At 71.2% G+C, this 113,559-nt stretch carries 97 protein-coding genes, 1 rRNA gene and 1 pseudogene; 58 read left to right on the forward strand and 41 right to left on the reverse strand.

Features of this window, described 5'->3' with window-relative positions:
- The 10 genes from rrf to ACIPSJ_RS08655 form a co-directional block, all read left to right on the forward strand.
- Positions 1–95, forward strand: a 5S ribosomal RNA gene (gene rrf / locus ACIPSJ_RS08610); the annotation flags it as partial.
- Positions 96–155: 60 nt separating this feature from the next.
- Positions 156–800 carry an HAD family hydrolase gene (locus tag ACIPSJ_RS08615; RefSeq protein WP_355721845.1) on the forward strand — a complete coding sequence of 215 codons (645 nt, stop codon included), beginning with the start codon at positions 156–158 and terminating at the stop codon, positions 798–800.
- Between the two features lie 93 nt (positions 801–893).
- Positions 894–1,631, forward strand: a complete 738-nt coding sequence (locus ACIPSJ_RS08620; RefSeq protein ID WP_401344633.1) for a VC0807 family protein — start codon at positions 894–896, stop codon at positions 1,629–1,631.
- 81 nt (positions 1,632–1,712) lie between these two features.
- A complete protein-coding gene (locus ACIPSJ_RS08625) occupies positions 1,713–2,930 on the forward strand; it encodes an MFS transporter (RefSeq protein WP_401344635.1) in 1,218 nt (405 codons plus the stop codon).
- Positions 2,881–4,053 carry an acetoin utilization protein AcuC gene (locus ACIPSJ_RS08630; RefSeq protein WP_359227035.1) on the forward strand — a complete coding sequence of 391 codons (1,173 nt, stop codon included), beginning with the start codon at positions 2,881–2,883 and terminating at the stop codon, positions 4,051–4,053. Before ACIPSJ_RS08625 ends, ACIPSJ_RS08630 begins: the two co-directional genes overlap by 50 nt.
- Before the next feature lie 178 nt (positions 4,054–4,231).
- Complete coding sequence (locus tag ACIPSJ_RS08635) at positions 4,232–5,047, forward strand: phosphatase (RefSeq protein WP_401344637.1); 816 nt, start codon at positions 4,232–4,234, stop codon at positions 5,045–5,047.
- 130 nt (positions 5,048–5,177) lie between these two features.
- Complete coding sequence (locus ACIPSJ_RS08640; protein ID WP_067299677.1) at positions 5,178–5,387, forward strand: helix-turn-helix domain-containing protein; 210 nt, start codon at positions 5,178–5,180, stop codon at positions 5,385–5,387.
- 132 nt (positions 5,388–5,519) lie between these two features.
- Positions 5,520–5,618 (forward strand): 30S ribosomal protein bS22, encoded by a 99-nt coding sequence (locus ACIPSJ_RS08645; RefSeq protein WP_003948845.1) that lies wholly within the window; start codon positions 5,520–5,522, stop codon positions 5,616–5,618.
- A 171-nt stretch (positions 5,619–5,789) separates the two neighbouring features.
- Positions 5,790–6,857 (forward strand): NAD-dependent epimerase/dehydratase family protein, encoded by a 1,068-nt coding sequence (locus ACIPSJ_RS08650; RefSeq protein WP_359227030.1) that lies wholly within the window; start codon positions 5,790–5,792, stop codon positions 6,855–6,857.
- Between the two features lie 14 nt (positions 6,858–6,871).
- On the forward strand, positions 6,872–7,933 hold the full coding sequence (locus tag ACIPSJ_RS08655) for a lysophospholipid acyltransferase family protein (RefSeq protein ID WP_355721828.1): 1,062 nt from the start codon (positions 6,872–6,874) through the stop codon (positions 7,931–7,933).
- A gap of 108 nt (positions 7,934–8,041) precedes the next feature.
- On the opposite strand, the gene ACIPSJ_RS08660 is transcribed toward ACIPSJ_RS08655, so the two are convergent.
- The 3 genes from ACIPSJ_RS08660 to ACIPSJ_RS08670 all read right to left on the reverse strand — a co-directional run bounded on the left by ACIPSJ_RS08660 (position 8,042) and on the right by ACIPSJ_RS08670 (position 11,623).
- Positions 8,042–9,283: a DUF5667 domain-containing protein gene (locus tag ACIPSJ_RS08660; protein WP_401344640.1), complete on the reverse strand. Its 1,242-nt coding sequence runs from the start codon at positions 9,281–9,283 to the stop codon at positions 8,042–8,044.
- 234 nt (positions 9,284–9,517) lie between these two features.
- A complete protein-coding gene (locus ACIPSJ_RS08665; RefSeq protein WP_359227025.1) occupies positions 9,518–10,300 on the reverse strand; it encodes an ECF subfamily RNA polymerase sigma factor, BldN family in 783 nt (260 codons plus the stop codon).
- A gap of 384 nt (positions 10,301–10,684) precedes the next feature.
- Entirely contained in the window at positions 10,685–11,623 is a 939-nt protein-coding gene (locus ACIPSJ_RS08670) for an HAD-IB family hydrolase (RefSeq protein ID WP_359227023.1), read from the reverse strand.
- Positions 11,624–11,741: 118 nt separating this feature from the next.
- On the opposite strand from ACIPSJ_RS08670, the gene ACIPSJ_RS08675 reads away from it, so the two are divergent.
- The 5 genes from ACIPSJ_RS08675 (at position 11,742) to ACIPSJ_RS08695 (ending at position 17,448) form a co-directional block, all read left to right on the forward strand.
- A complete protein-coding gene (locus ACIPSJ_RS08675) occupies positions 11,742–12,026 on the forward strand; it encodes a glutaredoxin family protein (RefSeq protein WP_359227021.1) in 285 nt (94 codons plus the stop codon).
- A gap of 280 nt (positions 12,027–12,306) precedes the next feature.
- Positions 12,307–13,062, forward strand: a complete 756-nt coding sequence (locus tag ACIPSJ_RS08680) for a redox-sensing transcriptional repressor Rex (protein ID WP_359227019.1) — start codon at positions 12,307–12,309, stop codon at positions 13,060–13,062.
- Positions 13,059–14,786, forward strand: a complete 1,728-nt coding sequence (locus tag ACIPSJ_RS08685; RefSeq protein WP_401344642.1) for a glutamyl-tRNA reductase — start codon at positions 13,059–13,061, stop codon at positions 14,784–14,786. Before ACIPSJ_RS08680 ends, ACIPSJ_RS08685 begins: the two co-directional genes overlap by 4 nt.
- Positions 14,783–15,745, forward strand: coding sequence for a hydroxymethylbilane synthase (hemC, locus tag ACIPSJ_RS08690; RefSeq protein WP_355721808.1), 963 nt, complete (start codon positions 14,783–14,785; stop codon positions 15,743–15,745). The genes ACIPSJ_RS08685 and hemC overlap by 4 nt, the downstream gene beginning before the upstream one ends.
- On the forward strand, positions 15,742–17,448 hold the full coding sequence (locus tag ACIPSJ_RS08695; protein WP_401344644.1) for a uroporphyrinogen-III synthase: 1,707 nt from the start codon (positions 15,742–15,744) through the stop codon (positions 17,446–17,448). Before hemC ends, ACIPSJ_RS08695 begins: the two co-directional genes overlap by 4 nt.
- Before the next feature lie 46 nt (positions 17,449–17,494).
- On the opposite strand, the gene ACIPSJ_RS08700 is transcribed toward ACIPSJ_RS08695, so the two are convergent.
- Positions 17,495–22,153, reverse strand: coding sequence for a P-loop NTPase fold protein (locus tag ACIPSJ_RS08700; protein ID WP_401344646.1), 4,659 nt, complete (start codon positions 22,151–22,153; stop codon positions 17,495–17,497).
- A gap of 382 nt (positions 22,154–22,535) precedes the next feature.
- Here ACIPSJ_RS08700 and ACIPSJ_RS08705 point away from each other — a divergent pair, with 382 nt between their 5' ends.
- From ACIPSJ_RS08705 to ACIPSJ_RS08715, 3 genes and pseudogenes are all read left to right on the forward strand, one after another.
- On the forward strand, positions 22,536–23,576 hold the full coding sequence (locus ACIPSJ_RS08705; RefSeq protein ID WP_401344648.1) for a helix-turn-helix domain-containing protein: 1,041 nt from the start codon (positions 22,536–22,538) through the stop codon (positions 23,574–23,576).
- Between the two features lie 86 nt (positions 23,577–23,662).
- Positions 23,663–24,547, forward strand: a pseudogene (locus ACIPSJ_RS08710) (DNA-processing protein DprA).
- Positions 24,548–24,877: 330 nt separating this feature from the next.
- Positions 24,878–25,228 carry a hypothetical protein gene (locus tag ACIPSJ_RS08715; RefSeq protein WP_401344650.1) on the forward strand — a complete coding sequence of 117 codons (351 nt, stop codon included), beginning with the start codon at positions 24,878–24,880 and terminating at the stop codon, positions 25,226–25,228.
- 121 nt (positions 25,229–25,349) lie between these two features.
- Here the strand turns inward: ACIPSJ_RS08715 and ACIPSJ_RS08720 are convergent, their stop codons facing one another.
- From ACIPSJ_RS08720 to ACIPSJ_RS08730, 3 genes are read right to left on the reverse strand one after another with little or no spacing between them, the layout of a single operon-like run.
- A complete protein-coding gene (locus ACIPSJ_RS08720; protein WP_401344652.1) occupies positions 25,350–25,724 on the reverse strand; it encodes a roadblock/LC7 domain-containing protein in 375 nt (124 codons plus the stop codon).
- A 59-nt stretch (positions 25,725–25,783) separates the two neighbouring features.
- Positions 25,784–26,578 (reverse strand): hypothetical protein, encoded by a 795-nt coding sequence (locus ACIPSJ_RS08725; protein WP_401344654.1) that lies wholly within the window; start codon positions 26,576–26,578, stop codon positions 25,784–25,786.
- Positions 26,575–26,925, reverse strand: coding sequence for a hypothetical protein (locus ACIPSJ_RS08730; RefSeq protein ID WP_359226991.1), 351 nt, complete (start codon positions 26,923–26,925; stop codon positions 26,575–26,577). Before ACIPSJ_RS08730 ends, ACIPSJ_RS08725 begins: the two co-directional genes overlap by 4 nt.
- Before the next feature lie 161 nt (positions 26,926–27,086).
- On the opposite strand from ACIPSJ_RS08730, the gene ACIPSJ_RS08735 reads away from it, so the two are divergent.
- The 3 genes from ACIPSJ_RS08735 to ACIPSJ_RS08745 all read left to right on the forward strand — a co-directional run bounded on the left by ACIPSJ_RS08735 (position 27,087) and on the right by ACIPSJ_RS08745 (position 29,535).
- Positions 27,087–27,452 (forward strand): hypothetical protein, encoded by a 366-nt coding sequence (locus tag ACIPSJ_RS08735; RefSeq protein ID WP_359226989.1) that lies wholly within the window; start codon positions 27,087–27,089, stop codon positions 27,450–27,452.
- Positions 27,453–27,503: 51 nt separating this feature from the next.
- On the forward strand, positions 27,504–28,496 hold the full coding sequence (gene hemB / locus ACIPSJ_RS08740; protein WP_401344656.1) for a porphobilinogen synthase: 993 nt from the start codon (positions 27,504–27,506) through the stop codon (positions 28,494–28,496).
- A 139-nt stretch (positions 28,497–28,635) separates the two neighbouring features.
- Positions 28,636–29,535: an SAM-dependent methyltransferase gene (locus ACIPSJ_RS08745; protein ID WP_359226986.1), complete on the forward strand. Its 900-nt coding sequence runs from the start codon at positions 28,636–28,638 to the stop codon at positions 29,533–29,535.
- A gap of 9 nt (positions 29,536–29,544) precedes the next feature.
- Here the strand turns inward: ACIPSJ_RS08745 and ACIPSJ_RS08750 are convergent, their stop codons facing one another.
- On the reverse strand, positions 29,545–30,267 hold the full coding sequence (locus tag ACIPSJ_RS08750; protein ID WP_401344657.1) for a DUF4232 domain-containing protein: 723 nt from the start codon (positions 30,265–30,267) through the stop codon (positions 29,545–29,547).
- A gap of 177 nt (positions 30,268–30,444) precedes the next feature.
- Here ACIPSJ_RS08750 and ACIPSJ_RS08755 point away from each other — a divergent pair, with 177 nt between their 5' ends.
- Positions 30,445–31,926 carry a helix-turn-helix domain-containing protein gene (locus ACIPSJ_RS08755; protein WP_401344659.1) on the forward strand — a complete coding sequence of 494 codons (1,482 nt, stop codon included), beginning with the start codon at positions 30,445–30,447 and terminating at the stop codon, positions 31,924–31,926.
- On the opposite strand, the gene ACIPSJ_RS08760 is transcribed toward ACIPSJ_RS08755, so the two are convergent.
- The gene (locus tag ACIPSJ_RS08760) at positions 31,872–32,072 is read right to left on the reverse strand and encodes a hypothetical protein (RefSeq protein ID WP_355721757.1); all 201 of its coding nucleotides are present in this window, start codon (positions 32,070–32,072) and stop codon (positions 31,872–31,874) included. The genes ACIPSJ_RS08755 and ACIPSJ_RS08760 overlap by 55 nt on opposite strands.
- 302 nt (positions 32,073–32,374) lie before the next feature.
- On the opposite strand from ACIPSJ_RS08760, the gene ACIPSJ_RS08765 reads away from it, so the two are divergent.
- Positions 32,375–33,610, forward strand: coding sequence for a PLP-dependent aminotransferase family protein (locus tag ACIPSJ_RS08765; RefSeq protein ID WP_401344661.1), 1,236 nt, complete (start codon positions 32,375–32,377; stop codon positions 33,608–33,610).
- 7 nt (positions 33,611–33,617) lie between these two features.
- Here ACIPSJ_RS08765 and ACIPSJ_RS08770 read toward each other — a convergent pair whose 3' ends face one another.
- A complete protein-coding gene (locus ACIPSJ_RS08770) occupies positions 33,618–34,391 on the reverse strand; it encodes a DUF4253 domain-containing protein (RefSeq protein ID WP_359226978.1) in 774 nt (257 codons plus the stop codon).
- Positions 34,392–34,472: 81 nt separating this feature from the next.
- Positions 34,473–35,711 (reverse strand): ROK family transcriptional regulator, encoded by a 1,239-nt coding sequence (locus ACIPSJ_RS08775; protein WP_359227000.1) that lies wholly within the window; start codon positions 35,709–35,711, stop codon positions 34,473–34,475.
- 424 nt (positions 35,712–36,135) lie between these two features.
- Between ACIPSJ_RS08775 and ACIPSJ_RS08780 the strand changes: the two genes are divergently transcribed.
- The 4 genes from ACIPSJ_RS08780 (at position 36,136) to ACIPSJ_RS08795 (ending at position 42,463) form a co-directional block, all read left to right on the forward strand.
- On the forward strand, positions 36,136–37,512 hold the full coding sequence (locus ACIPSJ_RS08780) for an extracellular solute-binding protein (protein ID WP_401344664.1): 1,377 nt from the start codon (positions 36,136–36,138) through the stop codon (positions 37,510–37,512).
- A 5-nt stretch (positions 37,513–37,517) separates the two neighbouring features.
- Positions 37,518–38,435 (forward strand): carbohydrate ABC transporter permease, encoded by a 918-nt coding sequence (locus tag ACIPSJ_RS08785; RefSeq protein ID WP_401346189.1) that lies wholly within the window; start codon positions 37,518–37,520, stop codon positions 38,433–38,435.
- Positions 38,435–39,331, forward strand: coding sequence for a carbohydrate ABC transporter permease (locus ACIPSJ_RS08790; protein WP_401344665.1), 897 nt, complete (start codon positions 38,435–38,437; stop codon positions 39,329–39,331). The genes ACIPSJ_RS08785 and ACIPSJ_RS08790 overlap by 1 nt, the downstream gene beginning before the upstream one ends.
- A 63-nt stretch (positions 39,332–39,394) precedes the next feature.
- The gene (locus tag ACIPSJ_RS08795; protein WP_401344667.1) at positions 39,395–42,463 is read left to right on the forward strand and encodes an alpha-mannosidase; all 3,069 of its coding nucleotides are present in this window, start codon (positions 39,395–39,397) and stop codon (positions 42,461–42,463) included.
- A gap of 45 nt (positions 42,464–42,508) precedes the next feature.
- Here the strand turns inward: ACIPSJ_RS08795 and argS are convergent, their stop codons facing one another.
- Positions 42,509–44,269: an arginine--tRNA ligase gene (argS, locus tag ACIPSJ_RS08800; protein ID WP_401344668.1), complete on the reverse strand. Its 1,761-nt coding sequence runs from the start codon at positions 44,267–44,269 to the stop codon at positions 42,509–42,511.
- A 376-nt stretch (positions 44,270–44,645) separates the two neighbouring features.
- Here argS and lysS point away from each other — a divergent pair, with 376 nt between their 5' ends.
- Complete coding sequence (gene lysS, locus ACIPSJ_RS08805; protein ID WP_401344670.1) at positions 44,646–46,376, forward strand: lysine--tRNA ligase; 1,731 nt, start codon at positions 44,646–44,648, stop codon at positions 46,374–46,376.
- Positions 46,377–46,475: 99 nt separating this feature from the next.
- On the opposite strand, the gene ACIPSJ_RS08810 is transcribed toward lysS, so the two are convergent.
- The 3 genes from ACIPSJ_RS08810 to ACIPSJ_RS08820 all read right to left on the reverse strand — a co-directional run bounded on the left by ACIPSJ_RS08810 (position 46,476) and on the right by ACIPSJ_RS08820 (position 49,781).
- Positions 46,476–47,807 carry a DUF2637 domain-containing protein gene (locus ACIPSJ_RS08810; protein ID WP_359226500.1) on the reverse strand — a complete coding sequence of 444 codons (1,332 nt, stop codon included), beginning with the start codon at positions 47,805–47,807 and terminating at the stop codon, positions 46,476–46,478.
- Between the two features lie 99 nt (positions 47,808–47,906).
- Positions 47,907–48,815 (reverse strand): DUF3558 domain-containing protein, encoded by a 909-nt coding sequence (locus ACIPSJ_RS08815; RefSeq protein WP_401344672.1) that lies wholly within the window; start codon positions 48,813–48,815, stop codon positions 47,907–47,909.
- 117 nt (positions 48,816–48,932) lie between these two features.
- The gene (locus ACIPSJ_RS08820) at positions 48,933–49,781 is read right to left on the reverse strand and encodes a DUF3558 domain-containing protein (protein ID WP_359226504.1); all 849 of its coding nucleotides are present in this window, start codon (positions 49,779–49,781) and stop codon (positions 48,933–48,935) included.
- Positions 49,782–50,009: 228 nt separating this feature from the next.
- Here ACIPSJ_RS08820 and ACIPSJ_RS08825 point away from each other — a divergent pair, with 228 nt between their 5' ends.
- Positions 50,010–51,203 carry an RtcB family protein gene (locus tag ACIPSJ_RS08825; protein WP_401344674.1) on the forward strand — a complete coding sequence of 398 codons (1,194 nt, stop codon included), beginning with the start codon at positions 50,010–50,012 and terminating at the stop codon, positions 51,201–51,203.
- Positions 51,204–51,215: 12 nt separating this feature from the next.
- Here ACIPSJ_RS08825 and ACIPSJ_RS08830 read toward each other — a convergent pair whose 3' ends face one another.
- From ACIPSJ_RS08830 to ACIPSJ_RS08840, 3 genes are all read right to left on the reverse strand, one after another.
- On the reverse strand, positions 51,216–51,383 hold the full coding sequence (locus ACIPSJ_RS08830) for a hypothetical protein (RefSeq protein WP_401344676.1): 168 nt from the start codon (positions 51,381–51,383) through the stop codon (positions 51,216–51,218).
- Positions 51,383–52,141, reverse strand: coding sequence for an SDR family NAD(P)-dependent oxidoreductase (locus ACIPSJ_RS08835; RefSeq protein ID WP_359226510.1), 759 nt, complete (start codon positions 52,139–52,141; stop codon positions 51,383–51,385). The genes ACIPSJ_RS08830 and ACIPSJ_RS08835 overlap by 1 nt, the downstream gene beginning before the upstream one ends.
- Before the next feature lie 145 nt (positions 52,142–52,286).
- On the reverse strand, positions 52,287–52,619 hold the full coding sequence (locus ACIPSJ_RS08840) for a YnfA family protein (protein WP_359226512.1): 333 nt from the start codon (positions 52,617–52,619) through the stop codon (positions 52,287–52,289).
- Positions 52,620–52,733: 114 nt separating this feature from the next.
- On the opposite strand from ACIPSJ_RS08840, the gene ACIPSJ_RS08845 reads away from it, so the two are divergent.
- On the forward strand, positions 52,734–53,198 hold the full coding sequence (locus tag ACIPSJ_RS08845; protein ID WP_359226553.1) for a hypothetical protein: 465 nt from the start codon (positions 52,734–52,736) through the stop codon (positions 53,196–53,198).
- Between the two features lie 33 nt (positions 53,199–53,231).
- On the opposite strand, the gene ACIPSJ_RS08850 is transcribed toward ACIPSJ_RS08845, so the two are convergent.
- Together ACIPSJ_RS08850 and ACIPSJ_RS08855 are read right to left on the reverse strand one after the other, a co-directional pair.
- A complete protein-coding gene (locus ACIPSJ_RS08850) occupies positions 53,232–54,104 on the reverse strand; it encodes an alpha/beta fold hydrolase (protein ID WP_401344679.1) in 873 nt (290 codons plus the stop codon).
- 124 nt (positions 54,105–54,228) lie between these two features.
- Positions 54,229–55,257, reverse strand: coding sequence for a thaumatin family protein (locus tag ACIPSJ_RS08855; protein ID WP_401344681.1), 1,029 nt, complete (start codon positions 55,255–55,257; stop codon positions 54,229–54,231).
- Between the two features lie 187 nt (positions 55,258–55,444).
- On the opposite strand from ACIPSJ_RS08855, the gene ACIPSJ_RS08860 reads away from it, so the two are divergent.
- From ACIPSJ_RS08860 to ACIPSJ_RS08885, 6 genes are all read left to right on the forward strand, one after another.
- Positions 55,445–57,388 (forward strand): sigma-70 family RNA polymerase sigma factor, encoded by a 1,944-nt coding sequence (locus ACIPSJ_RS08860; protein ID WP_401344682.1) that lies wholly within the window; start codon positions 55,445–55,447, stop codon positions 57,386–57,388.
- 98 nt (positions 57,389–57,486) lie between these two features.
- Entirely contained in the window at positions 57,487–58,593 is a 1,107-nt protein-coding gene (locus ACIPSJ_RS08865) for an LLM class flavin-dependent oxidoreductase (protein ID WP_359226520.1), read from the forward strand.
- A complete protein-coding gene (locus ACIPSJ_RS08870; RefSeq protein ID WP_401344684.1) occupies positions 58,590–59,180 on the forward strand; it encodes a CE1759 family FMN reductase in 591 nt (196 codons plus the stop codon). Before ACIPSJ_RS08865 ends, ACIPSJ_RS08870 begins: the two co-directional genes overlap by 4 nt.
- Positions 59,181–59,357: 177 nt before the next feature.
- Positions 59,358–60,098 carry a response regulator transcription factor gene (locus tag ACIPSJ_RS08875; protein WP_359226524.1) on the forward strand — a complete coding sequence of 247 codons (741 nt, stop codon included), beginning with the start codon at positions 59,358–59,360 and terminating at the stop codon, positions 60,096–60,098.
- A gap of 36 nt (positions 60,099–60,134) precedes the next feature.
- Positions 60,135–61,556, forward strand: a complete 1,422-nt coding sequence (locus tag ACIPSJ_RS08880; RefSeq protein ID WP_359226555.1) for a HAMP domain-containing sensor histidine kinase — start codon at positions 60,135–60,137, stop codon at positions 61,554–61,556.
- A gap of 273 nt (positions 61,557–61,829) precedes the next feature.
- Positions 61,830–63,095 carry an ArgE/DapE family deacylase gene (locus ACIPSJ_RS08885; protein WP_401344686.1) on the forward strand — a complete coding sequence of 422 codons (1,266 nt, stop codon included), beginning with the start codon at positions 61,830–61,832 and terminating at the stop codon, positions 63,093–63,095.
- Between the two features lie 25 nt (positions 63,096–63,120).
- On the opposite strand, the gene ACIPSJ_RS08890 is transcribed toward ACIPSJ_RS08885, so the two are convergent.
- Complete coding sequence (locus ACIPSJ_RS08890) at positions 63,121–63,291, reverse strand: hypothetical protein (RefSeq protein ID WP_401344688.1); 171 nt, start codon at positions 63,289–63,291, stop codon at positions 63,121–63,123.
- 181 nt (positions 63,292–63,472) lie between these two features.
- Between ACIPSJ_RS08890 and ACIPSJ_RS08895 the strand changes: the two genes are divergently transcribed.
- Entirely contained in the window at positions 63,473–67,828 is a 4,356-nt protein-coding gene (locus ACIPSJ_RS08895; RefSeq protein WP_401344689.1) for a hypothetical protein, read from the forward strand.
- Here ACIPSJ_RS08895 and ACIPSJ_RS08900 read toward each other — a convergent pair.
- Positions 67,806–69,605: a phosphatidylglycerol lysyltransferase domain-containing protein gene (locus tag ACIPSJ_RS08900; RefSeq protein ID WP_401344691.1), complete on the reverse strand. Its 1,800-nt coding sequence runs from the start codon at positions 69,603–69,605 to the stop codon at positions 67,806–67,808. The two genes, ACIPSJ_RS08895 and ACIPSJ_RS08900, sit on opposite strands and share 23 nt — an antisense overlap.
- Before the next feature lie 131 nt (positions 69,606–69,736).
- Complete coding sequence (locus tag ACIPSJ_RS08905) at positions 69,737–70,000, reverse strand: hypothetical protein (protein WP_359226530.1); 264 nt, start codon at positions 69,998–70,000, stop codon at positions 69,737–69,739.
- A gap of 78 nt (positions 70,001–70,078) precedes the next feature.
- Between ACIPSJ_RS08905 and ACIPSJ_RS08910 the strand changes: the two genes are divergently transcribed.
- Positions 70,079–70,909, forward strand: coding sequence for a M55 family metallopeptidase (locus ACIPSJ_RS08910; protein ID WP_359226532.1), 831 nt, complete (start codon positions 70,079–70,081; stop codon positions 70,907–70,909).
- A 27-nt stretch (positions 70,910–70,936) separates the two neighbouring features.
- Here ACIPSJ_RS08910 and pstB read toward each other — a convergent pair whose 3' ends face one another.
- The 9 genes from pstB to ACIPSJ_RS08955 form a co-directional block, all read right to left on the reverse strand.
- Positions 70,937–71,833: a phosphate ABC transporter ATP-binding protein PstB gene (gene pstB, locus ACIPSJ_RS08915; RefSeq protein WP_401344694.1), complete on the reverse strand. Its 897-nt coding sequence runs from the start codon at positions 71,831–71,833 to the stop codon at positions 70,937–70,939.
- A gap of 12 nt (positions 71,834–71,845) precedes the next feature.
- Positions 71,846–72,760: a sortase domain-bontaining protein gene (locus ACIPSJ_RS08920; protein WP_355709868.1), complete on the reverse strand. Its 915-nt coding sequence runs from the start codon at positions 72,758–72,760 to the stop codon at positions 71,846–71,848.
- A 134-nt stretch (positions 72,761–72,894) separates the two neighbouring features.
- Positions 72,895–74,886, reverse strand: a complete 1,992-nt coding sequence (locus ACIPSJ_RS08925; RefSeq protein WP_401344696.1) for an Ig-like domain repeat protein — start codon at positions 74,884–74,886, stop codon at positions 72,895–72,897.
- A gap of 174 nt (positions 74,887–75,060) precedes the next feature.
- Complete coding sequence (locus tag ACIPSJ_RS08930) at positions 75,061–77,682, reverse strand: hypothetical protein (RefSeq protein ID WP_401344697.1); 2,622 nt, start codon at positions 77,680–77,682, stop codon at positions 75,061–75,063.
- On the reverse strand, positions 77,679–79,355 hold the full coding sequence (locus tag ACIPSJ_RS08935; RefSeq protein WP_401344699.1) for a substrate-binding domain-containing protein: 1,677 nt from the start codon (positions 79,353–79,355) through the stop codon (positions 77,679–77,681). The genes ACIPSJ_RS08930 and ACIPSJ_RS08935 overlap by 4 nt, the downstream gene beginning before the upstream one ends.
- Entirely contained in the window at positions 79,355–80,782 is a 1,428-nt protein-coding gene (gene pstA / locus ACIPSJ_RS08940; protein WP_401344701.1) for a phosphate ABC transporter permease PstA, read from the reverse strand. Before pstA ends, ACIPSJ_RS08935 begins: the two co-directional genes overlap by 1 nt.
- A 2-nt stretch (positions 80,783–80,784) precedes the next feature.
- Positions 80,785–81,759: a phosphate ABC transporter permease subunit PstC gene (gene pstC / locus ACIPSJ_RS08945; protein WP_355709858.1), complete on the reverse strand. Its 975-nt coding sequence runs from the start codon at positions 81,757–81,759 to the stop codon at positions 80,785–80,787.
- A gap of 300 nt (positions 81,760–82,059) precedes the next feature.
- Positions 82,060–82,710 (reverse strand): hypothetical protein, encoded by a 651-nt coding sequence (locus ACIPSJ_RS08950; protein WP_401344703.1) that lies wholly within the window; start codon positions 82,708–82,710, stop codon positions 82,060–82,062.
- Positions 82,711–82,903: 193 nt separating this feature from the next.
- Positions 82,904–83,479 carry a hypothetical protein gene (locus ACIPSJ_RS08955; protein ID WP_401344705.1) on the reverse strand — a complete coding sequence of 192 codons (576 nt, stop codon included), beginning with the start codon at positions 83,477–83,479 and terminating at the stop codon, positions 82,904–82,906.
- 176 nt (positions 83,480–83,655) lie between these two features.
- Between ACIPSJ_RS08955 and ACIPSJ_RS08960 the strand changes: the two genes are divergently transcribed.
- The 5 genes from ACIPSJ_RS08960 to ACIPSJ_RS08980 all read left to right on the forward strand — a co-directional run bounded on the left by ACIPSJ_RS08960 (position 83,656) and on the right by ACIPSJ_RS08980 (position 87,666).
- A complete protein-coding gene (locus ACIPSJ_RS08960; RefSeq protein ID WP_401344707.1) occupies positions 83,656–84,693 on the forward strand; it encodes a cytochrome c oxidase assembly protein in 1,038 nt (345 codons plus the stop codon).
- 127 nt (positions 84,694–84,820) lie between these two features.
- Positions 84,821–85,315, forward strand: coding sequence for a MarR family transcriptional regulator (locus ACIPSJ_RS08965; protein WP_359226551.1), 495 nt, complete (start codon positions 84,821–84,823; stop codon positions 85,313–85,315).
- A gap of 139 nt (positions 85,316–85,454) precedes the next feature.
- Complete coding sequence (locus ACIPSJ_RS08970) at positions 85,455–86,264, forward strand: MBL fold metallo-hydrolase (RefSeq protein WP_401344710.1); 810 nt, start codon at positions 85,455–85,457, stop codon at positions 86,262–86,264.
- A gap of 2 nt (positions 86,265–86,266) precedes the next feature.
- Complete coding sequence (locus tag ACIPSJ_RS08975) at positions 86,267–86,677, forward strand: nuclear transport factor 2 family protein (RefSeq protein ID WP_365692697.1); 411 nt, start codon at positions 86,267–86,269, stop codon at positions 86,675–86,677.
- Between the two features lie 197 nt (positions 86,678–86,874).
- Positions 86,875–87,666 (forward strand): SAM-dependent methyltransferase, encoded by a 792-nt coding sequence (locus ACIPSJ_RS08980; protein ID WP_401344712.1) that lies wholly within the window; start codon positions 86,875–86,877, stop codon positions 87,664–87,666.
- Positions 87,667–87,673: 7 nt separating this feature from the next.
- Here the strand turns inward: ACIPSJ_RS08980 and ACIPSJ_RS08985 are convergent, their stop codons facing one another.
- Both ACIPSJ_RS08985 and ACIPSJ_RS08990 read right to left on the reverse strand, forming a co-directional pair.
- Positions 87,674–88,195: a PaaI family thioesterase gene (locus tag ACIPSJ_RS08985; RefSeq protein ID WP_401344714.1), complete on the reverse strand. Its 522-nt coding sequence runs from the start codon at positions 88,193–88,195 to the stop codon at positions 87,674–87,676.
- A 100-nt stretch (positions 88,196–88,295) separates the two neighbouring features.
- A complete protein-coding gene (locus tag ACIPSJ_RS08990) occupies positions 88,296–88,814 on the reverse strand; it encodes a helix-turn-helix domain-containing protein (protein WP_359210026.1) in 519 nt (172 codons plus the stop codon).
- Positions 88,815–88,954: 140 nt separating this feature from the next.
- Between ACIPSJ_RS08990 and ACIPSJ_RS08995 the strand changes: the two genes are divergently transcribed.
- The 3 genes from ACIPSJ_RS08995 to ACIPSJ_RS09005 all read left to right on the forward strand — a co-directional run bounded on the left by ACIPSJ_RS08995 (position 88,955) and on the right by ACIPSJ_RS09005 (position 91,751).
- Positions 88,955–90,583, forward strand: coding sequence for an MFS transporter (locus ACIPSJ_RS08995; protein WP_401344716.1), 1,629 nt, complete (start codon positions 88,955–88,957; stop codon positions 90,581–90,583).
- A 199-nt stretch (positions 90,584–90,782) separates the two neighbouring features.
- The gene (locus ACIPSJ_RS09000) at positions 90,783–91,151 is read left to right on the forward strand and encodes a hypothetical protein (RefSeq protein ID WP_401344718.1); all 369 of its coding nucleotides are present in this window, start codon (positions 90,783–90,785) and stop codon (positions 91,149–91,151) included.
- Positions 91,152–91,265: 114 nt separating this feature from the next.
- Positions 91,266–91,751 (forward strand): hypothetical protein, encoded by a 486-nt coding sequence (locus ACIPSJ_RS09005; RefSeq protein WP_401344720.1) that lies wholly within the window; start codon positions 91,266–91,268, stop codon positions 91,749–91,751.
- A 46-nt stretch (positions 91,752–91,797) separates the two neighbouring features.
- Here the strand turns inward: ACIPSJ_RS09005 and ACIPSJ_RS09010 are convergent, their stop codons facing one another.
- Entirely contained in the window at positions 91,798–92,469 is a 672-nt protein-coding gene (locus ACIPSJ_RS09010) for a DUF1775 domain-containing protein (RefSeq protein WP_401346192.1), read from the reverse strand.
- A gap of 1,069 nt (positions 92,470–93,538) precedes the next feature.
- On the opposite strand from ACIPSJ_RS09010, the gene ACIPSJ_RS09015 reads away from it, so the two are divergent.
- Complete coding sequence (locus ACIPSJ_RS09015; protein WP_401344722.1) at positions 93,539–94,594, forward strand: cation diffusion facilitator family transporter; 1,056 nt, start codon at positions 93,539–93,541, stop codon at positions 94,592–94,594.
- A 72-nt stretch (positions 94,595–94,666) separates the two neighbouring features.
- Positions 94,667–95,365 (forward strand): M24 family metallopeptidase, encoded by a 699-nt coding sequence (locus ACIPSJ_RS09020; RefSeq protein ID WP_401344724.1) that lies wholly within the window; start codon positions 94,667–94,669, stop codon positions 95,363–95,365.
- Between the two features lie 66 nt (positions 95,366–95,431).
- Here ACIPSJ_RS09020 and ACIPSJ_RS09025 read toward each other — a convergent pair whose 3' ends face one another.
- A complete protein-coding gene (locus ACIPSJ_RS09025) occupies positions 95,432–96,103 on the reverse strand; it encodes a hypothetical protein (RefSeq protein WP_365692680.1) in 672 nt (223 codons plus the stop codon).
- A 535-nt stretch (positions 96,104–96,638) separates the two neighbouring features.
- Between ACIPSJ_RS09025 and hemL the strand changes: the two genes are divergently transcribed.
- From hemL to ACIPSJ_RS09065, 8 genes are all read left to right on the forward strand, one after another.
- A complete protein-coding gene (gene hemL, locus ACIPSJ_RS09030) occupies positions 96,639–97,967 on the forward strand; it encodes a glutamate-1-semialdehyde 2,1-aminomutase (RefSeq protein WP_401344727.1) in 1,329 nt (442 codons plus the stop codon).
- On the forward strand, positions 97,964–98,665 hold the full coding sequence (locus ACIPSJ_RS09035) for a histidine phosphatase family protein (protein ID WP_355709825.1): 702 nt from the start codon (positions 97,964–97,966) through the stop codon (positions 98,663–98,665). The genes hemL and ACIPSJ_RS09035 overlap by 4 nt, the downstream gene beginning before the upstream one ends.
- Before the next feature lie 175 nt (positions 98,666–98,840).
- Positions 98,841–100,106, forward strand: coding sequence for a hypothetical protein (locus tag ACIPSJ_RS09040; protein ID WP_401344729.1), 1,266 nt, complete (start codon positions 98,841–98,843; stop codon positions 100,104–100,106).
- A 56-nt stretch (positions 100,107–100,162) separates the two neighbouring features.
- Positions 100,163–100,753 carry a TlpA disulfide reductase family protein gene (locus ACIPSJ_RS09045; protein ID WP_359210058.1) on the forward strand — a complete coding sequence of 197 codons (591 nt, stop codon included), beginning with the start codon at positions 100,163–100,165 and terminating at the stop codon, positions 100,751–100,753.
- Position 100,754: 1 nt separating this feature from the next.
- Complete coding sequence (locus tag ACIPSJ_RS09050) at positions 100,755–101,519, forward strand: cytochrome c biogenesis protein CcdA (RefSeq protein ID WP_355709820.1); 765 nt, start codon at positions 100,755–100,757, stop codon at positions 101,517–101,519.
- Between the two features lie 3 nt (positions 101,520–101,522).
- Positions 101,523–103,238: a cytochrome c biogenesis protein ResB gene (locus tag ACIPSJ_RS09055; protein ID WP_401344732.1), complete on the forward strand. Its 1,716-nt coding sequence runs from the start codon at positions 101,523–101,525 to the stop codon at positions 103,236–103,238.
- Complete coding sequence (gene ccsB / locus ACIPSJ_RS09060; protein ID WP_359210064.1) at positions 103,235–104,329, forward strand: c-type cytochrome biogenesis protein CcsB; 1,095 nt, start codon at positions 103,235–103,237, stop codon at positions 104,327–104,329. Before ACIPSJ_RS09055 ends, ccsB begins: the two co-directional genes overlap by 4 nt.
- Before the next feature lie 25 nt (positions 104,330–104,354).
- Positions 104,355–104,702, forward strand: coding sequence for an SRPBCC family protein (locus ACIPSJ_RS09065; protein WP_365692666.1), 348 nt, complete (start codon positions 104,355–104,357; stop codon positions 104,700–104,702).
- A gap of 95 nt (positions 104,703–104,797) precedes the next feature.
- Here ACIPSJ_RS09065 and ACIPSJ_RS09070 read toward each other — a convergent pair whose 3' ends face one another.
- The 4 genes from ACIPSJ_RS09070 to ACIPSJ_RS09085 form a co-directional block, all read right to left on the reverse strand.
- Entirely contained in the window at positions 104,798–106,345 is a 1,548-nt protein-coding gene (locus ACIPSJ_RS09070) for a hypothetical protein (RefSeq protein WP_401344735.1), read from the reverse strand.
- Positions 106,345–108,435 carry a hypothetical protein gene (locus ACIPSJ_RS09075; protein WP_401344736.1) on the reverse strand — a complete coding sequence of 697 codons (2,091 nt, stop codon included), beginning with the start codon at positions 108,433–108,435 and terminating at the stop codon, positions 106,345–106,347. The genes ACIPSJ_RS09070 and ACIPSJ_RS09075 overlap by 1 nt, the downstream gene beginning before the upstream one ends.
- A gap of 102 nt (positions 108,436–108,537) precedes the next feature.
- Entirely contained in the window at positions 108,538–109,518 is a 981-nt protein-coding gene (locus tag ACIPSJ_RS09080; protein ID WP_393538325.1) for an isopenicillin N synthase family dioxygenase, read from the reverse strand.
- Positions 109,511–109,963: a nucleoside deaminase gene (locus tag ACIPSJ_RS09085; protein WP_355709806.1), complete on the reverse strand. Its 453-nt coding sequence runs from the start codon at positions 109,961–109,963 to the stop codon at positions 109,511–109,513. The genes ACIPSJ_RS09080 and ACIPSJ_RS09085 overlap by 8 nt, the downstream gene beginning before the upstream one ends.
- Before the next feature lie 111 nt (positions 109,964–110,074).
- Here ACIPSJ_RS09085 and ACIPSJ_RS09090 point away from each other — a divergent pair, with 111 nt between their 5' ends.
- Positions 110,075–111,397 carry a PucR family transcriptional regulator gene (locus tag ACIPSJ_RS09090; RefSeq protein ID WP_401344739.1) on the forward strand — a complete coding sequence of 441 codons (1,323 nt, stop codon included), beginning with the start codon at positions 110,075–110,077 and terminating at the stop codon, positions 111,395–111,397.
- Between the two features lie 36 nt (positions 111,398–111,433).
- Here ACIPSJ_RS09090 and ACIPSJ_RS09095 read toward each other — a convergent pair whose 3' ends face one another.
- The gene (locus ACIPSJ_RS09095) at positions 111,434–112,288 is read right to left on the reverse strand and encodes an SDR family NAD(P)-dependent oxidoreductase (RefSeq protein ID WP_401344740.1); all 855 of its coding nucleotides are present in this window, start codon (positions 112,286–112,288) and stop codon (positions 111,434–111,436) included.
- Between the two features lie 212 nt (positions 112,289–112,500).
- Between ACIPSJ_RS09095 and ACIPSJ_RS09100 the strand changes: the two genes are divergently transcribed.
- Positions 112,501–113,484, forward strand: a complete 984-nt coding sequence (locus tag ACIPSJ_RS09100; RefSeq protein WP_401344742.1) for a CorA family divalent cation transporter — start codon at positions 112,501–112,503, stop codon at positions 113,482–113,484.
- The last annotated feature ends 75 nt before the right edge of the window (positions 113,485–113,559 follow it).

Genomic DNA, 113,559 nt, shown 5'->3' on the forward strand with positions numbered 1-113,559 from the left:
AAACGCCCGGTTACATTCCGAACCCGGAAGCTAAGCCTTACAGCGCCGATGGTACTGCAGGGGGGACCCTGTGGGAGAGTAGGACGCCGCCGAACAAATATTAGGAAAGGCCCACGCCGTATGGCGTGGGCCTTTCTGCATTTAAGCTCATGGCTATGCGCTACGACCTCGTCATCTTCGACAACGACGGCGTTCTCGTCGACAGTGAGCCCATCTCCAACCGGCTCCTGGCCGCCTACCTCACCGAGCTCGGGCATCCGACCTCCTACGAGGACTCGATACGGGACTACATGGGGTCGGCGATGCACCGGGTCCATGAGCTCGTCCAGGAACGCACGGGGCAGCGGTTGCCCGACGACTTCGACGATGTCTTTCACCGCCGGGTGTTCGCCGCGTTCGAGCGGGAGTTGAAGCCCGTGGCGGGTGCCGCGGAGGTGCTGGAGCGGCTGGCGGCGGACGGGGTGCCGTACTGCGTGGCGTCGTCCGGGAGCCATGAGCGGATCCGGGTGGGGCATCGGACGACGGGGCTCGACCGGTGGTTCGAGGAGTCGCGGGTGTTCAGTTCGCAGGACGTGGGGCGGGGGAAGCCGGCGCCGGATCTCTTCCTGTACGCGGCCGAACGGATGGGGGTCGCGCCGGGGCGTTGTGCCGTCGTAGAGGACAGTCCGCTGGGGGTGCGGGCGGCTGTCGCGGCCGGGATGGACGTGTACGGGTTCACGGCCATGACGCCGGCCGAGCGGCTGCGGGGTGCCACTCAACTCTTCGACGGTCTGGGGCAGTTGCTTGACCTGCTGGAATGACCTGAGGCATGACGGGGGTGCTGACAATTGTCATGCCGAGCTCCGGACGTTCGTTTCTACTGGGGGACCCCGCCCGGACGCGAAGCTGAGGGCATGACGAAGACGACGAACACCGGGTCCCAGAGCAAGCAGCGGCAGAACAGCGTGCTGGAGAACCTCCGGCCGCTGATCGTGGATGTGGCGGTGCCCCTCGGGTCGTACTACTTCTTCAAGGGGGCCTTCGGGATGAGCACCTTCGCGGCGCTCGCCTGGAGCAGCGTGGTGCCGGCCGTGCGGACGGTCTGGAGTGTGGTGAGGGAACGCCGGGTGAACGGGCTGGCGGCGCTGATCCTGGTCGTGAACGTGGTCGGGCTGGCGCTCAGCTTCGTCTCCGGCGACCCGCGGCTGATGCTGGCCAAGGACGGTGCGGTCAGCAGCACCATCGGGATCGGGATCCTGGTGTCGGTGGCGCTGGGCCGGCCGATGATGACGGCCGGGCTGAAGCCCTTCCTGGTGAAGGGGGACGCGGGCCGGGAGGCCGCCTGGGAGCGGCTGGTGTCCGGGACGGCGGTCCGGTCGGCGGAGTTCCTGCGCAAGGAGCGGCTCTTCTCCGTGATCTGGGGACTGGTGCTCCTCACGGAGTGCGTCGCCCGGGTCGTCGGCGCCTACACGATCCCCGTGGACACCATGGTCTGGCTGGGCTCGCTGCTGCTGGTCGTGGCGATCACCCTCGGGATGGTGGTCTGCGGTGGGGCGGCCGCCGAGCCGATGGCGTGCCTGATCACCGACGAGGTGAAGCGCCAGGAGGCCGCGCAGGAGCGGCAGGAGCAGGAGCTCGCGGTCGCCGCCTGAGCGGCCGGAAAGTAAAGCTGAAGGAAATTCATCTTTGGCTGGATCTACCCACGAGTACGCCGGGGCCCTACGCTCGCCGCCATGACAGATGTGCTGCGGCGCGGTAGGGCCTCGTTGGCGTTCAGCTTCTTCACACAGGGCGCCACGTTCGCGCTGCTGGTGACGCGCATCCCCGCCATCCAGGACCGGTACGGCGTCTCCGACGCGCTGCTGCCGGTCTTTCTGGCCGCCGTGCCGATCCTGGCCGGTGTCGGCAGCGTCACCACCGAGCAGTTGGTGAAGCGCATACGGCCGAGTCTGCTGCTGCGCTGGTCCCAGCCTGTGGTGATGCTGGCGCTGGTCGGCGTCGGGGCCGGCGGGGCGATGGCCGAGCTGGCGGTGGCGCTGGCCGTGTTCGGGCTGGCGGTCGGCGCGCTGGACGCGTCGATGAACATGCTGGGGGTGAGCCTGCAGCGGACGTACGGGCGCAGCATCATGCTCAGCTTCCATGCCGCGTACAGCCTGGGCGGGATTCTGGGGGCCTCGCTGGCCTGGGTGGGCGCGCACTGGCATCTCGCGCTGTGGGTGTCGTATCTGCCGGTCGTGGCGGTGCTGCTGCCGGCCGCGCTGGTGGGGAGCCGGTGGTATGTGGACGGTGATCCCGCGCCGGCGGAGGACGCGGCGGGCGAGGGCGCGGGCGGCGGTGTCGTCTTCAAGCTGCTGCTGCCGCTCTGCCTGGTGATGACCTTCGCGTACATCGGGGACTCGACGGTCTCCAACTGGAGTGCGAAGTACCTGAAGGACGTGCTGGGCAGCAGTGAGCAGCTCGCGACCGTGCCGTACAACGTGTACATGGTGACCACGCTGGTCGGGCGGGCCCTCGGGGACTTCGGGGTACGGCGGTTCGGGGCCGTGGCCGTCGTACGGCTGGGGGCGCTGGTGGCGGCCGGGGGGTTCGCGGTGGTGGCGGTGGCGCCGGGGGCCTGGGTGGGGATGGTCGGGTTCACCCTGCTGGGGCTCGGGTTGTGTGTGCTGGTGCCGCAGACCTTCGCGGCGGCCGGGAGGCTGTTCCCCGGATCTTCGGATGCGGCCATCGCGCGACTGAACATCTTCAACTACGTCGGATTTCTGATCGGTTCGCCGTTGGTGGGTGCGCTTGGCGACGCGTGGAGTTATCGCGGGGCGATGCTGGTGCCGATGGTGTTGGTGCTGGTGACGTTGGTGTACGCCCGTTCGTTCGCGACCAGGTCGGACCGATACGGTGACGGGCATGAGCGGCCGCGCACAGCTGATGTGGGACGAAGCAGTAACGGGCTATGACTTCGGTCCGGGGCATCCGATGGATCCGGTCCGGCTGGCGCTGACCCGGAGTCTGGTCGGTGCCTTCGGGCTCGACCGGGTGGCGGAGGTCGTCGCGGCGAAGCCGGCCGGGGAGTCGACGCTGCGGCTGGTGCACCGGGAGGACTACATCGAGGCCGTGAAGGCGGCCTCGGCGGATCCGGCGGCGGCCGACCAGTCGTACGGGCTGGGGACGGTCGACGATCCGGCCTTCGCCGGGATGCATGAGGTGTCCGCGCTGATCGCGGGGCAGTCGGTGGGGGCCGCGGAGGCCGTGTGGCGGGGGGACGCGGATCACGCCGTGAACTTCTCGGGCGGGCTGCACCACGCGATGCCGGGGGCGGCGTCCGGGTTCTGCGTCTACAACGACGCCTCGATCGCGATCGCGCGGCTGCTGGAGCTCGGTGCCGAGCGGGTCGCCTACGTGGATGTGGACGTGCACCACGGGGACGGGGTGCAGGCCGCGTTCTGGGAGGACCCGCGAGTGCTGACGATCTCGCTGCACGAGCATCCCCGGACGCTCTTCCCGCAGACCGGGTGGCCGCAGGAGGTCGGGGACGGCGCGGCGGAGGGGTCCGCGGTGAACGTGGCGTTGCCGGCGGGGACCGGGGACGCGGGGTGGTTGCGGGCGTTCCACGCGGTCGTGCCGGAGCTGGTCGCCGACTTCCGGCCGCAGGTGCTGGTCACCCAGCACGGGGCTGATACGCATTTCGAGGATCCGCTGGCTCATCTGGCCGTCTCGCTGGACGCGCAGCGGGCGGTGCAGGTGGCCTGCCATGAGCTGGCGCACGAGTACGCCGGGGGGAAGTGGGTCGCGTTGGGCGGGGGCGGATACGAGGTGGTGGATGTCGTGCCCCGGTCGTGGACGCATCTGGTGGCGATCGCGGCGGGGCGGGAGATCGAGCCCGAGACGCTGGTGCCCGAGGGGTGGCGGCAGGAAGTGTTCGCCCGGACCCGGCAGTTGGGGCCGGGGCGGATGACGGACGGGCGGTGGCCGGTGGGGTGGGCCGGGTGGGAGTCGGGGTACGACCCGGCTGATCGGCTGGACCAGGCCGTGCTGGCGACGCGGCGGGCCGTGTTTCCGTTGCGGGGGTTGCTGGCGTAGGGGCACCGTCCCTGGGGGCTGCCGCCCCCGGACCCCCGCTTCGGCCTGGACGGCCTCGTCCTCAAACGCCGGACGGGCTGGGTGGGTGGTGCCCGGGGGTGGTCAATCGTTACGCCGACCGTGCGGAGTTCTTCCGGTCCCCGCTCCTCGGCGGGCGCCGTCCGTCACCATCTCAGCCGTGTTGAGTGCTCGTGAGCTTCGTGCGTACCTGGTGGCTGTCCGGCTTGCCGGGGTGGTGGCCACCTCGCGGGAGCGGAGTCTTCGGCGGTACCGGTTGTTCGCTGCTCGGGATCCTCGGGTGTTGATCGGGATTGATCCGCAAGGGACGTGGAGCGAGCGGGAATTGGTTCGGTTGATGGCGGGCAAGTGTGGGGTTTCGGACGATCCGCGGTGTGTTTCAGGGCATGATGTGATCGACCCGGAACGCACGGTGGCCGCGCTGGATGCCTTCGCGGAGCGGGTGGGGGAGGTCGCCGGGCGGCGGGCCCCGGTGCTGTTCGGGACCGGGCATCCGCACCGGCTGATCGGGTTCTACGCCGCTCTCGCGGACGCGATGTCGGCGGCGGGGTGTGAGGTTCTCACCCCTGCGCAGGGTCGCTGTGTCGACATAACGACCCGGTTCGGTCTACGTACCTGCGACCTTGATTACGTACGAGGCGTCGGGTTCATGAGAGAAACGGGCCGTGAACGCCCCGGTTGTGCGCCGGGTGCGCACACGCATTCGCCGCTGCCGGTTCGGGTGGCGCTGGATGCGGCGGCGGAGAGCGGAGGGCCGCTGCCGGAGCTGGTGGTGGGGGACCATGGATGGGTCTGCGGTGCAGGTCAGCTCGGGTTTGAGGCCATTGGGCTCGCGGATACGGATGACCCTGCGCTCTTCGTGGGGGAGGCCGAGGGGGTCGTGTCCGTCGCCGTTCCGGTTGATGACGGCGTGCGGTCTGATTACTACACGCCGCTTACCCGCTACGTACTCAATCGAGCGTGTCTGTCACAGTAGGCCGCCGATGGGTGCACCTCTTCCCCACTCGCATCACCCGCCCCTACATTGGGGAGTGAGCACGCAACGACGAAGAGTCACCGGAAGGGGAAGCCGGTGGCCCGTCGAGTGCGGAAGGTTCAGGTGTGTCATGGCAGCTGGCGAGAGGCCTCTGAACGAGGTTGTGTTCCTTACCGTGGCGGAGGTCGCCGCGGTGATGCGAGTGTCGAAGATGACCGTGTACCGGCTGGTGCACAGCGGTCATCTGCCCGCGATCCGGGTGGGGCGGTCCTTCCGCGTCCCCGAGCAAGCGGTACACGAGTACCTTCGCGAGAGCTATGTGGGGGTGGAGACCGCCTGAGAGCCGTTCCGGGGTTCCTCCCGGGGCACCTCGATTACGACCTCAGCGCTCGGGCGGGTAGGCTAGCCCCTCGTAGGTCGTATGGGCCCATGATGCCCAGCACCGAGTGATGAGAAGTGAGCGAGGGTAGTCGTGGGCTCTGTTATCAAGAAGCGGCGCAAGCGGATGGCCAAGAAGAAGCACCGCAAGCTGCTCAAGCGCACGCGTGTTCAGCGTCGTAACAAGAAGTAATTACGGCGTCGAGCCGCGAGAGCTTGTGTGTGGCCCCCCACCAGTACGGTGGGGGGCCACATGCATTTTCCGGCCGTCGCGGCTCGTCATGGCCCGCTGGGGGTCATGCCGGCGCAACATCGACCCGCTAAGTTGGCCCGCATACGGGAACACGGAAGAAAGGCGCTGATCTTGGGGAAGGTCGTGCTCGTGACCGGAGTGGCCCGTCAGCTCGGGGGCCGGTTCGTGCGACGTATTCAGCGTGACCCCGAAGTGGACCGGGTCGTCGCCGTGGACGCGGTGGCGCCCGAGCACCACCTGGGCGGGGCGGACTTCATCCAGACCGACATCCGGCAGCCGAGCATCGCCCGGGTCCTGGCCGAGAGCGGTGCCGACACCGTCGTCCACATGGATGTGACCGGGACACCGCTGGGCAGCGGCAGCCGGGCCACCGTCAAAGAGACCAATGTCATCGGGACGATGCAGCTGCTCGGCGCCTGTCAGAAGTCGCCGAACGTCAAGCGGCTGGTGATCAAGTCCAGTACGAACGTGTACGGCTCCGCGCCGAAGGATCCCGCCGTCTTCACCGAGACGACCCCGCCGAAATCCCTGCCCAGCGGGGGGTTCGCGAAGGACACGGTGGAGGTCGAGGGGTATGTGCGCGGGTTCGCCCGGAGGCGGCCGGACGTGGCGGTGTGCGTGCTGCGGTTCGCCAATATCCTCGGGGCCACCGCCGATACCCCGCTCGCGTCCTACTTCTCGCTGCCCGTGCTGCCCACCGTCCTCGGGTACGACCCGCGGCTGCAGTTCGTGCACGAGGACGATGTGATCGACGTGCTGCGGATCGCCTCGCACGATCCGGTCCGGGGGACGCTCAACAGCGGCACGTTCAACATCGCGGGTGACGGGGTGCTGTTGCTCTCGCAGTGTTCGCGGCGGCTGGGGCGGCCCACCGTGCCGCTGCTGCTGCCGGCGGTCACCTGGGCCGGGTCCCTGGTGCGGACGCTCGGTATGAGCGACTTCTCGCCCGAGCAGATCCGGCTGCTGACGCACGGCCGGGTGGTGTCCACCGACCAGATGCGCGAGACGCTGGGATTCCGGCCGAAGTACACGACGGCGGAGACGTTCGCGGACTTCGTGCGGGCCCAGGCCCCGGGGCTGCTGCCGCCCGAGGCGGTGGCCGCGGCCGTCGACCGGCTCGCCGCGCTGCCCGCGCCGGGCGGCGGCCCGGCAAAGACCCCGACCAAGAGCGCCAACTGAGGAGCGCAACAACGATGGCGGACGCCAAGGTCATTCCGTTCGACGACGACCGGTCCCGTGGGGCTGCCGTGCAGCGGCCGGCCCGGCGCCGGGGTCAGGGGGGCCGCCGTGGCGGCGGCGAGCAGGCGGCGGTGGTGCGTGAGGTCCAGCCTCTCGCCGGGCGGATCCCCGCGCAGGAAGATGTGCATGTGAACCGGGAGAGCCCTGAGACGGGCGTGGAGCAGCCGCACGACGACGCCGGCCTGGAGCAGCGCGTGGCGCGCGGGCTCGCGTTTCTGCGGCGGCGGCTGACCGGGGACTACGAGGTCGACGACTTCGGGTACGACGAGGAGCTGACCGACCAGGTCCTGATGTCCCTGCTGCGGCCGGTGTACGAGAAGTACTTCCGGGTCGAGGTGAAGGGCATGGAGAACATCCCGGCGGAGGGCGGTGCGCTGATCGTCGCCAACCACTCCGGGACGCTGCCGCTGGACGGGCTGATGATGCAGGTCGCCGTGCACGATCACCATCCGGCGAATCGTCACCTCAGGCTGCTGGCCGCGGATCTGGTCTTCGTGCTGCCGGTCGTCAACGAGCTGGCGCGGAAGCTGGGGCACACGCTCGCGTGCGCGGAGGACGCGGAGCGGCTGCTGGCCCAGGGCGAGCTGGTCGGGGTGATGCCGGAGGGGTTCAAGGGCATCGGGAAGCCGTTCAGCGAGCGGTACAAGCTCCAGCGGTTCGGGCGGGGCGGGTTCGTGTCGACGGCGTTGCGGAAGGGGGCGCCGATCATTCCCTGCTCGATCGTGGGGGCGGAGGAGATCTATCCGATGATCGGCAACGCGAAGACGCTGGCGCGGGTGCTGGGATTTCCGTATTTCCCGTTGACGCCGACGTTTCCGTGGCTGGGGCCGTTGGGCGGGATTCCGCTGCCGACGAAGTGGACGATTCAGTTCGGGGAGCCGATCCGTACGGACGGCTATCCGCCGGAGGCGGCCGAGGATCCGATGCTGATGTTCAATCTGACGGATCAGGTGCGGGAACAGATTCAGCACACGCTGTACAAGTTGCTTGTGCAGCGGAGGTCGGTTTTCTTCTGAGGCGCGATGCGTTGGGTTTTGGGTGCGGGTGCGTGGGGGCTGGTCGCGCAGTTCCTCGCGCCCCTGGGGAGATGGGGTGCTCCTCGGTGGAGAAGCACCCCATCTCCGTCAGTTGCTCGTGTCCTCGCTGTCGATGCCCAGGCCCGGTAGCAGGCCCGGCAGCAGCGGGGGCAGGGTGACGTCGGGTTCGGTGGTTGCGGATTTTGAGGGGGAGGGGCTGGTCGTGCCGGTCTTCGGGGGGTCCAGGAGGCCGCCCGTGGTGCCGCCGATCAGGCCGTTGTCGGCGCTGCCGGAGGCCGAGCCGCTGGGGCTGCCGGTGCCGGAGTCGTGGCCGGAGGAGGAGCTGCCGGAGGACGACGGGGCCGTCGACCGGTGGCGGCCGGAGGATCCGGTGGACGCCGTGCCGGAGCCCTGCTTGCCGGTGCCGCCGGTGCTCTGGGGCGGTTGGGGGAGCAGGGACTGCAGCGGCCCGACTTCCTGGTCTATGGCTTCGAAGACCGACGACACCTGCTGGCTGACGTCCCCGAGCTGCACCGGGAGCTTGTCGCGCAGGGCGCCCCAGGCCTCGCGGTGCGACTGGGCGAAGGCGGACAGGGCCTGGATGGGGCCCAGGGAGTTCGGATCGCGCTCGTAGGCCTCGTGGAGCAGGCGGTGGCCCTCGGTGACGTCCTGCTGCATCCCGGACAGGGTGCGGCGGATCTCGCCGATCGACTCGTGGTCGAGGTGGCCGCCGCGGCCCCGTTCCATGAGCCGGCGGGCCTCCATCAGCCGGGTCGAGGCCTGGTCGAGGTAGGTCTGGCCGCGCTGGTCGTCGCCGTCGGACAGATAGTTGAGCTTGAAGTCCTCGATGCCGCGTTTGAGGCCGTACAGCGAGTCGCCGGGCAGGGCGTCGGAGCTGGCGGCGGCGACGCCGCCGAAGGCTCCGGCGGCCACGCCGACGCTCAGTCCGCCCGCGGCGAGCCCCTTGGTGAGCCGGGAACGCGGTCGCAGTTTGCCCAGTGGACTCGCCCGGTGCGCGCCCTTGGCCCGGCCGGAACGCTGCTCGGGCACCGGTGTGTCCGCCGCCCCGCCCAGGGTGCCCTCCGCGAGCATGGCCTCCATCGCGGCCACCAGTTGGGCCCGCTGGACGACCTTGACCTTCGGATCGAGCTCCGGTTTGGGCAGTGCGGCGAGACCCGTCGCCAGGGCCAGCAGCTCGCCCGGCTCGGTCCGTTCGGCGCGATCCGCTGCGGCCGGTGGATCGCCCGCCGGGGCCTCGGACCGCTCGGCCGCCGGGTCCCGGTCGGGCTGCTCCTCCAGGGCCTGGGCGAAGGCGTTCGCCCGCCGGTGGGCCGATACGTTCGCGATCACTGGCGGCACCTCCTCTCGTCATGACGGTCGACTCCCCAGGGGGTCCTGAGGGTTGCACGCCCTCGACCGATCCACACGATCGTGTGATCAGGGTCTTGCTGGACGTGACCACAGGGAGCCTGTATCCCGCACAACGAGCGGCTCGGCACTTGGGTTACGGACGACCGGTGATCGGCTGAGAATGGCAACAGGGTTTCACCGAGCGTGAGTTGGACGTCGCCGAGGGTGCCCGGCTCAGCGGGCGTCGTCCGGGAGGAGCCGGGCGAGGGTGCGCACGGCCCGGTACTGGAGGGTCTTGATGGCGCCCTCGTTCTTGCCCATCACCCGGGCGGTCTCGGCGACCGAGAGGCCCTGCAGGAAGCGGAGCGTCACACACTCCTGCTGCTGCGGATTGAGGCGTCGTACGGCGTCGAGCAGGGCCGCGTTGGAGAGGGACTCCAGGACGGAGTCCTCGGGCGAGCGTTCGACCTCGTTGGCGTCGAGCATCTCGCCGGTCGTCACCTCCAGGCGGAAGCGGCTCGACTTGAAGTGGTCGGCGACCAGGTTGCGGGCGATCGTCACCAGCCAGGCGCCGAAGTCGCGGCCCTGCCAGGTGAAGGTGCCGATCCTGCGCAGCGCGCGCAGGAACGTCTCGCTGGTGAGGTCCTCGGCGGTCGCCTTGCCGCCGACGCGGTAGTAGATGTAGCGGTACACGGTGTCGCTGTACTGGTCGTAGAGGCGGCCGAAGGCGTCGGACTCGCCGGCCTGGGCACGCTCCACGAGATCCATCATGCGGGCGCTGTCGCTGTCCGCGGCCGGACGGCGGGCGGTGGCGGCGCTGCCGGAGGTCCGGCTGCGTCTGCCGACGGCGGCGCCGCCGTCGGCCAGTGCGTAGCACGGGCCCACGGGGGCTGCGGTGGCGAAGGCGGGGACGGCGTACGCGGAGGGGACGAGGCCGCGCAGCGTCTCTTTGACCGCCGCGACTGTTGCGCGCAGCGTAGCCAGGCCCGAGGCGTCAACCCCGACGTGTGGGTACACGGGACTCCCAGAGGCAGAGCTTCCATCACGTGCAGTACGGGACCTTTCACCCGTCGTAGCGACGGAGGGGTACCGGTTTGCGTCTGAGGAGAATAACGCTTCGTGCAGGCACTGCTACACCGAGTTGCTCAAATCATCGATTGCGTCGCTTCTCTCACCGATTTGAGACGGTTCAAGTGCCGCAGAGTGACTGATTGTTGATCAGAATGGTGCGTGTTCAGGCGGAGTCGAGGGCGTGTTGGGGCGGCCGCGCGATAATTCGGGCGCGTGGCGGGAGAACGCCGGAATGTTCGGGCGCGGGCGGGCCGAAGGCATGCCTGAGGAGCGCCCCGTGCGGGGCGCCGGGCGGTGCGACTGTGGGGCTGTGCGGTTCGGTCGCGGTGGTTACCGGCGGCGCCGGGACAGCGCGATCGCCGCCGCCGTGCCGCCGGCCACCGCGCCGACCCCGGCCGCCGCCGGGATGCCGACCTTCGCCGCCTTGCGGCCCGTGCGGTAGTCGCGCAGGCGCCAGTCCAGTTCCCGGGCGTGCTTGCGCAGCTTGGTGTCCGGGTTGATGGCGTACGGGTGACCGACCAGGGAGAGCATCGGGATGTCGTTGTGCGAGTCGCTGTAGGCGGCGCAGCGGGAGAGGTCGAGGCCCTCGGCGGCGGCCAGGGCGCGGACCGCCTCCGCCTTCGCCGGGCCGTGCAGGGGCTCGCCCACCAGCTTGCCGGTGTAGACGCCGTCGACCGACTCGGCGACCGTGCCCAGCGCTCCGGTCAGGCCCAGCCGGCGGGCGATCACGCCGGCGATCTCCACCGGCGCCGCCGTGACGAGCCACACCTTCTGGCCCGCGTCCAGGTGGGCCTGGGCGAGGGCGCGGGTGCCGGGCCAGATGCGCTCGGCCATGTACTCGTCGTAGATCTCCTCGCCGATGGTCTGGAGTTCCGCGACGCGGTGGCCCTTGACGATCGACAGGGCCGAGTCGCGGGCCTCCTGCATGTGCTCGGGGTCCTCGACGCCGGCCAGCCGGAACCACGCCTGCTGCCAGGCGAACCGGGCGAGGTCGCGGGTCTCGAAGAACTTCCGCTTGTAGAGGCCACGGCCGAAGTGGAAGATGGCGGCGCCCTGCATGACGGTGTTGTCCAGGTCGAAGAAGGCGGCGGCCTTGTCGTCGCCGAGCACCGGGAAGTCCGGCTCCGCGGCTTCCTCGGCACCCGCCGACGCCTCTTCCGCCAGGGCTTCCTGGTTCTTGCGCGCAGCCTCCGCCGAGGCCTCGCCTGCCAACACGCTCCGCGCCGTGGCGGAGCGCCTACGGGGAGTGAGCCATCCGAGAGCGGCCATGTCGTGAGCATAGCCAGTCTGTTCGGTGCATCCGGAGTCGCGGGAGTTGGTTGGGTGTGAACTCTCCGCGACCGGTCTGTTAAACAACCAGTCAAACATGCCGTGGAAGAGCGGGAGAATGGACCCCATGAGTCCTCTCTTCGGCCGGAAGGCCCCCGCGTCTCGTGCGCGATCGGTCACTCTCATCCGTAAGCCGGGCTGTCATTTGTGCGATGACGCACAGGTCGTGGTCGAGAAGGTGTGCGGCGACCTCGACGTGCCCTGGGAGCAGAAGGACATCACCCAGGACGAGCGGCTGCACGACCTGTACTGGGAGCAGATCCCGGTCGTACTGGTCGACGGTGAACAGCACACCTTCTGGCGTGTGAACGAAGACCGGCTCCGTAAGGCACTGACCGACTAGTCCAAACCGGTGGGAAAGTCGCCTAGGATCGACGGCGGCTTGGTCTCGGGGGCGGGATTCGTGAGGAGTGTGTACGGCTTTGCCCCCATTGGAGACGGAGCGTGAGCGCGTATGCGCCGGTTCCCCGCGACCGCGCCGAGGGTGCGTGACCCCGGTCACGTTGGCCGGGCAAATCGGACACCATCTTTGTGCACGCGTTCACAAAGACATAGCCTGCTGTCGACGGGGCGGTCTGGGTACGAGTGACCGTCCGCAGCCCCGCTCAACCCGTTGGAGCACCGTGGCAACTGGCCGAACTCACCGACCGGCGACCCGCAGCCGAGGTATCCCCGAGGCCACCGTCGCCCGGCTTCCGCTGTACCTCCGGGCGCTGACCGCACTGTCGGAGCGCTCGGTGCCCACGGTCTCCTCCGAAGAGCTGGCCGCGGCCGCGGGGGTCAACTCCGCCAAGCTGCGCAAGGACTTCTCTTACCTGGGTTCTTACGGAACACGCGGTGTCGGCTACGACGTCGAGTACCTCGTCTACCAGATCTCCCGCGAGCTGGGCCTCACGCAGGACTGGCCGGTCGTGATCGTCGGTATCGGTAACCTCGGCGCCGCCCTCGCCAACTACGGCGGGTTCGCCTCGCGCGGTTTCCGGGTGGCCGCGCTGATCGACGCCGATCCGGCGATGGCCGGAAAGCCCGTCGCGGGCATTCCCGTGCAGCACAGCGACGACCTGGAGAAGATCATCCAGGACAACGGCGTCAGCATCGGCGTCATCGCCACCCCGGCCGGCGCCGCCCAGCCCGTCTGCGACCGGCTCGTGGCCGCCGGGGTCACCTCCATCCTGAACTTCGCGCCGACCGTGCTGACCGTCCCGGACGGTGTCGACGTCCGCAAGGTCGACCTCTCCATCGAGCTGCAGATCCTCGCCTTCCACGAGCAGCGCAAGGCCGGCGAGGAGCACGAGGGCGCGGCCCCGCCCGCCGCCCCGCACCAGGAGCCCGGCGAGCAGGGACCCGACGGGGACGTACCCGCCGTGATGCCGGCATGAGTCTCCTCGTCGTCGGGCTGAGCCACCGCAGCGCCCCGGTCAGCGTCCTGGAACGGGCCGCGCTCACCACGGACGCCCAGGTCAAGCTGGTCCAGGACACGGTCGCCGCCGAGCCGGCCGCCGAGGCCGCGGTGCTCGCCACCTGCAACCGCATCGAGCTCTACGCCGACGTGGACAAGTTCCACGCCGGGGTCGCCGAGCTGTCCACGCTGCTCGCCCAGCACAGCGGGGTCGGCCTGGACGAGCTCACCCCTTATCTCTACGTGCACTACGAGGACCGCGCCGTCCACCACCTGTTCTCGGTGGCCTGCGGGCTGGACTCGATGGTCGTCGGCGAGGGGCAGATCCTCGGCCAGATCAAGGACTCGCTGGCCCGGGCGCAGGAGCTGCACAGCGCCGGCCGGCTGATGAACGACCTGTTCCAGCAGGGCCTCAGGGTCGGCAAGCGCGCCCACTCCGAGACCGGGATCGACCGGGCCGGACAGTCCCTGGTCACCTTCGGCCTGGAGCAGCTGGCCGTCGGCACCGACGTCGAGACCTGGGCCAAGGGCAAGAAGGCGCTGGTCATCGGCGCCGGTTCGATGTCCTCGCTGGCCGCCGCGACGCTCGCGCGGGCGGGGGTCGCGGAGATCGTCGTGGCCAACCGGACGCTGGACCGCGCGCAGCGGCTCGCGCACCTGCTCGAAGAGCAGTATGGGCAAGGTCTGAACGAGGGCGACGACACGCACGTGACGGCCCGCGCGGTACCGATGGACGCGGTGCCGGGCGAGCTGACACGTGCCGACCTCGCGGTCTCGTGTACCGGGGCGACGGGTCTTGTCCTCACCGCCGACGCCGTCGCGGCCGCGGTCGAGGGACGCACCGGCGAACCCGTCGCCGAGATCGACGTGGCCGTACCGGCGGCCCCGAAGCCGCTGCCCGCCGCCGGCCTCGGTGCCGACGAGAACTGCCCGCTCGACCTCACCGCCGCGCAGAGTGGTTTCTCCGTGATGGGCGAGGCCGCGGTCGCCGGGATGGCCGCCGCCGAGCTGGAGCAGCACGCGGCCTGGGTGGACAACGGGACGGTGGACATCCGGGAGACCGGCCGTCGTACCCCCGAGACCCCCGTCGAGGCCGATGCCGAGCTGATCGGCGCGCTCGCCGCTGCCGTCACCCGGGTCGGCCGGATCCCCGAGCGGCGCAGGCCGGAGCCGGTCGCCGACTTCGTACGCCCCGCTCCCGCGCTCTTCCTCCTCGACCTCGCCATGCCCCGCGACATCGACGCGGCCGCGCACCGGCTGGCCGGGGTGCGGCTGGTCGACATCGAGTCGCTGGCCGAGGCGTCGGCCGATGCCCCGATGGCCGCCGACGTGGACCAGGTCCGCCGTATCGTTTCGGACGAGGTGGCCGCGTTCGGTGCCGCGCAGCGGGCCGCGCACATCACGCCGACCGTGGTCGCGCTGCGCACCATGGCCGCCGATGTGGTGGCCGGCGAGATCGCCCGGCTCGACGGGCGCCTGCCCGACCTGGACGAGCGGCAGCGCGGGGAGATCCGCCAGGCCGTGCACCGGGTCGTCGACAAGCTGCTGCACGCGCCGACCGTACGGGTCAAGCAGCTCGCGGCCGAGCCCGGCGGCGCCGGGTACGCGGACGCGCTGCGGACCCTGTTCGACCTCGACCCCGAGACGGTGGCCGCCGTCTCCCGGGCCGTGGACAGCACAGACGAGAAGGACCGACCGGCATGAGTGACAAACCACCACTGAGGCTGGGGACCAGGCGCAGCAGACTCGCCATGGCCCAGTCCGGGCAAGTGGCCGAGGCCGTGAGCCAGGTGACCGGACGGCCCGTCGAGCTCGTCGAGATCACCACCTACGGCGACACCTCCCGTGAGCACCTGGCGCAGATCGGCGGCACGGGGGTCTTCGTGACCGCCCTGCGCGACGCGCTGCTGAGCGGCGAGGTCGACTTCGCGGTTCACTCGCTCAAGGACCTCCCGACCACCCAGCCCGAAGAGCTGGCGCTGGCGGCCGTACCGCTGCGCGAGGACCCGCGCGACGTGATCGTCGCCCGGGACGCGCTGAAGTTCACCGACCTGCCGCGCGGCGCGCGCATCGGCACCGGTTCGCCGCGCCGGACGGCGCAGCTGAACGCGTACGCGCGCAGCCACGGGCTGGACATCGAGACCGTCCCGATCCGGGGGAACGTCGACACCCGCATCGGGTACATACACGACGGCGAACTCGATGCGGTGGTGCTGGCCGCGGCCGGCCTCAGCCGCATCGGCCGCCTCGACGAGGTGACCGACTTCCTGTCGGTCGACACGATTCTGCCCGCCCCCGGCCAGGGGGCACTGGCGATCGAATGCGTCGCGGACAACGCGTCGCTGATCGCCGCGCTCGGGGAACTCGACGACCCGTTCACCCGGGTCGCCGTGACCGCCGAGCGGTCACTGCTCGCCGCCCTGGAGGCCGGCTGCTCCGCCCCTGTGGGCGCGCTGGCCGACCTTCTGGCCGACGGGCAGATTGTCAAGGAAATGCGCCTGCGGGGAGTCGTCGGCACGACCGACGGCACCCGGATGGTGCAGTTGTCCACCACCGGTCCCGTGCCCGAGACATACGACCAGGCGACGGCGCTCGGTCGCGAACTCGCCTCCGAGATGCTTGCCCAGGGCGCGGCCGGTCTGATGGGGGAGCGAGCACAGTGAGCCCCACCAACCTTCCCGCCGGCCTCGATCACGGGCACGTCACCTTCCTGGGTGCCGGACCCGGGGATCCGGGACTGCTGACCTTGCGTGCCGTGGAGGCACTGTCCAGCGCGGACGTCCTGGTCGCCGAGCACGAGGTGCTCGACGTGATCAGGGCCCACGCCAGGCAGGGCGTCTCCGTCGTGCCCACGAGTCCGGATCACTCGTCGGACCCGTATCCGGGCACAGGCGCGCCTCAACTCACGGTTGTTGACGGAGCGTCAACAACCGCTTCCCTCCCGCCCGTGCGGGATGCGGCTCATCTTGTCATGGAGGCCGCGCGGGGTGGCAGGCGGGTCGTCCGTGCGGTGTCCGGGGACCCGGGACTTGATACGTACGCCACCGAGGAAATGCTCGCCTGCGCGGCGGCCGGTGTGCCTTTCGAGGTCGTGCCGGGTGTCGCGGCGGCGGTGGGCGTGCCCGCGTACGCCGGTGTGCCGCTGCGCGACGCGCAGGGCACCGACGTCCGCTTCGTGGACGCCCGGACGGCCTCCGACCGGTGCTGGACCGAGGTCGGCGCCTCGGACGGCACGGTCGTCGTGTCGACCTCGCTCGACTCGGTCGCTGCCGCGGCCGGTGAGCTGGTCGCCGCCGGCCGCAAGCCGGACACCCCGCTGACCGTCACCGTCGCCGGTACGACGACCCGGCAGCGGACCTGGACCGCCACCCTCGGCACCATCGCGCAGACGCTGAAGCAGGCGAAGGTGCTGCCCTCGCCGGACGGCGGCCGGCCGGTGATAGCCGTGGTCGGTGAGCGGTCCGCCGCCGCCCAGCGCGACCAGTTGTCGTGGTTCGAGTCCAAGCCGCTGTTCGGCTGGAAGGTGCTCGTACCGCGCACGAAGGAGCAGGCGGCGTCTCTCTCCGACCAGCTGCGGTCCTACGGGGCCGTGCCGCACGAGGTGCCGACGATCGCCGTCGAACCGCCGCGCACGCCCCAGCAGATGGAGCGGGCGGTGAAGGGGCTCGTCACCGGACGGTACGAGTGGATCGCCTTCACGTCGGTCAACGCCGTCAAGGCGGTGCGGGAGAAGTTCGAGGAGTACGGGCTCGACGCCCGGGCCTTCGCGGGGATCAAGGTCGCGGCGGTCGGGGAGCAGACGGCGAAGGCGCTGGTCGCCTTCGGCGTGAAGCCGGATCTGGTGCCGAGCGGTGAGCAGAGCGCCGCGGGGCTCCTTGAGGACTGGCCGCCGTACGACCCGGTGTTCGACCCCATTGACCGGGTGTTCCTGCCGCGGGCCGACATCGCCACGGAGACGCTGGTCGCCGGGCTGATCGAGCTCGGGTGGGAGGTGGACGACGTGACCGCCTACCGCACCGTGCGGGCGTCGCCGCCGCCGGCCGAGACGCGGGAGGCGATCAAGGGCGGCGGGTTCGACGCCGTGCTGTTCACGTCGTCGTCCACCGTGCGGAACCTGGTGGGTATCGCCGGGAAGCCGCACAACGTGACGGTGATCGCGTGCATCGGTCCCGCGACGGCGAAGACCGCAGAGGAGCATGGGCTGCGGGTGGACGTGATGGCTCCGGAGCCGTCGGCGGGCAAGCTCGCGGAGGCGTTGGCCGAGTTCGGGCTGCGGCGGCGGGCGAGTGCGGTGGAGGCGGGGGATCCGGTGACTCGGCCGAGTGAGCGGCGGCCGGGGGCGCGCAGGAGGCGTACCACTACGTGACGTGATGGCGGGGAGGACGGACGAGTCCTCCCCGCCATCGGTCCGGTCACAGCAGATGTTCGGTGCGGAAGGAGAAACGGGCGACGTACGGGGCCCAGGGCTCGTATTCCGGCGTGCTGTTCGACGTCTCCGTCTCCGTCAGGACCTGCTCCGTGATCGCCGCCAAGCGGTTCCAGACGGTCGGTGGGTGGTCACGCGGCGGGACCTCTCGGGCGGGCTCTTCAGGATGCTCCCTCCGGCGGAGAAGCTCTGCGAAGGTTTCCGGCAGGGGTCGCGAGGCCGCAAGGAGCAGGTCTTCCAGGACCACGGCGCCCTGAGCCGGATGGCCGATGAGCACCGCGAGCAGGAGGATCAGCGGTTTGTGGCCGCCGGAGCGGACGCGTGCTATGTCGGCCTCGCTGAGACAGCTGCGTAGCAGACGGTATGTGTTCACCAGTCTGCGCGCCGTCCGTGGAGTGGAGATGAGCGGCCCGACGGACATGATCATGTCGTGCTCGGCGCGTGTCAGCCGCAGTGCCTGGAGCCTCAGCGCGACATCTGGCTCCGGATTCTCGATCGCCCAGACCTGCACGGTGCCGTCCTGTGCTCCTGCGCCGAGTCGGCGGCCGCCGGGGGAGAAGGCCAGTGCTGTTACGGGCGCTGCCGCTGTCATCCGGGTCCGATGGGCCCCGGAGGCGATGTCCCAGACGCGGATCAGGGTGTCCTCGGCCACGGCGATCAGACCTCCCGCGCTGAGGGCGATACGGGCGGTGCCGGGCACGGGGGGCAGCGCTCGCGAAGGGGTGATGGCCTCGGGCGCCCCGGTCGTGGCCCACAGCCCCAGAAGCGTCTCCTCGCCGAACAGCGCCAACCGTCGGCCGAGTGGATCCGTGACGGCCCTGCTGACCGGACCGGGGCCGGAGGCCACGTCGTGGACGGCACCGCTGGAATCCCTCAGCCGTACTCCGTCATCGCCCTGAGTCAGACGCCAGGTGCCGGTCCAGGCCAGCAGAGCCCCGTCCTCCTGGACGGTGGTGTCCAACTCGTTGACTCCGCGCAGAACCCTGTCGCGGACATGGCCCGCGGCGGTTCCCTCGGTGCCGTGCCAGGTGAACGCCACTTCGGAACCGTCTTCCGAGAACAGGACGGAAGGGGCTGCGGGGGACGGGGGGACCGGTGCTCCGATCCTGCTGACGACGGTGCCGTGCCCGTCCGCCACCAGTGCCACGGCGTCGTCGAAACCGCCGGTCAGCAGCACATGCCCCTCCTGCGTGAACGCGGCGGTACGGAGTCGGCCGTGGGCGATCTTCCGGGTCAGCTGGGGCGCCCCGTTCGAGCGAACGCCCCGGTGTGTGAGTACGGCCGAGGCGTCCACGGACATGACCAGAGGACGATCGTCGGGGAGGGCGAGGGCCAGGACGGGACCGGCGTCCTGATACCGGTGCAACTCGCGCGCCACGACTGCGGGCGTCGCCGGAACGGCAGCCGCCGGGGAGGGCAGGGGTGGCGGCGGCTGTGCGGGCGGGGAAACCCGCGGTTCCATCGGGGAACCCGTCACGGGCTGCTCGGTGGCAACGCTGCCGTCCTCCTCGGGGACGGGAAGCAGAGGCTCGCCGAGGTCGGCTCCGACCAGACGGGCGTACCCGTCCGGAGACATGGGCGGCAGGCACAGCGAGATCTGGAAGATCTTCTCCAGGTAGTTCTGGGGCGTGGAGGCCCAGTGCTGCGGGTCCTCTCCCGTCACGGACACGCTGTCGGATCCCAGAACATCACGGTAATGAGCGTGTACCGAACGCAGCAGCCATCGTGCGTCGACGCCCACGACCACGACGAACAGGGGGAAAGCCAGCAGGAGTTGGATCGCCTGGAGAACTTCGACCACGCGATGGGGCGGGCATCTGTCGAGGTCGTCGATGTAGAGCACGATGCGTTCGAGATCGGTGGCCGTACCGGTCGCGGTGGCCCTCGCGGTAAAGCGGCGGCTGAGCTCTTCCAGGTCGCGTCGGAGCAGGGCCATGAGGCCTTCGTGTCTCCGGTAGTCGTCATCGTCGAGGCGTTTGAGTGCGAAGGCACGGATGCTCGTCTCCTGCTCCAGCTCCCGGATCTGCTCGTCGATGGAACGGGTTTCCTCCTCGATCCGGGTGATTCGACGTTGCAGGGCGTCCCGGCGAGCCTGTTTCGGGATACGGCGTTGCCGGTCGACCGCGCTCACCACGTCCTCCGCCACCTGAAGCGCCTGGTTCAGCCGACGCAGGTAGGGGGCGCTGATCGTCGCTGCCAGGACGCAACCGCCGAGCAGCGACGAGGCGGTGGCCACCGTCGGGCCCAGCATGGCAAAGGCCACGGCGGGGCCGACCAGTACGAACACGACGATGGCCGACCCCAGGGCCAGCCGGACGGGCCAGGTGCCTCTCCTGAGCAGCAGCCACAGCCTGCGCAGGCTGTGTGCGGACTCCATCGCCCGCAGCTTCACCTCGCCGACCTGGGCAGCGGAGATTCCCGCCTCGGTGAGTGCCTTGTTGGCCTGCGCCAGTACAGGGGGCGCCGCGGCGTCCTGCACCTGCTGGAGACTGTCGGCGGAGGCGAGACTGCGGATGTCCATCGGGCTTTCCCGGGCAAGGTCACTGGTGGCCTCGTCGAGTTGGGCCTCGACACTCTGCCTCTTGTCCATCAACTCCTGGCGCAGCCCTCGGACGGAAGGCAGGTCCCGCAGAGCCGCGCGTGTGTCGGTGCCGCTGGCAGCGAGCCGGTCGAAGATCGCGGAAGCCAGGCCGGCCCACAGATTGGCATCCAGGTAGTGCCAGGCGTTGAACTGGATCTCGCACACTCCACTGCACAGGCCGGAGCCGACCTGTTCCAGGTCGGCCCGCAACGACCTGCGCACCATCTCCTCGATACGTTGCCGCATGTGGGCCATGAAGAACGATTTGCCGGTGCCCCAGTCGCCGAAGAGCCCGATGGACAAGGGCGGTCTCACCTCGCGAGCCATGATCAGCTGGCAGAGCGTGTCCACCTCCCGGGATATGCCGAGCCGGTCCGTCCCCTCGGCGACGTCGGCGGCGTACCCCGCGTGGAACGCGGCATCCGGCTCCGTCTGGGGAGCGACCGAGATCCGCGGAGCGACCGCCGTGAGCGACCAGGGACGCACGCCTTGGGTGTCCCCGCTGAACACGACGCTCCGGCCGTTCACCATGGTGGAGGCCAGTGACCAGATGTCCGGGCCGCGGTCGGTCACCGTGACCGATTTCTTTCCCGTCCCCACATCCCAGATGTCCAGGGTGCCGCCGGCACCGCCGACGGCGACGAGAGGGCGTTCGGGCAGCGCGGACAGGGCTCGGATCGGTGTCGACCGGACGGAGACGGTCCGCAGGAGCGTCCCGTCGACCGCGTCCCAGACGCGGAGATTCCCGTCCTCTCCACCGCTGACGACCACCAGGAGGCTGTCGATCTGCGTCACGGCGAGTCCGTGAACGGGGCCGGCGGATTCGGACGTCCGCCACTCCTGATCACCGGTGGCACTGTTCCATGCCGCGACCTCCCCGTCGGCACCCGCCGAGATGAGGAAAGGAGGGGCGAAAGCGACCGCGTTGGCGAAACCCTTGTGCGCCTTCGGCACGTCGAACAGGGTCTCGCCATGGAGGTCCCCGCCTCGGACAGAGCCGTCGTCGGAGGCCGAGTAGACCATCCCGCGCCCGTCCACGAACTCCACGGCCAGGTCGTTGACCTGCGCGGCATGTCTCCACAGAAGTCTCTGCTGCGAGAGGTCGACGCCTGATCGAACCTCCACGGTGCCGCTCTCTCCCGCACACACCACACCGGCATCGTCCGGTAGCGGCTCAACGGCGAAGATGCTCTCCGTGCGGACGGCGGTTCGTTGGATCCCGGACGGCAGATCGAAGATGCGCAGTGACGCGGCGCCGCCCACCACGAGCCTCGGTGCTCCTTGTGTGTCCAAGACGCCGAGACACCAGGTGTGGCCGGCGTCCGCCATGGTCTGGGGCGACGGTGCGTGGAGGGGATTGGGGAAGAACGGGAATTCCGGTTCGCTCAGTGGGTCGATCAGGGTGGCCACAACACGTTGCGGCAATCCGTCGGGAACGGTCTCAAGGGTGCGCTGGATCTCACGGACGAGATAGGTGAAGGGGACGTATCGGAGGTTCGGGTCAAGAGCGTTGGCCTTTTCGCTGATCGCCTTCAGGGCGAGAGCGGTTGCCTGCGTGAAGCGGCCGTTGTAGGCCGCTTCGTCGGCGTCGGCCGCGCCGATCACCCAGACCCGCTCCGGGTCCGCTCTGTCGATCCTTCCACGGAGCATCGACGGACGTAGCGTGCGTCCCGCGTAACTGAGATCCAGGAGGAACAGGACCTGCGGGCCTGATTCCATGTCTGTGGCGGCCATGATCCACTCGTCCGCACTGGCCGAGTCCCGTTCGGTCCCCTCGATGGTCAGGACGCGCAGACTGCCTGCCCGACCGATGGAGCTGTGGCTGAGTACGTGCACCACGAGGGTGTCCTCGGAGTCGGCGTCACGGATCGCCTGTTGTACCGCGTGGCTTGTCTCCTGGGATGTCGCGTCGACCAACAGCGAACACTCGAAGCCGAATCGGTCGAGTTCGTGGGCGAGCTGTTCAGTGCGTTCCCTGGCGAACGGCAACGGCGCGTAACCGTCGAAGTCCTCTTGTCCGGCACCGAAGCGCGAGCCCGCGATGAGAATCGCCCGCCGTCCCATGGAGACCCCCCCTCCCATGCCGCCTGCGCGGCGTCACACGCCGTCAGCGTCGCAGATCGGGTGCGCTCCCGCAGCGGGATCGGACGGCGCCGTCGGGAGCGCGGGCGAGAGCCGAAGCCTGGAAGTAGGTCATCCGGTGGCACGCGGCCCGGGGCTGCGGGCGGTAAAAGACCAAAGAACCCGGGGAAATAACCCGCCAACCGACCAAACCTCCCCTTCGTTACACGGGCGGGTGAATCCGGCTGGTCTGGCTGGCGCTTCGGGCGGTCGGGCGGGCAGTCTCGCCGCAGGCAACATCCACAACCCCATACATGCTTCGGCCCCCGCCGGGACTGGCATCCCAGTGCGAGGGCCTGACCAACGAGGAAGCGAGACCTTCCCCATGGCTGAGAAGAAGCCTAACGCTGCCCTGCGCCCGAATCAGGACGTTCGGCCGACGACCACCCACTCCGGTGTCACCCACGTACGTACGTACCAGTCGGGCCAGTACGTCGTCGTAGGCAACCACCTTGCCCAGCATCGCGAGCTGTCGCTGACCGCGATCGGACTGGGCACCCATATCCTGTCGCTTCCGGAGGGGGCCCCGGTCGACATTCGCAGCCTCGCCGACCACTTCCCCGAGGGGCGGGACCGGATCGCCTTCGCCCTGCGGGAGTTGGAGGCACACGGCTACCTGGAGCGGGTCCGGGAACGTACCGACGCGGGGCGGTTGTTCACCCGGACGTACGCCCACCACACCCCCGGCGGGGCAGGCACAGCGCGAGGCTGGACGCGAGCCGTTGCGGCGGCCCGTGCTTCGGCGAACGACCGGCAGCCAGCTCAGGAGGACGACCGAGGCGGCGCCGGGCCGGTGCCCCACGAGGCACGAGCCACTGCCGTTCTCGCAGAGCCCAAGCCGGGGGCGGAGTCCGAGGCAGAGCCCGAGTCACCCTCAGTGCCCGAGCGGCGCCCCGAGGCGGCCGAGGACCAACCCGCCGCGCACGTTCCGTCCGCTGTGGAGACCCGACCCGACGCACGTCATGAGAAGGCTGTCGCCCTCCTCGCGGCTCTGCGCCGTGACGACGACCGCCTTACGCTCTCCTCTCGGGATGTGAACCGGCTCGCCCCCGCCGTCACCGACTGGTTCGACCACGGTGTCCCGGCGGCCGCCGTGCACCGCGCCCTGACCACCGATCTCCCCGTGGAAATGCGACGCCCGGCCGGTGTGCTCGAATACCGCCTCCGCGAGCTGCTGCCGGCGCCACTGCCTGCGATCCCCGCACCACGCGTCGTAGCGGCAGACATCGGCACGAGTCGCCGCGGTCCCCATCCCTTCCAGACCTGTGACGGCTGCGAACGTGCCTTCCGTGCCTCGGAACCCGGCCGTTGCCGTGACTGCCGACATGACCGCCCGGCAGCGGCGGCCGCCGGCTGCGCGGCCTGAACGGGGTCCGGAAGATGACCGCGACGGCCTCGGTTCGTTCGTTCTCGGCCACCCGGTGGGCCGGACGGGGTTCCTATACTTGCGCCATGGAGCAGGAGCTGGAGCGGGCAGCCGTGGTCGCACTGCTGCGGCGCGGTGATCGTTCCTGGCCTGAGCTGACCGACCAGATCGAGACCGTCGGCAGCGCCCGGGACGTGTTGGAGGAGTCGCTCGACGCGTCCGGACAGGGCGCGCTCTTCGACGCCGGCACGACGGTGGACCTGGACGACATCGCTGCCGAGGTCGCCGCCTGGGAACGGGAGGGGATGCGGTTCGTGACCATCCTCGACCCGGACTATCCGCTCTACCTACGGCTGGTTCACCAGCGGCCTCCGTTCCTGTTCATGCGAGGCAAGGCAGTCGAGCATGATCTACGTGTCGCCGTTGTGGGCACCCGCACTCCCACCCCTGACGGGACCGCTCATGCCCGAGCCATCGCGAGCGGCCTCGCCGAGCGGGGTGTCACCGTTGTCAGTGGTCTCGCCGCCGGCATCGACACCGCCGCGCACGGTGCCACCCTCGCCGTCGGCGGACGTACCGTCGGTGTCATCGGTACGGGGCTGCGCCGGGTCTACCCCGCGCAGAACACGCGGCTCCAGGGGGAGATCGCCGAGCGTGGGCTGCTGATCTAGCAGTTCTGGCCGGATGCTCCGCCGTCGAAGACCTCCTTCCCCATGCGCAACGCCGTGATGAGCGGGTACAGCCTCGCCACCGTCGTCGTAGAGGCCGCCTATCGCAGTGGCGCGCGGATGCAGGCACGGCTCGCGCTGGAACACGGACGCCGGGTCTTTCTCATGCGTTCCCTGCTCAACCACGAGTGGGCCAGGGAGTACGCGAGCAGACCCAACACCACCGTCATCGACGGGCCCGAGGACGTCTTCAGCAGGCTTGAGTCCCTCGTCCCCACCACGGGCGAGCTGACCTGGACATAGGCGGGGTACCTGGTGGCCACGGTCGTAGAGCTGTCCGCCCGCTACGCCAACTTCCTCGTCCACCCGTTGTTACCTGGCTCGGGTGTGTGCCAGATCTGCCGAGGTCCGGCGAACACGGGATATCCGACGTGTCGACCGTGCCACGGCACCCGCGCGGTTCTCGGCAGTGGTGTGGCGGATGCCGTCGTTCCGGTCAGTCTGGCTCTTAAGGGGGAGCAATACGCGCACGAACTGTGGCGCTACAAGAACGCCGCGGGGCCTCAGCGGCACTACTTTCGTACCGGGCTGGCGGCTGTGCTCTGGCGGTTTCTGGAGGCGCATGAGGCATGTGTGGCGCATCGGTGTGCCGTACCCGGCTTCGATGTCGTCACCACGGTGCCCAGCACGAGCGGGAGGCAGACCCACCCACTGCGGGCCATGGTCGCCGACATGATCGGCGCGACCCGTGAACGCCACCGTGACCTGCTCAGAGCCACCTCGAAGGCAGCAGACCTCGGGCGCATCGCGTCGTCCGCGCGCTATACGGCATCACCCCTGTGGGGCGAGCATGTGCTGCTCGTGGACGACACCTGGACCACGGGCAACCACGTGCAGTCCGCCGCGGCCGCCCTGAAGTCCGCAGGCGCCGGAACCGTGGCGGCCGGGGGCGCGCAGGAGGCTTACCACTACGTGAGGTTGTGAGGTGAGAGGGGGTCCGGGGTTGCGCCCCGGGCCCCTTTTTGCGTTCGTGGTTGTCCGCGGGTCAGGTGGGGGCTGGTCGCGCCCACGCGGCGGAGCCGCATATCGATACAGCCCCGCGCCCCTATCGGGGCACGTCGTTGTCGAGGACCTTTTTGAGGTCTGCGACCACTGTGGGGATCTCCCGGTCGAAGGCCAGGCCGTCGATGCCCTCGTCCGTGATGACGGCGAGGAGGGCTCGGGTGCCGACGGCGGTGATGATGACGTGGCCGGCGTTGCACTGGGCGGTGAGCTGGCGGAGGGTGCCGGTTTTGCCCTGGTCGGCGAGGCGGTGGCCGAGGGAGAGGGCGGCGGAGGCGAGGGCGGCCATGGACTCGGGGTGGGTCTTGTCGGTGTCGCCGGCCACCACCAGGCCGTCGACGGTGGCCAGGACGGTCTCGGAGACGCCCATCACCCGGTCGCGCAACGAGACGAGGATGTCCTGCACGGGGTCGCTCATGGTGGCTACTTCCTGTCGTGCTCGGTGGTGCGGAGGCGCGGCCGGCCTCCCCGGGACCGCTAGCGCTTGCGGCGGGGGAGCGGGGTCGCTGAGGGTTGCGAGGGTGTCGTCGAGGGGTGGGGAGGGGTGCGCAGGGCCGTGCTGGGGCGGGCGGCGGCGGTGGCGGACGGGGGCTGGAGAAGGCCCTGGGCCAGGAGGTCGCGGAGGTCCAGCATGACGGCGAACAGGCCGCGGCCGAGGGTGAACGCGATGTCCCGGGGGGTCCTGCGGCCGTCGGCGGCGGTCAGGACGGTGCGGTGCCGGGGGGAGAGCCGGGCGGTCTGCCGCGGGTCGCGGGCGGCCGGGGCCGGGGCCAGGCGGTCGCGGGCGAAGCGGGCCGTGGCGCCGCGTTCGTTCGCCAGCAGTCGGACACGGCGGGTGTTCTCGGTGACCAGGCGGGCGGGCGGCACCGCGGTGCCCGTTTCGAGCAGCGGGCGCGCCGCGGTCACCTCCCAGCCGTCCGGGCTGGTCAGGGCCAGGGCGAAGGCCGCGTCGAAGAGGGCCGCCTGGCCGATGATCTCCAGTTCCGTGGCGCCCAGCAGGCCTTGGGCGACCAGTTCCCGGGCCAGCCGTGCCGGGTCGGTGCCGGCGGCGCGTACGGCGGCCCAGTCCTCCTCGGTGACCCGGCGCGACTTGAGCAGAAGCACCTCGACACCGGGGGCGCCGGGCGTCTCCATGCCCACGACCAGGCCGTTCCGGACGTGGATGGCACCGCCCGGGGTGCCCGAGACCAGGACGGTGCAGGACCGTTTCTCTGTGTGCAGGGCGGACAGCAGGGCGGGGATGTTGCGGGGGGCCTGGGTCTCGTCGGTCATGCGAGCAGTCGGCCCGTGTGCTCGGCCAGGTCCCGCAGCGCCCAGGTGATGTTCGTACGGTGCCGGTCCACCAGGGCGAAGAGGAGGAGCGGGTCGCCCTCGCGGTCGACCCGGGTCGTCACGTGGTGGTGGCTGGTGGTCGTGATGACCATGGTCTCCAACTCGCCCTCGAAACCGGCCCGGTTGAGGTGCGTGGTCACCACGTGGGCGGTCTCCTGGGCGTCCTGGGACGGTCCCGCGTCTCCGTGCTCGGCGTAGGGGAGACCCGTCACGCCGTCCAGGAGAGCCGCGGCGGTCACACCGGGCGTGCCGACGACGCCGTCCAGGACGGTGTCGAGCGAAGTCATGAGTTCCCCCTCCTGACGCTCGTTCGCACAGTACTTTATTGCCAACTGTGGCAACACTGGCCAAAGATGACACTTATTCGGACCGGGAGGGGTCGGGAAGCAACCTCTGCCGATCCGCACGCGTCCGAGTTGACCCATGTAAGGAAATCGAGGGGACCAGCGTGAACATCGAGACCACCCTCAAGGAAGCAATGAGCATCGACGGGGCCCTCGGGGTCGCCCTCGTCGACTACGAGAGCGGCATGTCCCTCGGCGCGCTGGGCGGCGGGCCCCACCTGGACCTGGAGCTGGCCGCGGCCGGGAACACCGAGGTCGTGCGGGCCAAGCAGCGCACCCTGAAGTCCATCGGCCTGGACGACGAGATCGAGGACATCCTGATCACGCTCGGCGGCCAGTACCACCTGATCCGCCCCCTGACCAAGGTCGGCGGTTCGCTCTTCCTCTACCTCGCCCTGGACCGGGGCCGCAGCAACCTCGCCCTGGCCCGGCACGGCCTCAAGAGGCTGGAGAGCGAGCTGGAGGTCTGACCGACGCCACGTCGGCAAGCGTGCCCGTGTGACGGGCGTAGCGTAGGGAGCATGACGAAGTACGGCTCCTTTCCCGGCACGCGGCCGCGTCGGCTGCGGACCACCCCCGTCATGCGGCGCATGGTCGCCGAGACCCGGCTGCATCCCGCGGACTTCATCCTCCCGGCGTTCGTCCGCGAGGGCGTCTCCGAGCCGGTGCCGATCGGCGCCATGCCCGGTGTCGTACAGCACACCCGGGACAGCCTGAAGAAGGCCGCCGCGGAGGCCGTCGCGGCGGGGATCTCCGGGATCATGCTGTTCGGGGTGCCGGAGGAGGGCAAGAAGGACGCCCTCGGGACGCCCGGCACCGACCCGGACGGGATCCTCCAGGTCGCGCTGCGGGACGTGCGCGCCGAGGTCGGCGACGAACTGCTCGTGATGTCCGACCTCTGCCTGGACGAGACCACCGACCACGGGCACTGCGGGGTGCTGGACGCCGAGGGGCGCGTGGACAACGACGCCACCCTGGAGCGGTACGCCGAGATGGCCCAGGTGCAGGCCGACGCCGGCGCCCATGTCGTCGGCCCCAGCGGGATGATGGACGGGCAGATCGGCGTCATCCGCGACGCCCTCGACCAGATCGGCCGCGAGGACGTCGCGATCCTCGCCTACACCGTGAAGTACGCCTCCGCCTTCTTCGGCCCGTTCCGGGAGGCCGTCGGCTCGTCCCTCAAGGGCGACCGCAAGACCTACCAGCAGGACCCGTCCAACCTGCGGGAGTCGATGCGCGAGCTGGCCCTCGACCTGGCGGAGGGGGCCGACATGGTGATGGTCAAGCCGGCCGGGCCCTACCTCGACATCCTCGCCCGGGTCGCCGACTCCGTGGACGTGCCGGTCGCCGCCTACCAGATCTCCGGCGAGTACTCGATGGTCGAGGCCGCCGCAGAGAAGGGCTGGATCGACCGCGAACGGGCCATCCTGGAGACCCTCACCGGCATCAAGCGGGCCGGCGCGCAGAACATCCTGACGTACTGGGCGGTGGAGGCCGCCCGGATGCTGGGCTGATCGGCGGCGAGCCGCGCGTCACGCTGCCCCCGGCCGGAGAGATCCGGCCGGGGGCACTTTCAAGTCGCCGGTGGCGTTAGGTTGTTGACCGTCCGTTGTTGACCGTCCTCGCCCTTCGCCGACCGTCCGGGAGACGCCCATGTCCGGTGACGCCCTCAGTCAGGACCCCGCCGAGCTGAGAAGGAGGATCGACAGCAGCAAGGCCCACCCGGCCCGGGTGTACGACGTCTTCCTCGGCGGCAAGGACCACTACCCCGCCGACCTCGCCGCGGCCTCCGCCGCGCTCTCCGCCAACCCGCGCGGCTACCTCGACGTCCGGCACAACCGCGACTTCCTGCGCCGCGCCGTGAACACGCTGGCCGCCGACGGGATCCGGCAGTTCCTCGACATCGGCACCGGCCTGCCCACCGCGGAGAACGTCCACCAGATCGCCCAGCGCGTCATACCCGACTCCCGGGTGGTGTACGTCGACAACGACCCGATCGTCCTCGCGCACGCCCGCGCCCTGCTCACCAGCGGACCCGAGGGCCGTACCGACTACATCGACGCCGACTTCCGGAACCCGGCGGAGATCCTCGAACAGGCCTCGAAGACGCTGGACTTCGACGAGCCGGTCGCCCTGTGCCTGGTGGCGATCCTGCACTTCGTGGAGGACGAAGAGGCCTACCCGATCGTCCGCGGGCTCGTCGAGGCGCTGCCCGCAGGCAGCCGGGTGGTGCTCAGCCACCTCACCGAGGACCTCAACCCCGAGAACATCCGGGCGGTCCAGCGGGCCTACACCGAGCGCGGCTTCAGCTTCGTCCTGCGGTCGCGGGCCGACGTCGAGCGCTTCTTCACGGAGAACTCCCTCGCCCTGGCCGACCCGGGCGTGGTCCCCGTGCACCGCTGGCGCGCCGACCACGCGGCGCCCGTGCCCGAGCAGCCCGACGCCGCCTTCCTGGAGTCCCTCGACCACATCGAGCGGGTCCGTTACGCCGACATCAACGACGTCACCGACGCGGACATCAACGTCTACGCGGGGCTGGGCGCCAAGGCCTGAGGCAGTGGCTCACCAGTCGAGGGCGTCGGACCGGTCCTGCTGCCAGTACGTCACCCGCAGCGAGCTGTCGTAGTACACGCCCTTCGCCGGCAGTGGCGGTGTCGCCGAGGCACCGCCGCTGCTGTTGGGGGTCATGCCCTGGAAGGCGACGGTCAGCTTCTCGGCGGTCGTGCCGCCGTCGCCGCTGCCGTCGGCCGCGGACAGCAGCACGCCCGCGTAGCCGGACTCGCCCGGCGCGAGGGTGGTGACCGCCTGCGGGTGGGTCGCCTCGTCGGGCTGCGGCACCCACTGCATCTCGTCGAAGCGCAGGACGGGGTAGTAGGTGAGGTCGCAGGTCCTGCTGCCGGTGTTCCGCACCGTCAGCAGCAGGTGGTTCAGCGGGCGGGAGAGCGGCTGGGCGGTGACGGTGGTGTTGGAGCCGTTGCACAGGACGCGGGAGGTGCCGCTGCCCGGCTTCTTCGTGGCGGTGTCGCTCACGGGCGAGGGGGTCGACCTGGCGGTGCCCGAACCGGTGGTTGTGCCGGTGCCCGTGGTGCCGGTGGCGCCGGTGGTGGCTTCAGAGGTCTTCGGTGTCGGCGTCGGTGTGGCCGGCTGCGACGCGGTCGTCGCCGGTGCGGACGCGCCCTCGTCGCGGGTGCCCGTTCCGTCCTCGCAGGCCGTGAGGGCGAGGGCGGCGACGGCGGCGCCGGTGGCGGCGAGCAGACGGACACGGCGGGTGGCGCGCTGGGCCATGGCGAATCCTCTTTCGAGTGGTGGCGTGCTTGGATGGCCACAGCCTGTGGGCCGCTCCGTCCCGTCCGCCACAGCCGCCGGACGATCCGGGACGCTGGAACGGCCATACCGGCTCTGACCTGTAAGAACAGCCCTTCCCTGGAACACGGGTACGGGATGTGGGGGGACGGAGGAACGGTGTCGGACGGCACTTCGGGAAGCGGTTTCGCCGAGTTGCTGCGGGAGTTGAAGGACCGCTCGGGGCTCAGCTACGGCACGCTCGCCAAACGGCTGCACATGAGTACGTCCACCCTGCACCGCTACTGCAACGGGGACGCCGTACCGGCGGACTACGCCCCCGTGGAACGCCTCGCCCGGCTCTGCAAGGCCGGTCCCGAGGAACTCGTCGACCTGCATCGGCGCTGGGTACTGGCGGACGCGGAGCGGGGGCGGAAGCCGGACGCGCCCCGGAAGCCGGACGTGCCCCGGAAGCCGGCCGAGGCGGCGACGGGGGAAACGGCGGCCCAGGGAGCGGCGGCGGCCGCGGAACCGGCGGCTGCGGAAGCGGCGGGTCCGGAAGCGGCGGGTCCGGAAGCGGCGGGTCCGGAAGTGGTGGGTCCGGAACCGGTGGGTGGTCCGGAAGCGGTGGGTGGTCCGGGAGCGGCGGCCGTCGGGGTGCCGGGGCCGAGCCTCCTGCCGGAGCCGTTGGTGGAGTCGGTGCCGGAGCCGTTGGCGGGGCGGGTCGGCGAGCGGCGTCGGCGTGCCGTCCGGCCCGTGCTGCTCGCCGGCACCGCGGTCGTCGTCCTGCTCGCCGCCGCCGTCCTCGCCGTGAAGCTGCCCTCGGGCGGGACCGACGACAAGGGGCAGGGGCCCGCGGGCGCCGCCGCGTCGGTGTCCGGCGGCCCGCGCTCCGGAGGGAAGGCGGCCTCGGGCACCCCGTCCACCGCCTCGCCGTCCTCTTCCGCCTCCGGCGACTCCGGCTCGTCCTCCCCGTCCGCGTCGGCCACGGCCACCGGCGGCTCCGGGGACGCCGGTACGACCGCCTCCGCGCCCGCCGCCGGCACCACCGCGCCTCCGCTCACCGTCAACACCCAGCCGTACTCCTGGGAAAGCCCCTGCTCCCAGCACTACCTGATCGACCGGGCCCCGGCCGACGTGGCGCCGCCGCCCCTGGAGACCGACGCGACCGCCTGGGTCTCCGCGCACCAGGCGGTCTCCTCGGGGGAGCAGTACGTCACGCTGACCGTGCAGGGGACCGGCAAGGAGTCGGTGGTGCTGGAGAGCCTCGCGGTCCGCACGGTGGACCGGAGCGCGCCGCTCGCCTGGAACGACTACGCGATGGGATACCCGGGCGTCGGCTGCGGCGGGAACGTGCCCACCCGCTCCTTCACCGTCGCCCTGGACGCGATGCGCCCGGCGGTCGTCCCGGAGGCGGGGCACCGGGACTTCCCGTTCAAGGTGAGCGAGTCGGACCCCGAGGTGTTCTACGTGACGGCGGACGCCTCGGCCTACTCCGTCGGCTGGTATCTGGAGCTGGCCTGGTCCAGCGGGTCGCGGCACGGAACGCTGCGGATCGACGACAAGGGGCGGCCGTTCCGCACGAGCGGCAACAACGGGCGGCCCGCCTACGAGTTCCCGCTGGGCGGCGAGGCCTGGCGGGCCGCGTCGTCGGGGGACTGAGAGAGGGACGCGGCGGAGGGGCCCTCGTCGCGTACGCCCTGTCCGTCCCGGCACCCGCTGAGGGCGGTCGCGGCGACCAGCGCGAGGGCGGCCACCGCGAGCAGACGGCGGCGGCCGGGGGCCGGGGTGGGGCGCGTGGCGGACATGCGAGGACTCCCTTGGCGAACTCGGCTCGGTCGGTGATCCCGAACTGCCTTCAGCCTGTCCGGCGGTCCGCCCGCATCGCCAGAGCACACCGGGAATTCGGGACGCGTGCCGCCGTTCCACCCCTGTGAGCTGTGCGGATCCCGTCCCGTGGGACGACGGTCCGGGACGTCCGGGCCGCCGGAGCGGGGGTCTCGGCGCCGTCCGTCCGGATCGCGGAATGACGGGTGTAGGCGGCATGCACCTCTCTAGGCTCCGGCCAAGACGAGGATCAGACCGCGGATCAGACCCAGGAGAGCCGTCCATGACCGTCACCAGTCCCCCCGCCCCCGCCCCCGCCCCCGCCGCACTCCCCGCCGCCCTGCCGCCGCTCGCGGCCCGCGCCCGTACCGTCGGCGGTTCGCCCGTGCGGGAGATCCTCGCGGTGACCGCACGCCCCGAGGTGATCAACTTCGCGGGCGGGCTGCCGGCCCCGGAACTCTTCGACCGGGAGGGCATCGCCGCCGCCTTCCGCACGGTCCTGGAGGAGACGCCCGAGCGGGCGTTGCAGTACTCCACGACCGAGGGCGAACCGGTGCTCCGGCAGGGGCTCGCGGCCCGCCTCCGGGCGCAGGGCCTGCCCACCGACCCCGACGACCTCCTGATCACCACCGGCTCCCAGCAGGCCCTCTCCCTCCTCGCGAGCGCCCTGATAGACCCCGGTGACACGGTCCTCGTCGAAAGCCCCTGCTATCTGGCGGCACTTCAGGTGTTCGGGCTGGCCGGGGCGCGGGTCCTGCCCGTCCCCTGCGACGACGACGGAGTCGACCCGGCCGCCCTCGCGGAGCTGATCCGCGCCGAGCGGCCCAAACTCCTCTACCTGGTCCCGACGTTCCAGAACCCCACCGGCCGCACCATGCCCGCCGCCCGCCGCGCCGCCGTCGCCTCGGCCGCCGCCCGGCACGGCCTGTGGATCGTCGAGGACGACCCCTACGGCGAGCTCCGCTACGACGGCGACCGCGTCCCCTGGATCGCGTCCTTCCCCGGCGCCGAGGACCGCACGGTCCTGCTCGGCTCCTTCTCCAAGGTCATGGCCCCCGGCCTGCGGCTCGGCTGGCTCCGTGCCCCGGGCGCCGTGCGCCGCGCCTGTGCGGTGGCCAAGCAGGCGGCCGACCTGCACACCCCGACCGTCAACCAGCTGGCCGCCGCGCGCTATCTGGACGTCCTCGACACCCATGTCGCCAAGGTCCGCGCCGTGTACGGCGAACGCCGGGACGCCATGCTCGCCGGGCTGGCCGACGCCCTCCCGGCCGGCTCCGCCTGGAACCGGCCCGAGGGCGGCATGTTCCTCTGGGCCCGGCTCCCGGAGTCGTACGACACCACCGCCCTGCTCCGCCGGGTGGTGGAGCAGAACGTGGCCTACGTCCCGGGCGAGCCCTTCTACGCGGCCGACCCCGACCGCTCGACCCTGCGGCTGTGCTTCGTCACGCAGACGCCGGAGGAGATCGGGGAGGGGCTGCGCAGGCTCGCCAAGGGGCTCGCCGACGGCCTCGACGGCTAGCGGGGGCTCAGTCCCAGTAGAAGTGCCACAGCCGCTCGCCGACCAGCTGCCCGGCGTAGGACGCGAGGGTGTCGTCCTCGCCGGGCAGCACGGCGTACGGGCAGAACGCGAGGTGCTCGGCGGCGACCGCCTCCGCCTCGTCGAGGTCGGCGGGCGGGGCGGCGACGGAGAGGGCGAGGTGGTCCAGGCCCAGGGCCACCACCCGTATCCCGAAGCGGTCCTCCCAGGAGCGCAGCACCGCGCACAGCCGGGCGACGTCCTCCTCGTAGTTCACCGGGCCGCTCCAGCCGATCGCCGCGGGTATGTCGGCGCTGCGCCGGGCGGACACCAGTGCCAGGTGCGGCTCCTTCAGCCAGGGCCGGCCCTGGCTCAGCGCGTCGGCGACGTCCGCGGCCCGCGCGTCCGGGTGGGCGACCAGGGCCGGGGCCGGGGCGAGCCCGGGCCACTCCTCGCCCTCCGGCGGGTCCTCCTCCCAGAAGTCCTCCAGCACCTCGTCGGCGTCGTGGTCCCCCGGGTACGACGTCTCCCCGGGCGCGAAGTCCCAGTCGTCGATCTCGGACACGTCGACGAGCACCGGCAGCAGCCCCGCACGCGCGGCCGGCGCACCCAGCGCGGCCCAGGTCCCGGGCCCCGCGGGCTGCCCGGCGTACCACAGCAACGGCTCGTGCCACGGGCCGTCGAGCGTGTCGTCGACCAGTGTCCCGGGCGGGAGTTGAAGCCCCAGGGAACGACCGCTCGGATCGGTCGCCAGCTTGGGCAGCGGGTTGGGAAGAGTCGCCATGGCGATGACTGTAAGGGGGGCCACTGACAACGCCGGACGCGGTCACCTGGAGCGGAGGTGCCGAGTCCTCGGCGGTGGTGCTCAGCCCGCCGGATCCGTCAGCATCCGCCAGCCCGGCGCGTAGTTTCCGTGCAGGACCAGGGACGCGGCGCCGACCGCGCCCACCGTGTCGCCGATGACGCTCTGTTCGACGGCGATCGGGCGCAGCGCGCGGGCCACCGCCGTGCGGTTGACGGCGGACTCGATCTCCGCGAGGAGGATCGGTTCGATGCCGCGCAGCGCCTCGCCGCCGAGGACGATGCGGTCGACGTCGAGGAGGCTGGCGGCCCCCCGGGCGGCCTGGCCGATGCGGCGGGCGGCCCGCCGTACGACGTCGACCGCGTCGGGGTCGTCGGCGCGGACGGCGCCGCGCAGGGCCTTCCAGTCGTCGTGGAGGGTCTCGGGTGTGCCGGTGAGGCCGATGCGGGCGGCCGCTTCGGGGCCGTACCGGCGCAGCAGGTCGTCGATGATCGCGGCGGGGGAGCAGTAGGGGCCGAGGCAGTCGGTGCCGCCGCAGGGACAGCGGCGGTCGCCGGGTTCGACCGGCATGTGGGCGAACTCCCCCGCGTTGCCCGAATCCCCGTGCAGAACGGTGTTGTTGAGGACGACCCCGGCGCCGATCCCGGTGCCGAGGTAGACGAAGAGGAAGCTGCCCGCGCGCGCCTCGCCGCCGATCCAGCGCTCGCCTATCGCGGCGGCGGTGGCGTCGTTGTCGAGGGCGACGGGGAGGTTCGTGGCCGCCTCGAACATCCGCACCAGGGGAACCCTGCCCCAGCCGGGGAGGTTCGGCGGTGAGACCACGGCCCCCTGGGCGCCGTCGAGCGGTCCCGGGGCGGCGATGCCGAGGCCCAGCAGCCGGGCCGGATCCACCCCGGAGCGGGTGAACAGGCGCAGGGCCGCGCGGGAGACGCGGTCGACGACCTGTTCCGGGTCCTCGGGGGCGACCAGGCGCTGGCGGCGGCCGGTGATCACCTCGCCGGCCAGGTTCACCACGACGATCACCGCCGAGTCGGGGTCCAGGTGGACGCCTATCGCGTAGGCGCCGTCGGGGCGCGGGGAGAGCAGGATGCGCCGCTTGCCGCCGCTGGAGGGGGCCTGGCCGGTCTCGGTGACCAGGCCGGCGTCGAGCAGTTTGCGCACGACGTTGGAGACGGTCTGGTTGGTCAGGCCGGTGAGCGCGGCCAGTTCGACGCGGCTGACCGGGCCGCGGGTGCGGATGGCGTCCAGGACGACGGCCTGGTTGTAGCCGCCGACCCGGGGGAGATTGGTCCCGCCGAGCATCGTCACCGTGCCGCCTCCGCTGCCGTCAAGGCGCCGGTCGGGCGCCGCACCATGCTGCCTGCCGCGGGCCGGAACCCGCGCGGGTTTTCGTCTCCGCCATGACCGTCATGTGACGGGTACCACGTTTGAGATGCGTGGAAGTGGCTGGAAAGACTTTCGATCAGGGATGGAAGTTGCTGCCACCAGCTCGAATCTCGCTGGTTCAGACCGCCTTCCGTTCTTCATGTACCGCTGTCTGGCAGGGACTTTACACGTCGGAAGCATTGACTTCATCCATCCATTGGATTTAGCTACCGCCCACAGAACCTGGCCGAAAGACGGTCGGGTCGCGCGGGGTGGCGCAAGGGGACGCCCTCCCGGCAGGAGTCGTCGCGACCCGTATGCCTCGCGGCTTCCCTAGGTTTCGCGTTCCCGGAGGGACCTCGTGCGTTCGAAACTCATCACCGCCGCGGCCGTCACCGCCGCCACCGCTCTCGCCGCCAGCGGCTGCAGCTCGGGCTCCTCGGGGAGTTCGAGCAAGTCGATCAAGGTCGTGTACTGGCAGAACCTGAACAGCGCCAACAAGCTCCAGGCGAACTTCCTGGCCTCGATGGTGAAGGAGTTCACCAAGGCCAACCCCGGCACCAAGGTCGACCTCGTCCCGGTCACCGCCTCCGAGGCCGACTACTACACGAAGATCCAGCTCATGATGCGGTCCCCCTCGACCGCCCCGGACCTGGTCTACGAGGACACCGCCCTCATCAACTCCGACATAGCCGGCGGGTACCTGAAGCCGCTGGACGCCTACTCCGCCCAGTGGGCCGACTGGTCCCAGTACGCGGCCGCCGCCAAGACCGCCGTCACCGGCGCCTCCGACAACAAGGTCTACGGCGTCCCGGACAACACCGACACCCGCGGCATCTGGTACAATAAGCAGCTCTTCGCCAAGGCCGGTATCGCCGTGCCCTGGCAGCCCAAGACCTGGGCCGACGTGCTGAGCGCCGCCCGGAAGATCAAGGCGAAGCTCTCCGGGGTCACCCCGATGAACCTCTACACCGGCACCGCCGGCGGCGAGGCCTCCTCCATGCAGGGCTTCGAGATGCTGCTGTACGGCACCCCGGCCGGCGACAAGTCCCTGTACGACGCGAGCCAGAAGAAGTGGGTCGTCGGCAGCCAGGGCTTCAAGGACGCCCTCGACTTCGTCCACACCGTCTACAGCGAGAAGCTCGGCCCGTCCGTCTCCGACGCCCTCGGCGCCAACTTCGGCACCACCGTCGGCACCGAGCTGATCCCCGCCGGCAAGCTCGCCATCGACATCGACGGCTCCTGGATGCCCAACAACTGGGGCTCCACCAGCGCCAAGCCGTGGAAGGACTGGGAGTCCGTGATGGGTACGGCGGCCATGCCGACCCAGAACGGCCAGGAGCCCGGCAAGACCAGCATGTCCGGCGGCTGGGCCTGGTCCATACCGGCCAAGGCGGGCAACGCCGACCTCGCCTGGAAGTTCCTCCAGTCCGTCCAGACCAAGACCAACTCCGCGCAGTGGAACACGGTCAACTCGACCATCGCCACCCGCACCGACGTCGCGAGCGACTCGTCGTACCTGAACTCGGTCTCGACCAACAAGTTCTTCACCGAACTGGTCGCCGACACCCACTACCGCCCGGGCCTGCCCGCCTACAACCAGGTCTCCACCGCCATCCAGAAGGCGATGGAATCGGTGACCACCGGACAGGCCTCCGTCGACAAGGCGGCAGCCACGTACGACAACGATGTCAAGTCCGCTGTCGGCGACGACAAGACGGTCAAGGGCACCTCGTGAGCACCCTGACCACCGCACCCCCCGGGACCGACGGCGACCGCCGGTCCCGGGGGGTGCCCCCCGCCGCCCAGAGCCTGCTGCGCGGGCTCCCGCTGCTGCCGTCGGTGCTGCTGCTGGCCGTGTTCCTGGCCGGGCCGATCGGGTACTGCGTGTACTACGCGTTCACCGACATGCAGCTCACCGGCGCCTCCGGCACCCACTTCACCGGCTTCGCCAACTTCACCCGCGCCTTCCACGACGCCGACTTCCTCAACGCCGTATGGCTCACCCTGGTCTTCGTCGTCGGATCGGCCGTCGTCGGGCAGAACACGCTGGGCCTGGCGCTCGCCGTCCTCATGGAGAAGGCGGCCAAGCCGGTCCGCTCGATCGTCAACGGGGTCGTCATCGCCGCCTGGGTGCTGCCCGAAGTGGTCGCCGGCTACCTGATGTACGCCTTCTTCTACAGCCAGGGCTCGCTGAACTCGATCCTGTCGGCCCTGCACCTGCCGCAGCAGAACTGGCTCTACACCCTGCCGATCCTCGCGGTCTGCCTCGCCAACGTGTGGCGCGGCACCGCCTTCTCCATGATGGTGTTCTCCGCCGCCCTCAACGACGTGCCCCAGGAACTCACGGAGGCCGCCGAGATGGACGGCGCCGGCCCCTGGCAGCGGTTCTTCCGGGTCACCCTGCCCGTCATCCGCCGCTCGATCCTCACCAACCTGATGCTGATCACGCTCCAGACCCTGTCGGTCTTCGGCCTGATCTACACCATGACCCGGGGCGGCCCCGGCAACAAGAGCGAGACCCTGCCCGTCTTCATGTACCAGCAGGCCTTCCAGAACAGCCTCATTGGCTACGGCACCGCGATCGCGCTGGTGCTGCTGTTGGTCGGCGCCCTGTTCTCCGCCGTGTACATCCGGCTGCTCAAACTGGAGGACGACTGATGGCCGTCGCCGCCACCACCACGCCGAAGACCGGCGACACCCCGGCCGCGGTCGCACCTCGGACCGTCCGGCGCCGCCGCCCCCGGCCCGGCAGGGGCATCGTCAACGTCCTGCTGCTCGCCGTCTCGCTGGTCTACGTCCTGCCGCTGCTGTGGATGCTGATCGCCTCCGTCAGCAACCTCAACAGCTTCCGGCTCGCCCTGCCCGACGCGCTGACCCTGGACAACTTCGACGCGGTCCTCAACGTCGACACCACCTACCGGCCGATGCTCAACAGCCTGCTGCTGTGCGGCTTCGCCACGCTCGTCACCGTGGTCGTCTCCATCCTGGCCGCGTATCCGCTCTCCCGGTACCGGTCCCGGCTGCGCCGGCCGTTCCTCTACACCATCCTGTTCTCCACCGGGCTGCCCATCACCGCCGTGATGATCCCCGTCTACAGCATGTTCGTGCAGGTCAACCTGATCGACTCGATGCCCGGTACGACCCTGTTCCTGGCCGCGTCCGCGCTGCCGTTCGGGATCTGGCTGATGAAGAGCTTCATGGACGGGGTGCCGCTCGTCCTGGAGGAGGCCGCGCGCATCGACGGCGCCGGGGCGATGACGGTGCTGTGGCGGGTGGTGCTGCCGCTGATGCGCCCGGGCGTCGTGGTCGTCACCATCTTCACCTTCATCGGCATGTGGGGGAACTTCTTCGTCCCCTTCATCCTGCTGCTGTCGCCGGAGAAACTCCCCGCGTCCGTCAGCGTGTTCACGTTCCTCAGCGCGCACGACCAGACGCAGTACGGGCAGCTGTCGGCGTTCTCGATCATCTACTCGCTGCCGGTCGTGATGCTCTACCTCATCCTGTCGCGCAAGCTCGGCGGCGGCTTCGCACTCGGCGGCGCGCTCAAGGGCTGAAGCCCCGGCCGGCCCCTCGCAAGCCCCCCCCGGCACCCCCCACTCCCACGGAGAAAGAAACCCATGCACAACGACCGTGAAGTCACCGAGCAGCGGCTGGACCGGGTGCTGGACCAGCGCATCCGGCCCGCCGTGCACGCCCGGTCGGTCCCCCTCCAGGTCGAGGTCTGGGACGTGTCCGGTGAACCCGTCCCCGTGCCCGAGGGGATCGGCGCCCCTTACCGGCCGGCACGGACCGGCGACCGCTGGGGGCCCGCCTGGACGACCAGCTGGTTCAGGGTCAGCGGTACCGTGCCCGCCGAGTGGGCCGGGCTGCCCGTCGAGGCCGTGCTCGACCTCGGGTTCGCCACCCACTCCGCCGGGTTCTCCGCCGAGGGGCTCGTCTACCGAGCCGACGGCACCGCCGTCAAGGCCCTCAACCCGCGCAACACCTGGCTCCCGGTGACCGAATCGGCCGTGGGCGGAGAGGAGTTCACCGTCCACATCGAGGCCGCCGCCAACCCCGTCGTGATGCACACCGCGCCCGGCGAACTCAGCTTCGGCCCCACCTCCGTCGGCGGCCGCGCCCCCTGGCTCGGCGACCCGGCCGCCGACCCCGGCGAACCCCTGTACCGGCTGCGCCGCCTCGACCTGGCCGTCGTCGACCGGCCGGTGTACGAACTCGTCCAGGACCTCGAAGTCCTCGGCCAGCTGATGCGCGAACTCTCACCCGACAGCCCGCGCCGCTGGCAGATCCTGCGCGCGGTCGACCGGGCCCTGGACGCCGTCGACCTCCAGGACGTCTCCGGTACGGCCGCCGCCGCCCGCGAGGCACTGGCCCCCGCGCTCGCCGCGCCCGCCAACGCCAGCGCGCACCGCGTCTCCGCCGTCGGCCACGCCCACATCGACACCGCCTGGCTGTGGCCGCTGCGCGAGACCGTCCGCAAGGTGGCCCGCACCGTCTCCAACGTCACGCAACTCATGGACGATCACCCGGAGTTCAAGTTCGTGATGTCCCAGGCGCAGCAGCTCGCCTGGCTCAAGGAGCACCGGCCCGAGGTGTACGCGCGCGCCCAGGAGAAGGCCAAGGCCGGGCAGTTCCTGCCCACCGGAAGCCTCTGGGTCGAACCCGACACCAACATCTCCGGCGGCGAGGCCCTGGTCCGCCAGTTCGTCCACGGCAAGCGGTTCTACCTGGACGAGTTCGGCGTCGAGACCGAGGAGATGTGGCTGCCGGACACCTTCGGCTACAACGCGGCCCTGCCCCAGCTGATGAAGCTCGCCGGGGTCCGCTGGTTCCTCACCCAGAAGATCTCCTGGAACACCACCAACAAGTTCCCGCACCACACCTTCTGGTGGGAGGGCATCGACGGCACCCGGATCTTCAGCCACTTCCCGCCCGTCGACTCCTACAACGGCGAGCTGTCCGGCGCCGAAGTCGCCCACAGCGTAAGGAACTTCCAGGACAAGGGCGCCGTCAACAGCTCCCTCGTCCCGTTCGGCTACGGCGACGGCGGCGGCGGCCCCACCCGCGAGATGCTGGCCCGCGCCGCCCGGCTCACGGACCTGGAGGGCTCGGCCCGCGTCGAGATCGAGGGCCCGGCCGACTTCTTCGCCCGCGCGGAGCAGGAGTACGCGGAGGCCGGCGGCGCCCCCGTCTGGTCCGGCGAGCTCTACCTGGAGTTCCACCGCGGTACCCTGACCAGCCAGCTCGCCACCAAACAGGGCAACCGGCGCAGCGAACACCTGCTGCACGAGGCCGAGTTGTGGGCGGCGACGGCGGCCGTCCGGGACGGGCACCCGTACCCGTACGAGGCGCTCGACCGGCTGTGGAAGACCGTCCTGCTGCACCAGTTCCACGACATCCTGCCCGGCACCTCCATCGCCTGGGTGCACCGGGAGGCGGAGGAGACGTACGCCGCCGTGGCGACGGAACTGGAGGACATCGTCGGCGCGGCCCAGCGGGCCCTGGCCGGTGCCGGCTCGGACACCCCGCTCGTCTTCAACGCGGCCCCGCACGCCCGCGCCGGGACCCCGGCCATGGGAGCCGCCCCACGCACGGCGGCGACCGAGGACACCCCCGCCCTCCCGCACCCCGACGGCCTCGTCCTCGACAACGGCGTGGTCCGGATCGTCGTCGACACCGACGGACTGATCGCCTCCGCGTACGACATCGCCGCCGGCCGCGAGGCCCTCGCCCCCGGCACCCGGGGCAACCTGCTCCAGCTGCACCAGGACTTCCCCAACCAGTGGGACGCCTGGGACATCGACGCCTTCTACCGCAACAACGTCCGCGACCTGACGGCGGCGGAGTCGGTGACGGCGCTCCCGGGCGGTGGCGTACGGGTGGTCCGCACGTTCGGCGACTCCCGTATCGAACAGACGCTGACCCTCCCGCCGGGCACCCGACGGCTGCTGGTGGACACGGTCGTCGACTGGCACGAGCGGGAGAAGCTGCTCAAGGCCGCCTTCCCGCTGGACCTGCGGGCCGCGTACTCCAGCGCCGAGATCCCCTTCGGCCACGTCGACCGCCCCACCCACACCAACACCAGCTGGGACGCCGCCAAGTTCGAGGTCTGCGCCCACCGCTTCCTGCACGTCGGCGAACCCGACTGGGGCGCCGCGCTGGTCAACGACTCGACGTACGGCCACGACATCACCCGGGACGTCCGCCCCGACGGCGGCACGACCACCACGGTCCGCCTCTCCCTTCTCCGCGCGGCCCGCTTCCCCGACCCCGACCAGGACCAGGGCACCCACCGGCTGCGCTACGCCCTCGTCGTCGGCGCCGACCTCCACGACGCCGTCCGCGAGGGCTACCACCTCAACCTGCCCGAGCGCGTCCTGCCCGGCAGCGGCCCGGTCGAGCCGCTGGTCGCCGTCGACGACGAGGGTGTCGTCGTCGAGACGGTCAAACTCGCCGACGACCGCAGCGGCGACGTCGTCGTCCGCCTCTACGAGGCACACGGGGTGCGCGCCCGGGCGACCCTGACCCCGGGCTTCGCCCTGGACTCGGTGACCGTGACCGATCTCCTGGAGCGCCCGCTGGAGGACCCGGCGAGCTGCGCGGTCACTGAGGCGGGAGAGGTCCGGCTGAGCCTGCGGCCGTACCAGATCCTGACGGTACGGCTGCGGCGCGCCGAGGAGTCGTAGTCGCAGATGGGGAGGGGGCCCGGCCGGTGGCCGGGCCCCCCGTGCTCAGAGCCGCTCGGGCGTCCGGATGCCCAGCAGGGACATGCCCTGGTGGAGGGTGCGGGCGGTCATGTCGCACAGCAGGAGGCGGTTCTCCGCGACGTCCTGCGGCGGCTGCGGCTTGATCACCGGGCACTTGTCGTAGAACGACGTGAACAGCGACGCCAGTTGGTACAGGTACGCGGCCAGCTTGTGCGGGGCGTACTCCGCCGCCGCCTCGAAGACCGTGTCGCCGAAGGCGTCCAGGTGCAGGCCCAGCGCCCGCTCCGCGGTGTGCAGTTCCAGCTCCGGGTGGGCGGCGGGGCGGACGTCGCCCGCCTTGCGGAGGATGGACTGGATCCGGGCGTAGGCGTACTGGAGGTAGACGGAGGTGTCGCCGTTGAGCGAGACCATCTGGTCCAGGTCGAACTTGTAGTCCCGGCTGGGGGACGTGGACAGGTCGGCGTACTTCACCGCGCCGATGCCGACCTGCGTGGCCCGCTCCTGGATCTCGTCCTCGGTCAGGTCCTGCGCCTTCTCCCGGACGACCTCGGCGGCCCGCTGCACCGCCTCGTCCAGCAGGTCCTCCAGCCGTACGGTCTCGCCCTCACGCGTCTTGAACGGCTTGCCGTCCGCGCCCAGCACCGTGCCGTAGCCCATGTTGTGCGCGGTGACGTCGTCGGTGAGCCAGCCCGCCCGGCGGGCCGCCTCGAAGACCATCTTGAAGTGCAGGGACTGGCGGACGTCCACGACGTAGATCAGGGACGTGGCGCGCAGGTCCTGGACCCGGTTGCGGATCGCCGTCAGGTCGGAGGCCGCGTAGCCGAAGCCGCCGTCCGCCTTCTGCACGATCAGCGGGACCGGCTGGTCGTCCTTGCCCCGGATGTCGTCGAAGAAGACGACGAGCGCGCCCTCGGAGCGGACCGCCACGCCCATCTCCTCCAGGAGCCGGGCGGTCTCGGGCATGCCGTCGTTGTACGCCGACTCGCCCACGATCTCGTCGTCGCGGATCTCCATGTCCAGCTTCTCGAAGACCGAGTAGAAGTAGACCTTCGACTCGTCCACGAACCGCTGCCACAGGTCGAGGGTCTCCTTGTCGCCGGACTGGAGGGCGACCACCCGCTTCCGGGCCCGCTCCTTGAACTCCTCGTCCGCGTCGAAGACCGCCCGGGACGCCTTGTAGACCCGGTTCAGGTTCGACATGGCCTGCTCGCCGTCCGTGTCGGTCTCCGCGGACAGCTCGGCCGGGTTCTCGATCAGGTACTGGATGAGCATGCCGAACTGGGTGCCCCAGTCGCCGATGTGGTGCCGGCCGACCGTCCGCTCGCCGGTGAAGTCGAGCATGCCGCGCAGGGCGTCGCCGATCACCGCGGAGCGCAGGTGGCCGACGTGCATCTCCTTGGCGACGTTCGGCTGCGCGTAGTCGATGACGGTGAGGCCCGGATGCGGCTTGGAGGGCACGCCGAGCCGGTCGCCGTCCGCGTACCGCGCGGCCAGGTTCCCGGTGATCGCCCGGTCCGCGAGGGTGATGTTGAGGAAGCCGGGGCCGGAGACCTCGACGTCCTGGATCAGGTCCGCGCCGGTGGTGATGTGCGAGACGACCTGCGTCGCCAGCTCCCGGGGGTTGGCCTTGGCCTTCTTGGCGGCGGCGAGGATGCCGTTCGCCTGGTAGTCGGCGCGGTCGCTGCGTCGCAGCAGGGGGTCCACGGGGGCCTCCGGCAGGGTGGCCGAGAGGGCGTTCGTGAGCTGCTGGGTGACGGAGTCGCTGAGGGACGTGACCGGGGCCATGGGGTGGGAGCCGTTCTCCTCGTGGGTGCTGGTAGACGGGTCCAGTATTTCACGGGGGGTAAAGGGGTTTTTGCGGCCACGGGGTGGGGGTGGTGCGGTGCGCTGCCGGGTGCGGGTGCGTGGGGGCTGGTCGCGCGGTTCCCCGCGCCCCCGGACGGCGGCTGCGCCGCCGATCGGGGGCGCGCCGCCGCTGGTCGCGCCCGCGCGGCGGAGCCGCATGTCAGATGCGGCCCCGCGCCCCCAGACGGCGGCTGCGCCGCCGGTCGGGGGTGTCTTGACAACCCGTTTTCGTAGATGTGGGGGTGCCTGGGAGAATGGGGCGGTCAGCCGTGCGACCGTACCGGCTGCCCGTTGCCAGAAAGAAGGACGTGCCGACGTGGCTCAGAGCACCGAGACCACCGACTGGGTCTCCCGTTTCGCGGATGAGGTCATCGAGGAGTCGGAGCGTCGGGCCCCGGGCAAACCGGTCGTCGTCGCGTCCGGGCTCTCGCCGTCGGGGCCGATCCACCTGGGCAACCTGCGCGAGGTGATGACCCCGCACCTGGTCGCGGACGAGGTCCGGCGGCGCGGGTACCAGGTGCGGCACCTGATCTCCTGGGACGACTACGACCGGTACCGCAAGGTGCCCGCCGGCATCGCCGGGGTCGACGAGAGCTGGGCCGAGCACATCGGCAAGCCGCTGACCTCCGTGCCCGCGCCGAAGGGCTCCGCGTTCCCGAACTGGGCCGAGCACTTCAAGGCCGCGATGGTCGAGTCGCTGGCCGAGCTGGGTGTGGAGTTCGACGGGATCAGCCAGACGGCCCAGTACACGTCCGGTGTGTACCGGGAGCAGGTGCTGCACGCCATGAAGCACCGGGGTGACATCGACGCGATCCTGGAGCAGTACCGGACGAAGAAGGCCCCCAAGAAGCAGCAGCAGAAGGCCGTCGACGAGGCCGAGCTGGAGGCCGAGGAGGGCTCGGGCGCGGCGAGCGAGGACGACGGCTCGTCCGGCTCCGCCGGGTACTTCCCGTACAAGCCGTACTGCGGGGGCTGCGGCAAGGACCTGACGACCGTCACGGCGTACGACGACGACAGCACCGAGCTGTCGTACGTCTGCACCGAGTGCGGCTTCACCGAGACCGTCCGGCTGAACGAGTTCAACCGCGGCAAGCTCGTCTGGAAGGTCGACTGGCCGATGCGCTGGGCCTACGAGGGCGTGATCTTCGAGCCGAGCGGTGTCGACCACTCCTCGCCGGGGTCCAGCTTCCAGGTGGGCGGGCAGATCGTCGGGATCTTCGGCGGGCAGCAGCCCATCGGGCCGATGTACGCCTTCGTCGGCATCAGCGGCATGGCCAAGATGTCGTCGTCCCGGGGCGGGGTGCCGACCCCGGCCGACGCGCTGAAGATCATGGAGCCGCAGATCCTGCGCTGGCTGTACGCCCGCCGCCGGCCCAACCAGTCCTTCAAGATCGCCTTCGACCAGGAGATCCAGCGGCTCTACGACGAGTGGGACAAGCTCGACGCCAAGGTCGCGGAGGGCGCCGCGCTGCCCGCCGACGTCGCCGCGCACTCGCGTGCCGTGCGCACGGCCGGCGGTGAGCTGCCGCGGACGCCCAAGCCGCTGCCGTACCGGACCCTCGCCTCCGTCGCCGACATCACCGCCGGGCACGAGGACCAGGCGCTGCGCATCCTCAGCGAGCTGGACCCCGCGAACCCGCTGGGATCGGTCGACGAGGCACGCCCCCGGTACGACAAGGCCGAGGCCTGGATCAACACCCAGGTACCGGCCGACCAGCGGACCATCGTCCGCGAGGAGGCCGACGCCGAGCTGCTGAAGTCCCTCGACGAGGCGTCCCAGCAGTCCGTACGACTGCTGCTCGACGGGCTCGCCGAGCACTGGTCGCTCGACGGACTGACCCACCTCGTGTACGGCGTGCCCAAGGTGCAGGCCGGGTTCTCCGCGGACGCGACGCCCAAGGAGCTGCCGGCCGAGATCAAGACGGCCCAGCGCACGTTCTTCGCGCTGCTGTACCACCTGCTGGTGGGCCGGGACACCGGCCCCCGGCTGCCCACGCTGCTGCTCGCGGTCGGGCAGGAGCGGGTGCGGGCCCTGCTCGGGGCGTAGCACCGGGATGTGAGGCACGAAGCATGAAGAAGGGGCCCTCCTCGGCGGAGGGCCCCTTCTTCATGCCGTTTCCTCATGCGGTCGCGCGGTTCGTTCGGCTCACGCGATGTGGTCTTCCTGCAACTCCGCCGTGTGGCGGTTGGTGAAGCGGTTGACCATGCGGTCCGCGTCGCGCTGCGGGAGCGTGATGCCGAAGGTCGCCTCCACGTCACCCCGGAACTGGCCGGAGCTGGGGTAACCGCCGTCTATCGACTTCTTGAAGACCAGGTAGAAGTCCTCCTCCGTCGGCTCCGGGGGCCCGCCGCCCTCGCCGAGCTCACGGGTGCGGCCCGGACCGGAGGGGATGGGGAAGCTGCCGGTCTGCTCCGACGGGGACTCCTCGGGGAGGGGCGGCTGCTCCTCCGGGAACTGGCTCTGGGCGAGCTGTTCCTGCCGGTACCGCTGTTCCTGCTGAAACTGCTGCTCCTGCTGGTACCGCTGCTGCTCCTGCTCGTACCAGGCCGCGTACTGCTCCTCGGTGAACTGCGGCTCGTACGGCGGCTCGAAGTCGGGGTTGTAGTCGCCGTGGTACTGGATCTGCTGCGGGTCCCTGGCGTGCAGCCACTGGTTGACGTCCGCCTCGGGTCCCGGCGCCGCGGCCTGCCGGGGGACGGCCGGCTGCCCGGCGCCGGGGGCCAGCTCGGGGCGCTGCTCGGCGGGCGGCGCGACCGCCGCCGCCGGAGCCGGGGCCGCTACGGCGGGTGCGGGGGCCGGCAGGAGGGCCGGGAGGTCGATGCCCGCCGCCGCCAGCCCCTCCGGGGCGGTGTCGGCGAGGGGGACGCCGTACTTCGCCAGGCGCAGGGGCATCAGGGACTCCACCGGAGCCTTGCGGCGCCAGGCCCGGCCGAAGCGGGAGCGGAGCCGCGCCTGATAGACGAGACGTTCCTGCTCCAGCTTGATGACCTGGTCGTAGGAGCGCAGCTCCCACAGCTTCATACGGCGCCAGAGCAGGAAGGTCGGGACCGGGGAGAGCAGCCAGCGGGTGAGGCGGACCCCCTCCATGTGCTTGTCCGCCGTGATGTCGGCGATCCGCCCGATCGCGTGCCGGGCCGCCTCGACCGCCACCACGAAGAGGACCGGGATGACCGCGTGCATGCCCACGCCCAGCGGGTCCGGCCAGGCCGCCGCGCCGTTGAAGGCGATCGTCGCGACGGTCAGCAGCCAGGCCGTCTGCCGCAGCAGCGGGAAGGGGATGCGGATCCAGGTCAGCAGCAGGTCGAGGGCGAGCAGGACGCAGATGCCCGCGTCGATGCCGATCGGGAACACGTAGGAGAAGTTCCCGAAGCCCTTCTTGATGGCCAGCTCACGGACGGCCGCGTACGAACCGGCGAAGCCGATGCCGGCGATGATCATCGCGCCGGTCACGACCACGCCGATGAGAACGCGGTGCATCCGAGTCAGCTGTATTCGCTCGGCCACCCGTACTCCCCTCCCCTTGCGTGTTGTTGCGCGCAACAGGGTGGCACATGTGTGCGGCGCACGTGTTGCCGGTCAGCTCTTCTTGGCTGACGACTTGGAGGGCGACGCGGAGGCGGAGGGCGACTTGGAGGCGGACTTGGAGGGTGTCGCCGCAGGTGAACTCGGCGCGGAACCGGACCCGTTGGCGGTCGAGACGGACGCCACCGCCTCCTTGGCGGCCTTCTCCGCCGCCTTCGTGAGCGTGTCGGCGGACGGCGTCTTCTCACCGGCCAGACCCGCGCCGTTGTAGTCGAGGGTGACGACCACGTTCGCGACCCGGGCCACCACCGTCTGCTGCTTGAAGGCGCCCTCCTTCTTCTTCAGGTCGTAGCGCACCGCGGTGGCCTGGTCGCCGGCCCCGGTCACCGGCTCCGACTTGGTGTTCTTGGCGCCGGACACGGACTGGGCGTCCTGTAGCTGGCTCGTGTAGTACGCCTCGGCCTGCTTCTCGCCGGAGCCGCGGTTGGCGTCCGAGTCGAAGCGCAGGAAGGAGATGTTCAGCCAGCGGAACTGGGAGCCCTTCACACCGTTGTTGTCCAGGCTGCTCCAGGAGCAGCTGTTCCGCGTGGCCACATCGTCCGAGCTGCCCTCCTTGCCCGACTTCACGCCCTTCGGGACGAGTTCGGTGAGGGTCTTCTTCGACAGCACCGCGCACGGCTCGGGCAGCTTCTGGTACTTGGCCGCCTGGACGGTCGGCGAGGCGGCCGTGGAGTCGCCGGTGGGGGAGGTGACGGTGCCGGTGCCGGTGCTGCTGCCCGTCCCCTGCGCGCCGCTGTCCGAGTCCGAGGAGCAGGCCGTCGCGAACAGGGCCACCGCGGGGACGGCCGCCGCGCAGACGAGACCGCGGCGCAGGCGCCCTGCCCGTCGCGGTGCGTTCCGTTCGGTGCGGGCGCTCTGGTCGGCTGGCTGGACTGCTACTCGCTGCATGGTTCCTTCACTCATACGTTCGGGGTTCCTGCGGTCGGATCGGGTCCGAGGGGCCACGGTACGCGGTGAGGGAGCTGTGCGGTTTTGGTTCGCGCGCTTTGCGGACGGGGTGCGGACGGTGTGCCCGGACGGTCAGCCGTTGAGGGCCTCGGCCAGTTGGGCGGCCAGATTCTGGGCCCTGTCCTGCATTTCCTTGCTGTCCGGGACGGTCCCGGTGGCCATCGGCTGCTCCTCGTACTCGATGGTCACCACGACGTTGGACGTGCGGAACACCACAGTCACGGTCCGCTGTTCGGCCGTCGAACCGGACGCGCTGAGCTGATCGTCGAGATACGCCTCGTCGCCGAGGTCGGCGAGCGTGCGGGGCTGGAGGGCGGCCGGGGTGGTGGAGGCGGAGGGCGACCCGGACGCCGAGCCGGAACCGGAGGCGGTGGGCGTGGCGGAGGCCGAGGGGGACGCCGACGAGGAGGGCGACCCGGACGGCGAATCCGATGCCGATGCCGACTCGGTCGCGCTCGCGGTGGGGGGCGCGGACTCGGGGATGTCGGCCGCCGCCTCCATCTGCGTGTAGATCGTCTGCGCCTCGGTGTCGTCGCTGATCGCGTTCTCGTACGACACCACGCGCTCGAAGTCGACGGAGAGCCGGTCGGTGGCGTCGCTGGACTCGACCTTCCAGCGGCAGCCGACCTTGCGGTCGGTGTCGTAGGTGAGCGTGGCGTCGCCCGCGTAGGCCTTGTCCCGCTGCTCCTCGTCGGTGATCTGGGCGATACCGGGGAGCAGGGAGTCCAGGGTGTCGTGGCTGACCGCGCCGCAGGCCTCGGGGAGGGTGCGGTACTTGCCGGGCTGGGCGGCGACGGTGGAGGTGCCGGTGTCCGCGTTCTTGTCGCTGGTGTCGTCGCCCCCGCTGGAACCGCTCGTGCAGCCGGCCAGCAGGGCCGCGAGAAGCGCGGCGGTGCCGGTTACGTACGCCTTCCGCTGCACGGTCAGGCTCCCTTCCGTTCACTGGGTCGCTCGGTCCTGCTCCAGTGTCCCCGCTGGTTATTCGCTTGCCGCAGCGGGGCGTCCCCTGGAGACAATGTGTATCGCACGCACTGCTGTGAACGCCGGTCCCTTGTCTGATTTCAACGACCTTGGCGCTGCATTTGCGTTTTATGTCATTAATTCTGTTTGTCCTTTTTGATGTGCTGTTCGCGGGGGAATGAGGAAGTCATGTCGTACGTGGAGATACCGGGCGCCAAGGTGTCGATCCGGATGTGGACCGACCCGGCGACGGTCGAGGACGTGGCGCTCCAGCAGCTGCGCAACGTCGCGACCCTGCCGTGGATCAAGGGCCTCGCCGTCATGCCGGACGTCCACTACGGCAAGGGCGCCACGGTCGGCTCCGTCATCGCGATGCAGGGCGCGGTGTGCCCGGCCGCGGTCGGCGTCGACATCGGCTGCGGCATGTCCGCGGTGAAGACGTCCCTCACGGCGAACGACCTGCCGGGCGACCTCTCGCGGCTCCGCTCCAAGATCGAGCAGGCGATTCCGGTGGGGCGCGGCATGCACGCCGATCCGGTGGAGCCGGGCGGCTTCCACGGACTGGCCACGGCCGGGTGGGGGGAGTTCTGGGGGCGGTTCGACGGGGTGGCGGATGCGGTCAAGTTCCGTCGGGAGCGGGCGCATCAGCAGATGGGAACGCTCGGTTCCGGCAACCATTTTGTCGAAGTCTGCACGGATACGGCCGGTGTGGTGTGGCTGATGCTGCACTCCGGTTCCCGCAACATCGGCAAGGAACTCGCCGAACACCACATCGGCGTGGCCCAGAAGCTCCCGCACAACCAGGGCCTGGTCGACCGTGATCTCGCCGTCTTCGTCGCGGACACCCCGCAGATGGCGGCGTACCGCAACGACCTGTTCTGGGCGCAGGAGTACGCGAAGCACAACCGCACGCTGATGATGGCGCTCCTGAAGGACGTGATCCGCAAGGAGTTCAAGAAGGCCAGGCCGGTCTTCGAGCCGGAGATCAGCGCCCACCACAACTACGTCGCCGAGGAGCGCTACGACGGGATGGACCTGCTGGTCACCCGCAAGGGCGCGATCCGGGCGGGGAGCGGGGAGTTCGGGATCATCCCGGGGTCCATGGGCACCGGTTCGTACATCGTGAAGGGCCTCGGCAACCCGCTGTCCTTCAACTCGGCCTCGCACGGCGCCGGCCGGCGGATGAGCCGCAACGCGGCCAAGCGCCGGTTCTCGACCCGGGACCTGGAGGAGCAGACCCGGGGCGTGGAGTGCCGCAAGGACTCCGGTGTCGTGGACGAGATCCCGGGCGCGTACAAGTCGATCGACCAGGTCATCGACCAGCAGCGGGACCTCGTCGAGGTCGTCGCGAAGCTCAAGCAGGTCGTCTGCGTCAAGGGGTGACCGCGCGGTCCGTCACTTCGCGTGGCGGACCGCGTAGATCATCACGAAGGCGACGATGTGGATGCCGAACAGGAAGTAGGCCAGGAAGTACCAGACCTGGCGTTCGTTTCTGGTCTCCTGTTTCAGGCGGGCTTGTTCCAGGTCCTGTTCCAGGGCTGCCGCCGGGTCCTCGTCCGGCATCACAGGTCCCGGTGGACCTTGGTGTTGGAGGCCTGGGCGCGGGGGCGGACGACGAGGAGGTCGATGTTGACGTGGCTGGGGCGGGTGACCGTCCAGGTGATGGTGTCGGCCACGTCCTCGGCGGTGAGGGGCTCGGCGACGCCCTGGTAGACCTTGGCCGCCTTCTCCGCGTCGCCACCGAAGCGGGTCAGCGCGAACTCGTCCGTCCTGACCATGCCCGGCGCGATCTCGATCACCCGGACCGGCTTGCCGACGATCTCCAGACGGAGCGTCTCGGCGAGGACGTGGGCGCCGTGCTTGGCGGCGACGTAGCCGGCGCCGCCCTCGTAGGTGCCGTGACCGGCCGTGGAGGAGACCACGACCACCGTGCCGTCGCCGCTCGCCTCCAGCTTGGGGAGCAGGGCCTGGGTGAGGTTCAGGGTGCCGATGACGTTCGTCTCGTACATCGTGCGCCAGTCGGCCGGGTCGCCGGTGGCCACCGGGTCGGCGCCGAGGGCTCCGCCGGCGTTGTTGACGAGGACGGCGATCGCCTTGAAGGCCGTCGCGAACTCGTCGACGGCCGCGCGGTCCGTCACGTCGAGGGGGTAGGCGGTGGCCTCGCCGCCCGCCTCGCCGATCTCCTTGGCCAGCGCCTCGATGCGGTCCTCGCGGCGGGCGGTGAGGACGACGCGGTAGCCGGCCTCGGCGAGCCGGCGGGCGGTGGCGGCGCCGATGCCGCTGCTGGCGCCGGTGACTACCGCGATGCGGGACGGGGCCATGGGGGTGTGCTCCTCAGCGGGGTGTGTCCTGTGCGGGTTGTTCCGGAGAGTCTAGGCGCCGTGGATGGTGCGGAGTCGGGCGGCTGTGGGTCCGTGGGGGCTGGTCGCGCAGTTACCCGTGCCCCTACGGGGCGCTCGTCTCACGTCAGTTTCTCGGTGCCCACATGATCACTGCCATGCCCGCCAGGCAGATCGCCGCGCCCGTAATGTCCCAGCGGTCCGGGCGGTAGCCGTCGGCCACGGCGCCCCACAGGATCGAGCCGGCGACGAAGATGCCGCCGTAGGCCGCGAGGATGCGGCCGAAGTGGGCGTCGGGCTGGAAGGTGGCGACGAAGCCGTAGGCGCCGAGGGAGAGGATGCCGCCCGCGATCCAGAGCCAGCCGCGGTGTTCGCGTACGCCCTGCCAGACCAGCCAGGCGCCGCCGATCTCGAAGAGGGCGGCGACAATGAAGAGGGCGGCGGAGCGGAGGATCAGCATGCTCGCAGCCTGTCACGTCGGGCCCGCGTCACCTGTTGGGAGGTAACCGGGGCGGGGCCCGGGTGGCATACATCCGTAGGACTGTCGGAGTCGGACGGGACGGATGGCGTGGCGATGCGGCGATACGGACTTGCGGTGGCCGGTGCGGTGGCGGCCGGTGCGCTGGTGCTGGGGACGGGCGGTGCCGCCTGGGCCGGGGACGCCGATCTCGAGGTGCACGGTTCCGCCATGATGAGCGGAGGCGTGATGGAGGTCCGGCTGACCCCGGCCAATCTCGGGCCGGACGCCGTCGCCGACGCCAGTGTGCGGCTGAGCTGGTCGGCGGCGCTGGCGGACGAGCAGCGGTTGCCGGCCGCGTGCGCGCGCACCGGCGACCGGGAGGTGGTGTGCGGCACCGGGCCGCTGGCGGTCGAGCTGCCCGGCGAGCAGCTGGTGGTGCCGGTACGGCTGCGGGAGCGGCCGTCGGAGGTGACGCTGGCGGTGGACGTGGCCTGGAGTGGGAGCGCGGTGGACCACGACCGTACGAACGACAGGCAGCGGGTGCTGGTGCTGGCGACCGGGGACCCGTACGCCTTCTGAGCGGGGACGGGCCTGGGACGGGGACGGGGACGGTCAGGACTTTTTCGTGGTGCCCCAGATGTAGTCCTCGGCGGCCTCGGTGATCAGGTCCTTGACCGCCTGTGGGTGGGAGACCAGGGACACGTGCGAGGAGTCGATCTGCACCGTCCTGCGGGCGTTGGCGCGCTTCGCCTCGAAGCGTTCCAGGTCCGGGTTGATCGCCCGGTCCTGCTTGCCGACGAGGGCGTACACGGGCTTGGTCCGCCAGGCGGCGCCGGTGAGCTTGTCCGCGAACGCCGACATCGCGATCGGACGCTGGGTGGCCGCCATGACGGCGGTCTGGCCGGCGGGCAGGTCCGCGGCGAAGACCTGGCGCAGCCGGTCCGGCTTGATGTACACGTCCGTGCCGGTGGTGCCGTCGGCGTTGCGGAAGGGCACCTGCTGGAGCGCCTGGGTGAGCGGCGCGGGGGCGAACCTGGCGGCGAGGACGGCCTGTGACTCTCCCGCGTCGGGCATGATCGCGTTGATGTAGACGAGGGCCTTGACGTTGTCGTTTCCGACGGCGGCCTGGGAGATCACCTCTCCGCCGTAGGAATGGCCGGCCAGGATGATCGGTCCCGTGATGGACTTCAGGAAGCTCGCGAGGTAGGCCGAGTCCTGGGCGACACCGCGGAGCGGGTTGGCCGGTGCGGCCACCGTGTAGCCGTTCTGCTGGAGCCGTTCCACGACGCCGTTCCAGCTCGACGCGTCGGCGAAGGCGCCGTGCACGAGCACCACGGTGGGCTTCGCCCGGCCGGGATCACCGCTCGGACCGCCGGCCCGGGCGGTGTCGGGTGCCAGGACGGAGGTGGCCCCGGACAGGGCCAGAAGGGCCGCGCCCCAGCGGGCGATGTGCACGGTGCGGCGGGACTTACGGGATATGCGCATGCCGGTCCTTCGGCGCGGGGGCGTCGGGCGACGCCCGGGATTCCAGCGTCGAGGTCCCCGGACGGCGCGGCCTCGTGGACGGGCCGTCCGGGTGAACGCGCCCCGGGCGCCCGCTGGGCTCACGTCAGGTGCCGCCGTTCGTGGTCCCGAAGGTGATCCGGTAGGAGCAGGCGCCCTTGCAGGGCATCGTCGCCGCGTCGTCGAAGGCGTAGGAGTAGGCGTAGGGCGCGGCGCGCTTGAAGACCTGGGTGTAGTCGACGGGCCACTTGGAGGGGACGCAGTTCTCGCGGCCCGCCCAGGCGCCGCGGCAGCAGTAGGTGTCGCCGCCGAAGGCCGCGCAGGGCGGCTTGCAGCCGATCTCCTGGCCGCCGGAGCGGGCCTGCATGGCGGTGGGGCAGTCGACGTCCGTGGTGCAGACGCCCTGGTAGCAGCCGGCGGAGCTGACCGGGTCGGTGGTCGTGGTGTGGGAGATGTTGATCCACATGGGCAGGTTCGAGCCGTCGACCATGCTGACGTCGTAGAAGTCCATGCCGGCGTAGGCGTCGAAGGTGAACTCGCCAAGGGTGGTGGGCGGGTTGCCGCCGGTGCAGACGCTGGTGCAGTCGCCGGAGGCGCAGGGGCCCGCGGCCGTGCCGTCGGTGCATCCGGTACGGCCCCAGATACGGCCGCCCCAGTCGTCGGCCACGGTCACCGACAGGCTCTGGCCGGGGGCGAGTTCGCGGCCGGCCGGGTAGACGGCGGTGTTGGTGACGACGGCCCAGACCGTCTTCGGGGTCTTGTTGACGACGGTGATCAGGCGTTTGCCGGCGGGGGCGGCGGTGGGCCGGGGGGGGGAGGTTCGGGAGGCCGTCCTGTTCGGCTTCGGGGTGGTTCTCGGCGATGCCTCGGGCGCGGTCCTGGGGGAGGCGGAGGCGGAGGGCGAGGGGCTGCGGCTCGGGGCGGGGGAGGAGGTGGGGTGCGGGGAGCCGGGCGGGAGGGCGGTGGACGGCCGGCTGCTCGCGGTGCTCGCGGTGTCGGTTCCGGTCGACGGGGTCCAGCAGCCGTAGCCGATCAGTACGGCGGCTGCCGTCGCGAGGGCGGCGGCCGCTCCGGCGTACCACCGGCCGCGTCGTCGCGGTGGTCTCGCGCCGTGTCTCCTGCGTCCTCGTGCCATCCTTGTGCCTTCCTCGGGCGGTGCCGGATGTGTGCCTGCCTCTCGGTGACCTCGTCGGCGGGGGCCGTACAACACAAATTGCGGAGCCGAACGGGTTTCGGTGCCCGCCCGCCGGTTTTTCTGTTGTCCTCGTGGGGGTCGGGGGGTCTCCGTTCCGACAGCCCGACCCTGCGCGGAGGAACGACCCATGATCGAGAACCACCGGAGGGGGCCGCACCCCGGCGTGGTGACGGCGGCTCGCACCGGCGACAGACCGGCCCTGGAGCAACTGGTCGGCCAGTGCCTGCCGTTGGTCTACAACATCGTCGGCCGGGCCCTGAACGGTCACGCCGATGTCGACGACGTCGTACAGGAGACGCTGTTGCGCATGGTGCGGGGGCTGCCGAAGCTGCGGGATCCGTCCGCGTTCCGGTCGTGGCTGGTCGCCATCACGATCCGGCAGGTGCGCGACCGGGAGCAGTCGCGGGCCGCGGACCGGGACCGCAGGGCGCACCTGGACGACGCGGAGACGATCACCGATCCCGCCCTCGACTTCGCCGGGCTGACCGTCTTGCGGCTGGGGCTGACCGAGCAGCGCCGGGAGGTCGCCGAGGCGACGCGCTGGCTCGACCCGGACGACCAGGAGCTGCTGTCCCTGTGGTGGCTGGAGGAGACCGGCGAGCTGGAGCGCGCCGAACTCGCCGGTGCGCTGGGGCTGTCCGACCGGCACGCGGCCGTGCGTGTGCAGCGGATGAAGAAGCAGATGGAGGTCTCGCGGTGTGTGGTGCGGGGGCTGGGGGCCGACCCGCGCTGTGCGGAGCTGGACGGGATCGCCCTGCCGTGGGACGGCACGCCGAGTCCGCTGTGGCGCAAGCGGTTCGGCCGTCACATACGTGGCTGCGGGGTGTGCGAGGGCCTGGACCGGGGGCTGCTGCCGATGGACCGGCTGCTGAGCGGCCTGCCGCTGGTGGCGGTGCCGGCCGGCCTCGATCCGGGGCGGGTGCTGGAACTGGCGGCAGCGGGTTCGGGCTCGGGTTCCGGTTCCGGTGGTGTTCCGCGGCGGCGGCACGGACACGGGCACGGACATGGGCATGGACACGGGCATGGACACGGGTATGGGCGTACGGTCGGGCGGCCGGCGCGCAAGCAGCTCGTGGTGGGTGGCTCGGCGGCGGTCGCGACCGTCGCGGTGGCCGCGCTGGTCGCCGCCCGGTTGACGGCGGGACCGTCCGCCCCGGTCGCGGAGACGGCTCCGCCGCCGAGCCCGGTGGCCGTGACCTCCACCAGCGCCGCCCCGGCCCCCAGCCGTAGTCCCGGTCCCAGCCCCAGCGGGTCCCCTTCCCCGAAACCGTCGGCGAAGTCGTCGCCGAAGCCGAGCCCCTCGAAGCAGGGCGCGGCGCCCGTGCAGGTCGTCTCCGGTGCCAAGAAGGGCGTCGGGGTGTGGACGTTCGACGGGGTGAGCCAGGCGCTCGCCGCGAGCGGGGCGAGCTGGTACTACACCTGGAACACCCAGCACCAGGGCGTGACGGCCCCGGGGTCGGCCTCCTTCGTGCCGATGATCTGGGGAGCGGCGTCCGTGACCGACGCGTCGCTGGCGCAGGCGCGCGCGGCGGGGCCGTACCTGCTCGGGTTCAACGAGCCGGACATGGCGCAGCAGTCGAACATGAGCGTCGAGCAGGCGCTCGGGCTGTGGCCGAAGCTGACGGCGGCGGGCAAGGTGCTGGGCAGCCCGGCGGTCGCGACCGGGGCGGCGGATCCGGGCGGCTGGCTGGACCGGTTCATGTCCGGGGCCTCGGCGAAGGGGTACCGGGTCGACTTCATCACGCTGCACTGGTACGGCGGTGACTTCCGCACCCCGCAGGCCGTGGAGCAGCTGAGGCAGTACCTGACGTCGGTGTACGTGCGCTACCACAAGCCGATCTGGCTCACCGAGTACGCGCTGATCGACTTCTCGCAGGGGACGCGTTTCCCGTCCGCGCGGCAGCAGGCGGACTTCGTCACGGCGTCGGCGAAGATGCTGGACGGTCTGTCCTACGTCCGTCGCTACGCGTGGTTCGGGCTGGGCGCGGACCCGGCGAAACCGAGCAGCGGGCTCTTCACGAACGGTACGACGGCCACGGCGGCGGGCCGGGCCTTCCAGGCGGCCCGCTGAGCGGAGGGGGCCGGCGGCCGAGGGGCGGGAATAGGTGGACGTGGGGTCTCGTTCTGTGGGTATAGTTGAATCGTAAACAACCTGGAGGGTGAGCGAGCATGCAGTTCGGGATCTTCACGGTCGGCGATGTCACGCCGGACCCCACCACGGGGCGGACGCCGACCGAGCGGGAGCGCATCAAGGCGATGGTCGCGATCGCGCTGAAGGCCGAGGAGGTCGGGCTGGACGTGTTCGCGACCGGCGAGCACCACAACCCGCCGTTCGTGCCGTCGTCGCCGACCACCATGCTCGGCTACATCGCCGCGCGGACGGAGCGGCTCGTGCTCTCCACCTCCACCACCCTGATCACCACCAACGACCCGGTGAAGATCGCCGAGGACTTCGCGATGCTCCAGCACCTGGCCGACGGCCGGGTGGACCTCATGATGGGCCGCGGCAACACCGGCCCGGTCTACCCCTGGTTCGGGCAGGACATCCGGCAGGGCATCAACCTCGCCATCGAGAACTACGCGCTGCTGCACCGGCTGTGGCGCGAGGACGTGGTGAACTGGGAGGGCAAGTTCCGCAGCCCGCTGCAGGGCTTCACCGCCACCCCGCGCCCGCTGGACGGCGTCGCGCCCTTCGTCTGGCACGGTTCCATCCGCTCGCCCGAGATAGCCGAGCAGGCCGCCTACTACGGCGACGGCTTCTTCCACAACAACATCTTCTGGCCCGCCGACCACACCAAGCGGATGGTCGAGCTGTACCGGGCCCGGTACGCCCACTACGGGCACGGCACGCCCGAGCAGGCGATCGTCGGCCTCGGCGGCCAGGTGTTCATGCGGAAGAACTCGCAGGACGCGGTGCGCGAGTTCCGGCCGTACTTCGACAACGCGCCGGTCTACGGCCACGGGCCCTCCCTGGAGGACTTCACCGACCAGACCCCACTGACCGTCGGCACGCCCGAGCAGGTCATCGAGAAGACGCTGGCCTTCCGCGAGTACGCCGGTGACTACCAGCGCCAGCTGTTCCTCCTCGACCACGCGGGGCTGCCGCTGAAGACGGTCCTGGAGCAGCTCGACATGCTGGGCGAGGAGGTCGTACCGGTGCTGCGCAAGGAGTTCGCGAACGGCCGTCCGGCGGACGTTCCCGAGGCGCCGACGCACGCGTCGCTGGTCGCGGCCGCCGCCGCGGAGAAGACGGAGACGAAGGAGGTCCAGGCATGAAGCTCGTCGTCGTGTCGGCGGGGCTGAGCGTGCCGTCGTCCACGCGGCTGCTGGCCGACCGGCTGGCCGCCGCCGTGGGCCGGGAGACCGAGGTGCGGGTCGAGGTCGTGGAGCTGCGCGACCTCGCGGTCGAGATCGCCCACAACTTCACCAACGGGTTCCCGGGGCGGAAGCTGGCGGCCGCCCTGGCGGCGGTGACGGAGGCGGACGGGCTCATCGCCGTGACGCCGGTCTTCACCGCCTCGTACAGCGGTCTGTTCAAGTCGTTCTTCGACGTCCTCGACAAGGAAGCACTGGTGGGCAAGCCGGTACTCGTCGCGGCGACCGGCGGTACGGGCCGGCACTCGCTGGTGCTGGAGCACGCGCTGCGGCCCCTGTTCGCCTACCTGCGGGCCGTGGTCGTACCGACAGGCGTCTACGCGGCGTCGGAGGACTGGGGCGCGGAGGGGCTGGAGGACCGCATCGAACGGGCGGCGGAGGAGCTGGTGGCGCTGATGTCGGGCCTGGCGGCGACGAAGCCGCATCAGTCCGACGACCTGCAGGTGATCCCGTTCGCGGAGCAGCTGGCGAGGCTCAGCGCCCCGTAGGGGCGCGGGGCCCTGTCGAGGTGCGGCTCCGCCGAGTGGGTGCGCTCAGCCCCCACCGGGCGGCAGCCGAATTTCGATGGCCCGGTTGCCTCTGTGACGGTGAGAGGCAGGTAAAAAGGGTGATCGTAGGCCCGCTCAGCCCGGCCTAACCGCCGGAGGCCTTGGCAGACTGGGTGCGTGCCCCAGACTGTGCTGCTCGCCGAAGACGACCGCGCCATCCGCCACGCCCTGGAGCGGGCCCTCACCCTGGAGGGTTATGAGGTGACGGCGGTCGCGGACGGTGTGGAAGCCCTGGCGCACGCCCACCGCGACCGGCCCGACGTCCTCGTCCTCGACGTGATGATGCCCGGCATCGACGGCCTCCAGGTCTGCCGGGTGCTGCGCGCGGAGGGGGACCGGACCCCGATCCTCATGCTGACCGCGCTGGTCGAGACCGCCGACCGGATCGCCGGGCTGGACGCGGGCGCCGACGACTACGTGGTGAAGCCCTTCGACGTGGAGGAGGTCTTCGCCCGGCTGCGCGCGCTGCTGCGCCGTACCTCCCCGGTGACCGCCGGTGGTGGCGGTGGCGGCGGTGCGGCCCCCGCCGAGCCCGGCCGGGAGCCGCAGATCTCCGACCGCCAGATCGAGGCCGCCGGTCTGCGCATGGACCTCCAGGCCCGCCGGGCCTGGCGCGGCCGGCGCGAGCTGGAGCTGACGCGTACCGAGTTCGAACTGCTTGAGCTGCTGGCCAGGAACGCGGGGATCGTCCTCGACCACTCCACGATCTACGACCGTATCTGGGGCTACGACTTCGGCCCCGGCTCCAAGAACCTCGCCGTCTACGTCGGCTACCTGCGCCGCAAGCTAGACGAGCCCGGCGCCCCGCAGCTGATCCACACCGTCCGGGGCGTGGGTTACGTGCTGCGGGAGGACTGAGTGGGCCGTCCCGGGCGGCTGGAGCGGCTCAGGCGGATGCTGGCCCGGCGCCGGCCGAAGCTGGTCTCCCTGCGCACCACCTTCGTCGTCTCCTTCGCGGCGGTCACCGCGGCCGTCACGATCGTCGTCGGCATCCTGTCCTACAACGCCGCCGCCCGGCTGGTCCGGGTCGACCAGCAGTCGGTGTTCACGCAGGTCGTCTCGGACGTCCAGGACGAGGTGAAGACGCACAGGATGGTGCCGGAGGACTTCTCCTCCTCCCGGCCCGGGCATGATCTGGTCCGCCCGGCCCGCACCGACGTCCAGGTGCTCGGCGCGCGCGGCGAGATCGTCGACCACGGGAGCCCGGTGCTGCCCGTCACCGCCGCGGACCGGGCGGCCGCGATGGCCGGGGCCGCCGGGAAGACGGCCCAGCACAAGGACGTCCGGGTCGGTGAGGACCTGTTCCGGATCGCGACGGTCGCGCTCGGCGACGGCCGGGGCGCGGTGCAGGTGGCGCAGGAGTTCAGTGACACCGAGGACCTGCTGCGGGCGCTCCAGCAGCGCACCCTGGCGCTGATGGCGGCGGTCGTGGTCGCCGCCGGGCTGTTCGGCTGGTGGCTGGCCCGGCGGATCACCCGGCGGCTGGTGATCCTCACCTCGGCCGCGGAGGGCGTGGCCCGCACCCGGCAGCTCGGCATCCAGGTGCCGGTCACCGGCCTCGACGAGGTGGGGCGGCTCGGCCGCGCCTTCGACCGGATGCTGGGCCGGCTCGCGCAGTCGGAGGAGGACCAGCGGCGGCTCGTCCAGGACGCCGGGCACGAACTCCGCACCCCGCTGACCTCCCTCCGTACGAACATCTCCCTGCTCCGCCGTATCGACGAGCTTCCGCCGGCCACCCGCGACGAACTCGTCGCCGACCTCGGCCAGGAGGCGCGTGAGCTGACCGACCTGGTCAACGAGCTGGTCGACCTCGCGGCCGGGCAGTCGGACTCGGAGCCGCCGCAGCGGGTGGACCTCGCCGACATCGCGGAGGACGTGGCCGGGCTGGCCCGCCGCCGTACCGGCCGCGACGTCCTGCTCCGCTTCAGCGGCGACACGACGACCGACGGCCGCCCCGGGATGCTCCAGCGGGCCCTGTCGAACCTCGTCGAGAACGCGGCCAAGTTCGACCGGGACGGCAAGGGTCCCATCGAGATCAACGTCACCGGGCCCGCCCGGCCCGGCACGGTCCGCGTCGAGGTCCTCGACCGCGGCCCCGGTATCGCCGACGGCGACCTGATCCGCATCTTCGACCGCTTCTACCGCGCCGCCGACGCCCGCTCCCTCCCCGGCTCCGGCCTCGGCCTCTCCATCGTCCGCGAGGTCGCCATGGCCCACGGCGGAGCCCCCTTCGCCTTCCGCCGCGAGGGCGGCGGCGCGGTCATCGGCTTCACCGTGGGCGGCGGCTTCGCCGGAGGCGGCACCTCCCGCCTCTGACCCACGACCCACACGTCCCGCGCCCCGGCGCGCGCACAGCGGCAGGCGTCGACCCCAGCCTCGCGCCCTCCCAGAGCGCGCACCGCGAGCCCATCCCCCGGCGCGCGAACCACGTCGGTTCACGCCTCGGCGCCGGCAGCGCAGTCCCGTGCTCTCGGCGCTCAAAGCGCAGCTCCGTGCCCTCGGCGTTCGAAGCGTGGCTCCGTGCCCCCTGTTCGTGGCGGCTGGGGCGGGGTGATGATCGGGGCAGTGGGTGACGGTGGGGAGGGGTTTGTGCTGAGCGATGTGGAGGCGGCCGCTTTGGCCGCTGTCGACGAGGAGGCCGTCGGCAGGACGCTGCTGGAGCTGATGGCGGTGCCGAGTGTGACGGGGAGCGCGGCGGAGTCGGAGCTGCAGCATCTGCTGGCCGGGCGGTTGGAGCGGCTGGGGCTGGAGGTGGATCTGTGGTCGATGGATCTGCCGGCGCTGCTGGCCGACCCGGAGTTCCCGGGGGCGGAGGCGGCGCGGGACGAGGCGTGGGGGCTGGTCGGGCGGACGGGCGGGGACGACGGGCCGACGCTGGTCCTGCAAGGGCATGTGGACGTCGTACCGCCGGGGGATCCGGCCGCCTGGGAGGGCGATCCGTTCGTGCCGAGGGTGACCGGGGACGTCGTCCACGGGCGCGGGGCGTGCGACATGAAGGCCGGCCTGGCGGCGCACCTCGCCGCGCTGGCGGCGGTGCGGGCGGCCGGGGTGCGGCTGCGGGGGCGGGTGGCGGTGCACTTCGTGGTGGGCGAGGAGGACGGCGGGCTGGGCGCGTTCGGGACCCTGCGCCGGGGCTACGACGGTGACGCCTGCGTGATCACCGAGCCGACCGCCGGGACGCTGGTCACGGCCAACGCGGGGGCGCTGACCTTCCGGCTCTCCGTACCGGGGAAGGCCGCGCACGCCAGCTCCCGGGACGCGGGGGTGAGCGCGATCGACGGCTACCTGGTGGTCCACCGGGCGCTGGCCGGGCTGGAGCGGGCCCGCAATCACGCGCCCTCCCCGCTGATGGCCGAGTACCCGATCCCCTACGCGCTCTCGGTCGGCACGCTGCGCGCCGGCGACTGGGCCAGCAGCGTGCCGGACCTGCTGGTGGCCGAGGGACGGCTGGGCGTCTGGCTGGACGAGGACCCGGCGGACGCGCGGGCCGCGCTGGAGCGGTGCGTGGCCGAGGCGTGCGCCGCCGACCCGTGGCTGCGGGACCATCCGGCGACGGTGACCTGGCCCGGCGGGCAGTTCGCGAGCGGCCGCCTGGCGGAGGGGCACCCGCTGCGCGGCGTGGTGCGCGACGCCTGCGCGGACGCCAACGGCTGGGCCTCCCGGCCCCGGGAGCGCGGGGCGCCGTACGGCAGCGACCTGCGCCTGTACTCGGGGGCCGGGATCCCCACCCTCCAGTACGGGCCGGGGGACGTACGGGTGGCCCACAGCGCGCAGGAGCGGGTGTCCGTGGCGGAGACGGTGGCGGTGGCCCGGACGCTGGTGCTGACGGTGCTGCGCACGGTGGGTGTCGAGTAGTCGCCACGGAAAGGGCCGCAGGGCGTCACCGCTTTCCCCGCAGCGCCCGCACCACCTCGGCGACGGCGGTGAGGATCCGCGCCCGGTCCTTCGAGTCGGCGTCGCCGAGCGCGGTGCGGGTGATCAGGATGGCCGCGCAGGCGACGACGAGCAGCGCCAGCAGGCCACAGAGTGCGGTGAGGAAGAGGGGATCCATCGTCGGGTCCTTCCGGGACGGGATGCGGGGCGGTGGAGACGCCGACGAATGTGCCCCGGGCGCGCCGGTCGAGGCAGCGGCGGATGTGCCCGAATCCCGGAGACATCGCAGGTCAAGGCGGTAATCTGCGAGTTTGCGAGTCGTACGGGTCGTACGAGTCGGGCAGTGAGGGGGCGGCCGGGTGACGTACGAGGAACAGCTGGAGAGGCTGGTCAGGGCGGCTGGGGAACCCAGTGCTGCGGCCGTCGGCGCCGAGATCGTGAAGAGGCGCGGGCCGAGCATCAACTCCAACACGCTCAGGGACTGGCTCCAGGGCAAGGTCGTTCCCCGTGACTCGGTCAAACGGCACGCGTTCCTGGGTGCGTTGACGGAGCTTGCCCGGAACCGGACCCGGGATTTCCAGGCGCGCCTCACGCGCGAACAGTGGGACGGTCTGGCGGACTTGGCACGCAAGGCTCGTGAGGGCAGGGCCGTCGACCCTCCGTCCTCGGTTCGCCCCTGCCTCCGGCAGGACTGGCTGGACGCCGTGACCGGATCGAAGGCCTGGCAGCTCATCGAGCCCGAAGGGCAGGAGCAGGCCGAGACGATACGGAAACAGGTGCTCGACGTCGTACGGCGACTGGCGGAGCTGGACGCCGAGCAACGCGCGGGGCGGGAGCAAGGGCCCTGGCACGACGAGAAGTTGGCCTGCCGTATGACTCGGCGGACCGATCTTCTGCTGCGCGAGGCGCACCGACGTCTGAAGCGGGCGACGCTGGCCCCGGCCGAGGCCGCCCTGATCGTGCTGCTGCCCTTTCTCTACCAGGTGAACAGCGTCTACACCGTCGCGAGCCTGGCTCACGTCGACCCGACGGACCTGGACGACCATGCATCAGGTGGACCGGACCGGGAGAAGTACAACGTCCTGCTGCGCAACCACAAGCGGCTCGTCCGGCAGGCGCTGCGCGGTGACGAGCTGCCCGACCGGGACGACGGCCGCCCGGAGATCGGTTGGTGGCTCTTCCACCAGTGGACGAAACAGGAATGGGGATCACTGGGCACGATGCTGGCCGATCTGAGGCCTGCGGACGCCCGCCTCGACAGGCTTCTCGACCGGCAGCTGGTCACCCGGCTGCTGGCCTGCGCCCATGTGCCGCCGCGCAAGCTGTACGGCAGAGGGCGGGACGGACTGCTGAGGTCCGACCCGTTCCCGGTCGAACTCGACGGCGGGGACTGGCAGGAGGTCCGGGAGAACCTGGTGGGGCCGTTGTTCGCGATCGCCCATGCCATGGCCTTGGAAGCGACCGAACTGCCTGCCATCGTCGTCGAACACATGGGTATCCCGGATCCCGTGACGGTCGAGCCCCTTCTCGACATGCTGGACGACGCGGCGTGGATCCCCGGCGAGGACACTCTCGTCCTCAGGGCGACCTGCGACCATCCGGCCGTCGTGGCCGCGCTCGGCGAGCACGTGCGGCACGTCGACGGTCTGCTGCGCGGCGCGCGCCGTACCAGACCGACGGAGGAGATCGGCGCACTGCCGGTGTACGCGCACGCCGACGAGGTGCACGAGGGCGAACGTACGGAAGAGCGGACCGGCGAGGTCATCCGGTTCCGGCTGGACGAGGCCCGTATCCAGGAACTCCTGATGGGCGAGAACCTCTACCGCGACCGCTCTCTCGCCATCCGGGAGCTGTACCAGAACGCGCTGGACGCCTGCCGGATGCGGAGGGCCTGGGAGCACGCGCGGGACGGTCGGGACCGCTTCGACGGCGAGATCACGTTCGAGCAGGACTACGACCGGGTCGAGAAACGGCACTACCTGGAGTGTCGGGACAACGGCATCGGCATGGACGAGACCGTGCTCGCCGAGGTGTTCTCGCAGGCCGGGGTCCGGCTGAGCGACCATGTCCGGCATCAGGAGGAGGCCCAGCGCTGGCGCAAGGACGGCATCACCGTCCATCCGAACAGCAGGTTCGGTATCGGTGTGCTCAGCTACTTCATGCTGGCCGACGAGATCCGGGTCACCACCCGTCCCGCGGGCGGTGGAGCGGAACAGCTCACCGTCCTGATCACGGGACCTGGCCACTACTTCAGAGTCGCCCGGGAGGAGGCGGACGCGCCGGTCGGCACCACGGTCCGCCTGTATCTCCGGGACGGCGACAAGGCGCCCTCCTGTGTACGGGAGTTGCGCAGGTTGCTGGGCATCTCGGAGTTCCGCACCCGGGCCCGGCACGGGAAGCAGACGGCGGACTGGGAGCCTGGCGAACTCCGCGAGCAGAAGGCTCCGCTCGGCGGACAGTCCGGGTTCACCGCCCACGGGAACCCGGTCAGCTGGCCGGATCCCGGGCAGGGAGTCGACGGCCAGGTGGTGTGGTGCGAGGCCGGGGGCGGCCTCCTCGCCGACGGCATCTTCATCGAACCACGGGTCCGGAGAGGGGTGCTGGCGGGTGCGGAACGCTCGTCGCCGTTGCGGGGCGTGGTGGTGAACCTGACCGGGGAGACCCGGCCCAAGGACCTGTCCGTGGATCGTACGGAGATCCTGGAAAGCGATGTGGACGAGCAGGTGGAGCGACTCATCCGGGATGCGTTGCCGGCGCTCCTCGCCGCCGAACCACCGTTGCTGACGACGCGGTGGCTGGCCGAGGTCTCGGTCGTAAGCCCCCGGCTCGCGGACATCGTGACGGAGGCTGCGGGGGAGGCCGGGTACCAACTGGAACTGCACGGCCATTCCGTGCCCGTGGCCCAGGCCGGATTCTTTCTGCCGGACATCGCAATCATCCACCAGGCGGACCAGGACCTCGACTGGGAGGACATCGGAGAGAGGCAACCGGAGGGCGTCATCGACGACGTCACCTTGTTGTGGCGTCTTCTCGCTCATGGGTCCGGTGCCGAACTGTCCGCGTTGACCGAACTGGTTCCTGAGCTGTCCGAAGTGCGGGCGGTGCTCGCGGCGCGTCCCACGGACTTGATGCTCCGTACCGTCACCTCCATAGGATCCACGTATTGGCCTGGAACCCATGGACTCAACAGGGAGACTATGCGTCTGGGGCATGCCTTCTCGGTCGCCGAGACCTGCGGGATGCGGTATCGGGAAGTGGCGGCCCGCAGAGACTTGCTCGGCCTGGTGCATCTGCCACCGAGGGACGATGCCGTGGCCGACTCGGCAGGAGCGGCACTGCTCGACAGCCACCACTATCCCTCGCAATACCGCAGCGGTATGTGGCTGGATCAGGACGTGCCCGTGCCCCCTGGGCACCTTCTGAAGGCACATCTGGTCCTGAACATCGGAATCGACGAGGCACTCGACCGGCTGGCGGCATGCGGATTCGTCACTCCCGGGGACCGCATGCCGACGGAGACCCCGGAAGACTGGGTGGTCTCGCTGCTCAGCCGCGATCTGACCGCCCAGCAACCTTGGCTGCCACTCAACGAACCGGTGGCGATGGGGCACGTCCTCCGCTCCGTGGCGGAGACCGGTCAGTCCTTCCAGGAGGTGGTCGACACCCTGCTGTCCTACGGATACCACCCGGAAGTAGGTGAACTGGACGAACAGACGGCCCAGGAACTGCTGCGGCGAGGCGTGGAGTGGGGCTGGAGTACGGACCGACTGAGCCATATTCACGCGAAGAAGCCGGTACCGCTCGGGCTACTGGCCGAGGCGGCGATCGCCTCGGGTTCCGGGCTCCGTGCTGTGGCTCGCCCGTTGGAGAAACTGGGTCTGTCTGTCGGCACTCTGCCCGAAGAAGACCCGATGGACACCCGGATCCTGAGCGCCGGTTGGCCCGACGGAGCGGTGTACCGGACCGGTGACGAGATTCCGCTTGCGCACCTGGCGGAGGCAGCCCATGCGACCGGGTTGCCTCCGGCGGTCGTGGCCTCGCGTTTCCGCGCCTACGGTCTCAACTCACCGGAGACGAGACTCCCCGAACGGGCTGACGTCCATGATCGCGTGATACTCGGAGAAGTAGGTGGACTCGGACCGGACCGGCTTGTGTCTTTGCAGGCAGTGGTCCTGGCAGCCAACGAAGTGCGGAAGTCCCCCAAGTACGTTGTCGACCGGCTCACGCTCTACGGTCTTGGCACCTCGCTCACCGCACCGCCTGCCAGGCCCAGCAGAAACGACATCGAGCTGGTCGGCCTGGAATCCTACGGGGTACAGCCCAAGGCGCCGTTCTTCGACTGGGAGCAACCGGTGCCTATCCATCACCTCGTCTCCGTCGGATCCAGGACGCTGATGGAGCATGAGGAGGTCGTGGAGCGTCTTACCGCCTTCGGGTTCCGGATGCCCGAGCGCGCGGTGGAGGACTTGGACGAGGTCGATCGCAGGCTGTGTCTCGCCACATTCCGGCAAGGACGCAACGCGGAGCCGCTCCCTCTTGCCCTGAGGCACCCCATCCCCGACTTCCTGAAGATCAGCGCCCTTGCCGAAGTCCCCCTCCCGGAACTCCTCGCCCGCCTCACCCGCCTGGGCGTGGACCTCTCCCGGGTCACCGAAGCCGTCCGCGTCGCCCTCCCTCAAGTCCCCGGCCTGGTCAAGACCCCCACGGAACCGTGAGGAAGCCCTCTGCGCGGGCGCTGGCCAGGCCGATGCGGGGGAGGTCGCTGGTCTTGGTGAAGAGGATGTAGCGGGGTTCCCAGACGGGGCGGTACTTGGCGTTGGCGCGGTAGAGGGACTCGATCTGCCACCAGCGGGAGAAGAAGGTGAGGGTGGCGTGCCAGAGGCGCAGGACGGGGCCCGCGCCGAGGCGGGAGCCGCGTTCGAAGACCGAGCGGAACATGGCGAAGTTGAGGGAGACGCGGTCGACCTTCAGCTCGGCGGCGCGCAGGAGGAGTTCGACGACCATGAACTCCATCAGGCCGTTCTCGGAGTCGCGGTCGCGCCGCATCAGGTCCAGGGAGAGGCCGTGCTCGCCCCAGGGGACGAAGCTGAGGAGGGCGCGGGGGGTGTCGTTCGCGTCGCGGCATTCGAGCATGACGCAGCGGCCGTCCGACGGGTCGCCGAGGCGGCCCAGGGCCATGGAGAAGCCGCGTTCGGTGGCGCCGTCGCGCCAGCTGTCGGCCCGTTCGATCAAGGTCGCCATCTCGTCCGGCGGGATGTCCTCGTGGCGGCGGATGCGGACCGTGTAGCCGGCCCGGCGGACCCGGTTGTGGGCCTGGCGGACGACGCGCATCGCGCGGCCCTCCAGGGTGAAGTCGGCGATGTCGACGATCGCCTCGTCGCCCAGTTCCAGGGCGTCCAGGCCGTGCCGGGCGTAGATGGTGCCCGCCTCCTCGCTCGCGCCCATGACGGCGGGCGTCCACGCGTGCCGCTGGGCCTCCGTCAGCCAGGCGTCGATCGCGCCGGGCCAGGCCTCCGGGTCGCCGATCGGGTCGCCGGAGGCGAGGCTGACGCCGCCGACGACGCGGTAGGTGACGGCCGCCTTGCCGGTGGGGGAGAAGATCGCCGCCTTGTCGCGGCGCAGGGCGAAGTAGCCGAGGGAGTCGCGGGCGCCGTGCCGCTCCAGCAGGCCGCGCAGCCGGGACTCGTCCTCCGGGCCGAGCAGCCGGCGGCCGCGCGGGGAGCGGAAGAGGGCGTACAGGACCAGGCAGAAGGCGGCGGCGAGGAGGACGTTGATGACGATGTCGGTCCAGCGGGAGGCGTGCACCGCGGTCACGTGGTCGGCGAGCGGGCCGACGCTGACGCCCCGGAGCAGGGTGTAGGCGATCTCGTCGGGGAGGGTGGCGCCCGGGAGCTTGTTCGTGGCGTGGACGAGGAGCGTGCCCAGGCCGCCGGTGACCAGGAGGCCGCCCGCGCCGACCGCGAGCGCCAGCCGCGGGTTCGACGGGTCGCCGACCGCGTTGAACTCCCGTCGGCTGATCAGCAGCGCGGCCACGAAGAGCCCGGTGAGGGCGACGGAGACCCAGTTGAAGACATGGGCGCGGTACTCGTGCTGGGTGAGCGCGAGGACGTAGAGCGCGAGGAGGGGGGTGGCCAGGCACATGTTGACCACCCAGGCCGCCCGCTTGCGGCGCCGCATCACCAGGACGAAGAAGATGGCGAGGGCGGCCGAGACCAGGCCCGCGGTCGCCAGGTACGGCGTGAAGAACTGGCCGGAGTGGTGGGCGTGCTGCCGGTGCAGGTGGAGCGTGAGGCGGCCGTTGTTGTGTTCGTCGACCTCCTGACGGAACGGGAGGGACATCACGGCCACTATGTTCAGTACCGCGATCAGCCGCAGGTACCAGACGGTGGCGTCGGCGGCTCGCCTGCGGAGCGCGGCGCCGGGGTCGTCGCCGGGGGTGCGGCGGGCGGCGGAGGCGCGCGGGGGGTTCAGGGTCGACTGCTGTGCGGGCATGGGGACCGGTCACCTTGGGGACGGGGACGATGACGGAAGGGAGCTGACCCTACAGCCTGTAGGGTAATGGCGGGAGGTGCGGGAGAGACCTGCCGCGGTACGGAAAACGGTGTGAATGGGCGGACGGCCTCTTACGGGCACTCCCGCCCGGCCCGCCGCCGCGCCACCAGCATCCACGCCAGGTTGCCGATCGCCGCCCCGGCCGCCACCGCCGCAACGATCACCCCGCCCGTCGCCAGCCCGTCGCTGAACAGGTGCGGACGCCGGTCCAGGCTGTGCAGGCCGAAGCCGGACAGCTCGTACACGCCCACGGCCGCGACCAGCAGGCTCGCCACCAGCACCGTCACCGTGGGGGCCAGGCTGCGCCGCGCCTCCTGTGTGTCCGTGCCCTGCATGAGTACCCCCGATGAGCTGACGGGCCGCCGTGGCCGATGGGGAACCTACAATACGTAGGGTCCGGATAGCCTCAGGACGTGCGTATTTACATCAGCGTGGACATGGAAGGCATCACCGGGCTCGTCGACAGGGACGACGTGCAACCCGGTGGGCGGGACTACGAGCGCGGCCGGGCGATGATGGCCGAGGACGTGAACGCGGCGATCCGCGGGGCGGTGGCCGCCGGCGCGACCGAGGTGCTCGTCAACGACGCCCACGGGCCGATGCGGAACCTCCTCCCCGAAGCCCTGCACCCGGCGGCCCGCCTGGTCCGCGGCAAACCGAAGCGGATGCTCATGCTGGAGGGGCTCACCGGGGAGTCCGACGCCGCGATATGCGTCGGCTACCACTCCCGGGCCGGCGCCCTCGGCGTCCTCAGCCACAGCTTCATGGGCCATGAGATCGAGGACATGTGGCTGGACGGCAGGCCCGTCGGCGAGATCGGCCTTGCACACGCCACCGCCGCCGCGCTCGGCGTCCCCGTCGTGGCCCTCACGGGTGACGACGCGGCGTGCGCCGAGATGACGGCATGGGACGAATCGGTCGTCACCGTCCCCGTGAAGTACGCCCGGGACCGGTTCGCCGCCGAGCTGCGCCCGGCCGGGGAGGCCCGCCGGGCGATCGAGGAGGCGGTCACCGAGGCCCTCTCGCCCGCACCGAAGCGGCCCGCCGCGCCCGAGGGCGAGTCGCTCCTCACCGTGCGCTGGCAGTCCGCCTCGGTCCCGGCCGTCCTCCTCGGCATCCCGGGGGTGACGGCCACGGACAGCCGCACCGTCCAGGCCCGTGGCCTGCTCCCGGCGCTCTACCAGCAGTTCGGCGTCTGGATGCGGGTGGCGTCCTCGCTCACCAACCAGCCGCCGTACTGCTGACCCCTGGAGCGACCCCCCGGAGCGGACTCAGCCGAAGCGGCCGGCCACGTAGTCGGCCGTCCGCTGGTCCTCCGGGGAGTTGAAGACGGTCTCGGTGGCGCCGTGCTCGACGATGCCGCCCGGGGTGCCCTGCTCGGCGAGGAAGAACGCGCACTGCTGGGAGACACGGGCGGCCTGCTGCATGTTGTGGGTGACGATCACGATCGTCACCTGGCCGGCCAGGTCGTGGATGGTCTCCTCCACCCGGCGGGTGGAGGTGGGGTCCAGGGCCGAGCACGGCTCGTCCATCAGGAGCACCCGGGGACGGACCGCCAGCGCCCGCGCGATGCACAGCCGCTGCTGCTGGCCGCCGGACAGGGCGCCGCCGGGCTGCCGGAGCCGGTCGCGGACCTCCTTCCACAGGCCCGCCCGGGTGAGGGACTCCTCGACCAGCTCGTCCCTCTCCCGGCGGCCGACCTTCGTACCGGTCAGCTTCAGGCCGGCCACCACGTTGTCGTAGATCGACATCGCCGGGAACGGGTTCGGCTTCTGGAAGACCATGCCGATCCGGCGGCGGGCGTCGGTCAGCCGCCAGGACGCGTCGTAGATGTCCTCGCCCTCGAACAGCACCTCGCCGCCGAACTGCGCCGACGGGATCATCTCGTGCATCCGGTTCAGGGTGCGCAGGAACGTCGACTTGCCGCAGCCGGACGGGCCGATGAGCGCGGTGACCTCGCCCGCGGGCATGGTCAGCGACACCCGGCTGAGGACCTGGTGGGAGCCGAACCAGGCGGAGACGGCACGGGCTTCGAGGGTGGCGGGGGCGGGGCCGTCCGCCACGGGGGCGGGCAGCACGGCGGTGTCGGTCAGCGCGGGGTCGGCCGCCCCGGGGGCGGTGGCCGCGGTCTCGGTGGTCGCGGTGTCGGTCGTCGCGGTCTCGGTCATCTCATTCACCTGTCACAGCAGATTCGGCAGCAGTTCGGTGGTGCGCGTCGCGACCTGGAGGCCGAGCACGGCGACGACCGGGGCGAAGACGATCCATGTCTGGTGGCGGCCCCAGCGGTGCCAGGCCCAGACGGCGGCGACCGCCGTCAGCAGCAGCGCCTGCAGCCACATCACCAGCGGCCACGGCATCCCGGAGGGCCGCGCCAGGGGTTCCTCGGAGGCCGGGAGCGTACCGGCCCGGATCACGGCCGCCGGCGTCTGGAACGTGTCGGAGACCAGGTCGGCGTCGACGCGCAGGACGCCCGAGGGCATGAACTTCGGGCCCGTCGCCGTGATCAGCACCAGCCGGCTCTTCCCGGAGGCGAGCGCGGTCGGCGCCGGGTCACCGGCCCGTCGTACGTCGATGACCAGGTACTTCGCCTTGCCCTGGCCGGTGATCACGGTGAAGGTGTCGCCGGAGGTCAGCTCGGAGAGCCGGCCGAACGGGCCGCCGTACGCCGCCGCCCGGCCCATCAGCACGCTGGTGCCGGCCTGGCCGGGCATCGGGGTGTCCCGGCGGTGCCCGGGGCCGTCCGTCATGACGGAGGAGTCGGTGCCCTCCAGGACGACCTGGCTCAGGCCCAGCTTCGGTATGTCGACGATCGCGACCGGCGAACCGGGGGCCAGCAGCTTGCCGTCCTGGTCGGTCTGGGCCACCGGAGCGGTGCCGAGGGCGAGTTCCTCGCGCAGCCGGTCGAAGTCGGCGTGCTGGGCGGAGTGTTGCTGCGCGCCGCTGACCACCAGCAGCTGGACGGTCATGCCGAGCAGCAGGGCGGCGAGACTGAGCAGTCCGCCGCGCGAGAGGTGGCGGACGAAGGTGAGGCTGCGGACGGGCCTGCGGGGCACGGCCGGAGCCAGAGCTTTCGGTGTCGGTACGGCGACCGTCACGGCGGCCCGCCTCCTTCGGAAAGATCGGTTCGGAAAGTTCGGTTCGGAAAGTTCGGTTCGGAGAGATCGGTTCGGAGAGATCGATGAGGGGCCGCCGGGAGCCGTGCGTGGCTCCCGGCGGGCCCGTCAGACGGTCACTTGCTGGTGATGGAGAAGTTGGCGCCGGTCTTCGAGTTCACGGTCGAGGAGCCGACGTAGAAGGCGTGCAGGGTGTGCTTGCCCTTGGCCAGCTTCGGCAGCGTGATGGTGACCTTGCCGCTGCTGAGGGTGCCGGTGGCGATCACCTTGGAGCCCTGGTAGATGCGGACGGTGCCGCCCGGGACGGTGCCGGTCGCGGTGACCTTGACGGTGACCTTGGCCTTGGCGGTGTGGCTCACCGAGGTCGGGGCGGAGGTGGAGACCGCCGCCGAGGCCTTGGTGACCTTCAGGGAGACGGTGGTGGACGACGAGTTCAGCTTGGAGCTGCCGCCGTAGGACACCGTCAGGGAGTGGGTGGCGACCTTGAGGTGGTTCGACAGGCTGATGGTGACCTTGCCGGTCGAGCTCAGGGTGCCGGTGCCGAGGGTGGTGGAGCCCTCCTTCACCGTGACCTTGCCGCTCGCGGTGACGCTGTGCGAGCCGGCGACGGTGACGGCGACCTTCGGGGTCTTGCCGTACGCGGTGGTGGCGGTGGCGGCGGTCGTGGTGCTCTTGTACTTGACCGCACCGGTCCAGGTGGCCGCGGCACCGGTGCCGTTGAGGTTGTTGGCGGTGACCGTGGCGGTGTAGGTGCCGGTGGCCAGGCCCGTGAAGGAGTACGACGTGGCGGAGGCCGCGACGTCCTTGACGGCGACGACGCCGCCGTCCGCGTCGGTCAGCGTGACCCGGTAGTCGGTGACCGGCAGCGCGGTGGCGGACGGCGCGGTCCAGGACAGCTTCAGGCTCGCGTCGCCGACGGTGGCCTTGACGGTCGGCGCGCCGGGCACCGAGGTGTCGACGCCGGACTCCTCAAGGCCGCCGAGCTTGGCGTGCTTGGCCACGGAGATGGAGCCGTTGTAGGACTCGTTGACGAAGCCGAACTTGGCGATGACCGTCTCGGCCGCGTCCGACGCCAGCGCGGCGGTGTGGCTGCCGCTGGTGACGAAGACGTCGTACAGGTCCTTGTCGAAGAAGACGCTCGTGGTGTCGATCGCCCGGCTCGGGACGACGTTGTACACGTCGCGGCCGAAGGTCGAGTTGTCGTAGTAGGCGGTGACCGGGGACAGCTTGCCGTTCACCGTGGTGACCGGGCTGGTGGCGCCGGTGTCGCCGGGCAGCTGGATGGCGGCCAGGTGACCGCCGGCCGCGACCGCGGTGGTGCTGTAGTCGGGGGAGACACCGTTGTTCTGGGCGATCCAGGAACCGACGGAGAACGGGACGAGCGCGCCGTCCTCGGTGAGGGCCGCGTTGGCCTGGTTCTCCTGGACGGTGGTGACGTTCGGGGAGAGCGTCGCGTCGGTCAGGCCGATCGCCGCGAGGAAGAACTTGCGGGTGCCGGAGCCGGCCTGCGGGATCCGCGGGTGCACGGTCTGGCCGTTCACCGTGGTGACGGTGCCCGAGTAGATGTCGTGCAGCTGGTCCGCGGTCAGCGTGTCCAGGGCCGAGCCCTTGACCGCGACGCCGACCGCGTCACGCGCCATCGGGATGTAGGTCAGCGCGGTGCCGGAGGCCGACGGGCCGCCGGAGGAACGCGCGAAGTCGACCTGGCCGCTGATGGAGACACCGGCGCTGGTCGGGTACTTGTCACCGGTCAGCGCCTCGCTGAGGGCGAGACGGCCGTTGCCGGAACCGTTCGGGCGCAGGAAGGACGGGCCGTCCGTGCGGGTCTTGATGGTGGAGGTGGTGGAGCCGGTGCCGGGCTCGATCGCGTCGTACGACGCGATGCCCGCGCCGTTCGTCGACTTCACGGCGGTGCCGGAGTAGCTGGTGCCGTTGACGGTGTCACCGGCCAGGGCGTTCAGCACGTCCTGGGTGGTGTCCGAGCCGACGCCGACCAGCTGGCGGAAGGCACCGGCGTCCGGGTCGGCGACCGCCGGGGTGGCGAGGGCGAGGCCGCCGGCCACCACGGCAGCGGCGACGAACGCCGCCGAAGAGCGCAGATTGCGCATCGAGAGTCTCCTGACGAGAGCTTGCTAGCTGGGTGTTGCCAGAGGATCTGGCAGGGTGGTACGAGCCGTCCGCCCCGACTGCCTTTCGGGGCGGGCGGCCGATTGTGGGGAGCATTTAGCTCCGGTGGGGCTCTGACGCCCCTCGGGATGGCGCCCCTTCAGGGGCGCGGGGCGTTATCCATTTGCGGCTCCGCCGCGTGGGCGCGACCAGCCACGACGAACCCGCAGCCGACGAACTGCCGCCACAGCGGAAGCCACCGACAACCGCCGCCCGCCGGCGAACGGAGCCCCGACCCCGGCGACCGCCCCGAGCGCGGCCCCCGCCGGAACGGCGTACCGCAGCGGGTTCGCCGGGTCGGCCGGCGTGTTGCCCGCCGCCGTCGTCTCCAGCGCCTTGCCCCCGTCGAACGACGCCTTCACGCTCGGCGTGGCACTGGCACCGTCCGCCGGCGTACCGGTACCGGTACCGCCGGTCGTACCGCCGTCGGCCGTACCGCCGCTGCCCGAGGGCCCGCCGCCCGAGGTGTTCGTGCCGCCGCCGTCCGCCGAACCCCCGCCGTCGGTCGACGTCGGCCCGGTGTAGGCGAGCAGCGCGTCCGCCGCCTTCACGGTCTGCGCGCGCAGCTTCGTGGAGAGCGGGGCGTACCCCTCGGGCAGCTTGCCCGGGTCGGCGCCCAGGATCTGCCCGGTGCCGGAGGCGTACCGCAGCAGGGCCGCGTAGTCCTGGCGGGCGGCCTTGCTCACCTTGCCGGGCCGGACCGCCGCGTACACCAGCTCGGCGAGCGGGTAGGCGGCCTTGGCCGTGGCGCTGTCCGGGGTGATCTCGGCGACGCCGCTGCCGGAGGCGGTCGCGGCGGCCGCGGTCAGCCCGGCCGCGGTCGGGGCGACGTACTTGCCGGCGCTGTTCTCCAGCTGGGCGGTCTGCAGGCCGTACCGGGCGGCGGAGGCCGCGTCGGTGATCGTGATGATGAACCGCGAGCCGACCGTCTGCGGGCCGGGGCTCTTGTACGCCTGCGGGCTGGACAGCGCGTCCCAGCTGGACTTCCACAGGGTGTCCGCGCGCCGGGTGTGCAGGGCGCCGGAGTGCATGTCGTCCACGTAGGGGTGGAAGTCGGTCATGCACTGGGTGGCCGTGGACGGGGCGTCCGAGCCGGGCGGCACCGTGCACCACGGGTCGCTCTTCGGGTAGTCGTCGGTGCTCGACGGGTCGAAGGCGATCCCGGTCGGGTTCAGGTCCTTGTTGGTGCTGTAGTACGGGTTGACCCGCATGCCGTCGTCGTCCGGGACACCGGCGAGGAACTGCCGGGCGTCCTTGTCGGCGAGGATCCACTGCCAGATCGCGCGGGCGGTGTCGGAGTGGCCCAGCGAGGTGATCAGGTCGGTGTCGGTGGCCGGGGTCTCGGCGACCGACAGGTACTGGAACTCCGGGTTCAGGGCGATGAACTCGGGGTCGGAGGCGATACCGGCCGGGTTGTTCTTCGCCCAGCCGTACCCCTTGGCCACCGTGCCGTTGATGATCGAACCCCAGGGGGAGTTGCGGTACGACTCGGTGAGGAGCTTGGTGACCAGGCGCGCGTTGAGCCTCAGGGACTCGACCTTGGTGCCCGCGAGTTTCTTGATGCTGTCCGGTGCGTCGGACTTGGCTCTTCGCTCGATCGTGAAGCCGATGACGGCTCCGGAGAGCGCGACCGGCGCGTACGTGGTCGTCCCCGACGGTGCCGTGGTGCCGGCGTCGGCGCCCAGCTTGCGGGTGGTGAAGGCCATGCCCGTGGAGGAGGCGTCCGAGGTCAGCCGGGACCGGGTGTCGGGCTCGCCGAGCTCGGTGTAGCCGTAGACCTTGCCGGTCGAGCAGAGCTGGGCCTGCCAGCTGGTCATCGCGTCCGCCACCAGCTCACTGCCGGTGGTGGGGCGCTCGTCGGCGCCCAGCGCGCAGTTGGTGCCGACGCTGTTGAAGTTCAGCTTGACCGCGATCCGGTTCTTCCAGTTGGTGGAGGAGACCGGGGAGCCCGCGTTGACCTGGCTCGTGTCCGCGTACGGCTTGCCGTCCAGGTCCAGATGGCCCTGCGGGACGATCACCAGCCAGCAGGAGCGGGGCCTGGTCACGCCGTCCGTGCTGACCGGCTCGCCGCAGCCGAGGTGGGGTGCCTCGTTGGCGGTCTGCACCTCGAAGTACTCCTTGCCCGTGCCGTTGGTGCCGGTGCGGGCGAAGTCGATCTCGTTGGTGGTGTTGTAGTTGAACAGCGCGTTGTTCTGGGTGTTCGTGGTGATCGTGGTGCCGTCGACCGACTTGAAGGGGACCTCGCCGCCGGCGTTCGGGTTGGCGGCGCCGTACCGGTTGTCCTGGCCGTAGTTGGTCGGGTCCGCGCTGTAGAAGACCTGCCGGGTGTCGTCCAGGGCGTTGCCCGGCCAGCTGGTGCGGTTGGTGGTCGGGGAGGCGCCGTACTGGCACTGGGTGCGCGACGGGCCCGGGTTGGTCGGGACCGTGCCGTCGTCGTCGCCCCAGCACTGCATGATCTGGACGAAGTCGGTGTTGAACTGGGTGCCCGCGAAGGTGGTCGCGGTGCCGCCGGTCCAGCTCACCGTGACGGCCTGGCTGGTGAGGTTCTTGGTCTGGGAGACCGTGAACTTCATGTCCTTGAACTCACCGCGCCCGGAGACGGTCACGGCGGAACCGGTGGCCGCGGTGGCGCTGGGGGCGGCCTGGGCGACCGCGAGTCCGGCGAGGGCGCCGACGGTGGCGCCGGCGAGCAGGCGGACCAGGGCGTTGCGTATCCGGGTGCGACTGGTCCGTCTCATCGGGAACTCCCGTCGTCGGAACGCTTGTTGCCGACCAGCCGGGAGACCACCGAGGGCAGCAGGAGCAGGCCGAAGACCAGCAGCGCGGCCAGCAGCATCAGCGTCTGGGTGGCGGTCCAGCCGTGCCCGGTGGCCACCGCGACGGGCTGGGCGAGGGCGACCGTGCCGCCGGCCGCCGCGGCCCCGGTGCCGCCGGACGCGGAGCCCGTGGAGCCGTCCGGGGAGATGGTCTGGCCGGTGTCGGGGTCGACGGAGGGCTGGGCGCTGCCGCCGCCGGTACCGCCGGTGCCGCCGGTCGAGGCGTCCGTGGAGCCGGTACCGCCCGTGGTGCCGCCGCTGGAGGAGGAGCCGCCGCTGGAGGAGGAGCCGCCCGAGCCGGACTTGGCGCCGCCGCTGCCGCTGGTGCAGGGCGCGGCGCCCTTCTTGTCACAGGCGGCCGGGTAGGGCGCGGTCTGCGCGAGCTTGTTCTCGCCGTTCGCGGTGAACGTCGGGTTGTTGCAGTTCTTGATGTTGATGTTCTGCGCTTCCACGCCCGGGATCCGGCGGATCTGGTCGAAGCCGGCCTGGACGAGGTTGATCGGCAGGGGCGAGTAGCCGAGTTTCGGCGCCTGTTGCTGGCCCTGGCACATGAAGTAGTACGAGAACGCGCCGAGCGTCTTGCCCTTGGCCTTGGTGAAGGTGCCCTGCACCTTCAGCGGCAGGATCATGTACGAGTAGCTGGACAGCGGGTAGTTGCGCTTGTCGCTGTCGTTGTAGACGCCGTTGAGCTGCTGGGTGAGGTAGTCCGACGAGTTCTTGTTCGTGTTGATCTCCGCCTTGAGGAGGGAGACCGCCACGTTCTGCGGGGTCGGCTCGGTGTAGTAGCCCGCGTGGTTCAGGATCTTGGCGACCGGGTAGTGCGCGTTGAGCGCGTACGAGTAGTTGACGTACCCGATCGCGCCCTCGCCGTAGTTCTGGGCGACGTAACCGGCGACACCGAGGTCACCGGACTGGGCGATCATGCCGGAGACGGTCGGGTAGTACGACGTCTGCCCGCACGCCCCCGAGCGGCCGACCTTGGCGCAGTAGGCGTTCCACAGCGCCTTGTGCTGGTTCGCCATCCACATCGTGAACTGGGCGGTGGAGCCGGAGCCGTCGGAGCGGACGACGGGGACGATGGTGCGGTGCGGGAGTTGCAGCCCCGGGTTGTCGGCCTTGATCACCGGGTCGTCCCAGGTCTTGATGACCCCGGTGAAGATCTTGGTGACCACGTCGCCGGAGAGGCGGAGGTTGGTGACCCGCTTGCCGTTGACGGTGAGGTGGTACATGAACACCGTGCCGCCGGCCACGATCGGCATGTAGGCGTACGACCCGGAGGCCGGGCGCTCCGCCGCGCTGCCGTCGGTGGGGTTCGTCTGGAACGGGATGTCGGAGACGGCGAAGTCGACGGTGCCGGAGAGGAACTGGCGGCGGCCGTCGGAGGAGCCGGTGCCGGCGTAGCTGATGCGCATGCCGTACTGGTTGACGGCGCGGCGCCACTCGTCGACGGCGTTCTCCGCCCAGGTGGAGCCGGCGCCGGCGATGGGGGTGTACGTGTCGGCGGCGGCCGGGGCGGCGGCGATGGTGCCGAGGATGCCTATCAGTGCGGCCAGGATGCCCAGCCGTCGTAGGGCGTTGATGACTTGGCTGGACATCAGTGACTGTCTCCTGTTGCGGGGTCCGTGTTCCCCTGCGGGGCGGATTCGCCGTCGGTGGGTGCGGGTTCGGGGGCCGGTTCGCCGTTTTCGGGCGCGGGTGCGTCGTGGCTGGTCGCGCCGTTCCCCGCGCCCCCAAGAAGGGTGTTGGTCTCGTCGTTGCTCTCAGAGGAACCGGTCTCGAACAGGTCCAGGCCCGGGGTGTGGAGTTGGCTGAACCGGTCGGTGTCGCGGCGGGAGGCGCGGGCGGCTCTGCGGGCCTGGCGCTTGCTCTGGTGGCCGGGGCCGCGGCCGCCGATGACGCGGGCGATGGCGAAGAGGATGAGGACGAGGGCCATGAGGACGGCCGCCGAGCCGAAGCCTCGGGCGATCATCGTCGGTTCGGGGGACTTGACGAAGTTGAAGACGGCCAGCGGGAGGGAGACCATCGGGCCGCTCGTCGGGTCGGCGTTGAGCGCGGCCGTGAAGCCCGCCGTGAGGAGGACCGGGGACGTCTCGCCGATACCGCGGGCGGTGCCGAGGATGACGGCGGTCGCGAGACCGGAGCGGGCCGTCGGCAGGACCACGTGCCAGACGGTCCGCCAGCGGGGCGCGCCCAGGGCCTCCGAGGCCTCCGTCAGGTTGCCCGGCACCAGACGCAGCACCACGTCCGCCGCGCGGATCACGATCGGCAGCATCATCACGCTGATCGCGAAGCCGGCCGCGAGGCCCGACTTCTGCATGCCCAGGCCGAGGATCCAGACCGCGTACACCATCAGGCCGGCCACGATGGACGGCAGCGCGGTCATCGCCTCGACGATCGTGCGGACGAACCGGGAGAAGCGGCCCGGGATCTGGTTCAGGTACACCGCGCAGGCCAGGCCCAGCGGGACCGTGATCGTCAGCGCGATGGTGATCATGATGAGGGTGCCGAGCATGGCGTGCGCGATGCCGCCGTGGGTCAGCGGGTCCAGCGGGCCCGCCGCCTGCATGTCCTGGGTGAAGAAGTTGCCGTGCGGCAGGGCCTCGCGGCCGCGCCAGGCGGTGAAGCCGACGACCATCGCGAGCGCGCAGAACATCAGCCCGCCCGCGGTCCACAGGACGACGGTCATCACCCGGTCCCGGACCGCCTGCGCGTCCTCCTCAAGCCCTGTCAACACCGCGTAGATACCTAGGAAAGAGAGGTACGCGGTGATGAAGAAGCCCAATGCCCCGGAGAAGGGGGCGAGTTCGCCGAAGAGGAGGACGGTGACGCACAGCCCGGAGGCGGCGGCGCCGAGCAGCGACAGCACGCCGGAGCGGGTGAACCCGCCGATCCGGCGCGGTACGTCGGGGAGTTCGGCGGCGGCGGCGTCGGCGGCGGTCGCGGGGCCGGTCGCGGGAGCGTCCTGGGGAGCCGGCCGGGGGGCGTCCTGGGGGACGTCCTTCTCAAGGTCTACGACGGTCATCGTCACGCCTCGCTCTGTGCGCCGGACCGTGACCGGGCCACGATCGAGGAGGCGGTGAAGTTGACCGCCAGGGTCAGCAGGAACAGCGCGAGGCCCGCGGCCATCAGCGCCGACATGCCGAAGGTGGAGGCATCGCCGTAGTGCAGGGCGATGAGGGAGGAGACGGAGTTCGAGCCGGTCTGCAGGATGTGCGGCTGGATGGTGAAGACCGGGGAGATGATCAGATAGACCGCGATGGTCTCGCCGAGCGCACGGCCGAGGCCCAGCATGGTGCCGCCGATGATCCCGCCCATGCCGTACGGCAGCACGACCGCGCGGATCATGCCCCAGCGGGTGGCGCCGAGCGCGTAGGCGCCCTCGCGTTCACCGGCCGGCGCCTGGGCGAACACCTCGCGCATCACCGAGCACTGGATCGGCGCGACCATCAGCGCGACGACGATGCCGGCGACGAAGGTGGAGGCGGTGTACACGCTCTGGGAGGCGAGCGGTTCGCCCGGCTGGGTGCCGTCGACGTGCAGGAAGGGGATCCACCCGAACCAGTCCGACAGCCAGCGGGACAGCCCGATGACGTGCTGCTGGAGGAAGAAGAGCCCCCACAGGCCGTAGACCACGGACGGCACGGCGGCCATCAGGTCGACCATGGTGACGAGCGTCCTGCGCAGTCCCCGGGGAGCCACGTCCGAGATGAACAGCGCGGTGCCGACGGCCAGCGGCACGCTGATCGTGACGGCGACGGCGGCGATCAGCAGCGTGCCGGTGAGTACGGCCGCGATGCCGAACTTGTGGACGTCCGGCTGCCACTGCGCGGTGGTGAGGAAGGCCCAGACACCCCGGGCCCGCAGCGCCTGTCCGGCGCGCAGGAGCAGGAACAGCCCCACGGCGGCCATGATGGCGAGGACGACACCACCGGTGGCCGTCAACTGGTACCGGAAGATCCGGTCCCCGAGCCCTCGGGCGGTCGACAGCCGCCTGGGCACGGGTCTTTCGGATTCCGCCCCGGCGGAACCCTCGAGCGCGGACACCACAGTGCCCCCCCTGTTCGGAAACGATTCGCCCCACACGGCTCCGAATCGGGGTGCCGCGCCGCAGAGTCAATGGCCGGTTCCTTGCGCACCAACGCGTCGAAAGTGGAGAACGCGTGAACAGTGCATGCCATTTCGGTGGGGGAGATGTGGGCGGCTGTGTACTGGAGGGTCCTGAGGGACAAAGCTTTGCCGGCCCTGTGCCGTCCGGGACGCGGTCAGATGTACGGCACGGGTGCGGCCGTGCGATCGGCTTCAGCCGCGGGCAGCGCGGTCCAGGGCGCTGACGGCGGCCTGCTCGTCCTGGCCGAGGAGCGCCTTCTCCAGGCTGTGGTCGTCATGCCGGGAGAATCGTTCCCCCTCCGCGATGTCGTCCTCGCCGAGCACCCGGCCGCACCACTCGCCCCGGTCGCCGGTGTGGTCGTCGAAGGGCACGGAGGCACCCTCGCCGAGCACCGCCCAGGAGCCCTCGTGCCAGCGCACGGCGAGCAGATAGGTGTGCCCGGTCCGGAAGCGGGGCGAGTCGACGGCCATCTGCGCGACCCGGGTGCCACTGGGCCGGTAGGCCTTCCAGCCCGGGGCGACCAGGTCGAAGCCGGAACCGAGCGCGTGCCGGGGCGACTTGGCCGACCACAGCCGGCGCTCGGTCCGGAAGCTCACCAGCCGGTCCGCCGTGTACGCGATGGCCCCCTTGGCGTAGTCCTGCCGGTTGGTGTCCCGCTCCCGCGTCGGACTGGCGACGACGACATGATCGGCGTACGACACCCAGTCCTGCGCGGTCTGCGAGGGGTAGAGCTCTCCCGACGGGCCGCAGCCGGGCACCGACTCCAGTCCCGGTCTGCCGACCAGCACCCCGGCGAGGACCCCGACGGCGGCCAGCAGCGCGGCGACGGGCCGTGCCGGCATGCGCCGAGGCGCGACGAATCGTTCCCCCATGGTGAAAGGCCCCCGTGTTCCCCGTGTTCCCCGTGTCTCCGTGCGGCGGCGGAGCTCTTCAAGATCCACAGGCCGCGTCGATCACTTTAAGGACGGCTGAACGAAAGTGAACAAGGGTCACCTCGGCCTGGCACAGAACTGTGACAGGGGCCGGGCGGGCGGCTCAGCAGCCCTCGTGGGCCGGGACGAACTCCAGCCGGGCGTGGTCGTCCGCGGCCCGGGCGTCGTCGTAGACCGTACGGCCGACCTGGTACCAGACGTCGTCCGTCTTCGGGTCGCCGTTCACGTCGTCCAGCTCCACGCACCACTGCTCCGCGCGGACGGTCCTGCGGTAGGTCTCCGTGCCGCTGCGGACCTTGGAGCAGGACCGGTACCGCTCGGTGGTGTACCAGGTACGGGTCCTCCGCTTGCTGCCGCTCCCGCTGGTGGAGGTGTGCCGGACCCGGCGGGTGGCGGTGGTGCACTTCCTGACCAGGTGCGGCCGGGTGGCCCTGGTGGTCTTCGCGGCGATGTGCCGGACGTCGTCCTTCAGTCCGTGGACGGTGTCGTCCTGAGTGGGGGTGGAGGTGGTGGCGCCCGTCCCGGTGCCGGTCCCGGTGCCGGTGTCGGTGCCCGTGTCGTCCTGTCCGTAGGTGACGCCGTCGTCGAACCCGGTCTCGTCCCCGCCACTGGAACACGCGCCGAGCGTGCCGATCAGAATCGCGATGACCCCGCTCACGACGAGCCGCTTTCCGAACATGAACCCCACCCCTGTGAACTTCTGTGAACCTCGGTGAACTGTGTCGATCACCGGTCCGATGATCGCGCCGATTCTGCAGGCCACCCCTGTGCGAGGGTCGGGCGGGCTCGGTATAGCGTCGCGCAGTGGGCCAGACCTGACCCGTTTCGTCCCGGATCTTGAGGAGCGTGAGCCGGATGGCCGAGCTGACCGTGGGCCGGCTGCTGACGTCGTGGCAGTGGGACGTACCGGCGCTGCTGCTGGTCCTGGCCCTGGGCGGGCTGTACGGCTGGGGCGTGGCGCGGGTGCGGGGCAGGGGGGAACCGTGGTCGGCGGCCCGCACCGCCGCCTTCGCGGTCCTGGGCCTCGGCGCGCTGGTGGTGGCGACGATGTCGGCGCTCGCCGTCTACGACCACGTGCTGTTCTGGCCGGCGGCCGTCCAGAACATCCTGCTCGACCTGGTGGCCCCGCTGGGCCTGGCCCTGGGCGACCCGCTCCGGCTCGCGCTGGCGGCGCTGCCGGAGGGCGCGGCAGCCCGGGTGCGCCGGACGATGACCGGCCGGGTGATCCGGGTCCTGACCTTCCCGCTGGTCAGCACGGCGCTGGTGCTCGCCACCGAGCTGACGGTCTACTTCACCCCGTACTTCGCCACCGCCCTGCGGGTCGGCTGGCTGCACGAGCTGATGTACCTGAACCTGCTGGCGGCGGGCTGCCTGTTCGTCGTACCGGTCCTGACCCGGGAGGAGACCCTCCCCGCCTGGTGCACCCACCCGGTCCGGGCGGCCCTGGTCTTCCTGGACAGCGTGGTCGACGCGATCCCCGGGCTCGTCGTCATGACGCACGGCACGCTGATCGCCGGCGCCTGGTACCTGCACCACCATCCGTCCTGGTCCCCGGACGTCCGTCAGGACCAGCAGATCGGCGGCGGCGCGATGCTGGGCATCGCCGAACTGGTCGCCCTGCCCTTCCTGCTGGCGATCCTCTTCCAGTGGGCACGTGCGGAGCGCGTCCAGACGGCGGCCCTCGACCGCCACCTGGACCGGCAGCAGGCCGCCACCGCCCCTGCCCCTGCCTCTGCCCCTGCCATCGCCTCCGCCCCCGCCTCCGCTTCGGCCGCCGTGCCCGCCCCGTCCGCTCCCTCCGCCCCGGCCGCCGACCGGGTCCGCCCCTGGTGGGAGACGGAGGAGAACGAGGTGGCCGCCCGGATCCGCCGGCAGCACGGCGAGACCGACTAGCGCGAGACCGGCCGGCGCGAGACCGACTGACGCTGTGGCGGCGCGCGTTGGCCGGTCCGGTTCCGCTCGGGGATGATCGGACGGAGACGGGTGCGGGTGCGGGTACGAGGAGAGGGGTTCCGGGGTCGTGGACGAGCAGGTGGAGATCTCGACGCCGCGGGACGCCGCGAACAACCCGCTGGTGCTGGCCTTCGGGCGGTTGCAGGGGGCCGCGAACCGGCTGGAGTACCTCCTGGGGCGGTCCCTGGAGCAGGAGTGCGGGATCAGCCACCTCATGTACGAGGTGCTGCTCATCCTGGGGCGGGCGGGCGAGCCGGGACTGCCGATGCGGGCGGTCGCGCAGGAGCAGGTGCTGACCACCGGGGGAGTGACCCGGCTGGTGGACCGGATGGAGGCGGCCGGGCTGGTGGAGCGGGCGGAGGATCCCGCGGACCGGCGCGGCCGTCTCGTCCGGCTGACGGCCAAGGGCGCGGAGACCGCAGTGGCCGCCTCCCGGGTGCATGTCGAGAACATCCGCCGTTTCTTCCTGGCGCCGCTGCCGCCGGAGGACCGTGACCGGTTCGCGGAGGATCTGCGGATCCTCAGCCATGCGGCGCGGGACGTGCTGCCCCGGCTGCCCTGACCCCGGACGCGGGTGTGACGGGAGCCACACGCACGGAGAAATATCTGACGCGTCAGTTACTGTTCTGTCAGGTGAATTGCTCGCGATCGGCGGCCGGCCCTCCCTCCGCCGCCCTCCCCCTCTGCGTTCAGGAGCAACCATGAGCCCCGCCCTCGACTTCACCGTCCTCGACCTGGACTTCCCCGCCGGCTCCCGGAACAAGACGGCCACCCTCGTCACCGGCGAGCACGAGGCCCTGCTCGTCGACGCCGCCTTCACCCGGGCCGACGGCCACCGCCTCGCCGCCGCGGTCCTCGACTCGGGCAAGCAGCTGACCACCGTCTTCGTCTCCCACGGCGACCCCGACTTCTACTTCGGCGCCGAGGTCCTCGCCGACGCCTTCCCCGACGCCCGCTTCGTCGCCACCCCGATCACCATCGAGCACATCCGGCACTCCTACGAGGGCAAGCTCAAGGCCTGGGCGGCCCTCGGCCCGAACCTGCCGACCCGCCTGGTGGACCTCGAACCGCTCACCGGCGACCTCACCCTGGAGGGCCACCGCTTCGAGCTCCGGGGCGGCCCGGCCGGGCTGCCCGACCGCCACTACCTGTGGCAGGCCGGGCACCGCGCCCTCCTCGGCGGTGTCCTGCTCTTCCAGCGGGAGCACGTGTGGGTCGCCGACACCCCCGCCCCCGAGGACCGTTCGGCCTGGATCCGGCTGCTGGACGAGATGGCGGCCCTGGAGCCGGAGCTGGTCGTGCCCGGGCACCGGCTGCCCGGCACCCCGGCGGACGTCTCCGCCGTCACCGCCACCCGGGACTACCTGCTCGCCTTCGAGGAGGAGCTGGACAAGGCCGCCGACGGCGCCGCGCTCACCGAGGCGCTCGTCGCCCGCTACCCGGACCACGGCATGCTGATCGCCGCCCAGATCGGCGCGAAGGTCGCCAAGGGCGAGCTGAAGTGGGGCTGACCATGAGCGAGTTCGCCCTGTCCACCGCCCCCGCCGACGTCGTACGACGGCAGTACCTGGCCTCGGCGGCCGGTGACCTGGCCGCCCTGCGCGCCACCCTCGCCCCCGACGTGGAGTGGACGGAGATGGCCGGCTTCCCGCTGGCCGGCACCTACCGCACCCCCGAGGGCGTCACCGCCCACGTCATGGAGCGGCTCGGCGAGGAGTGGGACGGCTGGACCGCCCACGACGACACCTATGTCGTCGACGGCGAAAACGTCGTCGTCCTCGCCCGCTACACGGCCGTCAACAGGGCCACCGGGCGACCGGTCGACGTCCGGGTCGCCCACCACTTCGTCGTACGCGGCGGCCTGATCGTCCGCTTCGAACAGTTCGTGGACACCGCGCTGGTCCGTGCGGCCATGCCCGGCTGACCGGACCCGCACCCGGACCCTGCCGTACGCCCCCACCGGGCCAACTCCCGCCGGTGCGGCGTACGGCAGGGTCCCGCGCACCCCAAGTCCCCCCGCGCGCACGGCAGATGGGACGGCCGACCGGATGGCGGATCGGACGGCCGAGTACGATCACCGCGAACCCGGTCCGAACCTTCCACCGGCGCGACGGAGTTGCCATGCCGACCAGCCCTCAGCCCTCCTCGCCGATCGACACCAGCAGGGCGCATCCCGCGCGGGTCTACGACTGGCTGCTCGGCGGCAAGGACAACTACCCGGTCGACGAGGCGGTCGGTGGGAAGCTGCCACCCGAGGCGAGGGACGCGGCGCGGCAGAACCGCCAGTTCATGAACCGGGCGGCCGCGTGGCTCGCGGCGCAGGGCGTGGACCAGTTCCTGGACATCGGCACCGGCATCCCCACCGAGCCGAACCTCCACCAGATCGTCCAGGAGATAGTGCCGTCGGCGAAGGTCGTCTACACCGACAACGACCCGATCGTGCTGCGGCATGCCGAGGCGCTGCTGATCTCCCGCCCCGAGGGGGCGACCGACTACATCCAGGCGGACGTGCGCGACCCGGAGGCGATCGTCCGGCACGCCCGGCACGTCCTGGACTTCGACCGCCCCGTCGCGCTGTCCCTCATCGCGCTGATGCACTTCATCACCGACGAGCAGGACGCCCACGGCATCGTCCGGGCCCTCATGGACACCCTGCCGTCGGGCAGCTATCTGATCCTGTCGCACGCCGCCTCCGACGTGCACCCGGAGCTGGCCGCCCAGGTCGTCGCCGAGTACGCCAAGGGCGGGATCCGGCTCGCCTTCCGCTCCCGCCCGGAGGTGGAGCGCTTCTTCGACGGCCTGGACCTCGTCTCCCCCGGCCTGGTGACGTCGACGCAGTGGCTCGGTTCCGCCCCGGCCCCGGAACCGGAGCCGGACGCCGGCATCTACGCGGGCGTGGCCCGCGTCCGCTGACCGGCCGTCAGCCGGCCGTGACCGGGAAGAGCAGGCAGCTGCTGGTGGCGTGGGCCAGCAGCCGGTCCGCGGAGTCGCGGAGCTCGGCCTGGGCGAGGGCGGTGCGGCGGCCGCTGTTGAGGACGGTGCCGATGGCGCGCACCTTGCCGGTGTCGACGGTGACCGGGCGCAGGAACTTCAGGGTCAGGTCGATCGAGGTGTACCCCGTGCCCTGGGGCAGCACGGACTGCACCGCGCAGCCGGCCGCCGAGTCCAGGAGCGTGGCGTAGACCCCGCCGTGGACGCTGCCGATCGGGTTGTAGTGCTCCTCGCCCGGCACCAGCACGAAGACCGCCCGGCCGTACTCGGCCTCCTCCAGGGTGAAGCCCAGGGTGGCGGCTATCGGCGGGGCGGGCAGCCGTCCGGCCAGGATCTCCCGGAGGAAGTCGAGGCCGCTGTGGTGCGGGACGGCGCCGGCGGAGACGGCGGGGTCCTCCCAGCCGAACGTGCGGGACCTGGACCCCTGCCCGGGGTCGACGTCGTGGGTCAAGACAACTCCTCGTAGTGCTTTCCGGTTGGGTGGTTACTGCTGCCGTCGGGTTACTGCTGCCGTCGGGTTCAGCTGCCGTCGGGTTCGGCTGTCGCGGGGTTCAGCTGTCGTCCGGGCCGACGCGGATGAGACCCGGCCCGGCGTCGACCAGCGACTCCCCGCGCCGGACGTCGTGGCCGTCGTCGCAGCGCAGCACCGCGTGCACCGGGGCGCCGCAGTCCTTGTGGCGGACCACCAGCGGGGGCCCCTGCTCGTCCGCGGCCCAGGTGTCGCCCCACTGCCGCAGCGCCGTGAGGACGGGCAGGAAGTCCCGCCCCTTCTCGGTCAGCCGGTAGGCGTACCGGGTCCGCTGGCCGGGCTCCTGGTAGGGCACGCGCTCCAGGAGCCCGGCGGCGGTCAGTTCCTTCAGGCGGGCCGAGGCGGCGGGCTCGCCGATGCCGACCCGCCTGGCGAAGTCGTCGAACCGGCGCGTGCCGAGGAACGCCTCGCGCATGATCAGCAGCGCCGTCCTGTTGCCGGCGATCTCCAGGGTCCGGGCGACCGAGCAGTTGGCCATGGACCAGGCGTCCCGGTCCCGCAGCAGATCCTTCGTCTCCTCGTCCACCTCTGTGTCCCTCACCGCTCCACCTCCACCTGGCTTGCCTCGTGCGAAGTCAGCCTATAGCGTCGTAGCTGACTTCTGCAATCATAAGTCAGCTCGGGCCTCCGGGGGCGCGCCGCCGCCCGCTGCCCGCAGCCCGGCTCCGAGACGAGGACTCCATGGCCCCCGACGCCCCGACCCCTGCTCCCGCCCCGGGCCGGCTCAAGCCGGCCGACCGGCACCACTCCCACCAGTCGCCGCAGCCGCAGCCGCACCAGCCTGGTCAGCCGCTCTCCCGGCGTGCCGCGGCCGTCACGCTTGTGGCGATGTGCCTGGGTGCCATGACGACGTTCCTGCTGATCACCGCGTCGGTGTCGGCACTGTCGGCCATCCAGGACGACCTGCGGGTCTCCCCGACCGGCCTGGTCTGGATCCCCTCCGCGTACACGCTGCTCGTGGCCAGCCTGGTGATGTCCGCGGGCACCCTCGGCAACCGCTACGGCCGCAGGCGCGCCTTCCTCGCGGGCGCCGCGGTCATGATCATCGGATCGCTCACCGTCTACACCGCCGGTTCGACGGGAGGTGTCATCGCCGGCCAGCTGGTCTCCGGCCTCGGCGGCGCCCTCATCCTGCCCAACAGCCTGGCCATCCTGGGGGCCGCCTTCCCCGACCCGCACCGGCGCACCGAGGCGGTCACCGCCTGGGCGGCCGCCTCCGGCATCGGACTCGCCGCCGGACCGCTGATCGCGGGCACCCTCCTCGACCACTTCCACTGGAACACGGTCTTCCTGTCGACCGCCGCGCTCGCGGTCGTCACCATGGCGGCCGCCGTCTTCGTCGCCGAGTCCCGCGGCCCGGCGGGCAAGCTGGACATCCCCGGCCAGGTGCTGGCCGCCCTCGGTATCGCCGCCCTCGTCTACGCCCTCATCGAAGGCGGCCACGACGGCTACACCAGCCCCCGGATCCTCACGGCCTGGTTCGTCGCGGTCGCGGCCCTGGGCGGCTTCGTCCTCGTCGAACGGGCCGCCCGCACCCCCATGCTGGACATGAGCCTGTTCCGGTCGCCGTCCTTCAGCGCCGTCATGTTCGTCGCGGCCGTGTCGCTGTTCGGCTTCACCGGGGTGGCCATCCTCTCGGTGCTCTTCTACGAGCGCGTACAGCACCTGTCCGCCCTGGACGTCGGCTGGCGGCTGCTGGCCTTCTTCGGCGTCTACGTCGTCGTCGCCTACGCCACCGGACGCGTGATCCGCCGTACCGGCTTCAAACTCCCGCTCACCCTGGGCTTCCTCGTCGGCGCCGCCGCCACGGCCGGATTCACCACGGTGGAGCCGACCACCCCCTACGCCCGGGTGTGGTGGCTGTACGTGCTCTTCGGCGCCGCGTCCGGGATGGTGGCCGCGCCGAGCACCGCCGCCGCCCTGGTCAGCGTCTCCCACGAACACGCCGGCATGGCCTCCGGAGCCGTCAACGCCTTCCGCCAGATCGGCTCCGTCACCGGCTCCGCCCTCCTCGGCGCCCTCCTCGCCGGCCGCCTCCAGTCCCGGCTGCCCGCCCAGCTCGACGCCCACGACGTCCCCCGAGCCGCCTGGCCCGCCGTCGAGCACGCCGTCGCCACGGGCACCGGCGGCCACGGCGCGACCCCGCCGAGCGTGACCGCCGCCGTCGGCGACGCCTTCACCTCCGGCGTCCACGCCGGCATGACCGTCGTCGCCGCCGTCTTCCTGTGCGCGGCCCTCGCCTCGGCCCTGCTGATACGCAACCGCCCGCACCACACCACCACGACGGCGCCGTCCGGCACCGGGAAGTAGTGCTCTCCGGGGGAGGGCGGGTCTGCGTGCCCCCGCACGCCGTCGGTACCGGCTGCACCGGGATGTCCGGGTGAGGTGAGCCGCGTGTTGCCCACATCACCTCGTGGGCCTGTGAGTTCGGGCCGGGCACGGGGGGTGGGCGGGTAGCGTCGTGACGTCGGTGGGAGCAGACGTCGGGAGTCCCGTGGTGGTACGGCGCATGGCGGCGGCAGTGGTGCTGCTGGCCGCTGCCGTACTCCTGCACCTGGCGATCCCGCACCACACCTCCTACGCCGTGCACACGGCGGCCGTGACGGCGGCACCTGTGCTCGCGGCGGAGTCGGCGGGGGCCGCCGGTGCCGGTTCGGTCCACGTGGACGCGGCGGCGGACTCGCCGGTCCGTGCTCCGCGCACCGGCCAGCACGCCGACGCGCCGTCGCCCGCCGAGATCCCGTCGACCGGTACCGCGACGCCGGCGGACGCCGGCGCACCGGCCCGCGCGGTCCGTCCCCGTACGGCGAGGGACCCCCGCAGTCCCGCCTCGGCCCACACCCCCGACGCGGCCGCCCTCCAGACGTTCCGCCGCTGACCGGCCACCCCACCTCACCTCCCCTCACGTGCTGAACACCCGTCGGTGTTCGGCCGTACCCCCCTTCAGGGGTCCCCCTTCACCCGCGCAACCGCGATGAATCGGAGCCGTCTCGTGCCCCAACAGCAGCAACGACGTTCACCCACCGCCCGACTGGTCCGCGGTGCGGCCGTGGTCGGCAGCCTCGCCCTTCTCCCGCTCACCGCGGCCTGCAGCGGCGAGGACGACGCCACCGACGAGAAGTCCTCCGGGAAACGGACGGTCTCCGCCCAGGAGGCCCAGGTCGTGGCGCCCGCCAAGGTCGAGGTCATCGCCAACCTGACGCAGTGCAAGGCCAAGATCCGGGTGGACGCGGAGGAACTGCGCGAGGGCGTCTGCCACACCAAGGGCGGCGACTACCTGATCACCACGTTCCCGGAGGAACGGTTCCAGGACACCTGGCTGGAGACGATCAGCATGTACCAGGGCACCTACCTGGTCGGGACGCGCTGGGTGGTCAGCGCCCAGCCGAAGGTGCTCAAGGAGTTCCGGCCCAAGCTCGGCGGCGACATCGTGCACATGAGCGGCATGGGCCCGGGCGTCACGCAGAGCCCCTCCTGACCACGGCCCCGGGGCGGCGCGGGAAACGCCGCCCCGGAGCCCCGGATCAGCTCTGCGCGGCGGCCGAACGGCGCCGGCGCCCGACCAGCCACCACGCCCCGCCGCCGACGGCCACGACCACCGCCGCCACTCCGCCGACGACCGCCCCCGTCGCCATACCGCCGTCGTCGTCCCCGGCCGCCTGCGCGGGGGAGGGAGTCGGACTCTGCGTCACATCGGCACTGGTGCTGGCACTTGCACTGTTGCTTCCACCGGGGCTGGGGGCGAGTGAGGCGGCTCCCGCGGCGGCGGCCTTGAGCTTCAGCACCGGCGCGGGCTGCTCCGGCTCCTTGCCCCCGGTGGGCAGTTCGATCCAGCGGGAGATCTCGCCGTCGCTGTAGGTCTCGACGGTCTTGAAGACGAGTTCCCTCGCGTTCGGGAGCTGCTTGACCTTGATGCTGTGCTCGGCGTCGACACCCGGCTTCAGAGCCGGTCCGGCGACGGTGTACCCGTTGCTCGCCGCCGTCAGCTTCCAGCCCTCCGGGGCGTCGCCGAGGCTCACGTCACCGGGGGAGATGCCCTCCGGCAGCACGACGCGGAGCTCGGTGAAGCCGGCCGAGTCGGACTCGGCCTCCGACACGAAGGTCAGGGTGACGCCGGTGGCGAGGGCCCGCGGGGTGTCGGCCTCCACCTCGGCATGCGCGGAGGCGGGACCGGCCAGGGCGAGCGCGGCCGTCAGCGCGGTGGCGCCGACGAGCGCCGCGCGCCGGGCCGTCGTAAGGACAGTCGTAAGGACAAAAGGACGCGGGGCAGCGGATGCAGGGGACACGCGGGACACGTGGGACACAGGGGAACTCCTTGCCGGTACGGGAAGATCCGGACCGGCGGACGCCGGATCCGGTGATGTTCTGGAGCCGCTCCCCGGCCGGTGGGCCCCTGCGCACCACCGTGTGCTCCAGTACCTCTTCCTGTACGTGCGTGTCGTCGTCCGCCCCCGGCGCCGACCGCCAGACGGGCAGCCGCGACGCCGTCGCACCACGGCGGCGGACGACCGGTCGCGGCAGCACCCACGCCAGCACCTGCGCGGCGGCCCGGCCCAGGGTGCGCAGCGCGCGCAGCGCGGCCGTCATCCGGGCGTCGGCGCGGTGCAGCAGCCAGGCCACCACCAGCGCGGCGACCGTGTGTACGACCGTCATCGCCGTCCCGGCCCGGTGCCAGGCGTGTCCGTCCCCGGACATGGCGTGCATGGTGTGCATCGCGTGCATGGTGTGGCCCGACGCGCCACCGCCACCGATACCACCACCGCCACCGGCACCCTCCGCGTACGACAGCGCCAGGTGCAGCAGGCCCTGCGTCCCGAGGGTGAAGACGACGGTGGCGACGGCGGCGTAGCGGCGCCGGGCCAGCGGCCACACCGCCGCGAACTGGACGGCCGTCGAGAGGACGACCAGCCGCCAGGGCACGGCCGTCCCGGCGACCGCGTGATGCCCGAACGTGGCGAGGACGGTCCCGAGCACGGCGAACAGACCGGCCCGCGCACACGTCCCCGCGTGGCCGGCCCGGCCTGCTGCGGCAGCGCTGCCGGGCCCGGTCGTCACCTCGTCGTATACGGCGGGACGAGTGAGAACGTTCAGCCGGACGGCCGGTCGGAAACGGGCTCGGCCGCCTCCCGGGCAACTCGCGTTTCCGCAGGCCAGGGCCGAGCTAACGGAGATGACAACGGTCACCGGTGCAGCCTTTGGCGTTCACCCCGGACATGCGTTTCACTGCGAGGCGGAACACCCGACGCGAGGGGCGAGGCGACCGCCATGGGCGATCACGATCACGGGCACGACCACGACCATGGCCATGGCCACGGGGAGGGCGGGCACGGCGGCCACGGCGGGCACGCCGGGCACTCCCACGGCGTCTCGGCGGACGCCGACCGCCGCTGGCTGGCCATCGCCCTCACCCTCATCACGGTGTTCATGGCGGCGGAGGTCGTCGTCGGTGTCATCGCCGGCTCCCTGGCCCTGATCTCCGACGCGGCGCACATGCTCACCGACGCCGCCTCGATCGTGCTCGCGCTCGTCGCGATGCGGCTGTCGGCCCGCCCCGCGCGCGGCGGCTTCACCTACGGCCTCAAGCGCGCCGAGATCCTCTCCGCGCAGGCCAACGGCCTCACCCTGCTGCTGCTCGGGACCTGGCTGGCGTACGAGGCGGTGCGCCGGCTGATCAGCCCGCCCGAGGTCGAGGGCGGCCTGATGCTGGCCACGGCGCTCACCGGGATCGTCGTCAACGTGGCCGCCACCTGGTGCATCTCCAAGGCGAACCGCGGCTCGCTGAACGTCGAGGGCGCCTACCAGCACATCCTCAACGACCTGTTCGCGTTCATCGGCACGGCGATCGCCGCGCTGATCGTCGTCCTCACGGGCTTCGACCGCGCCGACGCGATCGCCACGCTCGTCGTGGTCGTGCTGATGTTCAAGGCCGGCTACGGCCTGGTCCGGGACTCCGGGCGGATCTTCCTGGAAGCCGCCCCGGTCGGCTTCGATCCGGACTCGATCGGCGACGAACTGGCCGGCCGGCCCGCGGTCGTCGAGATCCACGACCTGCACCTGTGGACCATCACCTCCGGCGAACCCGCCCTCTCCGCCCACGTCCTGGTCGAACCCGGCGGTGACTGCCACGCCGTGCGCCGCGACCTCCAGCAGCTGCTGCGCGACCGGCACGCCATCACCCACGCCACCCTCCAGGTCGACCACCTCGGCGAGGACGGCGACGGCGAGGAACTGCTGCAGATCGCCACCCCCTCGACCGAACAGGCGGAACACTGCGACGACGCCCACGGCCCGGTCCACCGGCCCGGCCCGCACGAGCACTGACGAGAAGCGCCGCGGCCTCGCGAAGTCCAATCTGATTGACTCGGATGTTTATTGGAACGTACTTTCGCTGCCATGGCTCATGACGCTCACGACGAACCCACCCGTGCGGCACGCCTGCTGGACGCCCAGGCCAAGGCCGAGCGGCTGTTCGCGGAGATCGAGGCACGCGGCCTGGTCGCGCCCGGCGAGGGCGAGCGGGCGGTCAGCGACCGGGTGCGGGACCTGGCGAACGAACTCTTCGGCACCACCCGCCACTGGCACAAGCGGATCGTGCGCTCCGGCCCCCACACCCTGGCGCCCTACCGGGAGAACCCCCCGGACCGCCGCATCACCGCGGACGACATCGTCTTCGCCGACTTCGGGCCCATCTTCGAGGAGTACGAGGCCGACTTCGGCCGTACCTTCGTCCTCGGCGACGACCCCGACAAGCACCGGCTCCGCGCCGACCTGCCGAGGATCTTCGACGCCGGCAAGCGGTACTTCGCCGAGCACGGCGACATCACCGGGAAGCAGCTGTACACCGAGGTGGAACGGCTGGCCGCCGAGGCCGGCTGGGAACTGGGCGGCTGGCACGCCGGACACCTCGTCGGCGAGTTCCCGCACGAGACCATCGACGGCGCCGACACCGAGTCCTACATCACCCCCGCCAACGACACCCCTCTACGCCGCACCGACAAGACCGGCCGCACCTGCCACTGGATCCTCGAAATCCACCTCATCCACCGCCACCGCCAGTTCGGCGGCTTCCACGAGGAACTACTCACCCTCTGACACCGCGCGCCGCCCACGACAAGGGCGGGGTGTGAGCACCCCGCCCGAACAGAACGAAACCTCGGCTCACGGCCACACAAGGCAGTACGGCTGGTGTCCCGCCTCATGCAGCCGGTGTGAGAAGTCCTGCCACTCGTGCAGGAGTTGGTAGACGTTGAAGGCGTCTCTCGGGCCGCCGCGGTCCGGGACCGTGGACCAGATGAAGGCGGCCGCGCCGACGGCTTCCTCGCCTATGCCGCGGAGCGGGTCGACGACGGTCATGGGGAGCTTGACGACGGCGTAGTCCGGGTGCAGGACGACCAGTTCCAGGGGCGGCACCTTGTGCAGAGGTACGCCTTCGATGCCCGTCAGCACCATCGCGGCCATGGTCTCCGGCTTGATCTTGGTGAACATGCCGTTCATGCCGAGCTCGTCGCCGCCGAGTTCCTCGGGACGCATCGAGATCGGGACGCGGGCCGCGGTCGCGCCGTCCGGTGCGCCGAAGTATTTGTACGTCACCCCCACCCGACCACCATTCCTGCTCCCGCTCTCAGAACGGTCGATCCCGCGATCGATCCGCCGGCCCCTCTGGTCCCACTGATCGATACGTCGGTCGCGCCGCTCCGACTCACTCGGTGCGCCCTGTTCCTGGCGTGCTGCTTCCGCCGCTTCCTCCGCCTCGCGTCGGTGCCTTCCCCGATGGGCGCGTCGAGGACCCAGGTCATCGGTCCCCTCGCCCAGTCCGCCACCGCGATGCATATCTCCACCCGACTGCTTTTCTAGGACGCGTGGCCCCCGCCGCGCAACCCGATCATCGTGTCAGTGACCTCCCCCACGGCCGCCCGCCGAAACGTGCGTCGAAACATCAGTCCGCAGGATCTTTACAGCCTCCGGCCGCCTGCGTACCGGATGAGCTGCGTGTATCGGATCACAGTCTCGCAGATGCCCCGCCCGCCCACCGGAGACCGCCGTCCTCCGCTGCGAGAAGACCACCGTCCTCCGCCGCAGGGCCTGCCTTCCGGCTCACCCACAGACGCGGGGTGTGGCACGCCCTCCCCCAGAGGGGGTACCCCCAGCGGCGTTGTCGTCACTCGCCGACGTCCCCCAGCCTTCGGCCGGGAGGTGCCCCCACCGCGTCGACTCCCTCCTCCGCCTTGCAGCTGCACGCACCACACCCCGCTCACCGGCACCGATCAGGCACCGCAGCTTCCCTGTGAGTGATCCGGAAGGCAGGCCCTACCCTGAGGAGGTCACCCACCAACCGGAGTCCGAGAAGTCGGAGAAGCCGCACGTCATGAGTGCCCAGAGCGAAATGCCCTATCCCTACGACGCGCCCGTCTCACAGGCGCTCTTCGACCGTGCCTCCGTCGTCACGCCCGGTGGTGTGAACTCGCCGGTGCGTGCGTTCCGTGCCGTGGGCGGCACGCCTCGTTTCATGGTCTCCGGCAAGGGGGCCTACCTGACCGACGCGGACGGCCGGGAGTACGTCGACCTCGTGTGCTCGTGGGGGCCGATGATCCTGGGGCACTCGCACCCCGAGGTCATCGCCGCCGTGCAGGACGCCGTATCCCGCGGTACCTCCTTCGGTACCCCCGGTGAGGGCGAGGTCGCCCTCGCGGAGGAGATGGTCGCCCGGATCGAGCCGCTGGAGCAGGTGCGGCTGGTCAGCAGCGGCACGGAGGCGACGATGAGCGCGATCCGGCTCGCCCGGGGGTTCACCCGGCGCACCAAGGTGATCAAGTTCGCCGGCTGCTACCACGGGCACGTCGACAGCCTGCTGGCCGCCGCCGGGTCCGGCGTCGCCACCTTCGCGCTGCCCGACACGCCCGGTGTCACCGGCGCCCAGGCCGGGGACACGATCGTGCTGCCGTACAACGATCTCGAAGCCGTGCAGGAGGCCTTCCACCGGCACCCCGGCGAGATCGCGTGCGTGATCACCGAGGCCTCGCCGGGGAACATGGGCGTCGTGCCGCCCGCGCCCGGGTTCAACCAGGGGCTGAAGAACGCCTGCCGCGAGAACGGCGCGCTGTACATCTCCGACGAGGTCATGACCGGGTTCCGGACGAGCCGGGCCGGATGGTTCGGGATCGACGGCGTGGTGCCCGACCTGATGACCTTCGGGAAGGTGATGGGAGGCGGTTTCCCGGCCGCCGCGTTCGGCGGGCGGGAGGACGTCATGGCGCACCTCGCCCCGGCCGGTCCCGTCTACCAGGCCGGCACCCTCTCCGGGAACCCGGTCGCCACCGCCGCCGGACTCGCCCAGCTGCGGCTGCTCGACGACGCGGCGTACCAGAAGGTCGACGCGGTGTCGGCGCAGATCCGGGGACTCGTCGGCGAGGCGCTGAACAAGGAGGGCGTCGCGCACCAGGTGCAGACCGCCTCCAACATGTTCTCCGTCTTCTTCACCAACCGCCCGGTGCGGAACTACGAGGACGCGCGGGCCCAGGAGTCCTTCCGGTTCACCGCCTTCTTCCACTCCCTCCTCTCCGACGGCGTCTACCTGCCGCCGTCGTCCTTCGAGTCCTGGTTCGTGTCCACGGCCCACGACGAGCGGGCCATCCAGAAGATCGCCGACGCCCTCCCGGCGGCGGCCCGAGCGGCCGCGGAGGCCACGGCAGCATGAGCCAGCAGAGTGAGCAGAGCGGGCAGCGGGACATCACCGTCGTGCATGTGATGCGGCACGGGGAGGTCGCCAATCCGGAGGGCGTGCTGTACGGGAGACTTCCCGGCTACCACCTCTCCGAGCTCGGGCGGCAGATGGCCGACCGGGTCGCCGAGCACCTCGCCGGCCGGGACGTCACCCATGTCGTCGCCTCCCCGCTGGAGCGCGCGCAGGAGACCGCGACCCCGATCGCCAAGGCGCACGGGCTCGGCCTCGGCACCGACGACCGGCTCATCGAGGCGGAGAACATCTTCCAGGGCAAGACCTTCGGGGTCGGCGACGGGGCGCTGAAGAACCCCGGCAACTGGAAGTACCTCGTCAACCCGTTCCGGCCGTCCTGGGGCGAGCCGTACGTCGACCAGGTCGTCCGGATGCGGGGCGCCCTGGACGCGGCCAGGGACCAGGCGCGCGGTCACGAGGCCGTGCTGGTCAGCCACCAGCTGCCGATCTGGATCCTGCGGTCGTACGTCGAGAAGCGCCGGCTGTGGCACGACCCGCGCAAGCGGCAGTGCACCCTCGCCTCCCTGACGACGTTCACCTACGAGGGCGACAGGATCGTTTCCGTGGGGTACTCCGAGCCCGCCATCGACCTCGTCCCCGCCCATCTGCGGGCCGGCGCCAAGCCGGTGAAGGGGAAGGACAAGGCCTTCGGGGCGTGAGCCGACCGTGAGCCGACCGTGAGCCGGGGGGCGGGAGTGAGCCCACGGTGACGTACGGTACATAGCCGTACCTTCGTGATATTTGGCGTGAAATACAACAGACGCTGCGGAACCCGCTTGTTCGTCACGCCCTCTGACTGGGTGACCACCAGAGGACGTGACGAATCGGGGAAGCATGCGGACCATCACGCGAAGGGGAATGCTCGGCGTCGGCGCGGGTGCCACGGCCGGGCTCGCGCTCGGGCTCAGCGGTTGCGGCACCCTCACCCCGTCGGACGGGCCGACCCCCGCCGCCGGTTCCACCAAGAGGCCGTCGGGCAAGGCCTCCAGGAAGCCGAACGCCCGTCCCCTCGGTGACGGCTCCACCTCCGACACCGGCCGGCAGCCCCATCAGCCCGCCGCCCCCGAGCCGCTGGAGCCCGGGCAGACCCCGCCGCAGTTCGTGATCTTCTCCTGGGACGGCGCCGGCGAGGTCGGCACCGGCCTCTTCCCGCGCTTCCTCGACCTGGCGAAGGAGCACGGCGCGGCCATGACCTTCTTCCTCTCGGGGCTGTACCTCCTCCCCGAGTCGAAGAAGCGGCTCTACGACCCGCCGAACAACCCCCGCGGCGCCTCCGACATCGGCTACCTCACCGACGAGCACGTCAGGGCGACCCTCACCAACGTCCGCCGCGCCTGGCTCGAAGGGCACGAGATAGGCACCCACTTCAACGGGCACTTCTGCGGCGGCTACGGCACGGTCGGCAACTGGACGCCCAAGCAGTGGCGCAGCGAGATAGACCAGGCCAAGGCGTTCGTGAAGGGCTGGCGCACCAACACCGGCTGGACCGACCTGCCCGCCCTGCCCTTCGACTACGACAAGGAGCTGGTCGGCGGCCGTACGCCCTGCCTGCTCGGCCAGAACAACCTGCTGCCCACCGCCCGCGAGCTGGGCTGGCGCTACGACGCCTCCTCGCCGGGCGGCCGCCAGGTCTGGCCGACGAAGAAACTGGGCATCTGGGACCTGCCGTTGCAGCAGATACCGTTCCCGGGGCGCTCCTTCGAGGTCCTCTCCATGGACTACAACATGCTCGCCAACCAGTCGGTGAACTCGACGAAGGCCCCGGCCTACAACTACCCGGGCTGGCGGAAGCAGTCCGGGCAGGCGTACATAGCGGGATTCGAGCGGTCGTACACGACAAACCGGGCGCCGTTCTTCATAGGCAACCACTTCGAGCAGTGGAACGGCGGCATCTACATGGACGCCGTCGAGGAGGCCTTCAAGCACATCGCCCGGGAGAAGGAGAAGGGCGCCGACGTGCGCATGGTCTCCTTCCGGCAGTTCGTGGACTGGATGGACGTCCAGAGGCCGGAGGTGCTGGCGAAGCTGCGCACCCTGGATGTGGGGCAGCGGCCGGCGGGCGGCTGGAAGAGCTTCCTCAAGCAGGGGGCGGCCGCCTGAAGCGTCCGTGAGGGGGGTGCGCAAGATCCCCAGAACGGGCATGCGAAACTTTTCACATGAGTACCCGTAGCCGCGCCGTCCTGCTTGGCGCCATGGCCGCCGCGGCGGCCCTGACCCTGTCCGCGTGCGGCAACGGCGGCACCTCGGGCGGAGGCGGCGACACCAACTTCGTCACCGGCAAGGACGGCATCGACACGGTCGCCAAGGGCCACCGCGCGGCGGCCCCCGACCTGTCGGGCAAGACCATCGACGGCAAGACGCTGGACGTGGCGAGCTACAAGGGCAAGGTCGTCGTCATCAACGTGTGGGGCTCCTGGTGCAGCCCGTGCCGTGCCGAGGCGCCCTACTTCGCGTCCGTCTCCAAGGACTACGCGAGCAAGGGCGTCCAGTTCGTCGGCATCAACACCCGCGACACCAGCACCGGTTCCGCGGTCGCCTTCGAGAAGCAGAACGGCATCGAGTACCCGAGTCTGTACGACCCGACGGGCAAGCTGATGCTCCGCTTCAAGAAGGGCACGCTCAACCCGCAGGCCATCCCCTCCACCCTGGTCCTCGACCGGCAGGGCAACGTCGCCGCGCGCTCGCTGGCCGCGCTCAGCGAGGAGAACCTGCTGAAGATGATCAAGCCGGTCGTCGCGGAGAAGTGACGTGAGCACACTCGCCGCCGCCGTCGGCACCAACGGGACGGTCCTCAACGGCGCCCTGCTGGTCGCCCTGCCGATCGCGCTGCTGGGCGGACTCGTCTCCTTCTTCTCGCCCTGCGTGCTGCCCCTCGTCCCCGGTTACCTCTCGTACGTCACGGGTGTCGCCGGCACCGATCTCGCGGAGGCCCGGCGCGGCCGGATGGCCACGGGTGCCGCGCTCTTCGTGCTCGGTTTCACCGCGGTGTTCGTCTCCGGCGGCGCGCTGTTCGGCTACTTCGGCCAGACTCTGCAGGAACAGTCCGGCGTCCTCGGCAAGGTGCTCGGCGTTCTGATGATCGCCATGGGCGTGTTCTTCATGGGCCTGATGCCCTGGTTCACCCAGCGCGAGTTCCGCTTCCACAAGCGACCGGTGGCCGGCCTCATAGGGGCACCCGTGCTCGGCGCGCTCTTCGGGATCGGCTGGACGCCGTGCATCGGCCCGACGCTCGCCTCCGTGATCGCCCTGTCGTCGCAGCAGGGCAGCGCCGGCCGCGGTGCCATACTGACCGTCGCCTACTGCCTCGGCCTCGGCGTGCCCTTCGTGCTCACCGCGGTCGCCTTCCGCAAGGCGCTCGGCGCGTTCGGCTGGGTCAAGCGGCACTACGTCTGGGTGATGCGGATCGGCGGCACGATGATGATCGTGACCGGTGTGCTGCTGCTGACAGGCGCCTGGGACAGTCTCGTGCAGGACATGCAGTCCTGGTCCGCCGGCTTCACTGTGGGGATCTGATCGATGAGCAAGACCGAAACCGACAACGGCGAGCAGGACCAGCAGGACCTCGGAGCGGCCGGCTCCCAGCTCTCCACCGCCCCCGTCGAGGAGACGGTGATCGCCCCCGGTCTCGGGGTCGTCGGCTGGGCCCGCTGGTTCTGGCGGCAGCTGACCTCGATGCGGGTGGCGCTGCTGCTGCTCCTGCTGCTGTCGCTGGGCGCGATCCCCGGCTCGCTGATCCCGCAGAGCGGCGCCGACATCTCCAAGGTCGCCGACTTCCGCAAGTCCCACACGACGCTGGCGCCGATCTACGACAAGCTCGGCCTGTTCCACGTCTACAGCTCGGTGTGGTTCTCGGCGATCTACATTCTGCTGTTCGTCTCCCTCATCGGCTGCATCATCCCGCGCGCCTGGCAGTTCGTGGGCCAGCTGCGCGGCCGTCCGCCGGGCGCCCCCAAGCGGCTGGACCGGCTGCCCGCGTACACGACCTGGCGGACGGCGGCCGACCCGGAGGAGGTCCGCGAGGCAGCCCTGAAGCTGCTGAAGAAGCGGCACTTCCGCGCGCACCCCGTCGGCACCGCGGTCGCCGCCGAGAAGGGCTACGTCCGCGAGTTCGGCAACCTGGTCTTCCACATCGCGCTGATCGTGCTCCTTGTCGCCTTCGCCTCCGGCCAGATGTACAAGTCGGACGGCACCAAGCTGGTCGTAGAGGGCGACGGGTTCGCCAACTCGATCCTCCAGTACGACGACTTCAAGTCCGGCTCGATGTTCAGCACCGACGACCTGGTGCCGTTCAGCTTCGACCTGAAGAACTTCTCCGCGAGCTACCAGACCAGCGGCCCCAGCAAGGGCACCGCGGTCTCCTTCAAGGCGGACATCGACTACAGCGAAGGCGCCTACGGCAAGCCGAAGCGGACCACCATCAAGGTGAACGAGCCGCTGCGCATCGACGACGCCAAGGTCTACCTCGTCAGCCACGGCTACGCGCCCGTCATCACGGTCCGCGACGGCAAGGGCGACGTCGTCTACCACGACGCCGTGCCGCTGCTCCCGCTCGACGCCAACGTCACCTCCCAGGGCGTGGTGAAGGTGATGGACGGCTACAAGAACGCGAAGAACGTCAGCGAACAGCTCGGCATCTCGCTGTTCTTCCTGCCGACCTACGGCGGCGGCACCTCGGTGCTGTCCAGCTTCCCGGCGCTGAACAACCCGGTGCTGAACCTGACGCCGTACCACGGCGACCTCGGGGTCAACTCCGGCATCCCGCAGAGCGTGTACCAGCTGAACAAGTCCCACATGAAGGAGTTCAAGGACTCCAAGGGGGCGCAGCTCCGCGACAACCTCAAGCCCGGCCAGACCATGCAGCTGCCGAACGGCGCCGGCTCCGTGACGTTCGAGAAGGACGTCAAGGAATGGGCCGGCTTCGAGATCGTGCAGGAGCCCGGCAGCGGCTGGGCGCTGGCCGGCGCGATCGCCGCGATCTTCGGCCTGGCCGCCTCGCTGTTCATCCAGCGCCGCCGCGTGTGGGTGCGCGCGGTGCAGGGACCCGACGGCGTCACCGTCGTCGAGATGGCAGGCCTCGGCCGCAGCGAGTCCGCGAAGGTGCCCGAGGAACTGGGCGACCTCGCGGGCATCCTCTACGACCAGGCACCAGGGGCCCCCGACCCCGACACCGAAGACCCCGCAGAATCCCCCGACCCCGAAGTCGTACCTTCCGAAGGGGCTGAGAAGCGATGACTTCCGCCGCCGCAACGACCCTCGCCGCGACCAACGAACATCTGGCGAGCATGAGCAACACGCTCATCTACTCCTCGATGGCCGTCTACACGCTGGCCTTCTTCGCGTACATCTTCGAGTGGCTGCTCGGCAGCCGCAGCCGGGTGGCCCGCACGGCCAACGCGCTGACCGCCTCGGCGGAGACGAAGAAGGCGCCCGCCGTCACGGTCAAGAAGGCCGGCGGCACCGCCGTACTGGAACGCCCGCAGGTCGTCGTGCGGTCCGCCGCGGGTGCGCGGGACGTCCCGGACGGCCCCGGCGCCCACGGCGGCGACGAGCAGGGCGACCTCTACGGCCGGATCGCGATCTCCCTCACGGTCCTCGCCTTCCTCGTGGAGCTGGCGGGCGTGATCGCCCGCGCGGCCTCCGTGCAGCGGGCGCCGTGGGGCAACATGTACGAGTTCAACCTCACGTTCTCCACGGTCGCGGTCGGCGTCTACCTGACCCTGCTGGCCCTGAAGAAGAACATCCGCTGGCTCGGCCTCTTCCTGATCACCTCGGTCCTGCTGGACCTGGGTCTCGCGGTCACCGTCCTCTACACGGCGAGCGAGCCGCTGGTCCCGGCCCTGCACTCGTACTGGCTGTACATCCACGTCTCGACGGCGATCTTCTGCGGCGCGGTCTTCTACGTGGGCGCGATGGCCACGATCCTCTACCTCTTCAAGGACTCCTACGAGAGCAAGCTGGAGGCCGGCGGCAAGCCCGGCAGCTTCGCCACCTCGGTCCTGGAGCGCCTCCCCGCCTCCGCCTCCCTCGACAAGTTCGCCTACCGCGTCAACGCGGCGGTCTTCCCGCTGTGGACCTTCACGATCATCGCGGGCGCGATCTGGGCGGGCAGCGCCTGGGGCCGCTACTGGAACTGGGACCCCAAGGAGACCTGGTCCTTCATCACCTGGGTCGCCTACGCCTGCTACCTGCACGCCCGCGCCACCGCCGGCTGGAAGGGCCGCAAGGCCGCCTACCTCGCGATGATCGCCTTCGGCTGCTGGCTGTTCAACTACTACGGCGTCAACATCTTCGTCACCGGCAAGCACTCCTACGCGGGCGTCTGAGCCGACCTGGGGCGACACTGGTCCCATGGCCGTCCTTCAGCTGCTGATACGACTGCCGAGGCCGATGGACCAGGTCTGGCCGAGCCTCTCCACCCCGGAGGGCCTGGCCGCCTGGTTCACCCCGGCGGACGTCCTGCAACCGAGACTGGGCGGCACGGTCACCTTCGGCGACCTGGGCACGGGCACGGTCACCGCGTGGGACGTGGACCGCGTCGCCGAGTACACGGTCGACCCCGGCGGCAGAATCCGCTTCCACCTGGAACCGAACGGCGAGACCGGTAGCACCCTGCGCCTCACGCACGAGTCCGAAGGCGGGACGGAGTCGGCATGGCGAGCGCGCTTCGAACGTCTGATCGACTCCCTCGACTCTTGAGGCGCGCCGACTGAGGCGCCCCGTCAGGGGCGCGGGGCTGTACCAATGTGCGGCTCCGCCGCGTGGGCGCGACCAGCCCCCACCGAACCCGCACCTCACGACGGCGGCAAACACTCCGAACCCGGCGGCTTCCCCTCCGGCCACGCGATCGTCACGAACCGTGAGCCGCCCTCCGCCCGCAGCTCCACGATCGGCACCGCCTTGTCGTACGGGTTCCCGTGCGCGTCGAGACAGATCCACCCGCTCGCCCCGGCCACCCGCAGCGACCCCTTCACCTGCGGCCACTGCAGCCCCACGTCGGCCAGCGTCGGCACCCGCCGGCCCTCCGGAACCGCCTCCCGGATCCCGTGCACCGCGAGCCGCATCGCGTCGTAGGCGATGATCAGCTGCCCGTCCTCCAGGGCCACCGACCCGATCGGCCCCACCGGCGTCTTCCGGGCGTCCGCCAGCAGCCGGGTCAGGGTCGCCGCGTCCGCCGCCGAACCGCCCGTGCGGGGGCTGTCCTTGCCCCAGGCGTCGGGATGGGCGAGGGCGGTGTACCGCACGGCGAGGTTGTGCCGGAGCGCGTCGCGGTGCAGGTCCTTCTCGCCGGTGAGGTACGACCCCTCGTCGCCCGTCAGGACCGTGAACTTCCGGTCCTGGCAGCCCCGTACGCCCAGCGCGTTGATGAACTGCCGCAGTTGGGTGTGGCGGCCGGCGAACAGGATCGTGTCGGTGGACCGCGAGGTGTCGCAGACCAGGTTGGTGATCTGCCGGAAGGTGTTCGCGGTCGTCCCCTCCTGGCTGCGGTCGGCCGGCGGGGTGAACGGCTGCGGCTCGTACGGCGACCCCTTGATCAGGGCCGCGAACGAGGTCTGGAGGGTCCGGGTGTAGGGGTCGCCCGGCTTGTCGTAGACCAGCAGCGCCCGGCCCGCGGCGACCTTGGCGAAGGAGGCGAGCGCGCGGGCCTCGTCGGTGTTGGTCGGGGAGACCCGGGCCAGGCCGGGGTAGGGGTCCTTGCCGTGCTGGCCGTTGGCCAGGTCGTCGGCCGTGATCGACGAGCCCACCACCGGAATCCCGCGCCGGGTCAGCTCCTTGACGGCCTTCTTGTTGTTGTCGGTGCTCTGCCCGACGCCCGCCACCGCCCGCAGCCGGTCCGTGCCCCCGGTCATCGCCGCCAGCCGGTCCACCATCGGCCGCCAGTACTGGCTGGTGGAACCGGGGTTGGCCAGCACCAGCCGGATCGCCGGGGACTGGCCGTTGGACTCGTGGTTGGCCTGGTACTGGGCCACGTACGCGCCCTGGAGCTCGTGCTGGATGTCGGCGAGGCTCGCCGCCGCCGTCGCGGTGTACGGCAGCATCACCGCCACCGTCACATAACTCCCGGCCTTCAGTCGGGCGTTCTCGCGGGCGATCGCCCGTACGGTGTCCCGCAGCTGCGGGTGCCCGAAGTCGAACGCGGTCGTCGCCACGCCCACGCACTCCTCGCTGCCCGCGGGCCGCGCCACCCCCGGCGCGCAGGACCGGTCGTCGTGCACGGCCGCGCGCACCCCGACGACCGCTCCCGCGACCAGCCCCGCCGCCACCAGCAGGGCGAGATAGCGGCGCAGCGGGATCTCCCAGACGCCCTCACGCAACCACGTGCCCACGCCCCGCCCCGCCATCACGCCACCCCGCTCCGCTCGTCGTCGCCCTCGTCGTCCTCCGGTTCCGTCAGCGGCCGTCCCGCCAGCGCCGCCGCCGGCCAGTCCCGGGAGGCCCGCCACAGCAGGGCGTTGCCGGCCGGCCGCAGGTTGGACAGCTGCTCCAGTTCGAAGCGGAGCCGGTTGCCCACGTCCGGGTCGGGCAGCACCAGCGGATCGGTCAGATGCCACACGGCGTGCAGCAGCCGCCGGATGCGCAGGTGCAGGACGGCCTCCGCGTCCTCGGGCACCCGCTGGTGCGCGTCCGTGCGGCCGAGCGCCACCGCCGCCCGCCGGTCGCCGGGGCCGGTGAAGTCGCGGCCCTCGGCGTCATGGGCGTGGAAGTAGGGGGCCGAGGCGATGAAGCGCAGGGTGTGCAGCCAGGTGCGGGTGTCCAGGAGCGCGAAGCCGTCGCGGAGGTGGGCGACCGCGGGTTCGGTCCGGCCCAGCGCCAGCTGGTGGTGGAGCCGGAAGCGGGCGAGCCGGTCGGTGCCCAGGTGCTCCGCGTAGTGCGCGATCAGCGTCTCGTGGGCGGTGCGCCAGCCGCCGTGGTCGGCGTCCCGCAGGTGGAGCCGGAGCAGCAGCAGGGTCCGCACGAAGGGGTCGCCGACGAACTGGCCGGGGACCACCGGCAGTCCCTCCTGGGCCAGCCGGTTCTGCAGCGCCCGGACGTCCGCCGGGCCGAAGTCGTCCGGGAGCAGCGCGGCGGCCAGGGCGCACGCGGAGTCGTGGTCGTGGGCGGCGGCGAGGACGGTCAGTTCGCCTAGGCGGTCCTCGGGGACCAGCCGGTCCAGGAGCAGCCGGTAGGCGGGGGCGGCCGGGCCGTCCCCGGCGGGCCGTACCTCGGCCGTGAGCAGCTCGCCGAGCGTGCCCGCCCGGTCCGGGTGCTGGGCCGCCGACTCCGCGAGCAGCGCGATGCCCAGCGGGTTGCCGCCGGTCAGCCGGTGCACGGCGTGCGGGAGCTGGGGCGCGGCCGGGGTGGCGACCAGGTGCAGGGTGTCGTCGGGGGAGAGCGGCGGCAGGGCGACCAGGAGCGCCCGTGAGGAGGGGAGGGCCGCGTCCGGCGTCCACTCGCTGCGCCGGCTCACCTCGGCCAGCTCCCGCCGTACGCCGCCCCGCAGCAGCTCCCGGCCGTCGCCGCGCAGCCCGGCGACGAACGCCACCTGGTCGGCGACGCCGTCGGCGCGGTCCCGGAGCACGGCGTCGAGCAGGCCGGGGCCGGGCCCGGTCTGCGCGTTGTCGACTAGGACCAGCGGCCGGCCGAGGCGCTGCATCCGGGGCAGCACGCCCGCGTACGCCTCCGTCAGGTCGGCCAGCAGGGCCCGGACCAGATACCGCTCGGCGTGCTCGCGGGAGGTGCCGCCGGCCCGGAAGTGCCCGGAGAGCAGGATCAGCCCGCGCTGGGCGTGCCCGCCGGCGTTGGGGTAGGCGCGGTACCAGACGGACGCCTTCTGCTGCCGGCGGCTGGTGAAGCCCTCGGCGACCGACTCCAGGGTGGCCTCGATGGCCCCGGAGACCAGCGGCCCGGTGCCGGTCGCGGCGGCCACCACCTTCGCGGTCACCTTCCCGGCCCAGCGCCCGGCGAGCCCGCTGATCCACGAGCCGCTCTCGTTCAGCAGCAGGATCCGCTCCACCTCGCGCCGGATCCGCTCCGAGTCGGCGTCGCCCCAGCCGCCCGCGGCCACCGCGACCAGGCCCGACATGAGGCGGGGGAACGTGATCCGCCCGGCTCCGGTGACCGGCTCCGCCAGCTGCTCGGCGATCACCAGGAGCGCCTGCGCGACCGGCGACCAGGACTCGGCGGGCCGCTCGGCGGGCGGCCCCGCGAACTGCGGCTCCGCGCAGTCGGCCAGCGCGACCGGGGTGTGCCCCTTGTACGCGTCCCGCAACTCCCCGAGCACCGCGCTCTTGCCGAGTCCCCGGGCACCGGTCAGCACCACGAACGGCAGCTCACCGGGGTGTTCGAGAGGCAGGGCACGGTGCTGGTAGGGCCGTAACCCGACGATCCTCGGCACGAGCCCGGCCGGCTCGACGTCGAACAGCGCCCCACGACCGTGCAACCGTCTGTGCAAGGCAGTACCCCCGTCCCCCCTCAACACAAGTGTAAGAAGGGGGAGTTGCCTCGTACCAGATCGCCTGATGACTGTTGGGTCACGAATCCTGACGCTGTGAGATCAGCCGACGGTGATGGAGTCGAGCTTCCCCCGCAGATAGACGTGCGAGTCGACCGCCGGGTACGCCACCCGGCCGACCGGGGCCGGTACGGACTCGACCAGGGTGCCCGGGGTGCACTCGCCGAAGTAGACGAGGGACATCAGCTCCTCGGCGGGGGCGTCGGTGGGCGGCGGCAGCACCCGGTGCCGTCCGGAGCGCCACCGGTCGCCGGTCCAACGGGCCATCAGGTCACCGATGTTGATGGTGAAGGCGGCCGGGTCGAAGGGGGCGTCCTCCCAGCCGCCCTCGTCGGTGTACACCTGGAGTCCGCCCTTGCCGGCCTGCCGGTCCAGGATGGTCACCGTCCCGAAGTCGGTGTGCGGGCCGATCCGGAACTGGCCGGGCTCGGGCTCGCCGATGACGTCCGTCCCCGGGTACCAGTTGATGTTGAAGCCGTACGTCGGATGGTCCATGTGCCGGGAGAAGAAGTCGGGTTCGAGCCCGAGGGCGTACCCCAGCAGGGACAGCAGCTCCTTCTCCAGCGCGGCCATCCGCTCCAGGTACTCCTCGCAGAGCGTGCGCAGGGCGGGGATCTCGTCGGGCCACACGTTGGGGGCGTACCACTCCGCGTTGACCGCCGGGTCGTCGAAGGGCTCGTGGGTCGCGAAGGTCAGCGACTCCTTCAGGTCGGGCGGGGTCTCGGTGCCCTCCGAGTAGCCGTTGGCCTCGGCCTTCGGCCCCAGCCAGCCCCGGCCGCCGACCTTCACCTCGTACGCCTGCTTGACCCCGGCCGGCAGCGCGAAGAAGGCGCGCGCGGCCTCCCGTACGGAGTTCCGCAGCTCCGGGTCCACGCCGTGCCCGGTGACCAGCAGGAAGCCGGCGGTCTTCAGGGCCGCGTCGACGGTCCGGGCGATCTCCTGCCGGGCGGCCTCGTCGCCGTCGAGCCAGGGCCGCAGGTCGATGGTGGGGATACGGGGGCTGGAGCTTGTCGTGTCACTCATCGCCGATGTCCTCGTTCCACAGGGCCGGATTGTTGTCGATGAAGTCGCGCATCAGGCCGGTGCACTCCGGGTCGTCCAGCAGGACGATCTCCACACCGTGCTCGGCGAGCCAGTCGTGGCCGCCGTGGAAGGTGGCCGCCTCGCCGACCACGACCCGCGAGATGCCGAACTGGCGGACCAGACCGGAGCAGTACCAGCACGGCGACAGGGTGGTCACCATGGTGGTGCCCCGGTACGACCGCTGCCGGCCCGCCGCGCGGAAGGCGGACGTCTCCGCGTGCATCGAGGGGTCGCCGTCCTGCACCCGCCGGTTGTGCCCGCGGCCGAGCAGTGCGCCGTCGGCGCCGTAGAGCGCGGCGCCGATCGGGATGCCTCCCTCGGCGAGGCCGGCGCGGGCCTCGGCGACGGCGGTGGCGAGCCAGGCCCGGGCTTGTGACTGATCCATGTCTCCACTCTCCTGTGGCCGAAACACGAGGGCAACGTGCGGAAAGTACCCTCCGGGCAACCCGCGGCCGGACGAAATGTCAGGGCCCGTGCCCGTCCCCTGGAGGTCCCCGTGCCCGCACTCACCCTCCGCGAAGTCCTCTCCCTCGACCCGGTGCGGGCGGCCCGCCCCGAACTGCTCGCCGGGGAGGACGCCCTCGACCGGCCCGTGCGCTGGGTGCACTCCAGCGAGGTCTACGAGGGCGCCAACTTCCTCGACGGCGGCGAACTCCTGCTCACCAACGGCTTCGGGCTGACCGACGCGGGCGAGGAGGTACGGCGCCGCTATGTCCGCGAGCTGGCCGCGCGGGGTGCGGCCGGGCTCGCCGTGGAGGTCGGCCGCTCCCTTCCCGCGATGCCCACGGAGGTCACCGACGAGGCCCGCCGGCTCGGCCTGCCGCTGCTGGCCCTGCACCGGGTGGTGCCCTTCGTCCGGATCGCGGAGGCCGCGAACCGCGCGATCGTCGCCCGCGGGCTGTCCGGGCGGTCGGCGGTCCGGCCCTGGGGCGACGACCACACGGCGGCCCTGCTGGCCGACCTCGCCGACCGCGCCGCCCTCAACCAGCCCGAGGTGGAGGCCCGCGCCGCCCTCGCCGGCTTCCACCCGGGCCCCGGTTCCCGCCTGATCGGCGTCTCGGTCCACGGACCCCGCGAGACCGGAACCGTGGACCGCGCCGTCCGCCTCCTGAGCGGCGCGACGGCACTGCGCGCCGCGTTCCCCGGCGACGTCCTGGCCCTGATCGCCCTGCCGGGCGCGTACCGCGGGCGCGCAGGTGCCGGGCGGAGCGGCAGGGGTGCGGTGCCCGGTGGGGGGCTCGGTGCCGGTGATCCGGTCCGGGCCGTGCAGGAGGCGTTCCGTACGGCCGCCGGTCCCGGGCTCACCGTGGCCGTGGGGCACGCTGTCGAGGCCGACGGCGGCTGGCTGCACTGGAGCGAGACGCTGCGCGCGGCCCGTACCACCCTGGAGCTGGCCCTGACCGTGCCGTCCGCCGAACCCGCCGTACCCGAGGGCCCGTTGGTGACCTCCGCGCGCGCCCTCGCCCTGGAACGCGAGCTGACCCGGGGCGGCACCGCCGCCAACCGCGACCGCCTCGCCGCCCTCGTCCGGCACACCCTCGGCCCGCTGCTGGCCTGGGAGGCGGCCCACGCCAGCGACCTGGTCCGCACCCTGGAGGTGCACCTGCGGCACGGCTGTTCCCCGACCCGCACGGCCGCCCTCCTCCACATCGGCCGCCAGTCCCTCTACCAGCGCCTGGAGCGCATCGAGTCCCTCCTCGGCCTGGAGATCGACGACCCGGACCTGCTGGGCGAGCTGCTGACGGCGGCCTGCGCACACCGGGTGGTGCGGGGTGTGAGTACGACGGCGGCGGCGGGCCGGCTGCGCACGGTCGCCTGACGGAACCCCGTCACCGCGCCCGGCGCGCGGCGACGGTCATGCCGAGGCCCCCTCCGCCCGGGACCGCAGGGCGCGGCGGAGCACGCCCAGCACCGTGTAGTAGTGCGTCGGCGTCACCCGGGTGAGCGCGTCGAACAGGTAGGCGTCGGGGCCGACGAGGATGCGGGCCCGGCCCTGCTCCACCCCGCGGCAGATGATCTCGGCCGCCTTGGCCGGGCTGGTCAGGGTCATGGCCTCGAACTCGGCGGCCAGCTGCGCGTGGGTACGGCCGCGTCCCTCGGGGTCCTCGCGGACGCGGGCGTTGCGGGCGATGTTCGTGGTGATGCCGCCGGGGTGCACGGTCACCGCGGAGACCCCGGTGCCGCGCAGCTCCTGCCGCAGCGCGTCGGTGAACCCGCGCACGGCGAACTTCGCGGCGCAGTAGGCGCTCTGGTACGGCATGCCGGCCAGCCCGTACACGCTGGACGTGTTGACGATCACGCCCTGGCCCTGTTCCACCAGGAGGGGCAGGAACGCCCTGGTGCCGTTGACGACCCCGTCGAAGTCGATGGCGCGCAGCCATTCGTCGTCCTCGGGTACGGCGTCCAGCACCGAGGACGTGACGGCGACGCCCGCGTTGTTGAACACCGCGCCGAGCGGTGCGGTCAGCCAGTCGCGGACCTCGGCGGCGAACGCGTGCTGGTCGGCGGCGTCCCGCACGTCCAGCACCCGGGTGAGCACCGGGCCGGACAGCGTGGCGGCGGTCGCCTCCAGCCCGGCCGCGTCGATGTCGGCGACGGCCACCGGCGATCCGGTGCGGGAGAGGAGCTGGGCCAGGGCGCGGCCGATGCCGGAGGCGGCACCGGTGATCATCGCGGGACGGCCCGCGATCGGCCTACGGGTTCGGGGCATCGATGCTCCTCGGGTGGACGGATCCGCGTCATCGGGTCCATCGTCGGGAACTCCTGCCCCGACGGCCAGGTGGCCGTCCGGGCAGACGGGCCCGCGGTCGGGGTCCTCACCCGTTCGGGGCCGTCCCGCGCGGCAGCCGAGCGCATCCGGGTGCGCCGGGCTTCCGCCGCGCACACGCTGAAGGTGTGGGCCACGGGAGCAGTGGTGAGGCGATGATCGTGACGGTGGTGTCGGTGCCGGACGGGGGCACCGCGCGGATCTCCGTGGCGGAGGCGCGGCAGCGGCTCGCCACCGACCGGTTCCTGCTCCTCGACGTCGAACTGCCCGACGAGGAGGGCCCGGCGGCGGCGGACGAGCCGGTGGCCCGCCGGCTCGGGCTGGAGGACGAGGACCTCGGGTGGTTCGGCAGCCGGGACGAGTCCGCGCGGGCCGAGTTCCTGGGCGGGGCCGCCGGGTTCGTCGTGCCGGTCGTCCACGACGGCGACATCGTCCAGGTGCACGCCCTGGCCTCGGAGCGCTTCCTGGTGGTCGTGCACTGGGGCCGCCGGGCCGGACTGGCGGCGGCCATCACGGCGCAGCTGCGGCGCGAGCGGCCCCCCGACGCCGTCGCCTCGCTGTTCCTGCTGCTCCAGGAGTCGCTGGTGACGTTCCGCCGGGCCGCGGTGCGGGCGGTGCTGCGGGTGGAGGAGCTGGAGGACGACATGTTCGAGGGGCGGCGGCCCGAGCAGATCTACCTGCTGTCCCAGCAGCGCCGCTGGTCCGCCCGGCTGCACCACGCGCTGCTGCCCTACCTGCAGGCGGTCGAGGAGGTGATCACCCGCAGGATGATGAGCTCGGACTTCCCGGTGGAACGGCAACGCCTCGCCCTGGAGTTCCAGCGCACCGCCCGCCTGGTGCTCGCCGACATCGAGTCCCTCCAGGACGCCGCCCGCCGGGCCTTCGCCAGTTACGGCTCCCTGGTCGCGGGCGAACAGAACGGCGTGATCAACCGGCTGGCGATCGTGTCGGTGATCTTCCTGCCGCTGTCGTTCCTGACCGGGTTCTTCGGCATGAACTTCGAGTTCCTGACGAACCGGCTGGAGACCCGGGACGAGTTCTGGCTGCTCGCCGTGGGTCTCCAGCTGGTCGCCGTGCTCGGCTCGCTGGTCCTGCTGCACCGCAGCCGCATCTGGCGCCGGCTGCGCGACGACGACTAGGTCACCCGAGTGGTGTATTCGATCCGTTACGCAGAGCGACAGGGGTGGCAGGCTGATGGCGCCGACCGACTTCGA

It is taken from the genome of Streptomyces sp. NPDC090088, assembly GCF_044747345.1.
Lineage (GTDB): Bacteria > Actinomycetota > Actinomycetes > Streptomycetales > Streptomycetaceae > Streptomyces.

What these genes read in the sequence shown, in the direction of transcription:
- ACIPSJ_RS08615 (WP_355721845.1), top strand. Translation starts at nt 156, where the DNA reads ATGCGCTACGACCTCGTCATCTTCGACAACGACGGCGTTCTCGTCGAC.
- ACIPSJ_RS08620 (WP_401344633.1), top strand. Translation starts at nt 894, where the DNA reads ATGACGAAGACGACGAACACCGGGTCCCAGAGCAAGCAGCGGCAGAAC.
- ACIPSJ_RS08625 (WP_401344635.1), top strand. Translation starts at nt 1,713, where the DNA reads ATGACAGATGTGCTGCGGCGCGGTAGGGCCTCGTTGGCGTTCAGCTTC.
- ACIPSJ_RS08630 (WP_359227035.1), top strand. Translation starts at nt 2,881, where the DNA reads ATGAGCGGCCGCGCACAGCTGATGTGGGACGAAGCAGTAACGGGCTAT.
- ACIPSJ_RS08640 (WP_067299677.1), top strand. Translation starts at nt 5,178, where the DNA reads ATGGCAGCTGGCGAGAGGCCTCTGAACGAGGTTGTGTTCCTTACCGTG.
- ACIPSJ_RS08655 (WP_355721828.1), top strand. Translation starts at nt 6,872, where the DNA reads ATGGCGGACGCCAAGGTCATTCCGTTCGACGACGACCGGTCCCGTGGG.
- ACIPSJ_RS08670 (WP_359227023.1), bottom strand. Translation starts at nt 11,623, where the DNA reads ATGGCCGCTCTCGGATGGCTCACTCCCCGTAGGCGCTCCGCCACGGCG.
- ACIPSJ_RS08675 (WP_359227021.1), top strand. Translation starts at nt 11,742, where the DNA reads ATGGACCCCATGAGTCCTCTCTTCGGCCGGAAGGCCCCCGCGTCTCGT.
- ACIPSJ_RS08685 (WP_401344642.1), top strand. Translation starts at nt 13,059, where the DNA reads ATGAGTCTCCTCGTCGTCGGGCTGAGCCACCGCAGCGCCCCGGTCAGC.
- hemC (WP_355721808.1), top strand. Translation starts at nt 14,783, where the DNA reads ATGAGTGACAAACCACCACTGAGGCTGGGGACCAGGCGCAGCAGACTC.
- ACIPSJ_RS08700 (WP_401344646.1), bottom strand. Translation starts at nt 22,153, where the DNA reads ATGGGACGGCGGGCGATTCTCATCGCGGGCTCGCGCTTCGGTGCCGGA.
- ACIPSJ_RS08705 (WP_401344648.1), top strand. Translation starts at nt 22,536, where the DNA reads ATGGCTGAGAAGAAGCCTAACGCTGCCCTGCGCCCGAATCAGGACGTT.
- ACIPSJ_RS08720 (WP_401344652.1), bottom strand. Translation starts at nt 25,724, where the DNA reads ATGAGCGACCCCGTGCAGGACATCCTCGTCTCGTTGCGCGACCGGGTG.
- ACIPSJ_RS08725 (WP_401344654.1), bottom strand. Translation starts at nt 26,578, where the DNA reads ATGACCGACGAGACCCAGGCCCCCCGCAACATCCCCGCCCTGCTGTCC.
- ACIPSJ_RS08730 (WP_359226991.1), bottom strand. Translation starts at nt 26,925, where the DNA reads ATGACTTCGCTCGACACCGTCCTGGACGGCGTCGTCGGCACGCCCGGT.
- hemB (WP_401344656.1), top strand. Translation starts at nt 27,504, where the DNA reads ATGACGAAGTACGGCTCCTTTCCCGGCACGCGGCCGCGTCGGCTGCGG.
- ACIPSJ_RS08745 (WP_359226986.1), top strand. Translation starts at nt 28,636, where the DNA reads ATGTCCGGTGACGCCCTCAGTCAGGACCCCGCCGAGCTGAGAAGGAGG.
- ACIPSJ_RS08750 (WP_401344657.1), bottom strand. Translation starts at nt 30,267, where the DNA reads ATGGCCCAGCGCGCCACCCGCCGTGTCCGTCTGCTCGCCGCCACCGGC.
- ACIPSJ_RS08760 (WP_355721757.1), bottom strand. Translation starts at nt 32,072, where the DNA reads ATGTCCGCCACGCGCCCCACCCCGGCCCCCGGCCGCCGCCGTCTGCTC.
- ACIPSJ_RS08765 (WP_401344661.1), top strand. Translation starts at nt 32,375, where the DNA reads ATGACCGTCACCAGTCCCCCCGCCCCCGCCCCCGCCCCCGCCGCACTC.
- ACIPSJ_RS08770 (WP_359226978.1), bottom strand. Translation starts at nt 34,391, where the DNA reads ATGGCGACTCTTCCCAACCCGCTGCCCAAGCTGGCGACCGATCCGAGC.
- ACIPSJ_RS08775 (WP_359227000.1), bottom strand. Translation starts at nt 35,711, where the DNA reads ATGCTCGGCGGGACCAATCTCCCCCGGGTCGGCGGCTACAACCAGGCC.
- ACIPSJ_RS08790 (WP_401344665.1), top strand. Translation starts at nt 38,435, where the DNA reads ATGGCCGTCGCCGCCACCACCACGCCGAAGACCGGCGACACCCCGGCC.
- ACIPSJ_RS08795 (WP_401344667.1), top strand. Translation starts at nt 39,395, where the DNA reads ATGCACAACGACCGTGAAGTCACCGAGCAGCGGCTGGACCGGGTGCTG.
- argS (WP_401344668.1), bottom strand. Translation starts at nt 44,269, where the DNA reads ATGGCCCCGGTCACGTCCCTCAGCGACTCCGTCACCCAGCAGCTCACG.
- ACIPSJ_RS08810 (WP_359226500.1), bottom strand. Translation starts at nt 47,807, where the DNA reads ATGCACCGCGTTCTCATCGGCGTGGTCGTGACCGGCGCGATGATCATC.
- ACIPSJ_RS08815 (WP_401344672.1), bottom strand. Translation starts at nt 48,815, where the DNA reads ATGAGTGAAGGAACCATGCAGCGAGTAGCAGTCCAGCCAGCCGACCAG.
- ACIPSJ_RS08825 (WP_401344674.1), top strand. Translation starts at nt 50,010, where the DNA reads ATGTCGTACGTGGAGATACCGGGCGCCAAGGTGTCGATCCGGATGTGG.
- ACIPSJ_RS08830 (WP_401344676.1), bottom strand. Translation starts at nt 51,383, where the DNA reads ATGCCGGACGAGGACCCGGCGGCAGCCCTGGAACAGGACCTGGAACAA.
- ACIPSJ_RS08835 (WP_359226510.1), bottom strand. Translation starts at nt 52,141, where the DNA reads ATGGCCCCGTCCCGCATCGCGGTAGTCACCGGCGCCAGCAGCGGCATC.
- ACIPSJ_RS08840 (WP_359226512.1), bottom strand. Translation starts at nt 52,619, where the DNA reads ATGCTGATCCTCCGCTCCGCCGCCCTCTTCATTGTCGCCGCCCTCTTC.
- ACIPSJ_RS08845 (WP_359226553.1), top strand. Translation starts at nt 52,734, where the DNA reads ATGCGGCGATACGGACTTGCGGTGGCCGGTGCGGTGGCGGCCGGTGCG.
- ACIPSJ_RS08850 (WP_401344679.1), bottom strand. Translation starts at nt 54,104, where the DNA reads ATGCGCATATCCCGTAAGTCCCGCCGCACCGTGCACATCGCCCGCTGG.
- ACIPSJ_RS08855 (WP_401344681.1), bottom strand. Translation starts at nt 55,257, where the DNA reads ATGGCACGAGGACGCAGGAGACACGGCGCGAGACCACCGCGACGACGC.
- ACIPSJ_RS08860 (WP_401344682.1), top strand. Translation starts at nt 55,445, where the DNA reads ATGATCGAGAACCACCGGAGGGGGCCGCACCCCGGCGTGGTGACGGCG.
- ACIPSJ_RS08865 (WP_359226520.1), top strand. Translation starts at nt 57,487, where the DNA reads ATGCAGTTCGGGATCTTCACGGTCGGCGATGTCACGCCGGACCCCACC.
- ACIPSJ_RS08870 (WP_401344684.1), top strand. Translation starts at nt 58,590, where the DNA reads ATGAAGCTCGTCGTCGTGTCGGCGGGGCTGAGCGTGCCGTCGTCCACG.
- ACIPSJ_RS08880 (WP_359226555.1), top strand. Translation starts at nt 60,135, where the DNA reads ATGCTGGCCCGGCGCCGGCCGAAGCTGGTCTCCCTGCGCACCACCTTC.
- ACIPSJ_RS08890 (WP_401344688.1), bottom strand. Translation starts at nt 63,291, where the DNA reads ATGGATCCCCTCTTCCTCACCGCACTCTGTGGCCTGCTGGCGCTGCTC.
- ACIPSJ_RS08900 (WP_401344691.1), bottom strand. Translation starts at nt 69,605, where the DNA reads ATGCCCGCACAGCAGTCGACCCTGAACCCCCCGCGCGCCTCCGCCGCC.
- ACIPSJ_RS08905 (WP_359226530.1), bottom strand. Translation starts at nt 70,000, where the DNA reads ATGCAGGGCACGGACACACAGGAGGCGCGGCGCAGCCTGGCCCCCACG.
- pstB (WP_401344694.1), bottom strand. Translation starts at nt 71,833, where the DNA reads ATGACCGAGACCGCGACGACCGACACCGCGACCACCGAGACCGCGGCC.
- ACIPSJ_RS08925 (WP_401344696.1), bottom strand. Translation starts at nt 74,886, where the DNA reads ATGCGCAATCTGCGCTCTTCGGCGGCGTTCGTCGCCGCTGCCGTGGTG.
- ACIPSJ_RS08930 (WP_401344697.1), bottom strand. Translation starts at nt 77,682, where the DNA reads ATGAGACGGACCAGTCGCACCCGGATACGCAACGCCCTGGTCCGCCTG.
- ACIPSJ_RS08935 (WP_401344699.1), bottom strand. Translation starts at nt 79,355, where the DNA reads ATGTCCAGCCAAGTCATCAACGCCCTACGACGGCTGGGCATCCTGGCC.
- pstA (WP_401344701.1), bottom strand. Translation starts at nt 80,782, where the DNA reads ATGACCGTCGTAGACCTTGAGAAGGACGTCCCCCAGGACGCCCCCCGG.
- ACIPSJ_RS08950 (WP_401344703.1), bottom strand. Translation starts at nt 82,710, where the DNA reads ATGCCGGCACGGCCCGTCGCCGCGCTGCTGGCCGCCGTCGGGGTCCTC.
- ACIPSJ_RS08955 (WP_401344705.1), bottom strand. Translation starts at nt 83,479, where the DNA reads ATGTTCGGAAAGCGGCTCGTCGTGAGCGGGGTCATCGCGATTCTGATC.
- ACIPSJ_RS08960 (WP_401344707.1), top strand. Translation starts at nt 83,656, where the DNA reads ATGGCCGAGCTGACCGTGGGCCGGCTGCTGACGTCGTGGCAGTGGGAC.
- ACIPSJ_RS08970 (WP_401344710.1), top strand. Translation starts at nt 85,455, where the DNA reads ATGAGCCCCGCCCTCGACTTCACCGTCCTCGACCTGGACTTCCCCGCC.
- ACIPSJ_RS08975 (WP_365692697.1), top strand. Translation starts at nt 86,267, where the DNA reads ATGAGCGAGTTCGCCCTGTCCACCGCCCCCGCCGACGTCGTACGACGG.
- ACIPSJ_RS08980 (WP_401344712.1), top strand. Translation starts at nt 86,875, where the DNA reads ATGCCGACCAGCCCTCAGCCCTCCTCGCCGATCGACACCAGCAGGGCG.
- ACIPSJ_RS08995 (WP_401344716.1), top strand. Translation starts at nt 88,955, where the DNA reads ATGGCCCCCGACGCCCCGACCCCTGCTCCCGCCCCGGGCCGGCTCAAG.
- ACIPSJ_RS09000 (WP_401344718.1), top strand. Translation starts at nt 90,783, where the DNA reads ATGGCGGCGGCAGTGGTGCTGCTGGCCGCTGCCGTACTCCTGCACCTG.
- ACIPSJ_RS09015 (WP_401344722.1), top strand. Translation starts at nt 93,539, where the DNA reads ATGGGCGATCACGATCACGGGCACGACCACGACCATGGCCATGGCCAC.
- ACIPSJ_RS09020 (WP_401344724.1), top strand. Translation starts at nt 94,667, where the DNA reads ATGGCTCATGACGCTCACGACGAACCCACCCGTGCGGCACGCCTGCTG.
- ACIPSJ_RS09025 (WP_365692680.1), bottom strand. Translation starts at nt 96,103, where the DNA reads ATGCATCGCGGTGGCGGACTGGGCGAGGGGACCGATGACCTGGGTCCT.
- hemL (WP_401344727.1), top strand. Translation starts at nt 96,639, where the DNA reads ATGAGTGCCCAGAGCGAAATGCCCTATCCCTACGACGCGCCCGTCTCA.
- ACIPSJ_RS09035 (WP_355709825.1), top strand. Translation starts at nt 97,964, where the DNA reads ATGAGCCAGCAGAGTGAGCAGAGCGGGCAGCGGGACATCACCGTCGTG.
- ACIPSJ_RS09040 (WP_401344729.1), top strand. Translation starts at nt 98,841, where the DNA reads ATGCGGACCATCACGCGAAGGGGAATGCTCGGCGTCGGCGCGGGTGCC.
- ACIPSJ_RS09045 (WP_359210058.1), top strand. Translation starts at nt 100,163, where the DNA reads ATGAGTACCCGTAGCCGCGCCGTCCTGCTTGGCGCCATGGCCGCCGCG.
- ACIPSJ_RS09055 (WP_401344732.1), top strand. Translation starts at nt 101,523, where the DNA reads ATGAGCAAGACCGAAACCGACAACGGCGAGCAGGACCAGCAGGACCTC.
- ccsB (WP_359210064.1), top strand. Translation starts at nt 103,235, where the DNA reads ATGACTTCCGCCGCCGCAACGACCCTCGCCGCGACCAACGAACATCTG.
- ACIPSJ_RS09065 (WP_365692666.1), top strand. Translation starts at nt 104,355, where the DNA reads ATGGCCGTCCTTCAGCTGCTGATACGACTGCCGAGGCCGATGGACCAG.
- ACIPSJ_RS09070 (WP_401344735.1), bottom strand. Translation starts at nt 106,345, where the DNA reads ATGGCGGGGCGGGGCGTGGGCACGTGGTTGCGTGAGGGCGTCTGGGAG.
- ACIPSJ_RS09080 (WP_393538325.1), bottom strand. Translation starts at nt 109,518, where the DNA reads ATGAGTGACACGACAAGCTCCAGCCCCCGTATCCCCACCATCGACCTG.
- ACIPSJ_RS09085 (WP_355709806.1), bottom strand. Translation starts at nt 109,963, where the DNA reads ATGGATCAGTCACAAGCCCGGGCCTGGCTCGCCACCGCCGTCGCCGAG.
- ACIPSJ_RS09095 (WP_401344740.1), bottom strand. Translation starts at nt 112,288, where the DNA reads ATGCCCCGAACCCGTAGGCCGATCGCGGGCCGTCCCGCGATGATCACC.
- ACIPSJ_RS09100 (WP_401344742.1), top strand. Translation starts at nt 112,501, where the DNA reads ATGATCGTGACGGTGGTGTCGGTGCCGGACGGGGGCACCGCGCGGATC.